General features: G+C 44.7%; 119 protein-coding genes and 1 tRNA gene (2 of these 120 only partly in view). 34 read left to right on the top strand and 86 right to left on the bottom strand.

From position 1 onward, the window contains the following. The 4 genes from OH463_RS01850 to OH463_RS01835 form a co-directional block, all read right to left on the bottom strand. A protein-coding gene (locus OH463_RS01850; RefSeq protein WP_269990370.1) for an ABC transporter substrate-binding protein crosses the window boundary here: on the bottom strand, positions 1-623 show its beginning. Its footprint begins 892 nt before the window's first position; the window shows 623 of its 1,515 coding nt (coding positions 1-623); its start codon is at positions 621-623; the stop codon falls past the left edge of the window. Further along, positions 613-1,461 (bottom strand): ABC transporter ATP-binding protein, encoded by an 849-nt coding sequence (locus OH463_RS01845; RefSeq protein WP_009698234.1) that lies wholly within the window; start codon positions 1,459-1,461, stop codon positions 613-615. Before OH463_RS01845 ends, OH463_RS01850 begins: the two co-directional genes overlap by 11 nt. A 20-nt stretch (positions 1,462-1,481) precedes the next feature. Further along, entirely contained in the window at positions 1,482-2,243 is a 762-nt protein-coding gene (locus OH463_RS01840; RefSeq protein ID WP_079401269.1) for an ATP-binding cassette domain-containing protein, read from the bottom strand. Positions 2,244-2,415: 172 nt separating this feature from the next. Continuing rightward, complete coding sequence (locus tag OH463_RS01835) at positions 2,416-3,720, bottom strand: MATE family efflux transporter (protein ID WP_269990367.1); 1,305 nt, start codon at positions 3,718-3,720, stop codon at positions 2,416-2,418. A gap of 408 nt (positions 3,721-4,128) precedes the next feature. Between OH463_RS01835 and OH463_RS01830 the strand changes: the two genes are divergently transcribed. Then, positions 4,129-4,692: a DUF1007 family protein gene (locus OH463_RS01830; protein WP_422455927.1), complete on the top strand. Its 564-nt coding sequence runs from the start codon at positions 4,129-4,131 to the stop codon at positions 4,690-4,692. Beyond that, entirely contained in the window at positions 4,692-5,561 is an 870-nt protein-coding gene (locus tag OH463_RS01825) for a nickel/cobalt transporter (protein WP_269990365.1), read from the top strand. The genes OH463_RS01830 and OH463_RS01825 overlap by 1 nt, the downstream gene beginning before the upstream one ends. An 80-nt stretch (positions 5,562-5,641) precedes the next feature. On the opposite strand, the gene OH463_RS01820 is transcribed toward OH463_RS01825, so the two are convergent. Next, positions 5,642-5,965 (bottom strand): cupin domain-containing protein, encoded by a 324-nt coding sequence (locus OH463_RS01820; RefSeq protein ID WP_009698239.1) that lies wholly within the window; start codon positions 5,963-5,965, stop codon positions 5,642-5,644. A 3-nt stretch (positions 5,966-5,968) separates the two neighbouring features. Continuing rightward, a complete protein-coding gene (locus OH463_RS01815) occupies positions 5,969-6,775 on the bottom strand; it encodes a class I SAM-dependent methyltransferase (protein ID WP_269990363.1) in 807 nt (268 codons plus the stop codon). Positions 6,776-6,987: 212 nt separating this feature from the next. Here OH463_RS01815 and OH463_RS01810 point away from each other — a divergent pair, with 212 nt between their 5' ends. From OH463_RS01810 to OH463_RS01800, 3 genes are all read left to right on the top strand, one after another. Further along, positions 6,988-7,668, top strand: a complete 681-nt coding sequence (locus tag OH463_RS01810; protein ID WP_009698241.1) for a Crp/Fnr family transcriptional regulator — start codon at positions 6,988-6,990, stop codon at positions 7,666-7,668. Positions 7,669-7,869: 201 nt separating this feature from the next. Then, positions 7,870-10,125 (top strand): TonB-dependent hemoglobin/transferrin/lactoferrin family receptor, encoded by a 2,256-nt coding sequence (locus OH463_RS01805; RefSeq protein ID WP_269990362.1) that lies wholly within the window; start codon positions 7,870-7,872, stop codon positions 10,123-10,125. A gap of 93 nt (positions 10,126-10,218) precedes the next feature. Further along, positions 10,219-11,055, top strand: coding sequence for a heme/hemin ABC transporter substrate-binding protein (locus OH463_RS01800; RefSeq protein WP_049535749.1), 837 nt, complete (start codon positions 10,219-10,221; stop codon positions 11,053-11,055). Between the two features lie 81 nt (positions 11,056-11,136). Here OH463_RS01800 and OH463_RS01795 read toward each other — a convergent pair whose 3' ends face one another. The 4 genes from OH463_RS01795 to OH463_RS01780 form a co-directional block, all read right to left on the bottom strand. Beyond that, on the bottom strand, positions 11,137-11,472 hold the full coding sequence (locus OH463_RS01795) for a zinc ribbon domain-containing protein YjdM (RefSeq protein WP_005450215.1): 336 nt from the start codon (positions 11,470-11,472) through the stop codon (positions 11,137-11,139). A gap of 153 nt (positions 11,473-11,625) precedes the next feature. Next, on the bottom strand, positions 11,626-13,080 hold the full coding sequence (locus tag OH463_RS01790) for a sucrose-6-phosphate hydrolase (protein WP_005450216.1): 1,455 nt from the start codon (positions 13,078-13,080) through the stop codon (positions 11,626-11,628). 31 nt (positions 13,081-13,111) lie between these two features. Continuing rightward, on the bottom strand, positions 13,112-14,035 hold the full coding sequence (locus OH463_RS01785; RefSeq protein ID WP_005450217.1) for an aminoimidazole riboside kinase: 924 nt from the start codon (positions 14,033-14,035) through the stop codon (positions 13,112-13,114). A gap of 165 nt (positions 14,036-14,200) precedes the next feature. After that, positions 14,201-15,640 (bottom strand): sucrose-specific PTS transporter subunit IIBC, encoded by a 1,440-nt coding sequence (locus OH463_RS01780; RefSeq protein ID WP_269990361.1) that lies wholly within the window; start codon positions 15,638-15,640, stop codon positions 14,201-14,203. Between the two features lie 235 nt (positions 15,641-15,875). Here OH463_RS01780 and OH463_RS01775 point away from each other — a divergent pair, with 235 nt between their 5' ends. Beyond that, positions 15,876-16,862, top strand: coding sequence for a LacI family DNA-binding transcriptional regulator (locus OH463_RS01775; RefSeq protein WP_050936305.1), 987 nt, complete (start codon positions 15,876-15,878; stop codon positions 16,860-16,862). A gap of 63 nt (positions 16,863-16,925) precedes the next feature. Here OH463_RS01775 and OH463_RS01770 read toward each other — a convergent pair whose 3' ends face one another. The 3 genes from OH463_RS01770 to OH463_RS01760 all read right to left on the bottom strand — a co-directional run bounded on the left by OH463_RS01770 (position 16,926) and on the right by OH463_RS01760 (position 19,558). After that, positions 16,926-18,299, bottom strand: coding sequence for a carbohydrate porin (locus tag OH463_RS01770; protein WP_047513472.1), 1,374 nt, complete (start codon positions 18,297-18,299; stop codon positions 16,926-16,928). Positions 18,300-18,759: 460 nt separating this feature from the next. Then, complete coding sequence (locus OH463_RS01765; protein ID WP_050923965.1) at positions 18,760-19,143, bottom strand: carboxymuconolactone decarboxylase family protein; 384 nt, start codon at positions 19,141-19,143, stop codon at positions 18,760-18,762. 58 nt (positions 19,144-19,201) lie between these two features. Beyond that, positions 19,202-19,558 (bottom strand): MerR family transcriptional regulator, encoded by a 357-nt coding sequence (locus OH463_RS01760; RefSeq protein ID WP_045488077.1) that lies wholly within the window; start codon positions 19,556-19,558, stop codon positions 19,202-19,204. Positions 19,559-19,870: 312 nt separating this feature from the next. Between OH463_RS01760 and OH463_RS01755 the strand changes: the two genes are divergently transcribed. Continuing rightward, positions 19,871-20,047 (top strand): hypothetical protein, encoded by a 177-nt coding sequence (locus OH463_RS01755; protein WP_172458612.1) that lies wholly within the window; start codon positions 19,871-19,873, stop codon positions 20,045-20,047. An 85-nt stretch (positions 20,048-20,132) separates the two neighbouring features. On the opposite strand, the gene vopD is transcribed toward OH463_RS01755, so the two are convergent. From vopD to sctW, 12 genes are read right to left on the bottom strand one after another with little or no spacing between them, the layout of a single operon-like run. Continuing rightward, a complete protein-coding gene (vopD, locus tag OH463_RS01750) occupies positions 20,133-21,146 on the bottom strand; it encodes a type III secretion system translocon subunit VopD (protein ID WP_005450225.1) in 1,014 nt (337 codons plus the stop codon). Between the two features lie 9 nt (positions 21,147-21,155). After that, positions 21,156-22,355 (bottom strand): type III secretion system translocon subunit VopB, encoded by a 1,200-nt coding sequence (gene vopB, locus OH463_RS01745; RefSeq protein ID WP_009698249.1) that lies wholly within the window; start codon positions 22,353-22,355, stop codon positions 21,156-21,158. Positions 22,356-22,358: 3 nt separating this feature from the next. After that, the gene (gene vcrH, locus OH463_RS01740; protein WP_005450229.1) at positions 22,359-22,850 is read right to left on the bottom strand and encodes a SycD/LcrH family type III secretion system chaperone VcrH; all 492 of its coding nucleotides are present in this window, start codon (positions 22,848-22,850) and stop codon (positions 22,359-22,361) included. Between the two features lie 12 nt (positions 22,851-22,862). Continuing rightward, entirely contained in the window at positions 22,863-24,953 is a 2,091-nt protein-coding gene (locus tag OH463_RS01735; protein WP_269990360.1) for a virulence-associated V antigen, read from the bottom strand. A gap of 10 nt (positions 24,954-24,963) precedes the next feature. Next, positions 24,964-25,254, bottom strand: coding sequence for an LcrG family type III secretion system chaperone (locus OH463_RS01730; RefSeq protein WP_005441819.1), 291 nt, complete (start codon positions 25,252-25,254; stop codon positions 24,964-24,966). Between the two features lie 60 nt (positions 25,255-25,314). After that, positions 25,315-25,728 (bottom strand): LcrR family type III secretion system chaperone, encoded by a 414-nt coding sequence (locus tag OH463_RS01725; protein WP_005450234.1) that lies wholly within the window; start codon positions 25,726-25,728, stop codon positions 25,315-25,317. After that, on the bottom strand, positions 25,728-27,854 hold the full coding sequence (vcrD, locus tag OH463_RS01720) for a SctV family type III secretion system export apparatus subunit VcrD (RefSeq protein ID WP_101959964.1): 2,127 nt from the start codon (positions 27,852-27,854) through the stop codon (positions 25,728-25,730). The genes OH463_RS01725 and vcrD overlap by 1 nt, the downstream gene beginning before the upstream one ends. Beyond that, positions 27,838-28,176 (bottom strand): type III secretion system chaperone VscY, encoded by a 339-nt coding sequence (gene vscY / locus OH463_RS01715; protein ID WP_005441813.1) that lies wholly within the window; start codon positions 28,174-28,176, stop codon positions 27,838-27,840. The genes vcrD and vscY overlap by 17 nt, the downstream gene beginning before the upstream one ends. A gap of 5 nt (positions 28,177-28,181) precedes the next feature. Then, positions 28,182-28,559 carry a type III secretion system protein VscX gene (gene vscX, locus OH463_RS01710; RefSeq protein WP_005441811.1) on the bottom strand — a complete coding sequence of 126 codons (378 nt, stop codon included), beginning with the start codon at positions 28,557-28,559 and terminating at the stop codon, positions 28,182-28,184. Next, positions 28,556-28,930, bottom strand: coding sequence for a type III secretion chaperone SycN (sycN, locus tag OH463_RS01705; protein ID WP_005441809.1), 375 nt, complete (start codon positions 28,928-28,930; stop codon positions 28,556-28,558). Before sycN ends, vscX begins: the two co-directional genes overlap by 4 nt. Next, positions 28,917-29,201: a TyeA family type III secretion system gatekeeper subunit gene (locus tag OH463_RS01700; RefSeq protein WP_005441806.1), complete on the bottom strand. Its 285-nt coding sequence runs from the start codon at positions 29,199-29,201 to the stop codon at positions 28,917-28,919. The genes sycN and OH463_RS01700 overlap by 14 nt, the downstream gene beginning before the upstream one ends. After that, positions 29,182-30,075 (bottom strand): type III secretion system gatekeeper subunit SctW, encoded by an 894-nt coding sequence (gene sctW, locus OH463_RS01695; RefSeq protein WP_005441804.1) that lies wholly within the window; start codon positions 30,073-30,075, stop codon positions 29,182-29,184. Before sctW ends, OH463_RS01700 begins: the two co-directional genes overlap by 20 nt. Before the next feature lie 187 nt (positions 30,076-30,262). On the opposite strand from sctW, the gene vscN reads away from it, so the two are divergent. From vscN to sctU, 8 genes are all read left to right on the top strand, one after another. Beyond that, complete coding sequence (gene vscN / locus OH463_RS01690; RefSeq protein WP_269990357.1) at positions 30,263-31,585, top strand: SctN family type III secretion system ATPase VscN; 1,323 nt, start codon at positions 30,263-30,265, stop codon at positions 31,583-31,585. Next, positions 31,582-32,043, top strand: coding sequence for a type III secretion protein (locus tag OH463_RS01685; protein ID WP_005441793.1), 462 nt, complete (start codon positions 31,582-31,584; stop codon positions 32,041-32,043). The genes vscN and OH463_RS01685 overlap by 4 nt, the downstream gene beginning before the upstream one ends. A 9-nt stretch (positions 32,044-32,052) precedes the next feature. Then, entirely contained in the window at positions 32,053-33,537 is a 1,485-nt protein-coding gene (locus OH463_RS01680; RefSeq protein ID WP_017188263.1) for a type III secretion system needle length determinant, read from the top strand. Beyond that, on the top strand, positions 33,534-34,499 hold the full coding sequence (gene sctQ / locus OH463_RS01675) for a type III secretion system cytoplasmic ring protein SctQ (protein ID WP_017188264.1): 966 nt from the start codon (positions 33,534-33,536) through the stop codon (positions 34,497-34,499). Before OH463_RS01680 ends, sctQ begins: the two co-directional genes overlap by 4 nt. Next, positions 34,496-35,146, top strand: a complete 651-nt coding sequence (vscR, locus tag OH463_RS01670; RefSeq protein ID WP_005426130.1) for a SctR family type III secretion system export apparatus subunit VscR — start codon at positions 34,496-34,498, stop codon at positions 35,144-35,146. The genes sctQ and vscR overlap by 4 nt, the downstream gene beginning before the upstream one ends. 13 nt (positions 35,147-35,159) lie before the next feature. Then, a complete protein-coding gene (vscS, locus tag OH463_RS01665) occupies positions 35,160-35,426 on the top strand; it encodes a SctS family type III secretion system export apparatus subunit VscS (RefSeq protein ID WP_005441784.1) in 267 nt (88 codons plus the stop codon). Next, positions 35,423-36,205 carry a type III secretion system export apparatus subunit SctT gene (gene sctT / locus OH463_RS01660; RefSeq protein ID WP_005441782.1) on the top strand — a complete coding sequence of 261 codons (783 nt, stop codon included), beginning with the start codon at positions 35,423-35,425 and terminating at the stop codon, positions 36,203-36,205. Before vscS ends, sctT begins: the two co-directional genes overlap by 4 nt. Positions 36,206-36,327: 122 nt before the next feature. Then, complete coding sequence (gene sctU / locus OH463_RS01655) at positions 36,328-37,380, top strand: type III secretion system export apparatus subunit SctU (protein WP_005450246.1); 1,053 nt, start codon at positions 36,328-36,330, stop codon at positions 37,378-37,380. Between the two features lie 165 nt (positions 37,381-37,545). On the opposite strand, the gene OH463_RS01650 is transcribed toward sctU, so the two are convergent. The 20 genes from OH463_RS01650 to OH463_RS01555 all read right to left on the bottom strand — a co-directional run bounded on the left by OH463_RS01650 (position 37,546) and on the right by OH463_RS01555 (position 55,557). Then, a complete protein-coding gene (locus OH463_RS01650) occupies positions 37,546-39,024 on the bottom strand; it encodes a cation transporter (RefSeq protein ID WP_045488059.1) in 1,479 nt (492 codons plus the stop codon). A gap of 11 nt (positions 39,025-39,035) precedes the next feature. Further along, positions 39,036-39,494 (bottom strand): CesT family type III secretion system chaperone, encoded by a 459-nt coding sequence (locus OH463_RS01645; protein WP_269990355.1) that lies wholly within the window; start codon positions 39,492-39,494, stop codon positions 39,036-39,038. A 220-nt stretch (positions 39,495-39,714) separates the two neighbouring features. After that, a complete protein-coding gene (locus tag OH463_RS01640; RefSeq protein WP_269990353.1) occupies positions 39,715-40,692 on the bottom strand; it encodes a hypothetical protein in 978 nt (325 codons plus the stop codon). 12 nt (positions 40,693-40,704) lie between these two features. Next, the gene (locus OH463_RS01635) at positions 40,705-41,145 is read right to left on the bottom strand and encodes a type III secretion system chaperone (RefSeq protein WP_269990351.1); all 441 of its coding nucleotides are present in this window, start codon (positions 41,143-41,145) and stop codon (positions 40,705-40,707) included. A 482-nt stretch (positions 41,146-41,627) separates the two neighbouring features. After that, positions 41,628-44,519, bottom strand: a complete 2,892-nt coding sequence (locus OH463_RS01630) for an ADP-ribosyltransferase (RefSeq protein ID WP_269990350.1) — start codon at positions 44,517-44,519, stop codon at positions 41,628-41,630. 3 nt (positions 44,520-44,522) lie between these two features. Then, positions 44,523-44,918, bottom strand: coding sequence for a hypothetical protein (locus OH463_RS01625; protein ID WP_269990348.1), 396 nt, complete (start codon positions 44,916-44,918; stop codon positions 44,523-44,525). 224 nt (positions 44,919-45,142) lie between these two features. Continuing rightward, positions 45,143-45,778 carry an HrpE/YscL family type III secretion apparatus protein gene (locus OH463_RS01620; RefSeq protein WP_017819085.1) on the bottom strand — a complete coding sequence of 212 codons (636 nt, stop codon included), beginning with the start codon at positions 45,776-45,778 and terminating at the stop codon, positions 45,143-45,145. After that, on the bottom strand, positions 45,757-46,422 hold the full coding sequence (gene vscK / locus OH463_RS01615; protein WP_026000120.1) for a SctK family type III secretion system sorting platform protein VscK: 666 nt from the start codon (positions 46,420-46,422) through the stop codon (positions 45,757-45,759). Before vscK ends, OH463_RS01620 begins: the two co-directional genes overlap by 22 nt. Beyond that, positions 46,415-47,158, bottom strand: a complete 744-nt coding sequence (sctJ, locus tag OH463_RS01610; protein WP_005441767.1) for a type III secretion system inner membrane ring lipoprotein SctJ — start codon at positions 47,156-47,158, stop codon at positions 46,415-46,417. Before sctJ ends, vscK begins: the two co-directional genes overlap by 8 nt. A 2-nt stretch (positions 47,159-47,160) precedes the next feature. Further along, on the bottom strand, positions 47,161-47,505 hold the full coding sequence (sctI, locus tag OH463_RS01605; protein ID WP_005450269.1) for a type III secretion system inner rod subunit SctI: 345 nt from the start codon (positions 47,503-47,505) through the stop codon (positions 47,161-47,163). Between the two features lie 8 nt (positions 47,506-47,513). Further along, positions 47,514-48,146 (bottom strand): YopR family T3SS polymerization control protein, encoded by a 633-nt coding sequence (locus OH463_RS01600; RefSeq protein ID WP_269990345.1) that lies wholly within the window; start codon positions 48,144-48,146, stop codon positions 47,514-47,516. Further along, positions 48,146-48,502, bottom strand: coding sequence for a YscG family type III secretion system chaperone (locus OH463_RS01595; protein WP_005441753.1), 357 nt, complete (start codon positions 48,500-48,502; stop codon positions 48,146-48,148). The genes OH463_RS01600 and OH463_RS01595 overlap by 1 nt, the downstream gene beginning before the upstream one ends. A 3-nt stretch (positions 48,503-48,505) precedes the next feature. Next, positions 48,506-48,754 (bottom strand): type III secretion system needle filament subunit SctF, encoded by a 249-nt coding sequence (sctF, locus tag OH463_RS01590; RefSeq protein ID WP_009698265.1) that lies wholly within the window; start codon positions 48,752-48,754, stop codon positions 48,506-48,508. 15 nt (positions 48,755-48,769) lie between these two features. Continuing rightward, positions 48,770-48,976 carry an EscE/YscE/SsaE family type III secretion system needle protein co-chaperone gene (locus OH463_RS01585; protein WP_005450274.1) on the bottom strand — a complete coding sequence of 69 codons (207 nt, stop codon included), beginning with the start codon at positions 48,974-48,976 and terminating at the stop codon, positions 48,770-48,772. Next, on the bottom strand, positions 48,963-50,264 hold the full coding sequence (sctD, locus tag OH463_RS01580; RefSeq protein WP_005450275.1) for a type III secretion system inner membrane ring subunit SctD: 1,302 nt from the start codon (positions 50,262-50,264) through the stop codon (positions 48,963-48,965). The genes OH463_RS01585 and sctD overlap by 14 nt, the downstream gene beginning before the upstream one ends. 5 nt (positions 50,265-50,269) lie before the next feature. Further along, the gene (sctC, locus tag OH463_RS01575) at positions 50,270-52,075 is read right to left on the bottom strand and encodes a type III secretion system outer membrane ring subunit SctC (RefSeq protein WP_223295722.1); all 1,806 of its coding nucleotides are present in this window, start codon (positions 52,073-52,075) and stop codon (positions 50,270-50,272) included. 65 nt (positions 52,076-52,140) lie between these two features. Next, complete coding sequence (locus OH463_RS01570) at positions 52,141-52,569, bottom strand: YscB family type III secretion system chaperone (protein ID WP_269990344.1); 429 nt, start codon at positions 52,567-52,569, stop codon at positions 52,141-52,143. A 12-nt stretch (positions 52,570-52,581) separates the two neighbouring features. Continuing rightward, positions 52,582-53,562: a T3SS regulon anti-activator ExsD domain-containing protein gene (locus tag OH463_RS01565; protein ID WP_005450278.1), complete on the bottom strand. Its 981-nt coding sequence runs from the start codon at positions 53,560-53,562 to the stop codon at positions 52,582-52,584. Positions 53,563-53,705: 143 nt separating this feature from the next. After that, positions 53,706-54,566, bottom strand: a complete 861-nt coding sequence (locus OH463_RS01560; RefSeq protein ID WP_005450279.1) for a helix-turn-helix transcriptional regulator — start codon at positions 54,564-54,566, stop codon at positions 53,706-53,708. A 583-nt stretch (positions 54,567-55,149) separates the two neighbouring features. Beyond that, a complete protein-coding gene (locus OH463_RS01555) occupies positions 55,150-55,557 on the bottom strand; it encodes a YscW family type III secretion system pilotin (RefSeq protein ID WP_005450280.1) in 408 nt (135 codons plus the stop codon). Between the two features lie 373 nt (positions 55,558-55,930). Between OH463_RS01555 and OH463_RS01550 the strand changes: the two genes are divergently transcribed. From OH463_RS01550 to OH463_RS01540, 3 genes are all read left to right on the top strand, one after another. Then, positions 55,931-56,377, top strand: a complete 447-nt coding sequence (locus tag OH463_RS01550; protein WP_005450282.1) for a type III secretion system chaperone — start codon at positions 55,931-55,933, stop codon at positions 56,375-56,377. A 7-nt stretch (positions 56,378-56,384) separates the two neighbouring features. Further along, positions 56,385-56,675 carry a T3SS regulon translocated regulator ExsE2 gene (exsE2, locus tag OH463_RS01545; protein WP_005450284.1) on the top strand — a complete coding sequence of 97 codons (291 nt, stop codon included), beginning with the start codon at positions 56,385-56,387 and terminating at the stop codon, positions 56,673-56,675. 505 nt (positions 56,676-57,180) lie between these two features. Then, entirely contained in the window at positions 57,181-58,698 is a 1,518-nt protein-coding gene (locus OH463_RS01540; RefSeq protein ID WP_269990342.1) for an HD domain-containing protein, read from the top strand. Positions 58,699-58,858: 160 nt separating this feature from the next. On the opposite strand, the gene OH463_RS01535 is transcribed toward OH463_RS01540, so the two are convergent. The 3 genes from OH463_RS01535 to OH463_RS01525 all read right to left on the bottom strand — a co-directional run bounded on the left by OH463_RS01535 (position 58,859) and on the right by OH463_RS01525 (position 61,287). Beyond that, the gene (locus OH463_RS01535; RefSeq protein WP_269990340.1) at positions 58,859-60,355 is read right to left on the bottom strand and encodes a hypothetical protein; all 1,497 of its coding nucleotides are present in this window, start codon (positions 60,353-60,355) and stop codon (positions 58,859-58,861) included. 249 nt (positions 60,356-60,604) lie between these two features. Beyond that, on the bottom strand, positions 60,605-60,748 hold the full coding sequence (locus tag OH463_RS01530) for a hypothetical protein (RefSeq protein WP_269990338.1): 144 nt from the start codon (positions 60,746-60,748) through the stop codon (positions 60,605-60,607). Between the two features lie 272 nt (positions 60,749-61,020). Further along, positions 61,021-61,287 carry a hypothetical protein gene (locus tag OH463_RS01525; RefSeq protein WP_269990337.1) on the bottom strand — a complete coding sequence of 89 codons (267 nt, stop codon included), beginning with the start codon at positions 61,285-61,287 and terminating at the stop codon, positions 61,021-61,023. A 140-nt stretch (positions 61,288-61,427) separates the two neighbouring features. On the opposite strand from OH463_RS01525, the gene OH463_RS01520 reads away from it, so the two are divergent. Beyond that, complete coding sequence (locus tag OH463_RS01520; protein ID WP_269990336.1) at positions 61,428-62,447, top strand: integrase domain-containing protein; 1,020 nt, start codon at positions 61,428-61,430, stop codon at positions 62,445-62,447. Positions 62,448-62,770: 323 nt separating this feature from the next. Here OH463_RS01520 and OH463_RS01515 read toward each other — a convergent pair whose 3' ends face one another. Beyond that, on the bottom strand, positions 62,771-63,190 hold the full coding sequence (locus OH463_RS01515) for a DUF6088 family protein (protein ID WP_053052852.1): 420 nt from the start codon (positions 63,188-63,190) through the stop codon (positions 62,771-62,773). 234 nt (positions 63,191-63,424) lie between these two features. Here OH463_RS01515 and OH463_RS01510 point away from each other — a divergent pair, with 234 nt between their 5' ends. Both OH463_RS01510 and OH463_RS01505 read left to right on the top strand, forming a co-directional pair. Beyond that, positions 63,425-64,147, top strand: coding sequence for a hypothetical protein (locus OH463_RS01510; RefSeq protein ID WP_269990334.1), 723 nt, complete (start codon positions 63,425-63,427; stop codon positions 64,145-64,147). Next, complete coding sequence (locus OH463_RS01505) at positions 64,140-65,189, top strand: ATP-binding protein (RefSeq protein ID WP_269990332.1); 1,050 nt, start codon at positions 64,140-64,142, stop codon at positions 65,187-65,189. Before OH463_RS01510 ends, OH463_RS01505 begins: the two co-directional genes overlap by 8 nt. Before the next feature lie 210 nt (positions 65,190-65,399). Here the strand turns inward: OH463_RS01505 and OH463_RS01500 are convergent, their stop codons facing one another. The 5 genes from OH463_RS01500 to OH463_RS01480 all read right to left on the bottom strand — a co-directional run bounded on the left by OH463_RS01500 (position 65,400) and on the right by OH463_RS01480 (position 70,964). After that, entirely contained in the window at positions 65,400-65,591 is a 192-nt protein-coding gene (locus OH463_RS01500; RefSeq protein WP_053052850.1) for a helix-turn-helix transcriptional regulator, read from the bottom strand. Between the two features lie 93 nt (positions 65,592-65,684). Then, entirely contained in the window at positions 65,685-66,950 is a 1,266-nt protein-coding gene (locus tag OH463_RS01495; RefSeq protein ID WP_422455914.1) for a tyrosine-type recombinase/integrase, read from the bottom strand. A 339-nt stretch (positions 66,951-67,289) separates the two neighbouring features. Next, positions 67,290-67,377: transfer RNA gene (locus OH463_RS01490), tRNA-Ser, on the bottom strand. 144 nt (positions 67,378-67,521) lie between these two features. Then, the gene (locus OH463_RS01485) at positions 67,522-67,971 is read right to left on the bottom strand and encodes an L-alanine exporter AlaE (protein ID WP_005441741.1); all 450 of its coding nucleotides are present in this window, start codon (positions 67,969-67,971) and stop codon (positions 67,522-67,524) included. A 572-nt stretch (positions 67,972-68,543) separates the two neighbouring features. Further along, positions 68,544-70,964 (bottom strand): hybrid sensor histidine kinase/response regulator, encoded by a 2,421-nt coding sequence (locus OH463_RS01480; RefSeq protein ID WP_017188306.1) that lies wholly within the window; start codon positions 70,962-70,964, stop codon positions 68,544-68,546. Between the two features lie 94 nt (positions 70,965-71,058). Here OH463_RS01480 and OH463_RS01475 point away from each other — a divergent pair, with 94 nt between their 5' ends. Next, positions 71,059-71,628: a YecA/YgfB family protein gene (locus OH463_RS01475; protein WP_009698271.1), complete on the top strand. Its 570-nt coding sequence runs from the start codon at positions 71,059-71,061 to the stop codon at positions 71,626-71,628. 66 nt (positions 71,629-71,694) lie between these two features. Here OH463_RS01475 and OH463_RS01470 read toward each other — a convergent pair whose 3' ends face one another. The 8 genes from OH463_RS01470 to OH463_RS01435 form a co-directional block, all read right to left on the bottom strand. Further along, positions 71,695-72,861, bottom strand: coding sequence for a glutathionylspermidine synthase family protein (locus OH463_RS01470; RefSeq protein WP_029789032.1), 1,167 nt, complete (start codon positions 72,859-72,861; stop codon positions 71,695-71,697). A 5-nt stretch (positions 72,862-72,866) separates the two neighbouring features. Continuing rightward, entirely contained in the window at positions 72,867-73,436 is a 570-nt protein-coding gene (locus OH463_RS01465; RefSeq protein WP_049535761.1) for a DUF1190 domain-containing protein, read from the bottom strand. Positions 73,437-73,444: 8 nt separating this feature from the next. Continuing rightward, entirely contained in the window at positions 73,445-73,861 is a 417-nt protein-coding gene (locus tag OH463_RS01460; protein ID WP_005450290.1) for a DUF350 domain-containing protein, read from the bottom strand. Continuing rightward, entirely contained in the window at positions 73,861-74,904 is a 1,044-nt protein-coding gene (locus tag OH463_RS01455; RefSeq protein WP_005450291.1) for a potassium channel protein, read from the bottom strand. The genes OH463_RS01460 and OH463_RS01455 overlap by 1 nt, the downstream gene beginning before the upstream one ends. Positions 74,905-75,036: 132 nt before the next feature. Next, the gene (gene nadA / locus OH463_RS01450; RefSeq protein WP_005450292.1) at positions 75,037-76,098 is read right to left on the bottom strand and encodes a quinolinate synthase NadA; all 1,062 of its coding nucleotides are present in this window, start codon (positions 76,096-76,098) and stop codon (positions 75,037-75,039) included. Positions 76,099-76,344: 246 nt separating this feature from the next. Further along, complete coding sequence (manA, locus tag OH463_RS01445) at positions 76,345-77,532, bottom strand: mannose-6-phosphate isomerase, class I (protein ID WP_269990330.1); 1,188 nt, start codon at positions 77,530-77,532, stop codon at positions 76,345-76,347. A 39-nt stretch (positions 77,533-77,571) separates the two neighbouring features. After that, positions 77,572-78,246: an HAD-IA family hydrolase gene (locus tag OH463_RS01440; RefSeq protein WP_269990329.1), complete on the bottom strand. Its 675-nt coding sequence runs from the start codon at positions 78,244-78,246 to the stop codon at positions 77,572-77,574. Between the two features lie 73 nt (positions 78,247-78,319). Beyond that, positions 78,320-79,408, bottom strand: a complete 1,089-nt coding sequence (locus OH463_RS01435) for a glycerol dehydrogenase (RefSeq protein WP_017819054.1) — start codon at positions 79,406-79,408, stop codon at positions 78,320-78,322. A 329-nt stretch (positions 79,409-79,737) separates the two neighbouring features. Between OH463_RS01435 and OH463_RS01430 the strand changes: the two genes are divergently transcribed. After that, the gene (locus OH463_RS01430) at positions 79,738-80,607 is read left to right on the top strand and encodes an AraC family transcriptional regulator (protein ID WP_017819053.1); all 870 of its coding nucleotides are present in this window, start codon (positions 79,738-79,740) and stop codon (positions 80,605-80,607) included. A gap of 3 nt (positions 80,608-80,610) precedes the next feature. On the opposite strand, the gene OH463_RS01425 is transcribed toward OH463_RS01430, so the two are convergent. The 7 genes from OH463_RS01425 to OH463_RS01395 all read right to left on the bottom strand — a co-directional run bounded on the left by OH463_RS01425 (position 80,611) and on the right by OH463_RS01395 (position 87,496). Further along, complete coding sequence (locus OH463_RS01425) at positions 80,611-80,946, bottom strand: PTS fructose transporter subunit IIB (protein ID WP_026138354.1); 336 nt, start codon at positions 80,944-80,946, stop codon at positions 80,611-80,613. Between the two features lie 128 nt (positions 80,947-81,074). Further along, positions 81,075-81,752: a fructose-6-phosphate aldolase gene (locus OH463_RS01420; protein ID WP_017819051.1), complete on the bottom strand. Its 678-nt coding sequence runs from the start codon at positions 81,750-81,752 to the stop codon at positions 81,075-81,077. Between the two features lie 103 nt (positions 81,753-81,855). Continuing rightward, positions 81,856-82,719 carry an SDR family oxidoreductase gene (locus OH463_RS01415; protein WP_017819050.1) on the bottom strand — a complete coding sequence of 288 codons (864 nt, stop codon included), beginning with the start codon at positions 82,717-82,719 and terminating at the stop codon, positions 81,856-81,858. 1 nt (position 82,720) lies between these two features. Continuing rightward, positions 82,721-83,596 carry a [formate-C-acetyltransferase]-activating enzyme gene (locus tag OH463_RS01410; RefSeq protein WP_026138353.1) on the bottom strand — a complete coding sequence of 292 codons (876 nt, stop codon included), beginning with the start codon at positions 83,594-83,596 and terminating at the stop codon, positions 82,721-82,723. Next, positions 83,562-85,862 carry a formate C-acetyltransferase gene (locus OH463_RS01405; RefSeq protein WP_017819048.1) on the bottom strand — a complete coding sequence of 767 codons (2,301 nt, stop codon included), beginning with the start codon at positions 85,860-85,862 and terminating at the stop codon, positions 83,562-83,564. The genes OH463_RS01410 and OH463_RS01405 overlap by 35 nt, the downstream gene beginning before the upstream one ends. Positions 85,863-85,995: 133 nt before the next feature. Next, positions 85,996-86,319, bottom strand: coding sequence for a PTS fructose-like transporter subunit IIB (locus tag OH463_RS01400; RefSeq protein WP_026138352.1), 324 nt, complete (start codon positions 86,317-86,319; stop codon positions 85,996-85,998). A 103-nt stretch (positions 86,320-86,422) separates the two neighbouring features. Continuing rightward, positions 86,423-87,496 (bottom strand): PTS fructose transporter subunit EIIC, encoded by a 1,074-nt coding sequence (locus tag OH463_RS01395; protein WP_269990326.1) that lies wholly within the window; start codon positions 87,494-87,496, stop codon positions 86,423-86,425. 431 nt (positions 87,497-87,927) lie between these two features. On the opposite strand from OH463_RS01395, the gene ptsP reads away from it, so the two are divergent. The 4 genes from ptsP (at position 87,928) to OH463_RS01375 (ending at position 93,067) form a co-directional block, all read left to right on the top strand. Further along, complete coding sequence (gene ptsP / locus OH463_RS01390) at positions 87,928-90,435, top strand: phosphoenolpyruvate--protein phosphotransferase (RefSeq protein ID WP_017819047.1); 2,508 nt, start codon at positions 87,928-87,930, stop codon at positions 90,433-90,435. Between the two features lie 68 nt (positions 90,436-90,503). Then, positions 90,504-91,544 (top strand): oxidoreductase, encoded by a 1,041-nt coding sequence (locus tag OH463_RS01385; protein WP_050908528.1) that lies wholly within the window; start codon positions 90,504-90,506, stop codon positions 91,542-91,544. Position 91,545: 1 nt separating this feature from the next. Continuing rightward, a complete protein-coding gene (locus tag OH463_RS01380) occupies positions 91,546-92,004 on the top strand; it encodes a heme-degrading domain-containing protein (RefSeq protein ID WP_017819045.1) in 459 nt (152 codons plus the stop codon). An 85-nt stretch (positions 92,005-92,089) separates the two neighbouring features. Next, positions 92,090-93,067 carry a KpsF/GutQ family sugar-phosphate isomerase gene (locus tag OH463_RS01375; protein WP_017819044.1) on the top strand — a complete coding sequence of 326 codons (978 nt, stop codon included), beginning with the start codon at positions 92,090-92,092 and terminating at the stop codon, positions 93,065-93,067. 72 nt (positions 93,068-93,139) lie between these two features. Here OH463_RS01375 and ybgF read toward each other — a convergent pair whose 3' ends face one another. The 16 genes from ybgF to aspS all read right to left on the bottom strand — a co-directional run bounded on the left by ybgF (position 93,140) and on the right by aspS (position 107,948). Next, positions 93,140-93,895: a tol-pal system protein YbgF gene (gene ybgF, locus OH463_RS01370; RefSeq protein WP_005450293.1), complete on the bottom strand. Its 756-nt coding sequence runs from the start codon at positions 93,893-93,895 to the stop codon at positions 93,140-93,142. 15 nt (positions 93,896-93,910) lie between these two features. Further along, on the bottom strand, positions 93,911-94,432 hold the full coding sequence (pal, locus tag OH463_RS01365) for a peptidoglycan-associated lipoprotein Pal (protein ID WP_005450296.1): 522 nt from the start codon (positions 94,430-94,432) through the stop codon (positions 93,911-93,913). A gap of 32 nt (positions 94,433-94,464) precedes the next feature. Then, positions 94,465-95,817 carry a Tol-Pal system beta propeller repeat protein TolB gene (gene tolB, locus OH463_RS01360; RefSeq protein WP_009698274.1) on the bottom strand — a complete coding sequence of 451 codons (1,353 nt, stop codon included), beginning with the start codon at positions 95,815-95,817 and terminating at the stop codon, positions 94,465-94,467. 10 nt (positions 95,818-95,827) lie between these two features. Then, on the bottom strand, positions 95,828-96,898 hold the full coding sequence (tolA, locus tag OH463_RS01355; protein ID WP_005450300.1) for a cell envelope integrity protein TolA: 1,071 nt from the start codon (positions 96,896-96,898) through the stop codon (positions 95,828-95,830). Between the two features lie 13 nt (positions 96,899-96,911). Continuing rightward, positions 96,912-97,355 (bottom strand): ExbD/TolR family protein, encoded by a 444-nt coding sequence (locus OH463_RS01350; RefSeq protein WP_005450302.1) that lies wholly within the window; start codon positions 97,353-97,355, stop codon positions 96,912-96,914. A 3-nt stretch (positions 97,356-97,358) separates the two neighbouring features. After that, on the bottom strand, positions 97,359-98,057 hold the full coding sequence (gene tolQ, locus OH463_RS01345) for a protein TolQ (protein WP_005450306.1): 699 nt from the start codon (positions 98,055-98,057) through the stop codon (positions 97,359-97,361). After that, positions 98,047-98,466 carry a tol-pal system-associated acyl-CoA thioesterase gene (gene ybgC, locus OH463_RS01340; protein WP_005450307.1) on the bottom strand — a complete coding sequence of 140 codons (420 nt, stop codon included), beginning with the start codon at positions 98,464-98,466 and terminating at the stop codon, positions 98,047-98,049. The genes tolQ and ybgC overlap by 11 nt, the downstream gene beginning before the upstream one ends. 171 nt (positions 98,467-98,637) lie before the next feature. Then, a complete protein-coding gene (gene ybgE, locus OH463_RS01335) occupies positions 98,638-98,940 on the bottom strand; it encodes a cyd operon protein YbgE (RefSeq protein ID WP_017188312.1) in 303 nt (100 codons plus the stop codon). Beyond that, complete coding sequence (gene cydX, locus OH463_RS01330) at positions 98,933-99,040, bottom strand: cytochrome bd-I oxidase subunit CydX (RefSeq protein ID WP_000270284.1); 108 nt, start codon at positions 99,038-99,040, stop codon at positions 98,933-98,935. The genes ybgE and cydX overlap by 8 nt, the downstream gene beginning before the upstream one ends. A 12-nt stretch (positions 99,041-99,052) precedes the next feature. Next, a complete protein-coding gene (cydB, locus tag OH463_RS01325) occupies positions 99,053-100,189 on the bottom strand; it encodes a cytochrome d ubiquinol oxidase subunit II (protein WP_005450311.1) in 1,137 nt (378 codons plus the stop codon). A 17-nt stretch (positions 100,190-100,206) separates the two neighbouring features. Next, entirely contained in the window at positions 100,207-101,793 is a 1,587-nt protein-coding gene (gene cydA / locus OH463_RS01320; RefSeq protein ID WP_005450312.1) for a cytochrome ubiquinol oxidase subunit I, read from the bottom strand. Between the two features lie 461 nt (positions 101,794-102,254). Beyond that, positions 102,255-103,259, bottom strand: a complete 1,005-nt coding sequence (gene ruvB / locus OH463_RS01315; protein ID WP_009698277.1) for a Holliday junction branch migration DNA helicase RuvB — start codon at positions 103,257-103,259, stop codon at positions 102,255-102,257. 21 nt (positions 103,260-103,280) lie between these two features. Beyond that, positions 103,281-103,895: a Holliday junction branch migration protein RuvA gene (ruvA, locus tag OH463_RS01310; RefSeq protein WP_009698278.1), complete on the bottom strand. Its 615-nt coding sequence runs from the start codon at positions 103,893-103,895 to the stop codon at positions 103,281-103,283. Between the two features lie 78 nt (positions 103,896-103,973). Beyond that, a complete protein-coding gene (locus OH463_RS01305; RefSeq protein ID WP_269990324.1) occupies positions 103,974-105,425 on the bottom strand; it encodes a methyl-accepting chemotaxis protein in 1,452 nt (483 codons plus the stop codon). 122 nt (positions 105,426-105,547) lie between these two features. After that, entirely contained in the window at positions 105,548-106,069 is a 522-nt protein-coding gene (gene ruvC / locus OH463_RS01300) for a crossover junction endodeoxyribonuclease RuvC (RefSeq protein ID WP_005426231.1), read from the bottom strand. Positions 106,070-106,169: 100 nt separating this feature from the next. Then, on the bottom strand, positions 106,170-107,948 hold the full coding sequence (gene aspS, locus OH463_RS01295) for an aspartate--tRNA ligase (protein WP_005450337.1): 1,779 nt from the start codon (positions 107,946-107,948) through the stop codon (positions 106,170-106,172). A 272-nt stretch (positions 107,949-108,220) separates the two neighbouring features. Between aspS and OH463_RS01290 the strand changes: the two genes are divergently transcribed. The 7 genes from OH463_RS01290 (at position 108,221) to OH463_RS01260 (ending at position 114,822) form a co-directional block, all read left to right on the top strand. Continuing rightward, on the top strand, positions 108,221-109,087 hold the full coding sequence (locus tag OH463_RS01290) for a DUF72 domain-containing protein (protein ID WP_047513219.1): 867 nt from the start codon (positions 108,221-108,223) through the stop codon (positions 109,085-109,087). Between the two features lie 104 nt (positions 109,088-109,191). After that, a complete protein-coding gene (cmoA, locus tag OH463_RS01285) occupies positions 109,192-109,929 on the top strand; it encodes a carboxy-S-adenosyl-L-methionine synthase CmoA (protein ID WP_005426299.1) in 738 nt (245 codons plus the stop codon). 112 nt (positions 109,930-110,041) lie between these two features. Further along, positions 110,042-111,013: a tRNA 5-methoxyuridine(34)/uridine 5-oxyacetic acid(34) synthase CmoB gene (gene cmoB / locus OH463_RS01280; protein ID WP_005450339.1), complete on the top strand. Its 972-nt coding sequence runs from the start codon at positions 110,042-110,044 to the stop codon at positions 111,011-111,013. 221 nt (positions 111,014-111,234) lie between these two features. Further along, positions 111,235-111,981, top strand: a complete 747-nt coding sequence (locus OH463_RS01275; RefSeq protein ID WP_005450340.1) for an ATP-dependent zinc protease family protein — start codon at positions 111,235-111,237, stop codon at positions 111,979-111,981. 11 nt (positions 111,982-111,992) lie between these two features. Beyond that, positions 111,993-113,498, top strand: a complete 1,506-nt coding sequence (locus OH463_RS01270) for an inactive transglutaminase family protein (protein ID WP_005450341.1) — start codon at positions 111,993-111,995, stop codon at positions 113,496-113,498. Between the two features lie 3 nt (positions 113,499-113,501). Then, positions 113,502-114,470, top strand: a complete 969-nt coding sequence (locus OH463_RS01265) for an alpha-L-glutamate ligase-like protein (RefSeq protein WP_005450342.1) — start codon at positions 113,502-113,504, stop codon at positions 114,468-114,470. Between the two features lie 199 nt (positions 114,471-114,669). Beyond that, positions 114,670-114,822, top strand: coding sequence for a hypothetical protein (locus OH463_RS01260; RefSeq protein WP_005450343.1), 153 nt, complete (start codon positions 114,670-114,672; stop codon positions 114,820-114,822). Positions 114,823-114,949: 127 nt separating this feature from the next. Here the strand turns inward: OH463_RS01260 and mukB are convergent, their stop codons facing one another. Next, a protein-coding gene (gene mukB / locus OH463_RS01255; protein ID WP_269990540.1) for a chromosome partition protein MukB crosses the window boundary here: on the bottom strand, positions 114,950-115,343 show its 3' end. The gene runs 4,070 nt beyond the window's last position; the window shows 394 of its 4,464 coding nt (coding positions 4,071-4,464); its start codon lies beyond the right edge, outside the window — the gene reads right to left on this strand; it ends in the stop codon at positions 114,950-114,952.

Below are 115,343 nucleotides of genomic sequence, written 5' to 3'. Positions count from 1 at the left end.
AGTTTCGCGCTGGTTGTGCCGTTGATTTCTGTCAGAACGAATGGACCCGTACCCGCATTGATTGGCACAACACGACCGTTTTCTTGGTATGCAGCACCAGAAAGGATCGCTAACTGTGGGCTAGATAGACGGCTTGGCAACAATGGATCGTTAAAGGTCGTTTTGATTTCAACAATGAAGTCGTCCAATGCGCGAACTTGCCATTCGATACCATCCAAAATGCGTGGCTTTGGTGCAGCATCTAATGCTTTTTGTAGAGAGTTCACAACCGCGTTGGCATCAAGGTCAGAACCATCGTGGAATTTCACGCCCTTACGTACCGTAAATTGCCACGTCATCGGGTCAACTTGTTCCCACTCTGTTGCCAGCATAGGCTCTGCTACCGACTGATCGTTTAGGTTCACCAGCGTTTCTGCCGTGCTCCAACGTGACAGTTTGAACGCGTCATCTGAAAGTGGTGACAAACCTGTGCGTGGTGGTTGCATCATGGCAACGCGAATTTCCGTTGCTTGCGGTGCAGCTGCTTTTTCCGCTTCTGGCTTGCTTTCGCCAGAGTCAAAACAACCCGTCAGCAGTGCGCTTAAAGCCAGCGACAAAGCTAACTTGGGAGTACTAAGGTGCATAAGAAACCTCTCCAATGGTTTTTGTGAATTCATTACTTTTGTGTTGAGCGCTCATCAAGGCTCTCGTGATCAAGTGCGATGGGTTATTTGTCACGTTCTGTGCTGTGCCGTGCTCGACAACGCGTCCTTTGTCTAACACTAGGATTTCATCGCATAGGGTTTGTGCCGCATCGAGGTCATGTGTCACCAAAATCAGGCGCATCTGACGACTCTTTTGAATGCCTGCCAACAAGTCGAGAATCTGTTTACGACTGACGGGGTCTAAGCTACTGGTTGGCTCATCGGCAACCAACACGCAAGGCTCAACAATCAAAGCTCTGGCGATAGCCACACGTTGCGCTTGCCCAACTGATAATTGCTGCGGGTTGCGATCCAGCAATGTGAGATCCAAACCGACATCCGCCAAAACCTTTTCCACCTTCTCGTTGAGCTCTTGCGTCAAACCAATGTTGCTTAGCGGCTCCAGTAAGATCTGGCGAACGGTGTAGTACGGATTCAAGCTAGACTGCGGCTCTTGCGGAATCAGTTGAATGTGCTGACACAACTCTTGTCGCTGCTTAGCCGAGCTACGCGATAGCGGATAGCCACACACATACACTTCACCAGATGTGGGTTTACGAAGACCAAACAGAAGTTCAATCAAGGTCGATTTACCCGCACCAGAAGGACCAACAATCGCAATATTCTTTGTGTCGATGGCAAGATCCAATTGTTCGAGCGCTTTAAACGGTTTGCCTCCTAACCAACTTGGTTTGGAGTAATAGTGAACACTGGCTTGCTCAAAGCGAACTTCCGCCGATTTAGGCTGCGTGTGCCCGCTCAAGTTGTGCTTAGTCAAAATAGGCTCCAGAGATGAGGTTAAGGCAGCAGTTGCGCAAGTTGTTGGCAGAAAGGATGCGAACTTTGCTGAATGGCTTGCCATGGTGCGCCATAAGCCACCATGGTGTTATCCGCAATCACCAAGACTTTGTCACACGCCAAAGCCGCAGACAGATCGTGCGTGATCAACAAACCACTGATGTTGCGTTGCTGAACACTACTGCGAAACAACTCAAGGATCTCCGCTTCGGTGATTGGATCGAGCGCACTGGTGGGCTCATCAGCGATGATCAAGTTAGCACTACCAAGCAACGCAATCGCAATACAAATACGCTGACGTTGACCACCAGATAGCTGGCTTGGATGCTGCGCTAATGCTGCTTTTGGATCCGCAAATCCGAGTTGAGACAACAAGGTCGTCACCGTTTCTCGGTTTGCTGAAGACAAGCGCGTTTTGTTGCCCGTCAATGCCAAACACAGTTGTTGTTCGACAGACGCCAATGGATTCAGTGCTTTAAGTGCATCTTGGAAAATGACCGCAGGACGCTGAGATTGACTACGTTGCAACATGGCAGTTTGTGCGACTTCACTGCTGTTAAGCTGGATACTTCCGTCTACCCAAATATCTGACGGCAAAAAACCTGCGACGGCTTTCGACAACATGGATTTACCAATGCCGGAAGGTCCCATAATGGCAAGAACTTCACCTTGAAACAGCTCAAAAGAAATGTCTTTGAAAAGTGTGCGTTCTGAGTCTGTAAGGCTGAGATTATTAACGGAGAGTATTGGTTGAGAAATCACGACATCAAACTAAATGTAACAATATAACATAACGATAGTATCACGCAGGTCTGAGCAAGAAAACAACTCAGAGGGGTTATTTCATCACCTTTTTCACGCTTTTATCAGCAAGGGCAGATGGCTCCGCCCTTGTGGTAGCGCATCTAAATAACCGAGTTTGTAAAACCGTGAATTACTGACACTTTTGTTTTACTTGATCGAGGTATGGAAACAAGAAGACAAAGCGTCCAACGTAGAACAAAGTGAATGCCAGCCACAAACCGTGATTGCCCCAATATTGCACCGCAATAAATTGAGTCACTAAGAACAACACCATGGTTAGGAAGGTAGAGTTACGAACTGGTCGCGTCGTCCCTGTGCCAGTAAAGATGCCGTAAAACGTAAGACCAAAACCAGCAACCAACGGGAATGCCAATAACCAAAGGCTCATGTCTAGGTACAGCGCAACAAGGTTTGGCAAAGTGGTAAATAACGTCACCACTTGGTGTTTGAACAGCACCAACAACAAGGTCAATACAACAACAAACGCCGCGGTCCATTGCGTGTTTAGCTTAATCACGTTATCAAGCAATGTCGGATTCTTCTGCCCTACGGCTTTACCTGCAAAGACGCTCGACGCATTCGCCACACCATCGAACATATAGCTGACGATGAAGGTCACTTGCATCAAGATTGCGTTCGCCGCAAGCACATCAGAACCAAGCTGAGAGCCTACACGCGCCATCATGTTGAAGAACACCAATAGACACACAGTACGAAGCAGCAGATCCATATTGGAAGACGCGATAACTTTAAGATCTTTACGCGTCATTTTTGCGGTTTGAATGTAATCAAACAGCGGGAAACGACAGGTTTTCAACACCAGCACCGCACCAATAACAAACGTCGAGATTTGCGCGATAAGTGTCGCCACCGCAACACCAGCAATGCCCATATCGAAGTACAACACAAATACGATATCCAGCACGATGTTCAGCACGTTACCAAACACTTGCGTGAACAAGGTTTCTTTGGCTTTCGCCTGCCCCATCAACCAACCAATCACGGTGTAGTTCAGCAGTACAAATGGCGCACCAAAGATCATGATGTCGAAGTAAATCTTCGCGTTTTCTGCCACGACGGCATCAGGGGAGATAATCAGTTCTGCTCCCATCCAAATCACGGACTGCAACGCAATGAAAATCAAGCCAAGGCAGAGCGAAAGCACGAAAGGACGGAATAAGCTGCTCGCTTGATCTTCTGGGCTATTTTTACCTAATGCGATTGCACTTTGCCCGGTAGTACTGACGCGGAAAAAGCCAAACAGCCAATACAAGGTATTCATGATGACGGTGCCGATCGCAACACCACCAATCATCTCAGCCACACCGAGTTTACCTATCACCGCGGTGTCTACCGCCCCCAATAATGGTTGGGTAACCGTAGAAACAATGAAAGGAAATGCGATTTTAAAATAGTCTTTATGAGTCAGATTCATGATTTGAAAAAGTTGGTTAGAAAAGTGCAGAACGCGTGAAGAGTCGGTTTAAGTCATCTTGCCACCGAACTGCATTCTATTTGTTTAATGGGCTCAAGTTAACCACAAAATGGGAAAAAGAATGAGAACGAAAATCAATAAAATAGTTAACCCATCAGCTTTATTGCCACCCTATGCATCTCAACAGGTAAACGGATAAATCGTCGATAAATAACCACACTAACAGTAATGAACAATGTTCAAATGCTACTAATGTTATGTTATAACAATCGGAAATTTCGCATCATTTTAATCATAGGTAATCGGATGTCCATTTTTGGATCGTTTTCTCTTTCTAGATTACGCCTAACTCTTACTGCTTTCTCACTGCTGTTTTCTTGTTTTGTCCACGCCCACCCTCATTCTTGGGTGACGATGGAAACCCAAATCAATATCAAAGAAGATAAGATTCAATCGCTCTCAATGAACTGGGAGTTTGACGCCATGACCACGGCTTACATGCTCGCGGGAGAGAAACTCACCGACGAAAATCGAGATGAGGTACTTTCGACCCTCTCTAGTCAGGTGATTTACAACCTGTTATCAAGCCATTACTTCACCTACTTTTATGCCGACGATGAACCGATTCGCTACAAGATGGTGGAAGAAGGGTCTATCGAGATGAATGGTGCAAAAGCAACATTGAAGTTCAATCTTGAACTCGCTAAGCCCACCAGTATCTACACGCCTGATCTACGTCTGCTTATCTTTGATCCAAGCTACTTCGTAGATATGAGTTGGGAACATAAGCATGCCATCACCATCAATAAGCCTTACGCTGATCGCTGTCATATCGACGTGGTTGAACCAAACCCAACACCTGAGCAAGTGACTTACGCGATGTCACTCTCTGTTGATGCAGACCCAGATAACGAACTCGGTCAGCTATTTACCCAAAAAGCCCTCTTCACCTGTGATCCGGAGGAGAAGTAATGGGCAACTCGTTAGTCTTCAAACGCGGTCTGTTCGCAGTGTTCGGCTTAGTGCTATTGACCATAACTCTGCATATTTGGAATCACTTCCCTGCTTATTGGATGCAGTTGATTCGGCTTCAACGTGACACGGTAAACTCGCTCAGTGAATATCTGATGCTCATCAGTCAAGGGCAACTGTTGTACGGTTGGTACTTGTTGGGTTTTAGCTTTCTGTATGGTTTGCTGCATTCGGTTGCCCCTGGACACGGTAAAACGGCAGTGACGTCAATGAGCCTTATTCATGGCTATCGTCGTCGACAAGCACTTGTTTTGGTCGCGATTATTGCCGCCTTACAAGCAGCGAGCGCGTGCATTCTTTTCGTGATTACCGCCAAGATTGCAGAGCAGTTTGCTTTCAGCCTTTCCGATAATGTTCGTCTGCTGACGCAAGGTTGTGCCGTGTTTATTATTCTGCTTGCAGTCAAAGAGTTTGCGTCAGTGGTTAAACGCCGCATCAAGCAGCCCCCCTCTCAAGAAGATGATGATTCCGCAGACTCTAACGGCAATATTTCATGGAAAGCACTACTGCTTATCGGCTTCCGCCCTTGTACTGGCGCGGTGCTGGTTCTGTTTCTCTCTAACATGCTAGGCAGCTTAATGTGGGGCATGGTCGCGACATTCGTGATGGCTGTAGGAACGGCAATGACCAACTCGATATTGGTGTTCAACGCTTTAACGATTCAACGCCAAATGAAAAACCACAGCGTCAAACCTAATGCCAACTTGAGCGATACGCTGAACCTTGTTTTGGCAGTTACTATGGTGGCATCGGGCTTTGTTCTCTATAACTTTGCCAGCGTGGCAGGATTACAGAACTTCGTCAGATAAGTACCGACAGCAAAAAACGCAAAAGCCCCAACACTTGGTTGGGGCTAAATTTACATTGGTTTGTATTTCAATACTGCGTGTTACTTAGGCTCGCGCAACAGGTACAGCATCAGCTTCAATGGCGTTTTCGCGATAATGCTGTGAGGCAAATGCGCGTCCATTAGCAACCAAGCGCCAGCTTTTAGTTCCTTCGCCTCTTCTTCTAACGTGAACGTACATTCTCCTTCGAGTATTTGTGCAATCGCTGGTACTGCTGCAGTATGTTCACTCATTTCTTCACCTTCGGCGAACCCGAAGATAACACCTCGCAAACGCTCACTTTTGTACACAGGGCAACTCGTGATACCTGCTTTGGGGATATCCACTTCGCTGGCGAGATCTTCATATAAAGTGTATTCAAACATGATTTAGCTTTCCTTCTTTCTTGCGACAAGCGTTATCGCAGATAGGTTCTTTTCGCGTTTGCGGAAAATCTTACGCATGCCTAACACACGCTTTCTCGCTTGCGGTTTAGTCAGTACGTTTTTCACGATTTTTAAGAACCCACTCAAGCCTTCATCGGCGATAACACGTTTTGGTTCGAGTAAATGCATTGGAGCAACGGCTTCAAATTCAACGACAAAACCATTCTCTTCCATCAGAGATTTCCACTCTGCGGGTGTGATCGGTTTGGCGGGGTGTTGAATGGTCTCGGAAACTTCTCTTTGAATTGCGCGCTTTTTGCCTTCATCGATAGTATCTGGCGTAATGCACAGCTCGTGGATACCGTAACGACCATGAGTTGCGAGGATTCGAGCAGCCTCAGCAATAATTTCGTTTTTACGCGCATCGGATTGCATCGTCAGCATGGCTTCGCCATAAACCACAGAAGCGCATTCTGGCTCTAACCCTGTCTCTTGTGCATTCCCAACATGACAACGTTGGTTTGAACTCTGTAAGTAAGAGCGAACAATCTCGGCTGCCTGCTCATTTTGTTCTATAGCGGTGTAGCTTGCAGGGGATTTTTCCAAGCACAAGCGTGCCGTGTAACCCATACCAGGCGCGAATTCTACAACACGGTCATCACGGGTAATTGCCAACCCTTGCAGCATTTTTTGTGTTAGCTCTTTGCCACCAGGACGCAGCACTTTCTTACCCAGTTGAGCGAGTACCCAGTGTCCCGGTGTTTTTGTCACTTCTCGCCCTTCATTGGGCATCGCTAATCGTTTAGACATAATGACTCCTAAGCAAAGATGGCGACGGGAACAAAAAGAACAACCAGACCGCACAAGGCAACCCATCGAAATACGTGGCTAATACCGTCCATAACTGTTCTCCTTTCTCAGGTTGGATAAGTTGGCACATTAATCAATAATGATTATTATTTGTATCTTATCCCCCAAGTCCGAATTTGCTGCTTGATAATTATCAAGCTAAGGAAAACAGCGTGCCCGGCTCTATTGTTTCGCTCCTGAACGAAGAAGAAAAAACGCAACTCTTCTCAAAACGCTCGCCTTTGCATTGCGATGCAGGGCATCAACTGTTTGAACGTGGGGAGCCTGCGGAAAATATGTATTTGGTAGAGAAAGGAAAAGTCTCGCTGTTTCGTTTGATGCCAAACGGCGACGAAAAGCTGTTTAGAGTGTTCATGGCGGGAGAAATGATTGCGGAAATGGCGATGTTTATGTCTCCAAGAACCTATCCGATGAGTGCCCGTGTCGATCAGGACACGGAGTTATCAGTGTTCTACTACCAAGATGTGTTAACGGTGTTTACTCAGTCTCCGCAGACTTCATTAAAAGTCATGAACTACATGACCAATCGCATCCACCAGCTGATGGATACCGTGAACATTTTGACGCAAGTAAACGCGAACCAAAGACTGGTGATGAAATTGGCTGACTTCTATCGTGCTCAATCGAGAAGCGAAGGGAAAATCACATTACCCGTGACAAAAAAGCTGCTCGCAACGCAGCTAGGAATGACCCCAGAGACGCTTTCTAGGACGTTCAAAAAACTGAAAAACGATGGGTTTATTACTGAGTGCGAAAGTCATATCACGCTGCTAGACATTCCCGCCATGTGCGAAGCGGTGGAGTTAGCACCAGAAATATTCCAGCGAGATTGAGAGGCAGCCATCAGCGGTGTTTGCCGACTTGAACATTCCACCACCACCCAAAAGATGCAAATGAGATGCATTATTAATTGATAAAGATCAAATCTGGGTGAGCAAATCTTGTTCATCATACTGCGATAATAATGATAACCATTCCCACTTGAAGCGCTAAGAGCTTTTATTTTTAGTGCGATTTTTCTAAGGAAATGCAGTATGTCTCTTTTAAAGCCAAGGGTGGCACCTTTTACATTATTGCTGCCAACGCTTATTGCCCCTCTCACTTATGCATCTAGTGATGCCGAACAACAAAAGCCCACCGCAAACACACAAAAAATGGAAACCGTTGTCGTCGTTGCGTCTCGTATGGAACAGTCTATTTCTGACGTCGCAGGTAGTGTGGCGGTTGTCAGCTCAGAAGATATTGAAAAGCAGATGGCAAACAATATCGAAGAAAGCCTGCGTTACATACCGGGCGTCAGCATGAATGGCAACTCACGTTTTGGGGCGTCAGATTTCAATGTCCGAGGAATGGACGGAAGCCGGGTTAAAGTTCTAGTCGATGGCGTAGAACAACCCGTCGCTTACGGTTCAGGAGTCAGCGGAACTGTGATGAATGTTCTTGGCAAAGGTCAAGGGCAAGTCGAAGTTGATACGCTCACCGCCATTGAAGTTAACAAAGGTTCGTCTTCAAGTTTGTACGGCAGTGGTGCACTCGGCGGCAGCGTTTTGATGAGAACAAAATCCGCGGATGATCTCCTCCAAGGCGAAGAAGGTCATGCGAGTGTCGACGCAGGGTATCAATCTCGCGACGGCAGTTACAAAGCAACCGTAAACGCGGCTCGCCAGTTTAATGAAGACCTTAAAGGGATGATTATCTTTACTCACCGCGATGGTGACGAACTGGAAACGCATGGCGATGGGGCTGATATCACTGGCGAAGGTCGCGGTAAAGCCGATCCGATGAACTACACATCAAACAACATTTTGTCTAAGTTAGAACTTCAAGCCAGTGAAAAGCATCATTTCGTGTTTACTGGGCAGTACTTCGAACAAGACTCGGATGGGAAAAGTCGTTCTCTAGAAGGCAGCTCTAGTGGCTTCAATAAATATTCTAACTATCATTTCGAGGACACTCAGCGCAGAGGCCGCGTTGGCATTGAGCACACTTGGAATGCTCAATACTCCGCTTTTGATCGCCTAACTTGGCAAGCAAACTGGCAGATTTCGGAAGCGAAAAACACCACAAAAGACACACTGACAAGCGCTTTCCCACCTTTTACCAGCACCGATCGAACCAGACAACGTAACGCGAAGGATACATCGCTCCAGCTGGATGTACAGCTCGATAAATCGTTCGTGCTAGGAAACACAAATCACGACTTTATTTACGGAGCAACCTTAATCGACAGCGAGTTCAAGCTCGAAACTCGTGACACGGATAATAAAGGGAAAGACACCAGTGGCGTTGTTGAAATGCCACCAAAAACTGACGTACGCAAAGCTGGGCTTTTCGCGCAAGATCAGATGTATCTTATGAATGACCGCTTGATTGTAACCACTGGTCTTCGCTACGACATGTTCCAATACCGACCAACCAAAGATCATCGCAATATCAACGGCAACCTAGGTGAATACAAAGATCTCGATACAGATGCAATCACAGGACAATTAGGGGGCGTGTTCCACTTTACCGATACCACCAGCGCCTTCGCTAAATACGCGCGTGGTTTTAAAGCACCAACACCAGAAGAGCTTTACTACAGCTTTGAGCGTAATCCCGTCCCTGGAATGCATGTTGTAGTGCTTGCAAACCCTGATTTGAAGCCCGAATCCAGTGATTCTATTGAACTGGGTGTTCGCCAGAACTATCAAGCGTTGAACTGGGAATTAGCAGCGTACTACAACGATTACAGTGGCTTCATTAACTCAACATCTTGGACTGAAGTGCACCAAGGTACTCGATACATGTACAGCAAAAACGAGAACATCGACAACGCGAAAATCTACGGTGTGGAATTCTCAAGTGCCCTGCAGCTCGGAGCATTAATACCTGTACCAAATGGCACTTACTTACGTGTCAGTGGTGCATGGTCTGAAGGTGAGGATAAAGACTCAGGAAAAGCCATAGACAGTGTCGCACCACTGAGCGGGGTATTGGGTCTTGGCTTCGACCAAGCCAATGCACTGTACGGCTGGGAAACCACCTTAACGGTCGTTGCTAGCAAAGATGGCAGCGATTGGAGCAATAAAGATAACTTGTCAGCACCAGGCTACGGCATCGTTGATGTTACCGCCTATGCGCAACCAATCAAGAACCTAACCATTCGAGGTGGTGTATTTAACGTATTTGATAAGAAATACTGGAGCTACAGCCGTGTGAAAGGGTTAACACCAACGTCCGTTGCAAATTCAGACTCGTTAACTTCGCCAGGTATCAACTTCGGCGTGAACGCGAAATACGTTTTCTAAAGCACATTTATATTATTTAGCCCCTTCTTCTACGGAGGGGCTTTGATTTATCAAACATACCCGTATTTGTTCATGGTATGTAAGGTGAAATACATGAAAAAACTCTTATGTTTGGCACTCGCTTCTTTGGTCACGATGCCCTTGCATGCTGAAGATCGCATGATCAGCGCAGGCTTTGGGGTAACAGAAATCATTTATGCATTAGGCGCGCAAGACAAGCTAGTCGGTGCAGATTTTACCAGTAGACATTTGATTGAAGGCAATGAAGACATCGCACAGTTAGGCTTACATGTTCGTCTCTCTGCTGAAGGAGTAATGGCACTGCGCCCTACCCACTTGATCGGCACTGATGAAATGGGACCACAAACTGCCATCAAACAAATTGCGAAAAGTGGTGTCGAAGTGGTAACAATCCCTTCAGGGCAACATGTCCCTCAGCTGTTGTCTAGAATAGACACTCTGGCAGCAGTCATGGGGCATCCTACTGAAGCCAAGCAGCTAAAACAAAGCGTGACATCAGAAATTGAGAAACTAGAACACAAACAATGCCAAACCAAGCCAAAAGCTATTTTCTTTATGCTTGACCGCTCTGGAGCAACACGCGTCGGTGGCGCTGATACGGCAATCGACACCATCATTACTCTCGCAGGGGCGATTAATCCTGCACAAGCACACTTTAAAGGCTATCGCTCAACCAGTATGGAAGCGATGTTAGAGATGCAACCCGACTACATTTTAGTGAGTCAAAGAGCGTGGGATATGTATCAGAGTGCGGATAAGATTCTGGACAAGTTGCCGGTTCTAAAATTAACGCCAGCCGGCATCAACAAAAATATCCTTGTCGTACCGAGTGGCGCCTTATTGGGTGGATTTGGGCTAGCAAGTATCGAGGTAGCAAAAGAGCTCAATCAAACGTTTTGCCCTCAATAATCAAGCGTTGCTTAAAAACAAAAAAACAGCTCCTAATGAGCTGTTTTTATTGCTTCTGAAGGCGATATCTAAGTGCAGGTATTACGCCTTCTTCACAAACTGCGCCGTCACCATCATCTCGCCAGCACCATCGACTTTACAATCTAGTTGATGATCTTTGCCGTCTTTAATACGACGAATCACAGCTTTGGTGCCGATCTTCAGCACCAATGAGCTGCCTTTTACTTTTAGATCTTTGGCTAACGTGACCTTATCACCTTCCTGCAGCAAAGTGCCGTTGGCATCTTTCACGTTTACGGCGTCTTCTTCTGCTGCCTGAGTCGGGTTCCACTCGTGTGCGCATTCAGGGCAAACTAAGTGGTCTTGATCTGGATAAACGTATTCCGAGTTACAATTTGGGCAAGGAGGTAAAGACATAAATAATCACGAGCTAATGAATTTGCCAATATGGTAATGGTAATTGCTCACCTTATCGAGCCTATTTGCAAACTATCGTATATATCGAAAAACAAAGCTGATTGAAAACAGCGTCATCTCTTACCCTAGGACAACGCCGTTTGATGCGCCGAACTACATAGACGATTCAAACAAGCCTGTAATACCTTTCAAAGGGAAAAGCCTTGCTTGATCCAACCCTCTCAACGTTACCGTATTGAGGTCGTCAATAAAGAAACGACTGGTCATCGTGTGTTTGCCACCATTAATGAAAATCTCGATGACAGAATGGTCGATATACATCTCAATCGTCTGCTTAGCGTCCAATCTTGGTGCTTTTCGAATGCCACCAAATTCTTCTGCGTACAAGTGTGACATGTGATGACGGTCCAGCACAAACTCGTGCTCTGTCGCACTAAAGACGATGTTGTCACCTTTGAGGTTGCTCAGCTCAAGTTCAAAGCCATCGCCCACAAGGTCTAATTGGATCAAACAACTGGTACTTTCCAGTGTATGGGATTGTGCAAAGACCACCTCTTCTTTTCTTAAACTTTTCAGCTCAGGGAGCGGAGTTTGAACAAGAAAACCATCTTTCAACGTTAGTTCTCTAGGAAGAGACAGCATTCCTGCCCACTGGTGTGTGACCGATGGCGTGTCGATTTCTGGCAACCCTATCCATGCAATAAGAATGCGACGCCCATTCTCATCTAAATAGGTTTGTGGGGCGTAGAAATCAAACCCATAATCTGGCTGCAAAATATCTTGGTGGTTTTCTAAAGTCATCGACTCTAGGTTCAACTGATCACCCACGATATACGCGACAGAATAGATGTTTTTAAAATCATAAGGATTACTACTGCTCACGCCCTGTGGAGAAAACAGCATCACCGATTGACCATTAATCTCAAAGAAATCAGGACACTCCCACATGTACCCAAGGTCAGAAAACTTGGTCTTGATAGAACCTTTATGCTGCCACGTTTTCAAATCTTTGCTTTGATAGAGCGCCATTGAACCATGTTCAGTTTTGGTTTGAGCACCCACCACCATCAAATAGTCGTCGCCTTTCTTCCAAACTTTTGGATCACGAAAGTGCTCCGTGTAATGTTCGTTCTCAATGACCACACCGTGCTTTTCAATGTTGCCGTCTGAATCCATGGTGGCAAAACACTGTGTTGGGATTCGATTCCAGTTTTGGTCACGCTTGTTGCCAGTAAAAAACAGCAAAGCCTTGTTGTTTTCCACCAAAGCGCCGCCCGAATAGACACCATGTGAATCGTAGTCTTGGTCAGGATGAAGACCCACGCCATGATCAGTAAAATGGATGAAGTCTTTAGTAGAAAGGTGATACCAATACTTCATTCCATGAACTGGTCCCACAGGCGTCCACTGGTAAAAGATGTGGTGCTCACCATTGAAATAGCACAACCCATTTGGGTCATTTAACAGCCCAAATCTAGGGGCGATATGAAAACTAGGAAAGCCTTTATCTTGCTGACGTAAAAGTGTCATTTCTTCGATATCACACTGAGGGATTTGTTCAAGTCGGCGATATCTTTGCTCTACAGTCCAACGGTTGTCTAAGCTCATAATTTTTCTCAACTGAAATTGGATCTGAAGATCATTGCCCAATAAATTGCAGCAATTCTGTCTGGGTTGGAAGCGCGGTCATTGCGCCTTTTTGCGTCGTCGCTAATGCACCACAGCCATTTGCCCATTGAGTCGCAGAGCTAACAACAGGATGATTTTTCCAATCGTCATGTTGAGACAGACATGCCAGTAGCCCTCCGACAAAAGCATCACCCGCACCTGTGGTATCAATCGGACTAACGACTTGACCTGTGATCAGCTCACTCTGACTTTCAAAGACGCGCCAAACGCCTTTCGCACCTTGTGTCACCAAGACCAAAGCAATATTCAAAGCGGCTATTTGTTGTAAACCTTGTGCCATCGATGTTGAGTCAGTTAAGAACAAGAGCTCCTCTTCAGAGAACTTGACCACATCAGCCATCGCTACAGCCTTCATCACGACAGCTTGGATTTCTGATTGATCTTGCCACACTTCATCACGCAAGTTAGGGTCAAAGCTAATGAAACCACCAGCGGCTTTTGCTCTTTTAATCGCCTCAAATGTGCTGCTTCGACTTGGCTCATTTGCCAGTGAAATCGAGCAAACATGTAACCAGTCACCTTGCTTAAAGTTTGGGATGTCTTCAACAGACATAAACTGATCAGCGCTCGGTTTTACCATAAACGTAAAGCTGCGCTCACCTTGATCGTCTAAATCCACCACCACTGTTGATGTTCTTTGCTCAGGATCTTTAACGAGAAACTCCGTGCACACGCCCTCGTGATCCAGAGTTGATTTCATAAAGCGACCAAATGGGTCATCACCCACACGTCCAAAAAACGCACTCTTACCAGATAGACGAGCAATTGCTACGGCGACATTCGCTGGTGCACCACCGGGACATTTGAGTAAAGAAGTCTCAGATTCCGGTATTAGATCGACAACAGCATCACCAGTTACCCACACTTGATTCATCTTGCTTACCTTAAAATTAAAACCCTGATAGTCCAACGTGTTGAACACCTTCACTACCAAGTAAAAATTGAAAAAGGCTAGCCAAGCCATTAGTGCTTGGCTAGCACCCCAAACATTTAGGAAAAGAAGTGGATTTTGGGGGACTCCACCCTTAAGGAGTTCAGATTAAGCCGCTGCTTTTTTACCGACTTTAGCGCGGTCACGCATACCAAGAACAATGGTGAGAACAAATGCGGTCAAGAACGCGATCACCATACCCGCGATGTAGTAACCAATCTTATCCGGCGTGATGGAAATGATGCCTGGAAGACCAGCTGCCCCTAATGCCTGAGCTTTCACATTAAACATTGTGATGAACGCACTTGATAACGCCGCAGCGCAAACTGCCGCAATAAATGGGTAACGTAGTTTTAAGTTAACACCAAACATGGCTGGTTCTGTAATACCCAGCAAACCCGTGACACCCGATGGAATCGCAATACCTTTCATCTTCTTATCTTTACTCATTACGCCCACCGCCAACGCTGCAGCACCTTGAGAAACGTTAGACATTGCCGCAATAGGAAAGATAAAGGTGCCGCCCGTCGTCGCAATATCCGCAAGAAGTTGCGTTTCAATCGCAATGAAGCTGTGATGCATACCGGTAATAACAAACGGAGCATAGATAAGACCAAATACCGCACCACCAACAAAGCCAGCTGTGTTGTATAGCCAGTTCAGACCATCACCCAATAGGAAACCGATATCACGCGTGAATGGACCAACGACAGTAAACGTCAATAAACCCGTGATGAAAATCGCAAGTAGCGGCGTTAAAAGGTTATCTAAAACAGAAGGAATAACCTTGCGCAGACCCAACTCAACCTTCGCAAGAATGAATGCCGATACCAAAACCGGTAACACCGAACCTTGGTAGCCCACTTTTTGAATTTCAAAGCCAAGAATATTCCAAACCGGAATGTTGCCAGATACCGCAGCCCCCCCGAAGCCCCACCCGTTAAGTAATTCTGGGTGGACCATCAACATACCTAACGCCGCCCCTAAATAAGGGTTACCGCCAAACTTCTTACTGGCTGAAAATGCCAGCAGAATAGGCAGGTAAACAAACGGAGCGTTCGCAAACGTGTTGATCATGTTCGCCAAGTCTGTCAGTCCTGGGTTGGCATCAATCAAAGATTTGCCATCAATAAACAAGCCTTGAGCAGTCAAAAGGTTATAGATACCCATCAACAAACCGCCAGCGACGATTGCGGGAATGATTGGGACGAAAATATCAGACAGCCCTTTCACCGCACGCTGAACGATGTTTTGTTTATCTGCGCCAGCAGACGCAACGTCGTTGGTGGACATTTCACTCATCCCCGTCAACTTCGCCATTTCTGCATAAACTTGGTTTACGATGCCTGATCCAAAAATGATTTGGTACTGACCCGCAACTTTGAACTGCCCTTTTACCCCTTCAAGGCTATCAATCGCTTGTTCATCTATTTTTTGCTCATCTGCAACGGCAAGGCGTAAGCGTGTCGCACAATGCGCAAGTGCGGTGATGTTGCTTTTACCACCTAATAGAGTTAACAACTCTTTTGCTACTGCCGGATAATTCATTTCATACCCCATTGGATTATTATCTGAGCTTGCGAAATTTTCGGGAACGTTTGCAAAACAGATTTTTGCTCAATAAAACCAAATGATCAAAGATAAAGCAGAGAGAATGTGAGAATGATCGTCAAATTCTCTCCCTAAGAGCAGTATAGGAGGTTAGAATCGCTACTTATCAAAGAGATTTTCATCTTCTCTTTGCAAACAATCCCAAAAACGAAAAACAGAATGGATAGGAACAATGGCGAGTCTGCATGATGTCGCCCGTCTGGCTGGCGTATCAAAATCAACAGTGTCACGGGTTATAAACGATGAGTATGGCGTAAAAGAAGCGACAAAACAGAAGGTCCGCCAAGCAGTAGCGGAGTGTGGCTATGTGCCAAACCAAGTCGCTAAAGATCTAAAATCTCAAAAGACCAATCTGGTTGGTGTCATTGTTCCTCGGGTTTCCTCTCATGCCACATCCCAAGGTGTCGATGGATTAACCGATGTCCTTGAAAAAGCTGGGAAACATGTCTTACTTGCTAGCACTCACCAAGCCCACGAAAAAGAACTGGAATACATTCAGATCTTTAACCAAAAACGGGTTGAAGGGATCATTCTTTATGCCACCCACCTCGATTCCAAGCTGGTAAAAGCAATTCAAAACTCAGCCGTCCCAGTTGTGCTCGTCGGTCAAGATGGTTCCATGTTTAATATTCCAAGCATCATTCATGATGACGCACGAGTAGGGTTTGAAGCGGGAAATAGACTGGTTGCAAAAGGTTGCCAAACCATGGGTTTTATTGGTGTGCAAGGTGACGATATCGCGGTAGATAAGCAACGCTCTGAAGGATTTGTTCAAGCGCTACAACACCGTGGTTTTGAGCTCGCCTTCCATGCTCGTGGTGACTTTACAATCGATTCTGGCTATTCATTGGCAAAACAACACTTAACAAAGAACCCTAAGCTAGATGGCTTGTTCTGTGCAACAGACCGTATTGCTATCGGTGCGATGAGAGCGATTCAAGAGCTCGGGTTAACACCGGGTAAAGACGTTTTAGTGCTAGGAGTTGGTGATGATGAGCTCGCATCAGTGTGCACCCCAACCTTATCAACATTTAACTATGCATTTGATAAAGCAGGGGAAAATGGTGCGAAACTATTACTAGATAGAATTGCCAACAGAAGTTTTGAAATGAGTAAGATGGTACTAACCTTCAAAACAATTGAGCGTCAGTCCTGTTAATGAAAAAGCGCCAACTGAAATCAGTTGGTGCTTTTCTTATTACTCTTTGTCGGTTAGATCCCTTTAGAACCAAGTTTCCATTTGCAGTGCAAACAGAACTTCACCGCCATCACCCATCGTTGCAGCACCCGCATCCTGGCTAATCGAGTAGCCATTCAAGTCTTCGCTCCAATCAACGTAGCTAACAGCAAAACGTAGCTCCGGACGGTCAAAGAAACCTGCTGCGGTAGACATCTTAAGCGTTGGTGCAATTGTCGCTTTGTAAAAACTGCCACTTGCTTTATCAATCGCATTGTCTAGGTCCATGTATTGGTATGAGCCTTCATAAACCATCTCAAAGTTTTGTGTAAACTCTTGCGCTAAGCGGATGTTGAACGATGCCCAAGTAAATTCATCATTTTTAGCAAAGCGATCTTGGCTGTGTTCTGCTAGTAACGCAGGTGCTACACGCCAGTTGTCGCCGATGCGTGTTACACCATAACTGAACAAGCGTACGGCTTTTGCGTCTTCTAGCAAATCACCGTTTGAACCAATGCCTTTAAGTTCTGCACCCAGTCCATCACCCACCAAAATACCAGTTTTAGAGAAGCCTTCACTCATGCCAAAGAAGTTATCGCCATGGTAAGCAAACATCGCATGTAAACCTTTGTCCGCAGCTCCTTCTACGCGATCATTGTTATCAGCTGACGTCATGCCGCTCAGCATCAATTGCCAATTACCAAAGCGGTTGTTCATTGTCGCGATATAGTTTTCAACATCAGTTGACGAGCTATCAATCTCACCAAAATCACGACCATAGATCGAGAAGTTTGCTTTCCACGAATCGCTCATTTGGACGTCATACACGCCAGCACCAGTACCAGATAGGAAAACGATATCCGAGTCAAAGAAGTGAATGTCAAAGTTATCACGGTCAAATCGTTTACCTGCCCAAAACGTTGCGTCAGCAAACGCACTTGATTCAGAGAACATGCTCAACTTGTTTAGCTCAGCATATACCTGACGAACGTTTAATTGACTCTCACTCGCTGTCCATTCGTTATTGGTTTCCGTACTATCTGCCAACATAATTCGGAACAATGCGCTGGAACCATCATCTGCAAAGCGTTTGTGAATAAGGTTTGCTTCCACATAATGATCATCCTCAACCCCTAATCGTCCAATTGGCGCGCCAATAGCACCAGCTGCCGTCATGTAAGGACCAGTACCCACTGCACCATTCAGATCATCATTAATGAGCAGCCCGGAACGAGCGTAGCCATGAAACTCAAAGCTTGAGGCTTTCTCATTTGCTTCTGTGGATACTTTTTCTGTCTGTTCAAGTCTCTGTTCTAATTCATTAATTCGCTTTTCAAGAGCGTCAACATCTGTTGTTGCGAATGCAGGTGCTGTAACCAGCCCAAGCGCTACTGCCATCGTCAAAGTGTGTAGTTTCATTTCCATAGTCTCACGTAAATTTATACTTAGGTTATTTGCAAACGTTCCCAAGTAAAATTGCAAACTTATGGTGACTTTAAATACCCATCTAAAGTCTGAATTTCAGAGCGCTCAGACTCAGAGCGTCTCTACCACTTGTATCAATGGGGCGATAATATACAAACTTTTCGGGAACGTTACCGAACAAAAATGATTTTGTTAGCTGTATCACGTCCAGGGGCATTATTTACATAAAAATCATTAACCAGCGCACATTCCATTGATTGAAGCTATATAAACGAGGAATTGGTATAGCGGTGACCAAGCAGAGATAAGAAGATCATCCCATGCTGTCCTCGCCTTCTTAGTAGATTAGAGATGAGATGAGTTAAGAAAAAGCCAGATTCGACGCTCTGGCTTTGTTGTATTACCTTTTCAAGACCTTGAGTGCGGTTTGATGCTACGACCTGCGTGCTCCCTATTAATTCAGATCACTCCGTTCAGCGAGGACCTCCTTGAACACAAACATTCCGTTTAATGCCGCAGGAAACCCAGCATAAACCGACATTTGCAGTAAGACTTCTTTTATCTCTTCTGCTGTACACCCAACATTCAATGCTGCATTTAAGTGTACTTTTAACTGCGGCTGACAGTGCCCCAATGCTGTTAATGCCGCAACCGTCGCGATTTCACGCGATTTGATATCCAGTGCAGGTCGCGAGTAAATATCTCCGAACGGGTATTCAATGGTGAACTTGGCTAAGTCCGGACAGATATCTTGCAGACTATCAATAACGTTATGCCCTGCCTCACCATCGATGTCTGAAAGCAGTTTTAATCCTTGATCAAAGCGTGACGATGACATGTTGATGCTCCTTTTGTATGAATCTAGGAACACTCTACAAGTTAGAGTTAACTCTAAGTCAACGAACTTTTCCTTGCTTATACAAATCTATTTTTGCTTCTAGCGCTGCAAGGTGTTGCTTCTGTAACTCTATGTATTCAGTCAGTTTTTCTTGATGTTTCTCTAGCAATACCTGACGCTCTTCAATCGTGCTCTCGCCTACTTCACGTAAATCTGCGTACTTAAGGATCTCTTCAAGCGGCATCGCGGTGTCTTTCAAACGTTTGACGAACTCGATCCAAGACAAGTCTTTGGCGGTATACATCCTATGTCCACTGGGGGATCTTTGAATATTCTTCAATAAACCAATTTTTTCATAATATCTGAGTGTATGAGGCGACAGTTCAACACGCTTCGAAAACTCACTCATGTTCATGCTCATTTCCCTACTTAAATTGCTTTATACCCAAGTAATCTCAAGGTGCTAGGTTCAGCAAGAATGACTTGGTTTGAAGGCGAGGCAACAATTTGAAGATCTAGTGGTTCTAAATCAAAAATCGTTAACGAAACATACGAACCAAGGCAGCTCGCCCTTCAAAGCACCTGTGCTATAAAGGCACTCAAATTTTCAATAGCTTTAATCATATAGAAAGAAGCGATGATCCAACAAATTAGGTAGCCTAAACTCAACCTTCTTGATGAGAACGCCAAGTAACAAGACATTGAAAACCATACCGTAGGACTCGACATGGAACGTCAAAAGCATCGGATATCAATTTGTTTGACCGCTAGCGTTACCGCACTGGTCTGTATTCTACTTCTACCGCTATCGGACAACATGAAGCTGTTTTCAATCTTAGCCGTAGAGAGCATCATTGCGTTCAGCTACTACCGGAAGCAAAGCGTTTCAAAACCAAAAGAATAATCTGGCTTATACCATTGCGATCCATACAAAAAAGGCGCTGTATATACAGCGCCTTAACTCTTTATGCGATCTTATCCGTTATGGTTTAAACCGTTGGGATAGATGCACGCCATGCTTGGTTTTGGCTATCAGCAATTGAGCGGAACAGTTCACGCAACTCTTTTAGCAACCCTTCTTGGAAGCCGACGTTTTCGTCTGCTTTCTGTTTAGATGCTTGTGCGCGTGTCGCTAGAACTTCGTCTTCTTTACTACGAGCCTGAGCTTTGGTTTGCTCTACGTTTGACGCAGAGTTTGCCATTTGAGTCAGAGCTTGAATGACTGAGTTCGTCGCTTGATTGTTGCCCATTTGCTTATCAAACTTACGTCCGTAAGCCGTGGTATCCGCTTTGATATGATCCATATCGGTACGAATCATATTTGCTTCGCGGTGCATTTCCCCACGTTTTGCTTTCGCGCCTTCAAAACCTTTGGTGTTTTTGATCTCAGCCATTTTGGCATCTAAGTTCGCTTGTTGTCCCTTAAATGCTTTGTTACCAGCGGCTTCTTGTTTGATCTTCTTACCTGCTTTCATTGAGCCAACTGCGCCCATGATTGCGGTAACACCCGCCATAACACCAGAGATAACCGCCATTGCGATCATCGCTTTGGCTGAGTTGTTAAGCTCTTGTGCTTGGCTCTTAAGGCTTGCTACGTTTGCTTCAACAGCAATTTCACGTTGCAGTACTTGCTGCTCACGGCTTAGCTTAGACACTTGATAAAGCAGCGTAAGCAGAGACAGTGATTGTGAAATTGCGTCCGATGGAGATTTAATGACCTGCTCACCGTTTAGGGCTTTTTCTGTTGTCTGCATTAGCAGATTCACAGTTGGCGCCAATGCGCTCATCAGCTTTTCAACTACTCGAGCTTGATCGCCGATTGCAGGTGCTTTTGGACCATCCAATTGGTAATGTTTAGGACCTGATACTGCTGCCTCGCTGTTACCACGGATTGCCGCAGCTTCCGTTTTTGTCTCAGGCGCTTTTTCAGCCTTAGTGGTTTTACCTAGCTCGCCCAAACCGTAAAGATCTGCACGTCCAGTATTGCCAATTTTATCTAACATAAACGCTCCTTAAACCGTCGCTGGACGGCTCATCACCGCTTGCATCGTTTCGCCTTTCGCCTGAATCATCTGCATGATGACACTCATCAGCTCTTGGAAGTCTTCCATCAGCTTAGCGATCTCTTCTTTAAGCTTGTCGATAACCGCTTGGCTAAGGGTCATCTTCGCTCGCAAGTCAGTGATATCCGATTGGATATTAGTAACTTTCGCGTTATTAGAAGCATGAACCGCATCAGTGGTCCCCTTACCAACATTGACAGCAAGGTCGACGGTTTCTGCACCAAAACGGATTGCTTTCGCAGTCGTAGTCGCAGCTTTAGAGCCCATATCTGCGATCTTCGCCATGTTCGCTGCTGCTTTGGTCGCAATATCAGTGACTTTCTGTGCAATCTTACCTGCACTCTTCGCCGCCAATTTCGCGATACCACCTGCAGCGGCGCCGCCAAAGGTGACGATTGCCCCGATAACTGCTACGGCAATCTCTAGAGCCATCACGACCTTGTTGAGAGCATCGACATTAATGCCAGCCTCTTTCATCGCGTCTTGTACAGCTGGCTCTTGTAGAACCATGCTAACCGCGCCCATCACGCCGCCGGCAATCATTAATGCGCCTGCTGCCGCACCAACACCAGTAGCCACCATGATGGCACCAACGACAATAGAGACAACAGCACTGATCCAACCGAAGATCTTAGAGGCTAAGCCTGACTTCTGAGCTTCTTTTGCCGCAGCTTCAGACTCTTTGATCTTCTCTTGGTTTTCTGCCATTTCTTGCTCGTGCTTCGCTTTCGCTACTTTCACTTCCTGAATTTTAAGCTCGTTTTGAGCGCTCTTCAGTTTGTCTGTGATTGCAGCCAGCTCTACTTCAAAATCATCCGCAGAACCTGCGATGATTCTCACTGCTAGCGAGCCCGTATTGTCGGCAACCGCATGCAAAACCTTGGCAATCGAGTCTACGATTTTTTGTAGCTGAGCCATGGCTTTCAGCGTAAGTTCATTAACCTTATCGCTTACTGCGGCATTAGGTGCATCAAGCTGAACTTTAACTTTACCAGTGTTCAATGCTTCAGCATCTTTACCTTTTACGTTTTCAACGGTTACAGAAGGTGACGCATGAGATGCGGTCTTCGTTACCTTGTCTAACGTAGTTTGGCCAGAATCAGGTGTGTATACCTGACTCTGAGTGCGGTCAAGTGCAATAGAATTCATATTCTAGTTACTCCTTTTGTTTCTCACCGCTTCTAACATGATGTCTGCTCGTTGATGCAAGTCTGCATACTCTGATTTCCCGGCAGACATCTCCTTCGCGCTGTAAAACCCACTCTCTGCTTCTGTCAATTGCTCAAGCTTAAGGTGACATTCTGCAGAGTGGAAAGGTGGGCGTGGATCATTAATATCCACAAGCGCAGCGTAGCTGTAGGCATCAATCGCCTGCAGGTACTCACCCAGTTCCTGACGAGCGGCTCCCAAACCAATGAAAAAGCGCGCTTGGTAATGATCAAGCATGCTAAGTAGTTGGAAAACCTTAGCGGCTTGCTCTACCTTGCCTGATTGGAAAAAGTTGTATCCAACCGCATAAATGTGCTCGATAGTATCTGCCGATACGTCGTGCAGCATTTTTAACGTACCCCCATCCTCTAGAAACGAAAGTAGTTCCTCTGCTTGCATTTGAGATGGGTCAGTTGCCGCGTTTTGTGTAGTCATGGTTGTTTATCCTTAAATCGCTCGTAGGATTTCTTGTAAAATACTGTGGTACTTCTGAACAAACTTGTTCATAGCTTCAACGGTAGAGTTGTATTGAGAACTGGTGTCGTTCAGCTCAGTGGTTTTGATTTGCACTTCATCGTTAAGCAACTTGGATTTATCACTGACAGAACTAGAGAAATCAGACAATTTTTTGGATTTCTCGCCATTTTGATAATTCTCATTTTTTGCATCAATACCTTCATATCTCAAAAACATACGGTGTGTGACCTTTAGTACGTCTTCGGGTGAAGGCTGAATTCCACCAGATGGATGTCGAAATTCTGGCTTGATGTATTTCTCGACATTCTCTTTAGTAAAAATGAATCGAACATCTGTTCCATTTCGACTCTCGATGACACTAGACAAGTTAACCTTGTCTCTGTTTATCGCGTCAAAATCGATATAATCTTGATATATATTCGCTCTCTTACCTGGTCCAGGTTGCCCCCAGCCTTTGTCACTTCGAAAAACTTCACTTAGATGTTTAAACTCAGGTGACTTATGAAATTCTTCTGGAGTACTGTAGTTAAAACTGGTGTGGTTAAATTTATAACTTTCAGGGTTGTAACCTTCACCATAAGTACCGCTTCCACTTTGCTTGATATGTATCTGAGACTGTACTTCACCAAAGATTTTTAGCCTTGCTGTATAAGACTGAAGTTCCTCTTTTTGCTGATCTCGTTTTTCAAGTCGGTTAACGCGACGTTCGTTTAAAGCAAACAGCACACGCTCATCAAAGCGATCACCAATGCTGGATTCAATCACAGACAGTAAATCGCGAGCAGTCAGAGAGTGTTCCGCTTTAACATCAGCGTGCTCTTTCCCGTCAGCTCCTGTGGTTATCTTCTTTTCTTCTTCTGAGATTTTGCTCAAGCGCGTATTTAACTTGCTAAGGTTCTCCATCATTTTTTGATGACGCGTAATGAAATCAGTACCAATGTCTTTTCTGGCAACAATCTTCTCAAATAGCAGGTTTATGTCTCGTGCAGTATTTTGTTTGATTAGATCAACCTGATCTTGCGTCGCTTGGTATTTCTGTACCTTATGGAGGTTACCGTAAAACGTATCGACTTGCGTGTTCACAAGGCTTACCGCAATGCTAGAAAACAAACTCGAAAGTGTTATCGCATTTGGGGAGTTCTTGAGGTTTGCTACCACGGCATTAAGCACGTTTTGCAGTTGACCAACCTGTCCTGCCCCGTATTCGTTTTCGTACTGACCTTTCACTTGTTTTGCTAGGCCATTTAATGCACCGGTAAGCTCTTGCTTGGACATACCTGGAATCCAAGCAATCTTATCTGCCAAAGCCTTAGCATCACTGTTACTTAACGTGATGCCTACGCTGTCCAAAGAAGTAACCAGTTGAGCTGTAACCGCTGCACTGAAGCTTTCTTGCGTTAGCAAGTAGTCCGAGTTCTTGATCCCGTTGATGTCTACCGAGCCTAGATTACGAAAGGCATTGCGCAGAAATGAAATCGCACTATCACGGACTTCGCTAGAGCTCATTTGCTGCGCAAGAGCGTCTACAAATTTACTGATCTCTGCTGTCGCGGCTGTAAGCGCGCTCGCATCTAGGGCTGCAATTTGCTGCGCTTGGGTGCTTTGGCTGCCTAAACGAAACTCATTGATAAAATCTGTTGGAAGCGAGCTGTCGACCGTATCTTTTAATTGCTTATCGAACCAAGACTGGAATTGATGCGCGAGCGTGTTGTTTACGCCAGTCACTACGTCTTGAGGCGCAATCTGACCATTCACCGCTTGGTGTTGCAATGACTGCATCCAATGCGCAGCAGTCTCAGCGGCAGCAGTCCCCGTAAAGGCGGCTTGCTTTTCTAGCAGCGTGCGTAATGAATCTGCATATAGGTCCAAACTTTCTTGTTCGGTGCGCCCAACTACCATTGGTAATTGGCGAATCAAAGACTCTAATTGAGCTGCATCGGAATCGCCTAGAATTGGAGAAAGGGTCTCTACCAAACGCTGCTGGAAAGAGGCTTGAGAGTCACGATTCGTTGCTGTATTTAGAACTCCAGATACAGAGTTCATGGTTGTCATATCCGTCATTTAGAAACCTCTAGATCACCATGCCACGCATCATTGTTGGTCGCTTGCGCCTAGAGCCTTTGGTACTCGTGGCTTGCACTTGATGCTGTTGTTGTCTGCGGCGTTGTACTTCTTCAAGCAGTTCATGCTCTGCTTGTTTCATCAATTGGGGCGAAGCATTTAACCCATCGAGCAGAATATTGCCTGCTACTGGACCAACGCCTAATCCTTCAAGTAATTCATTGAAGACATCAGTTCTATCTTCCGCATTACGGATAGCAAGTTCTGATTTTTCAATGGTTTCGGTAAAGGGTTGCTTCATCTTGATACCTATCTTAAAGCGAAGCATCTCTTGGATGCTGTCAGTAACAGTCGAGAGTTTTTACTTTTTTCTCTTTTTAAGTGGGCGGTAATCACTGAGGCGCAAAAAGTACCAATCTTCTTGTTCATCGTGGCTCGCCCCACAGGCTCTTAAATAGAACTGCGCTAATCTTTGGCTACTCATATTGCTGCCTCGCAATACGTCAACGTTGCCGCGAATGCTCCAATCGAGTGGGTACAATCGGATCGCGTGTTCTGCGAGCAAAAACAGGGCAGAGAAAGGATTGCTCAAACCTTGATTAGGGCTGACTCTTCGCAGCAGTACGATGATGATTTCACCTTCTTCTACTCGGAATACCAGTTCCATACCGTCGCACTCGTATCGTTGCCCGAGCAAGATGGTGCTTTTCTGCCAAAAGTAAGGCGTCACTTCGATTCCTGACGCCATTAAAGACTGAGCGAGTTCACACGCCATTACATTCCTACCCTTCCCAGCGGTTGAATATTGATTTGCTGCGTCAGTTCTTGGAACGACAACACTGGCAGTTCGTAGTATTCAGATTCAATCAATTTACGTACGTAACGACGCACATCCATCGACACCACCAGCACAGGTTTATTTGGCATGCGGCTCAAATCACCGATGGTTTGCTTAACGTCGCTGACAAACTGTTGAGTCACAGAAGGGTCAAGCGCTAAGTAGCTGCCCGCTGAAGTCTGGCGAATACCGTTACGGATCGTATCTTCCAAGCTCTGATCCAACAGATACGCAGGCAGCATGTTTTGACCGCTGGCATACTTGTAACAGATGTAGCGTTTCAAGCTGGAACGGATGTATTCCGTCAGTTGAACCACGTCTTTCTCTTTTTGTCCCCACTCAACCATTGCTTCTAAGATCACACGTAAGTTACGAATAGAAATATCTTCAGAAACGAGGCGTTGCAGGATTTCCGTCATCTTTTGTAGAGGCACAATACGTTGCGCTTCTTTCACTAATTCGGAGTAGCTGCCTTCCATTTGTTCAAGCAAGTAACGGGTCTCTTGAATACCGATAAAGTCTTGCGCGTACTCTTTCAGTACGTGAGACAGGTGGTAAGTCAGAATGCGGTCGGGAGTCAAAAAGCCCACATGGCTGTTTTGCAATTTTTCTCGGTGACTGTGGTCAACCCAAATACTCGCAATGCCCGGCAGAAAGTCGTCATCGTTTTCGTAAGGCACACCCAGTAAATCGATCTGCTCATTGCCCTCTGTCACCAGCAATTTTTCGCTTTCAATTCGACCGCGAGCAACTGGTACTTCTTGCAATTGAATCAGGTATTCACCGTTGCTCATCCCTTCATTAAATCGCAAGTGGATGCCCGGGAATGGCACACCTAGATCGAGGTACAGCGCGCGTCTGACTCGTGCGAGTTCATCATTTAATGCCACAGCTTCTAGGCTCTCTTGTAAGCGAGAATCCAAGTCGATGAGTAGCGGTACTGTCATCGCAAACTCTTCTTGCTCGCCCAATTTGCCTTTGCTGTTGCGAGAAGGGGTTGGTTTATTCGGTTTGGCGGCTGGCGAGCCCGCCCCTTGGGCGACAAAACTAGGTAGGTCAGAACTGTCAGATTCGCTTTGCTTTCTCTGTTGATAGAACAAGAAGAAACCACCACCGCCTACAACAACGGCAAGCACAAGGAAAGTGATTTTCGGGAAGCCTGGAATGAGTGCAAACAGCACCAATAGGACACCACCAATTAATAAAGCTCTTGGTTGCGCGGTAACCTGACCACCGATATCTGAACCTAGGTCAGAGGAATCTTCATTTGAAACACGTGTAACGATAATACCGGCCGTAATAGCGATAAACAGCGCCGGAATCTGCGATACCAGGCCATCACCGACGGTCAAAATAGCAAACAGTTCAAGCGCTTCAGACGCTGACATGCCCTTTTGAGTCACACCAATGGTCACACCACCCAGAATGTTCACCACGATGATCACCAGACCGGCAATGGAGTCCCCTTTTACGAACTTCATTGCACCGTCCATCGAACCGTACATTTGGCTTTCTTTTTCAATCAATGAACGACGATGACGTGCCTCATGAACGTCGATCACTCCAGCACGCATATCGCCGTCGATACTCATCTGCTTACCCGGCATCGCATCAAGGGAGAATCGAGCACTGACTTCCGCAACCCTTTCAGAACCTTTGGTGATCACCATAAACTGAACGATGGTGATGATCAGGAACACCACGATACCCACGACCAAGTTACCGCCAACTACGAAGTTACCGAAGGTATAAACGATCTGACCGGCGTCGCCTTGCAGAAGGATAAGTCGCGTTGTCGTAATAGAAAGTGACAAGCGAAACAGCGTTGTGATCAAAAGAACCGCCGGGAATGCAGAGAATTCCAGCGGTGAGGTAATGTAGATAGCAAGCATCAAAAGGACGACCGCTATACTCATGTTGGTACCGATTAGTACATCCACCAATGCCGTCGGTAAAGGCAAAATCATCATAAAGACGATCGCCAATAGCATCACGGCGAGCATGATGTCTTTGCGTTGTCCAACTTTGTTTAGAATATCGATCAACTTATTCATTTGATTCACTATTTAGAGATTTCAGATAACGTCGATGAGCACGGCGTGCGCCCTCAACATCATTTTGTTTCCAGCGCGCTTGGCTGAGACAAAACCATAAGCCCGCTTTATTTGAGTTGTTTGCTTCCAATAAGCTTTCGCACAGCTCGATTGAACGGGTGTAACGACCAGAATTCAGGCATGCCACCGCCAATGTTTGGCGAGCTTCTTGATGCTCTGGTTCGATTTCCAACAACGCGTCCAGCAACGTGATCGCCTGTTCGGGCTTTTGATATTGAACTTGGAGTGCAGCGTGGATAAGCAATAGCTCCACATCTTTTGTTTGCAACATGGGGCTTAAACCTGAATCAGTAGATTCAACGCCATGGTGAGATAACGTTGGTCTAATTGCGTGTTTTGCAGCGTTTCCACCGCTTGGGAAAGCGCATGGGAACCGTTTTGCTGTGCCAATTCCTGAAGTCGCTGCTGAGTCGTATCAAACTGCTGACGATACTTGTCTGGGCGAAGTAGCTCTGAATGGGTAAGCTTTGGCTTGGCGAGCGACATCAAGTACTGCTCAGATGGGCGAAGCTCATACAGTTTCTCTAAGTGTGTCGCGATGGCTTGACCATCAGGCAACAGTTGAAAACGCTGTGGGAAATCGTTTTCAACTTGCTCAAGAGAGACATGAGTAAAGCCTTCAATACCAACGTTTAACGTACTAATTCTACTCATGAATTCGCCACATCATTGTGTAAGCGAACCAAGAGCGCGAATGCTTGTTCGATGGTTGGCAATGTCACTTCATCACCTTCAATTTGCGCAGAGAAAACCAGCGTCTGTTCATCGAGCAAGCCAGTTTTAATGGTAAATGGCCAACCTTGCCCTGCATGGCAAAAGCTCAGTGCCTTCTTGATCGGCTCATTAGATTGATGCCACGGCAGCGCTTTCGCCAACATCAGAAACAAACAGTCCTGATGCTTCTCAAGGTGCAAAGTACCGCTCTGTTCAAAGCTCAACTGAACACGTCCTGCTGACGAGAAATCCACAGCGTCAAGCCCCATTCCTCGGCAAAAATCATCCACTGACGCATCAATCCAATTCATCGTCCCACATTTCCTCTTCTTCTAAATCAATCGCTTCATCAAGCGCTTTTTGCACGGCTTGTATTAGGTTTTGTCGCTGTTCTTCATCGTTAAACACATCAATTGGGATATGCCGAACCAGTTTATGCAGCTCTCTGAAAAAGCTAATTTTTCGCTCGGTGGATTCCAATTCCATGGCATTCGCTAAGTTCCAGATCTCTTCACTGCCCACCCAGCGCTGCTCAACCAAAGCAATGACATCTGACATCAAATCAGTAACTTGATAAGCCATGGCTTGCCTGCTGAGGTTTAAACATCTGATAGAGATTGCCAACTTGGTCTTGAAGGGTGTTCAGCGTTTTAAGCTTTTGCATATCTGACATCAAAAGCTGCAACTTAACTGAGTCGATATTGCTACCTTGAACGCTTAAGTCAGCACTCATGCCTTGCAACATAAAGTCGACCGCCGTAGACACCTCTTTTTCACCAAAGCGCTCAACCACATCCTTGTATGCTGAGCCTAAACCTTGGTAGCTATGTACGGTGTCGCGATAGAAACCACGCAGTTGGTGCAAACTGCTGAAGCCTTGTTCTTGGCTGTATTCGTCTGCAAAACTGGATACGCGAATTTCAGTATCAATTTGAGACCATGAATCTGGGTTTTGCTCAAAGTTCAGAAGGGCTTGGTCGATCAGCGCCAGTAGGTTCTTACTTTCTGGGTTAGCGCCAAGAAACTTTTTGACCGCTTTTAATGCAAGGTACTGGTGGCTTTTCTCTTCAGAAAAACCATTAAGGTACGCTTGTAACTGGGCAATTGTTGATAAGTTGCCACTTGCCATTTTGGCAGCAAGGTCTTTGATCTTTTGGTTCTTCTCAAGATCAGGCACTTTTCTTAGGTAATCAGAAACCAACTCGTGGGCTTCATTAACGCGAATACCGCCATCTTTCACTTTGCGTTTGGTCAGATCTTTTTCCGCTTTTTCTGAGCCTAATGACGTCAGCTCTTCCATCGCGTCAAACAGTGATTGAGTAGCATTGTGTACACGGACAGTTTCGCCTCGATAGTTGCCACCAATTGACTCCCCAGAACGTGAAGACTCAAGACCGCTTCGAATTGGCGTGTCAAACTTGTTACCCGTTGTAATTTGATTATTGATAATACTCATTCACTTGCACTCCTTTCGTACAATATGAGCGAATTATAAGAATTGCATTTGCAACGGGCTGTCAAAATCAGACGTGTTTTTTTAGGGCGTTTTAAGTTTTCTAAAAACTCCCGACCAATAGTCACTATAAATACTGCACCATCCTTTTTATTCTCTCAGCATCAGTTATTGCGCATGTTTTCCTAAATTGAACGACTTCTCATACATCACCGAAACCCAACAATCTGCAATCAAACAGACACGTTTGATCCAAATCCGCGGTCGAGTTACTCAAGTTACCGGCACCATCATCAAAGCCGTGGTGCCAGGTGTACGTGTCGGTGAACTTTGTGAGTTGCGTAACCCGGATCAAACCTTGTCGCTGCTAGCGGAAGTGGTTGGCTTTCAACAACATCACGCGTTACTCACCCCACTTGGCAACATGTTTGGTATTTCCTCCAATACCGAAGTAAGCCCGCTTGGGAAGATGCACGAAGTGGGTGTTGGTGATCACCTGTTAGGGAAGATTCTGGATGGTCTGGGTCGACCGTTTGATGGTGCCCAAAGCAAAGAGCCGAGTGCTTGGTATCCGGTTTACAGAGACGCGCCGCCGCCGATGCAGAGAAAACTGATCGAGAAACCCATTTCCATGGGGGTTCGTTCGATAGACGGATTGCTCACCTGTGGCGAAGGACAAAGGATGGGTATTTTTGCGGCAGCGGGCGGTGGTAAAAGTACCCTACTCGCGAAACTTATTCGCTCTGCCGATGTTGATGTAACGGTCCTCGCCCTTATCGGTGAGAGGGGGCGTGAGGTAAGAGAATTTATCGAGCACGACCTTGGTGAAGAAGGCATGGCAAGGTCAGTATTGGTTGTTGCGACCTCCGACAGACCAGCAATGGAACGTGCCAAAGCAGCGTTTGTCGCGACCTCTATCGCGGAGTACTTCCGAGACCAAGGTAAACGTGTCTTGCTGCTTATGGATTCAGTGACGCGCTTTGCCCGAGCTCAGCGTGAGATTGGCTTGGCTGCTGGTGAACCACCAACACGACGAGGCTATCCGCCCTCTGTTTTTGCTGCACTACCAAAACTGATGGAACGTGCGGGTCAATCAGACAAAGGTTCCATCACCGCGCTGTATACCGTGCTTGTAGAAGGTGACGATATGACAGAGCCAGTTGCCGATGAGACCCGTTCGATACTGGATGGTCACATCATTCTTTCTCGCAAACTGGCAGCGATGAACCACTACCCAGCTATTGATGTACTTCGCTCCGCGAGCCGTGTGATGAACCAAATCGTGGACAAAACTCATCAAGCGTCGGCAGCTCATATGCGTGAAATGTTGGCGAAATATGAAGAAGTGGAACTGCTGATCAAAATTGGTGAATACCAACATGGCGCTGACAGCCGCGCGGATATGGCAATTGCACAAGGTGATGATATCCGAGCATTTTTGCGCCAAGGCACACACGAACCAAGTGAACTCGACGAAACCGTGACTCAGTTACGAGGACTGGCGGGCTTATGATCGAGCAGTTACTAGAGATAAAAAAGATTCGAGCGGATCGAGCAGACAGTGCCGTTCAGCAGCAAGAGTATCGAGTCAATAGTGCGCTTTCTTTATTGCGAAAAGCCGAGCAGTCCGTGGTCGATTATCACCAATGGCGAAAAGAGGAAGAAGAGCGACGGTTTGCCAAAGCGAAGCAGAAAACGGTGGTACTAAAAGAGCTTGAAATATTACGCCAAGAAATCGCGCTATTAAGGGAGAGAGAAGCAGATTTAAAACAACGTGCCGCAGAGGCAAAAAAAGCATTAGAACAAGAAAACCAACGGCTTAAAGAAAGAAAACAAGAAGCCCTTGCCGCTCATAAAACAAAAGAAAAATTCATTCAGCTAAACGAACAAGAAATTGCTGAACAAATGCGTCAAGTGCAGTACCAGGAAGAGCTCGAACAGGAAGAGTTTCGTAGCGTCGTTGTTTCATAGAAGGTAAAGATGCGAGTCAAACACGATCACCCAAGCACAACAGAATTCTCACAACAAGGTCAACAGAGTCCAACAAGCAACATCTCTGAAGAACTTGAGTCTCGCTTTAACAACGCTCTTAAGCCAATGCCGTCAGAAGCGGAGCATGGTCAAGAGACGACTCGTTTGTACAAAGCGGCATTGAGTTTAGATAAGTTCGAGCCCCTGAAGCCTAAAGCTCAGCCTAACAATCTTCAGCAAGAAAGAGCCAAAGACCAAGCTTCTTCTGAAAAAACGGACAAAGCTGGCAGTACAAACGGTGCTGACAGTTCAGACAGTGCGAAACATGCTGCTAAAGCCAATCTTTCTCCGTTAGAAAAAGACTCTACGCTAGGCACAAATCATCAAGCTTCAAAAGACGCTTCGAACAGTGATGTTGTAGAACAGCCAAAGACCGCGACAGAAGCGGAATCAGATATCACAAAACCCGTTAAGCCTAACTCGTTAGTCGAGCAAGCGATTGGCGATAAAGAACGCATAAAGCATGAGAACAGCTTGCACAATACAGGGATAACAGAGCGCCCAAGCAAGGACAAATCTCCTGCCGAAAACAACGATAAAGACGCTGCTCAATCTCTATCTGAAAAAGCGCCTCTGAGTAATATGGCAGGTAAACATGCACAGCAGCAAGAGGAAATCATTGTGAAAAACCAATCCGTCGGTTCCTCAGCAACAAAAGAAAAAACGACTCGTGATAACCAAGCTGATTCAGCAGGTTCAACCGCATCTCTTGATGGTCTGTATCACGATCCTAAAGCCATTATTGGCGGTTTCCAAAAAGACTTGAATAGTCAACCAACGCCAATCCAGCTTGATGGCAAAGCTGCTACCGCCGTGCAAAACGTATTAAATGGTCAGCGACAAAAGCCAGATACGACAACAAAAGAAGCAGGCACTTTAAGTAACGCGCAAACTAATGCAGAAGCGAAAGCTGCGTTGTCAGCGTTTGAAGAGAAGCTAAAACACTCGAAGCACATTGATTTACATCATTCGACGCCTGAAGCCGACACCAAACTGTTCTCGGCGTCGAATATAAGCCAGCCGACCACCCAAGGTGATGTGATCCTCAAGAGTATGGAGGCACAAGCACCACAAAGTTCGGCAAGAGATGTGAACGAGCTGATCAGCAAGTTGGTTGACAAGATCTATGTGTCTTTGCCAAGTGCGAACGAGAAGGAAGTCCGACTGCTTCTCAATGAAGGTCAGTTAAAAGGTGGCGAGATCTCGATTAAACATGACAGTTCTGGTTACAGCGTCCTGATCAAGCAAGAGCATGCCCTGTCACTGATCAATCAAAACGCTAAACAAGAATTGGTTGAGCGCTTGCAACGCTTGGGTATCGACCAACCAATTCGAATCTCGGTCAGCGAACAAATGAACCAACAACAAGATCAACAACGCTCGCGACAACAACGCAGTATTTATGATGAATGGAAACCTGAGGACGAACGATGATACTTGATTTTCCCAAGGTCGACGCATCGAGCATCGCACTAAGCAACCAACTGTGTGCGAAGCAATGTCACTTTCAAGATAGCCAGAGCAACAGCCTGTCGGTCACGCTTGGACAAAAGCCTGAATTTTCGGGCTACCGTTTAACGCTACTCATTGGCGGACAAACGATTCAAATCGATTTTTGTGGTGCACAGCTACAACAGTGGCTACATGGCATGCTTGACTCAACGGCATTTGAATCGCTGCCAAACTCATTGCAAATGGCGCTACTCAGCAGTCAGATTGAGCCCTACACCGATGTCATTAAGCGTCTGTTTGGGCAACTGCCAGTGTTGAGTAAGTTGCAACCTCATGAACAGCAAGCTCAGCAAGAGAATGTGTTGATGCTTACCATCAACCGTGATGACGCCTCTCTTAGCCTATGGGTAAATGAAGGTCGAGATGTGCTGATTGACGCCTTGCCACAAGCACCGTCTTACCTAAGCCAAAACATTGCGCTGCCGTTCTGGCTGAGCTTTGGCAAAACACGTTTAGCACTCGGTCAATTTGAACAATTGGAACTGGGCGATGTGGTGTTCTTCGATGATTGCTACATCGCACAACATCAAGTGCTCTTTCAGGTATCCAATCAAAACCTTTGGCGATGCCAACTCGACGAAACCACACTCCATATCCTAGAAAAAGAAACCAATATGAACGATATCAATAGCTCTGAAGCACTTACCGACCACCAGCAACTACCAATTGAACTCACGTTTGATGTTGGTCAGCAGACCATTACTTTAGAGCAACTTAACGCTCTGCAACCTGGTTTTACCTTTGAACTTAACCAACCAATTTCTAACCCAGTGACAATGCGAGCAAATGGCAAAATCATTGGTGAGTGCGAATTGGTGAACATTAATGAACGCCTAGGTGTGCGTGTACTCGAACTGTTTGGTGGTAGTCAGGAGCCAGCATGATCCAGTTACCTGATGAACTGAACCTCATCGTTACACTCGCCCTACTTGCTTTGATTCCTTTCATTGCAATGATGGCGACTTCTTTCGTTAAGCTGGCGGTGGTGTTTTCCCTATTGCGAAACGCACTGGGTGTACAACAAATACCACCTAACATGGCGCTCTATGGATTGGCGATCATTCTGTCGATCTTCATCATGGCACCAGTGGGTTTTGAAACCTATGACTACGTGACGCAGCATGAAATATCCCTAGAAGATTCCGAGAGTATCGAAGGACTGATTGAGAGCGGATTGCAACCGTATCGTGAGTTTTTGAAGAAGCACATTCGTGAAACCGAATCGGTGTTTTTTACCGATGCGGCAAGAACATTGTGGCCACAAAAGTACGTCGATCGTTTGGAATCAGATAGCTTATTGTTGTTGCTCCCCGCCTTTACGGTAAGCGAGTTGACTAGGGCGTTTGAGATTGGTTTCTTGTTGTACCTACCTTTCATCGCAATCGACCTAATCGTGTCCAACATCCTATTGGCAATGGGCATGATGATGGTATCGCCAATGACGATCTCGCTACCGTTCAAACTGCTGCTGTTTGTATTGCTAGACGGTTGGACCAAGCTGACTCATGGCTTAGTGCTCAGTTACGGATAGTAAGGAGAGAAGCATGAATCCGGCTGAAATAATCCACTTTACCACTCAAGCTTTGACGCTTGTTCTGTTCTTGTCTTTACCACCGATTGTCGTTGCAGCGCTGGTTGGTACTTTGGTCTCGCTCATTCAGGCGTTAACTCAAGTGCAGGAACAGACGTTGGGTTTTGTCGTTAAACTGATCGCCGTCATCATTACCTTGTTCGTCACCACACAGTGGCTAGGCGCAGAACTGCATGCCTTTGCAACATTAGCTTTGGATAAAATCCCGCAAATACGATGAGTTACGATGATTTGCACCAAGCGTTGTTCCTATACAGCTTAACGCTTCCTAGGTTAATGGCTTGCTTTATATTTCTGCCCATCTTAAACAAGCAAACTCTGGGCGGCACCATGGTGAGAAATGGTGTCTTGTGCTCCCTTGCGTTGTTTATTTTTCCGATGATTAACCAGCAGGATTTGCCCGCAGAAACGGATGGGATCTGGTTGATGATCATCTTGGGCAAAGAGGTACTGTTAGGTCTGCTGATTGGCTTTGTTGCGGCGATCCCTTTTTGGGCAATCGAGGCGGCAGGCTTTCTCGTGGATAACCAACGAGGCGCAGCAATGGCGAGTATGTTCAACCCTACCCTCGGCTCACAATCGACGCCAACCGCAGTACTGTTGACTCAAACTCTCATCACCTTGTTCTTCTCGGGCGGTGGCTTTGTCGCTTTTATTTACGCGCTATTTAACAGTTATGCTTCTTGGCCCGTCATCAGCTTTTTCCCGTCCGTAACGGAAGAGTGGGTACACTTTTTCTATGCCCAGTTCGAACAATTAATGTGGCTTGGGGTATTGATGTCTGCGCCTTTAGTATTGGCGATGTTCCTTGCCGAATTTGGTCTGGCATTGATCAGCCGTTTTGCACCGCAGCTGAACGTTTTCTTCTTGGCAATGCCAATCAAAAGTGCCATCGCCAGTGTGTTGTTGATTGTGTACCTGGCGTTGATGATGAATCACTTTCAAGCACTTTTCTCTGAAATTGTACTGTTCAGAGAGCAGCTCAATACCATTTGGTGATCGCATAAGAACACGGTGGAGAGAGGCGAATAGGTGACTGTTCACTAGCTTCCGCCTCTCCGATGATTAAAACGCTTTTAGATTGAACTAAATTTAACTACGAAAGATAAACAGGCCCAGTAATGAGCGGAGAAAAAACAGAACTCCCCACCCCGAAAAAACTCCGGGATGCCCGTCAAAAAGGGCAAGTTGCAAAAAGTCAGGAAATCGTTTCATCGGCGTTGATTCTGGCTTTGATCACCGTGCTATTTGCGTTTGCCGATTACTATATGTCGCATATCTCCGCCCTGCTTTTATTGCCAAGTGAGCTGGCGTATCAGGGCTTTCAAGATGCTCTTCTTGATGTAGCAATCGCCATTGCCAAAGAAATGGTTTATCTGCTCGCGCCGATCATCTTAGTCGCCGCTCTCATTGCCATCATGGCGAACATGGGTCAGTTCGGCTTTCTGTTTAGTGGCGAATCTGTCAAACCAGATATCAAGAAGATCAACCCTGTTGAAGGGGCCAAGCGAATTTTCTCGTTAAAGAGCATTATTGAGTTTATTAAGTCGATCCTTAAAGTTTCGCTGCTTTCATGCATTATTTGGGTAACGTTAAAAGGTAACTTAAACACTTTACTGCAAATTCCTACCTGTGGATTAGAGTGTGTACCGACCATCACTGGCGTGCTAATCAAACAATTAATGATCATTTCGGCAGTTGGTTTTATTGTGATTGCTGCTGCCGACTTTGCTTACCAAAAGTTTGACCACACCAAACAATTGAAGATGACCAAGGATGAAGTGAAGCGCGAATACAAAGAGATGGAAGGCAGTCCAGAAATCAAAAGTAAGCGCCGTCAGTTGCACCAAGAGCTGCAAGCCTCCAACCAAAGAGATAACGTTAAACGCTCAAATGTTTTGGTAACAAACCCAACGCACATTGCCATTGGTTTGTACTACAAGAAAGGCGAAACACCTCTACCTGTAATTACCCTGAAAGAGACCGATGCGATGGCGAAACGCATGATTGCAATAGCCAAAGAAGAAGGGATTCCTGTCATGCAGAAAGTGCCACTCGCACGTGCGTTATATTCGGATGGCCAGCTAAACCAATACATACCTGGCGATCTTATTGAAGCCACCGCAGAGATCTTACGTTGGGTTGCGTCTTTGGAGCAATCTGAAGAGCAATAAGCAGAAGCAAGTTTTGTCTTTACAACAGCAAGCCTTGGTCGCGGTTGTTTTGACTTTTTTTCATTAGACGGTTTTTCATCAAAAACAAAAGGGAGCATCTGCTCCCTTTTGTGTTTTCTTGTTCGCTAGGGTTTCACTGCGGACTTTGGTTTAAAGCCAAATCAGTTAAATCCAACCTTCTGCTAAGTACATCAAACGTAGTTGGCTTGGTGAACCTAGCTTTTCCAGCGCCGAAAGTTGCCCATCATCAAGGTTCGGGCTTTTATCCAAGTACACGCGTCCGTTCGCTGCATCAAGAGGCAGTTTGTAGGTCAAAGTCTTATTGATATCTTGTGCCTTACCTTGATCAATGGCTCGGACGGCTGGCATCAACCAGTCCCAATCTTCATTGAGCAGTTTTTTAAACGCACCATTCGCCACCGATTCAGTTTGACTTGGAGCATCTTCCACACTCAGTTTAAGTATAGGGTCGACATCTGGTACTAAATGCTCACTAGCATCTGAGCCCAACATCTTCTTGAGCGTCAAACGCGCAGCTTCCATTTCTTGCGCTTCTTTTGGTGCTTGAGGCGATGTCATAGACTTGTCTTCCTTTGGACCTAAGTACGCCATTAAAGCGCGCACTGATGCTGCATCTTGCATGCTGAAAGTAAAGTCACCCTTGCTGTTAGACACTTCAATACGTGGTAACACGCCAGACATCGGCTCTTGACGAAGTTGATCTTGAACTTCGTTGTTCAAGCCGTAAGAGCCAGCTTGACCAGCAACAAAACCAGAGCCACTGATTAAGCCCGATGCTGCCACACTGCCTAGAGCTTCTTTTGCTACAGGAAGTACACCTGCGGTACCTACGGAGGTAACACCAAATGCTCCAAGGCTACCTGTTGCCATACCCAACGTGGCACCAATCGCGCCTTCTGCCGACAGAGTTGCGTGCCCATGTGCAAGCGCTTGCTGCATTGGCAGTGCCAACCTTTGGTCACGACCGGGTAACTGGGCAATTTGATCCAATTGGTGGTGGTATGCCTCTGCATCACCATTGACGGCGGCTTTATGCAATTCACGCCCAGTGGCAACCAACAAGCCAACACCCGGTAGCGCCAAGTTAATCGCTGCGTTGACACCAGTCCCTTTAATCTTCTCTTTCGCCATCTCAAGTAACTCAGCGCCAAAGCCATCCATCTTTCCTGGGTATTGGTTTTCGATACTGACTTGTAAACGTGGGTCTTTGCTGATCGAATCGAACGTGCCTTTTAGATTTTCATAAGCGCTTCCGTCAACCTTTACTTCTTCCAATAGGCTGACGACTTCAAGGATCTTACGCTCAGTCAAAGGCTCGCCGCGATAACCTGATGGGCTAACAAGAGAGAACGCCAATAATGCCGTTTCTGGTTTTTCTTCTTTTAACAGCGCCTGTTTTAAATCTAAGTGAGTCTTAATGTTTTCTTGGAAGTACTTTTGATATTTCGAGCGCAGCACGTTTTCACTCACCGCTGCGAATTTTTGCCCTTTATGGAAGGTCGATGGCTCTTTGACTTCACCGCGCTTACTGATCACACGATCATCTTTTTGTGCCGCGACAGAACGGAATTGATCCAAGCTCGGAACGGGGCTTTGACTGATTTTGCTGGTTGGACTTACCATGGGAGAACTCCTTAAACTCGAAGCGTCTGAACGTGAGATTGTTCTTGATTGATAAATTGGGTTGGGTCTTGGTCTAGCATCGCAAATCGAACCTGCCAGAGTTGCGTTTGCTCATTGAGGGCATGGAACCAAGTTGATAGGCTCGCTGCGTTTAAATGCTCAATTGGCTTTCGCCCCGCAAGAACCAACTGTCGACCATTGGGTGCAAGTGAAAGCGTTAAGCTCCCATCCGCAATACCGAAATAATTAGCATGGGCGAGAAGTTCGAGACCTTTCAGTCTCAGTTCACCGCTTTTTTCGAGCCCACCAAAAGCCACCGATAAAATAAGATCGTTTTGTTCTGTCGCACTAAAGTAAATAACGTAACGATCATCAACCAATAACTGGCAACGATTTTCTTCAGAAAAAGAAAGTGGTGGTAGCTCGTTTATTTCGCAAAACTCTTTCAATAGAACTTGTAATGTATTCATCGTTTATTCCTTCTGTTTCACTATCGCTAGTAAACAACGAATGGCATAATTACGATGTCGAAAATGGCTTTTATTTTGTTAGTTTCACGATACTGTCGTGATTTGCGCCACAAAAAATGAGAAATAAACAATGAGTAATTTTGAGTTTAATAAATGAAAAAAGAGCAGCGAAATGCTGCTCTTTTAAGAGATTAAATATTAACAACCGATTATGAAATCTTTAATTTAGCTTATGGCTATCAAAAATAACTTCAGACGGTGGGAACATATTAGAAACAGGTGGATGAGCAATATCACCAAACATTCTTGCACCAAAAGCTGATGCTGCCCAAGGGTCTACAATCTTCACATCTTTATTCCATGTACTTGGGTCTTTGATATCACTACCATCTTGTCGACCAACCAGAACATACAAGTGCGTTCCTGAGTGTCCTTTCTTGAATGCCACTACTTCAACCTTGGTGTTTTGATCCATTTCACCTTGCATTCCTTGAATCATTTCAGAGGCGGCGGCAAAGGCAAACGTCGTACAGCAACCGGCTTTAGCATCTTGAACAGATTTCGCGATGTTTTGCAGTGTGCCCATTTGAGGGCTATTGCCTCTTTGCGCTGCGACTTGAACCATGTTTGCCGACATGGTTGCTTTTTTATCTTGTTGAACTCTCGCTGGGTTGGCGTAGAACCCCTCTAATCTTGGTTTCGCTTTCGATTTATAGAACTCAGATCGCTTGTCACCGAACGTATTAAGGTCAGTACAGGCAAAATCACCCAGCTTTTGCAGTGCGCCTTGGTGCTTTCTGATCAGGGCATCTGCAGGGTCTGTTTTACCCGTACTGGATGGCTTTGAAGTGCTTGAAACACTCGGCCAGTTCTCTCGTGGTCCTGTCGATAGTCGCTCTAAATCTTTAAGGTTTCCAAGAGTCAGCTTATTCTCACCATTAAGTACGTTTTGCATCATGGCTTTTGCGACGTCTTTCGGAAGACCTTGCTTAACCAATAAACCCACTACAATCGCTTTCGCTTTGTTTTGGTGATTGATACGAGCGCTTACACTTGTGTTTTTCGGTGCACCTTCTTTAACGAAGATATCCTTGCCACCATGAGCTCGGACTTCTTTGTCATCTGATTGATTTTGCGTAGATAGGTGTGCAGTCAGCTCGCTGAGCGAGTGCATATGTGATGTATTGATATTTACCATGACCATAACCTTTTAAACAGAGATGAAAGAATGCAGCTTTTCGTGTTGTTCAGCCGACTGATGCTGAGTCGTTAGATATTGATTCCACAACTGGCAAAGCTCCATAAGCTGAGTAATCATGGTCGAAACTCGACTCACTTCTGACGTCATTGGCATGCTTACTTGCATGTGTACTTCTTGGTTTTCTGGGTTTATGCAGAACTGCACGCCACCTGATTCGCGGTATAAGAAGTTATATTCTAAAAGTGTCTGCAGTTTTTTAAGCTCAAATGCTTCTTCACCTTGGCAAACCTTGATTGAAAATAACAGTTCTTCTCTCTCATCCAAGCTTTGAACTTCAACTTCTTTGCCTGCAGACATATATGCAGCCCACATTTGATTATCATATGCCGTCACTCGATCAATATCGAGCGTGTTACCAAGTTCAATTAGTAAGGTATTCACCTTATCCATACTCACCTACTATCCTGATATTTAATATTGATGTATTAATTTAACAACCAGATATAAAATCTCGAATTTAAAATACATCTATCACATCATTTTTGTTTTATTTTTTATTACTATGGTTAATTTTATTAAACTAACCATTACTGCAAAAACCAAATTAAGTATTCTTGAGCAAACGTTCCGCTCTTATGAGGCAATAGTAAAGCCTTTAAAGATGAACAGATTGTCAGTTGATGGGAGTATTGTGCTCAATAACAGCGACAAAATATGCCAGATATGGTCGGCTTTTTTTCGTTTTAAGCCGTTTATAGAAAGGTATACCCAAGAAACCTCAAGGCGCTAGGTTCAGCGAGAATGACTTGGGTATATGGTGAGAATCAAAGAATCTCACCATATACCCAGCTTTACTCTTTCAATCTCAAGCAAGTTACAGCTGCTGAGATACTTCAAGTTGAATGGATTTCGTTAATTAGATGAGGACTTAGCTAAACAAAGCCACCAGAATACATCGGTTTAAAGGCTTCTGTTGCCGCTTTATCCGCATTCGCCACACTGACGTTTGGTGCACTGGATTCTCTGCTCAAAACCACAACTTTGGTTTGCTCTTCCATGTTCGAGCTATTTTTCTTGATATGATCAATCAAGTCAGCAAGCTCCGCCTCTCCTTTTGGATCGCTTTTACCACTCAAACCCGCTTTTTCCATCTCTGGCGTCGTCACACGTATGGTCACATGAGGTTGGCGGCGACCCATCGCAACTTCTGCATCGTGGATTCGCTTTTTCATCATAGTATTGGCTGAAGACGGGTAACCTTTCTCGAGATGTAAGGTGTAGCTTTGCTCAACAGTAAAAGACGTCCCCGCAGGAACCAAGATTTCTCTCTCACCTTCAGCTTTGCTGATAGGTTCAATATTCATCCCGATGTCTGGCGTAGGGTTGATGACTAAAAGTGCACCTTTCGCCATGTAACTTTGTGCCACGTCTGGAGCACGCGTTGTACTCATAAATCCAGGAAACTGAAAACCGGTTCCTTTCTCTAACGCCGCATCGGCGACACTAGTGTGACAGCCATGCCAGACTTTACCGGAGTATCGCTCAAACATTGGAGAGTCTAGCGCAGCCTGCAACATATCCACGGTCTGACGATACTCTTTCTTCGCCTGCGCTCGCTCAGCAGAACTGGTGTATTGGTTACGTTTTAGGAACGATTGAAGACGAATCTCCATTTCACTCTCGTTCTTTGGCGGAGCAAAGTCGCCGTAGCCTGGGTTGATAATATTCGCGCCATTCCCTGTGTAGAATCGAGTCGTCGCCAGCAGCATCACGTTAATCAACGTCGCTTGGTTATTCGCATCATCACCAATGGCTTCTAATACCGCTTGTTGGCGTTCAGCTGGCGTAGCTTTGCTACTCACGACATCTTGCAAAAAGGCCAACGCATCTTGGTGATCAGGTTTGTTTTTTAGCACCAACTGAGCATCAAGCATGTTTGACTTATCTACCGTACGAAAAGTATCCCACACATCATTACGGTCGCCGTAACGAAAAACATTACTCAGCGATCCTTCCTGTGAAGATTCCGCCAACAAAGACGCAGCATTGCTGAGAAGCTGTTGGTATTGCTCAGGAGACTGACGCTCTAACCAATTGCCTAACGCTTCCGCTTTAACACCGTCAATGAATGGCTGTCCTGACGGTGTTCGCTCAGGCAATTCCGGCATGGTTCTCTGCTCGGTATTGTATAACTTCAAGTCGTTCATATTTTGCGCAGCGTAGAGAATTTTCTCAGAAGCCAGACCAAAGGTATCGTCCGCCTCTTGATGACTCTGAGCAGCCTGCGCCAGTGCGTCAAGATATTCACTCCCGGCATATTGTGATGGGTAGCCTTTCCCTTGAGTCACAGAATGGTCGAACTCCTCAACACTCATTTTCACCGGTTCAATCGCAGGTAAATGAATTTCTTGCCCATTTAGCGTGATTGTCTTGGCTTCCATTCCGGGTAAATCGATGTCTTGGCTCACTAGCCCCTCGTAAGCACCAAGCCAATTGCCCGTCTCGCGCGCTTGCCACGCCATCATGCCATCACTGTCTACCGTCGCAGCGCCGTGGTCGTTGTGCTCCATCGCATAAGCATCCAGTGCTCCCATGATCTCTGTAAAACTGTGATCACGTGGCTGAATCATCCACCCCAATAGCAAGGCTCGAAATGCTTGCGCTTCAGAAGCGGGCATTTTGAGAAGGCGTGCCACTTCGTACATAAAAGAGGTGGTACTAGATGGTCCAGCAAACATAGGTAATTTCTTATCCATGTTCTGTTGGCGCCAGTTGACTGAAGTTGGCTCATCCTGACCAATCGTGGTTAAGGTTTTATCATTGATAACGAAACCACCATAGCCGGACTCATGCTCTGAACGCTCTTTTAAAGCAACGGCGTCGTTGTGATAAGCCGCAGGCTTCATGGCCTCCTGCATTCCTTGAAACTTGAATCCGGTCCCTTTATGAGGGTCGCCGTTTTGACGACTGCCGATAAAGTCATTGCCGGTTTTGTTGCCAAGCGCTTCACTTGTATTCCAATCGGCATACTTAAGCCATGCCCAACCGTGGGGCTGGGTTGTGGTCGGAGTCGAGATCTCGGGCTTTGCCCCTGCACCGTGTGAGTGAAAAATGTTCAGCCTTTGATTCGCTTCCTTGGCATTCAGCAATGGCTGATTCACGGCATCGCCCATCATCTTAAGTCGCGAAGGATCACGAAATACCCTCAAATGACTATAAGCTAATGTAGTCAGTACCCGAGCATTGGCTTTAGGGTCATTGAGTACGCTGTTGAGCTGCTCTGCCCACTTAGCGTCGTCGTCACTCCAGCCGTCCAGAAAACCGATACCTGCGTCTTCATTTGTCTTTGCTACTGGCACTGAAGGATCTTTCGCTTGAGCGATCGCTACGTTTTCTAAGATTCGACGCAAAAACGATTGAGACATGTACTCAACTGCAGGGTTCTGCAGCAGGTCATTGCCCAAATGGTTAAACTCAAATGCTTGGTTGGCTTCTGCAATCTTCTCCACCGACTGAGCAACTATCTGGTTTTTCACCGCGTCAGAGGTTGTTGGAAACTGCGCATTCACCTTATCTCGGACCAAATTTTCAATGCTGCCTTCATACTGTGCAGCACGCATGATGGCATGGTTAAACTCCTCCACAGCCTGACGCAATGGCGGCATTGAGACAGGTTGCGTGTTCAGCGGCGGCTGATTACCAACTAGGGAAACGGAGACCGATGGGGTCTGACTTAAAGAGGTATTAACCGCTCTTGGTGTCTGTTGCGAGGACAGTAAAACCGCGGTACTTGTCGCCCCGTCTGTGCGAATCGTCGTTTGCATCGATCACCCCGCAGTGGATTCAGTGATCGCATCAAACAAGGCACTGCGTAAACTGAGCGCATTTTGCCAAAAGACATTGAGGTCACTATTCACCACGGAGTTATCCGGCAGTGAAAAATTGAGTACAACAGTAGCGTTGTCTGCCGCTAACGAGAACGACGCAATTCCGACGACATCAGGGTGAGAATTAAGCGCCAACAGTTTGGAAGGCGATATGCCCCCTTCTGGCTGTTTGGCTGGTGACAAAGGGAACATGACCACCATGCGATTTTCATAATTGAAAATCGTGGCGTAATGCATACCATCTTCGCCAACCAAGTTACATTGACCATTCAAAAGCTGCCATTGCCCGCCAGATACGTCGGATAGCCAGTTGTTTATGATTTCTTCTTTGTTCATTGCGAGGACCCCTTTTCGTATTGAATAATCAAAACGATAAGCGCAAGGGCATTCGCCATATATCACTTTTGGTCAGAAGTTTTTAGGGCGGCTTTTATCAGTTAGCGCTCGCCGCTTTCATTTACATGCTAGTGAGAGAAAGTTGATGCTGAATCTAGAAATAGCCAGCCACTGAAAACAAAAAAACCCAGCATCGCTGAGCTTTCAAGTTTCAAAGATAGGCGTTATGAGAGTACCTGTTGGCGCTCGCTGAACTGCTTGGTAATCGCTTGTTTGAGCGCTTGCAACTGTCCGTCGATACTGGCATCAATGATGCCGACTTCCGTTTCCAAGATACATCCGCCATTTTTGAGTCGCGCATCGGCGATCACTTCAACATAACCAACTTCAGGGAAGTCACTGAGTATTGAAGAAACCTTTTCTCGAACCTCAGTCACTTGCTCTGGATGCACATGCAAGATCACTTGTTTTTGGTTGCTAACCAGTTGAAGCGCTTCTCTTACGACACTTGCAGTTGTATCCACATCATCAAAGCTGCTGATGATCTTTCTGACTGCATCCAGTACTACACCTGTCATTTTCTGTTCAACCTGCAAGTAGTATTCATTACATCTTGCTAGCGTCGCCATCATGGTTTCCGCGTTCTCGATCTTCGCTTGATCGATACCATCTTGATAACCACGTTGTCTTTCTAACTCATAGGCTTCGTCGGCTTTAGCAACAATGCTCTCGGCTTTGGAATGTGCTGCTTCAACCAAATGTTGCGAATCTAAGTAACTCACATAATCTTTTGCTTTGAGAATTTTTAGACCCGGAGCCAACTGTAAGTTGTCGGTTTTTATTTCAACAAATGAAACCATTGAGGAATTACCTGTTTTGCGATTTTCTTTATAAGTCGATAAGCAAGATCTCGATGCGTTTCATCCAACCAATCTGCAGTGAGTGTGGTTTGAGTAAGTGAACGTTCGAGTTTGAACTGCCATCTTTGCACGAGCTCAGAGGGCGATTTTGCCAATAGGAATCTTATCCATAGATAGCCGAGCTCACGGGCAGTCTTTTCAAAGCTGGCTTCATCTAAAGTCGGCGGCAACGATTTTTGCCAACCGCTTGGCCAGTTTGAAATCATCATTGGTCCTTGCTGAATAAGAAAGCGGGTTTCATCGACACCAAAAACATGATTGAGACACTGTTTAGGCTGTTTCAATACGACTTGGCGCATCGATTCGCAATACATTGCTCCGCCAATCATCAACAACAATCTGTTGGTCGCTTCGGCTGGCAACAGTGCCAAACTGTTAAATGGATGGTTAAAGACATGGTCAGTAATCGACGATAGCTGCCACTCTTCAATGCACCACTGATTGATTGTCGCTTGCTCCCTCCAGCCTTGGAGTCGTAACAACCAAGGCTGTTTTTCGCTTACCCAGCTCTCATCAATATAGCTGCAAGGACAATAGTTAAACTGATGCTGAATCTGAGAAACCGGCGTATCAGAATTAACCACGTTTTGCATTCCTGCGGCACCATGCAAACGTCGCCGCGTTAGAACCAATGACGAGTAGCACTAAGAATACGAGGATTGCAATCAAATGGCTTGCCGTGTCTTTGGTTACTTGAATCGACAAAATACTTTCAAATTGGTTGCCCTGAGCCGTCACTCGAACTTCTGAAGATGGCACCATAACCACGCTAATACGATCGTAATTCAGCCCTTCGATACTGTTGTTCACCAACAGCTTGATTTGAGGGACGTAAGAATCCAGAGCGACATCCGCTGCGTGTTTGATAAACACAGATGCCGATGCTGGCGTCGGACGCTCACCTGGACGAAGGTTTTGATCTTCAAGTACAACGTGAACGCGAGCCACTAGAACACCATCAATTTGTGACAAGGTTGAAGACAGCTCTTGCGATTTCGCGTAGATAAGTCTCGCTCTTTCAGCAAGCGGAGACGAGATCAGGTCGTCTTTCGGGAACACTTCTTTCAGTGTTGAAAATTGCTCTCTCGGATAACCTTTACGTTTCAGTGCATCAACCGCAAACGCAATCTGGGCGTTATCGACCATCAATTTAACGGTGTTGTCTTTATCCGGCTCTTTCGTTGCCACTACGCCCTCAGAAAGCAGAATAGACAGCATTTCATTGCCTTCTTTCTGGCTTACTCCAGTGTATAGCTCCGTCTGACAACCGACTAAAAATAAAACGAGTAACATGCACGCGGCACGCATTGTCTTCATCATGACTATTGGGCCTTCAACAGTGTTTCTACGTTCTGTGTCGTTTTACCTACCGTCTTAGCAATCAGCTCTTCTTGAAAGGTAATTCGAGTCAACGCCCACTGCATCTGCAAAAGTTGAGCGGGGTCGTCACCGACCATTTTCATGCTGTCGGTTAAGCTGGTTTTTGCATTGTCGATGGTATTTTTCAGTTCGCTGATGTTTTCTAACAAGCCACCTTCTAAACCGTGGTTTCCCTCCGGCGCTAGCATCGCTTGCTCGAAACGCTCACTAAGCCCCTCTTCAGCTTGTGCGTCTTGCACTTGCTCGAGGTTGGTTTGCATTACTTCTGTGTACTGCGTATTGATCATATCCGTTCCTATGAGAGGTCTAGTTTGTGGCTGTAAGTCAACATGTTCTTGACCATGGCATTCTTTTGTATAACAAAGCTCAGCTCTTTTCGGACCATGTCCAACACTGGGGCTTGATCGGGGATGTCTTTCAACTCTGCCCAACTGTGCCAAAGCGCTTGTTCTTTTTGCGCGCCAAGCGGGAAATGCTCAGAAAGCAACGCTTTCAACTCTTTGCGGTCTTTAGGGGGCTCCGCTAATAAGCGCCCCGAAAAACTGCCCAACAACTCTTGCTCTAATGATGCCAACAATTCTGGTGACGCTTTATCGGTGCCCTTTGCACTTCTCTCCTGACTAAAGGCGTACCATAACGCTTCTTTCTTCTCGCTAGGCGAGGAAAACGCACCTTCAAGCGTACTGTTGAGCGTAGTAGCACTGAAATTTCCAGTACGTTTTAGCGTCTCGTACCATTCCTTTATCGCCGTTGTTTTGGCTTCGGCTTGTGTGACGCTGTCCGCGCTCTTTTGCGTCGACGATGTGCTCTTATCTGATGAGCTATCACTCATTAAACGGCTCATCTTGTTCGCATCATGTGCATCAACTCTAGAAGGTTGCTGCACATGACCGAGCGTGTAGTTGAATGCGTTGTTTTCAACCTTCATTAAAGGTTCCTGATGTCCTTAGAGAAACTCATGGCAAAGGCTTGGTTTTCTTCACTGCCTTTTGATGCCATATCTAGCCAAGACTCCGCTTTGCTTGATAGCCCAGCTTTTCCTGCTGCTAACGCTGCCAGACTGATTAAGTCTGGGTACGTCATACAAAGCGGTTCAAGTAGACGATGAGCGTCTTCGTACAAGCCACGATTCATCAAACTCATTGAACGAATCATAGCGACGACTTCTTCTGCACCACCTTGTGACTCAAGGCATTCCGCGATGGTATTTGCCTCTTCATGACGATGCAGACCGGTTGCCATCAACGCTGTTTCAGCCAGCAGCAAACGCATGTCTTTATCCATAACTTACACCTTCTGCAGAATCGACTGCATCACGTCTTTGATTGCACGAGTTGTGGTCGCGTTGATGTTGTAAACCACAGACCATTTGTTGATTGTGTGCTGCAGCTCTGCAAGCTTCGACGGATCGTCTGCGTTCGTTTCTAGGTTTTTGATTGCCGTGTTTACGTCTTCGTTCGCTTTTTGAGCTTGTGCTTCTAGTTTCGCCTTAACGTCGTCGAGATAAACACTTTTACTCGAATCATAAAATGACATAGGTATCGCCTCTTTTTATTTATTGTCTTTGAAAGTTTCAATTACAGTTAAGGCTGCTTGATACGCCTCATGCTGTTTGAGTAGCAATTGATATTCTTGTGGTGAACAACCAAGATCGAGCTGACGCTTTACTGCTGACTGCGCTTGCTTGAACTTGAGGATGATCGCCTCTTTTTCTTGCTGTCCTGAATCGCCTTGTAATAACTGCTCAAGATTTGTCATTGGTATTTTCACCTTCGTACCCTAGATCAATAGTGATCACTCGCCCGCCTTTTACGAGTTCAATCCCTGCAGGAGTAACGCTAGAAATGCGATATCCTTGAGGAGTGCGGGCACCTACCATGTAACGAACATTATCTGTGAGGATGACGTAAGGGACTCGACCAAAGTTCACGCTACGAAACGGAAAATCGATGTTGGTTCCTTTGCTTACCTTAGGAATGGACTTCAAAACCAAATAAGGTTTCTCGCCATACTGCTCACGGAAATCTCTCGTTACGCCATAAAATCGAGTGGTCTCAATGTCATCAAGCTCACCACGAACTTCGATGCGGTCACCGCTAGTCACAAGCTGAACTTTTTTCAAGAGCTCCGCTTTTTCTAACAGTTCTTTAAGCGTATCCATGTACGCACCCGCTCTTTGTAGCTCGACCTTCCAAGCAACAAGTCCAGGGACATCGCGTTCTAATATCTGCTCAACTTGGCTCCAACGACTTGCGTCATCGATATAGCCCGTTAGCAGCAGCGTGCCTGTCTCATCACCATTTTCGACTTTGACTTGGTGATAACCGAGGTTGCGCAAGATAAAGCGCACACCACGGCGTATCTCTTCCATCGTTCTCAGGTCACTTTTGTAGTTGATACCTAAGGCATCAATCCGACCCAGTAGTTGGAGTTTCTGTGTTCTGTCTTCGACGTAACCTTCAAGTACCGCCTGTCGAGCACTGGCGTTCCATTCAACACGAACATCGTCAAGCTTGAGCTCGCTAAGAATGTTGCGCACCAAGACAATCGGTTCTGCTGCGGTGATGGCGTCTTTGTCACTGGCATGAATTTGACTGTACCAAACGCCTGCAAATATCACGCTTGGAATCAAGCTACACATCAATCCAATGAGCAGTGTTCTCTTCCAACCTGACGATGGCTTATGGCTGACGGGGGCAGCTTGCTTGTCTGATGCATCGCTTGCCACATCGATAACCAAATCGTCTTCTAGATAACCGACTGCAAAGGTTAAACGACCCACAGAGACCAGCGCGTTTCGCGCCAGCTCAATGCCACCAGCATCCACGGTGACACTCTCATTGTTGATGGAGACCTCTTCACAATCGCGCAATAAAACTGTTTCGCCATCGCAAACCAAAACAAGGTGACTTGCTTTGATGCCAGAGTCGGTTAACACCAAATCTGCAGTAAAATCATCACTACCTAATACCAATGAATCATTGGGTAAGGTGACTTCCACTCCGGAATGGACACCGGAGAGGATACGAATTTTCCATTGCTGCATTGAGGCTACTGCTCCTCTAATGGTCGAACGCAATGATTCTCTGAGCCATTACACTCTTTAATTTGTACTCGCCATCCTTTTTGTCCCGTAGGAAGCTCGCATTCTGCTAGCAACGATGACTTTCCTTGTGACAACAAATCTTGCTGGTAACGCTCGGCTTGCACTTGAGTCGTACAGCTGTACAAGGCAAGCGCTGATTTAAGGTCTGCACTGTTGTTTGAAATGTTGTTTAACGTGCCAATCTTTGGTCTTAAATCATATTCATTGCCGATGAGAACGTTGTCGCCAATACCATCCACAACGATTCTTGGCTCGATAATGAACATACGTACCGTTCTTCTTGTGGTGTTTTCCGTACTTCTAAACAAAGCACCAAGGTATGGAATGTCTCCTAGCAAAGGGACTTTTCGCAGCTTGTTGCTGATTTCGTCACGGTATACACCACCGATGAGCAGGCTTTGTCCCTGTTTCACTGTCGCCAGTGTGCTGATTTCTGTCTTGCGAATTGAAGGCACACCGTCGATGTCACCATCAGAGATTTGCGCACCATCTTCTAAGTGCAGACTCAGGTTGATTTCTGGTCTTTCCACAAATCGATCGCCGACGATACGAGGCACGATTTTCAATAACGTACCGTACGTCACTTGCTCTAATGCTGCCGTCTCTTTACCGATCAACTTGACGTAAAAGGTGCTGCTGTTATTGAGTACGGCTTCCACGTTTTCTTGTGTTAGCAAGGTTGGTCTTGAAACTACCTGCGCGCTGCCTCTAGATTCAAGCAAACGGATTTGAGCCAATAGGTAATTCAAGTTCGTTGCGTCAAGCAAAGACTTAAAGGTTTGTCCGCTGCCAAGCTCGACATCGCCATCACCGACGTCACCCGTTGTTTTGAGATCCAGAATGCTGTTGTTACCAACCGCAACACCAGCTCGCCAGTCAACACCAAGCTGACTCAAATCGTTCGCGCTGATATCAACAATTGAAAGCGCCACTTCGATTCTTGACTGCGGCTGATCCAACTGAGCAATCAACTTGCGATACAGCGGCAATCGAGCTTGCGTATCGCGCACAATGATCGCATTTAACCCTGGTTCAGCTTCTACCGATGCGCCGCTATGGACAGAAGCTTTTTTAGTCACTGTTGCAGACTTACTCGCTCCTGCTTCATCGCTCTCATTCGCCACCTTAACTTGAGTTTGAACACCGGATAGAACTCGGCTCAATACCGAAGCAATACCTGGCACCGTCACCCCTTGGTCACGATAAGTGATCTCTCTATCCGTCGCAGAGGCGTACTTCAACGGAATAATGTCAACAAACAATTCATCCGTAGAGTTGGATTTTTGTACCAGTCGGCTTTCCAGCGCTTCTGCCGTTTGCACAACCAGATCGACGTACCTCGGAGGACCAGCCAAGTAAACCAGACCTTTATTTTCTGCTGCGCGCCAACCGTAACGAGAATCCCAGATCCCTGTTGAAATCAGCGTGCTACGCAGTTCACGAGCCGTTAGCAGTTCTAGCTGTAGCAATCGCGAACGAGTTTCCGTCGCTTTGTATACATGAAGTACCGCGCCATCGAAGTACCACATCAAGTTGTAAACTTGCGCCAGATAGTCGAGAAACTCGGCTGGGTCTTCTGGTGTAAATCGACCACTGACACGGTCATTTACTTTGTCGCTCACCGATACAGAAACGCGGTAGTTTGCGCCAAAGTTGTTCAGTAATTCTTTTAGCGAATCATTGTCCGCGTAGTAACGAAACGGTTGATCAGACCAATTAAGCTCAGAAGCATGAGAAGGAAGTGCCATCATCAAGCTTGAAGCACACACCGCTGATAACACGAGTCTGCGCATTTGTGTCTTTAAAACTGCAAGCATTATGGAATCCAAACACTGTGGCTAACGGTATGATTTACACGCTGGTGCTCGAGCAAATCGCTGAACTGCTCCACCAAATTCACGTGTTGAGAAAGTTGCGTACAAAGCGCTTCTGTCGTTGCGCTTTCCATATTCATTTTGCCTTGCACAATCAACTGCGCTTTGTCGTTCACCGTTAACGTGCTACGCGTATCTCGCAACGTTTTCAAAGAGAGCTGCATACAGTGCTTTAGCGCCTGTTCTTTCTGATAATCAAAGTGCTGTTCAAACTGAAATGGGAGAACGGTTTCCCACAAGACCCATGATGATTGCTGCCGAATGTTAAGCAGCATCTGGTCGACTTCGATGTCATAGGAACCATTATTTGAGGCAATAAAATCCCCAACCCCTAGCGTTGCCGCTAGAGATTTCATCATTTGATCTAACATATTTAGCCCTATTTAAATCTGGCTGAGATGGTTACAAGCTTGACCGCACTGGTTGCTCTGAATGTCAAAGTAGTAATGATCTACGCTGCCAACGGTTTGCATGTCTTGAAACCATTGCCAAATTTTCGCGACGGCATTTAGGTCGCTGTATACAAGATCACACGCATCCCAAACATCGTTTAGCTCAGGCGCTTGTACTCGCGCTTCGCTACACCATATTTTCCATTCAGAGATAAACTTATCCGACGTTCTGCTGTACTCAGATAAGCCCTTGAGTTTTTCTAGAGTTGGTTTCCACTCTTCAACCAATGCTCGATGAGATTCAACCACTTGGTTTTGCTGCTCATTGAGAACACTTAGCTGCTCATGCAATTCACTCTGCTGGCTCTTAATCAGTTCCAGTTGTTGCTCTGCAAAAATCGCACTGCTCTCTTCTCCAGACAATCTCAACCAATACTCTTTCTGAATACTCAGTTGATTGATTAACTGTTCAAGCTTGATGGAATCATGCAACACCGTCTGATCCGTCTGCTGATTAACCCACTCATTTAGAGTCAAGTACATCGAAAGGATCAGCGTTTTAGGTGACGCTAGATTGAAGCGGTAACCTAATCGGTGATTAATGTAATCCAGTCTTTGTTCAAAAGTGCTCAACGCACGATTGTCACTGAGTTGCCCACCCACCTCTAAAAAGAGGCGCATAGCAAATCGATCTAGAGACGTACCAAGCTTTTGATATGTCTTAATCAGCTGACTAGCACATAAACAATCGACGACATTGCGATCAAGCAAGCGCTGGAGTAAAGACAATTGGTCGTAACTCAGAACGCCTTCACTGAGTAGCTGTCGGTGATTGACATTAACAACATTGGGCTCTTGCGATGATTGGGATAAACCTTCGTATCGTGCGCCTCGCTGTAATACAGTGACCTTCCTTTGCGTCACAATGTTGTTAGGAAAAAGCGAACGGCGTCGCCAATGCTGCTTTTTCATTTGTGTTCTTCTCCGCATCTACTTCGAACAATCCAGAAGGAAGTAGAGGTAATAGTTTTGTTCGTTGTTACGCTGAGCATAATAGAGTTTACGTCAGTTAATGCCTTTCAAAATTAGTCAGAAAATTTTAGTCGTCAGACATTTCACTTAGCAATTGCTACTTGTTCATCTCCAGAACGAACCTTACTTGGTGTCGTTCCGAAGCGGCGGCGATAACTTTGTGTAAAGTAAGATTGGCTTGAGAACCCCGCTTCCATCGCAACGTCGACGATGCTCATTTTGCTTGTGAGCAATAGCTTGTGAGCATGCAATAAACGACGTTCACTGATCCACGCTCTAGGAGAAATACCATAATATTCATTAAAGAGCTCTTTAAACGTAGTCAAACTCGCACCAAATTCTTGGGCGTAGTCGGTAAGTTTCCACTCTTTAAGGTAATGAAGCTCCATAAAGCGACGTAGTCGATCTGAGGTTCGGTTTGTCAGTTGTGATAACAACGCGTAGAGGTGTTCACCTTGGTCCCCATGCAACAATAAGATGAGCATTTCCTCATACTTTAAGCGCATAATAGCATCAGGAAAAGACTGCTCTTCTAGCGTCTTCATCCCTGATAGTGTCTGTTCTATCAATAAGTTGAGAGTAAAAGGGAATAATCCAGACTGAACATTCTCAACCTTTGGCAACGACATCAAAAGATCACTATGCTTTTGCAATAGTTGACTCACCAGTTCGTTGTCAAACTCGATAACAGAAGCCGTATATTGACCATCTATCGGTGTGTATTCTAGTAAGTAATCCCCTTGAGAGAGATAAATTCCACAACCAGCAACAACGTCTAGCGTGCAATCCCCTGTTTGGACTCTCAGTTGACCATTGTGAACGACAACAATGTGAGATTGACTAGAATGAAATACTTCATCGTGTTTTTCATAGCAGCAAGCACTATGGATTTTTCGCAAGCGCGAGTCGACCCTTTCTGTGTTTAGTTGGCCTAACACATCCATTTTCTACCCTTCATAATTTTAATTTCTCTAATCCCCATCAGAGAAACTGTCAAAGTCCCGCAGTGCGAAGACAAACGCAGGACAATTTCAATTAAAGAAGCAAAGAAAAGAGCATAGAAGCGCATAACACTCCCATACCCCCCGAATAATAACGAATAGCTCAAGCGCTACCTTTGGTAGCAAAATAATCTTGGCAAAGAAACCTTCCCGATATTGTTATGTATTGTTTTCGGGAATTAATAAGCTTTTGCTAAAGTTCAACTTATAACTAGTGATACTAAAACAGCAAAAACTCTTTTTATATTAGAATAAATGAAAGTACTAATGTTAAAGTCCACTTCATTTATATTGATATTTCTAACAACTTTGAGCTGTTTATTTTTAAACCATTCTACCTAGCCAACGTATCCAAGGCGGTGGATATAACCATAAAAATTATGATGGGCGCAACCGATATTCATATAAAGACAAACTGACCCGATGACCTAAGTTGATTGATTAATAGAGACCTAGGTCTGGAGATATTACTTTCAATTGTCTTAATTTTTTTAAATAATAAAGACAAATGAAAACGATTACTTTTTTAGTAATTCTTATAAGCTTCTAGCTTTAAGTCCTTATGTACACTGCCTTGCGTAAAAATATACTGCTCTTCTTTTTTTGCGATAATTTCACCTTGAGAACGCAATATAGCGCGCACTTTCATTTCGCCATTTCCAGCTTGTATTGGAGCAATAACAACCGAGTACTGAACAGGTAACTGAACCCCTTGATAGTCTTGCTGTACAACTGTAAAGCATTGATTATCTGAAACCTGACATACTTCGACGTTTACAGAAGTACTCACTGGAGCGACGTAATCATCAAACGTTATCCAACCAAATAGCGTTCCTTGAATATGATTAGAAAACCCATCTGATACCGTATTTGTGGTAGCACAAGCGCTGAGAAGCAATGCACTTAGTATCGGAATATACGTATTACATTTCATTATGGATTCTATTTGACTGAATATGTTTTAAATAAAAATGAGCAGGCGCAATTTTGGTACACAAATATATAAAAGATCAACTATTATTTTATACACCATTCGGACAATATAGATTCTCAAAAGTAAGACTCATTATTATTTGATAAGGAATTTTTATTGCCTTTATTTTATAGTTGATACTGCTTCCAAATAAATGCTCAAACTTTCTGCAAAGGTAAGTGGTACAACACTTGAGACATAAGCAACATAGTTGATAAGTTTTTATTATCCGCATAGAAAAAACGCTTATATAAAAAATTCCAACCAATATTGATAAACATCAGTTTTAACTTTCCATAATTTCGATGATAAAATTCTAAAAAGGACTGCTTCTATGTCAGCGCGCCAAATCGTAGATGAGGTTTTGCTTAAGTTTGCTCATCAAATAGGTTTGCCTGAATTACATTTGACTGAAGACGAACTGGGTTTAGCTTTTGACGATAACTTAAGAGTGCATTTCATTTTCCACCCAGATACAGAAACGCTTCAACTAGAAGCAGAGATTGTCGACCTACAAATTGTTAATTCTGATCTTTATCGTTCTTTTTTGGCATTCAACTATCATTGGTCTGAGCATCAGCTGTTTTTTAGCCTAGATAACCACAGGCACAAGCTTTGTTTAAACAGGTTGCTTCAGACCGAGCAGCTCGACTATGAGTTGTTTGAGAGTGCACTTGCTGAACTGCTCACACAGAGCGAATCTTGGGAGTCATTGTTGTCTGCCCATATCGCAATGGAAGTTTCACCATCTATGCTTCAGAGCTCGGACTTAAGAGTTTAGGTACCCTATGTCCAATGACATCCAACCAACACCAAAGAACTTGTCTATCGACCGGTTAGAACATACCGAGCAAACAGCCTCTGTAAAGCAAGGCTCGTTTCTAGGTCGAACCGTTGTGCAGATAAGCCCTAAAGAGCGAGAGGTGAACCGAGCTAACTCCAAGCTAGAGTTAAGTGAGTCTCTGTCGATGCTTGCAAACGTCGATATTTGCAACTCAATCTTAAGCTTCGAGAAAGATTCCAATGCGGTACAAGCTTTGTTAAATAGAAAGGTTCAAGTGCTCAGTCAACCTCAATAAGACCGACCTTAAACAAGCACTCGCTTCGCCAAAAACGAAAAGCCCCGAACTCTCGGGGCTTTTGTTGTTTCTAAACTGCAGATACAAAAAAAGACGTCCTAGGACGTCTTTTTTCAAGAATGTGGCGGGAGTGAGACCTAACACCTAGAAATATAACTCTTTGAATTTATAACCAACTTACGAGTTGGGTAGAAAAAAGCATTTCATTACGCATACACGCCTAGATATCATAGCTCCACACAATATCTCCTGTTGCCTAATTATAGTAGATCAAACTACAATTCCAACGAAGTCTACCCATTAAACCTATACTCTATCGATAGATATATCGCTTACGATTTGCACATCCATTCGAGCTCTGCCATTAGAGCAACTCAAATCGGAGTCAACAAGAAGTCATACTTTCAGCCTCAAGACTCAATAATTTTTCGAACCTATTCTATTGTTTTTCATGATATGCACCCCAACTATATACCATGTGTTTTATATAAAATTTAGGTGTGATATGCAGTTCAATGAAAACCTTACGGGAAAAATCCTCGACCCAATCCATGGCATAATTCGACTAACAGAATTAGAGCTAGATTTTATAGATCATCCATTGTTTCAGCGTCTTAGAAACATTAAGCAAAATACTTTCCTTTACAAAGTATTCCCATCCGCGATGCACAGTCGTTTTGAACACTCTTTAGGAGTAATGCATCTATCTTATGAAATTTTAGAAAACATGAGTGTCAATGCTCATCGTTACAAGAAAAAGTATGATGATAACCTAATATTTACAAAGCTTTCGAGCCTGCCTGCTTCCAACATACAAGAACTTAGATTGGCCGCTTTAATGCATGATATTGGACACGGCCCTATGTCTCATCAATTTGACTCCTTTATGTGTGATAAAGATGAGTTCCAAAGTTACTTTGGCAAAGATTACCCCCAAATCGTAGACCTAATTGAAGACAATGCTCAAGTGGAACACGAGCATATATCTCTACTGTTCGCAAAAATCATCTACGATAGCTTGCCGGAAAAGAAACGTAGTCAAATCAACATTAATAACGTTCTATCGATTATAGAAAAAGACTATCAGAGAGAAATCGAAATAGAGTTAGCAGGTCGAAAATTCGACATACTCCCACTGTTCACCTCAATAATTTCTTCATGTCCAATAGATGCAGACCGTATGGATTACCTTCTTAGGGATAGTTATTTCTCTGGTGTAAAATGTGGTATTTATGACCACAATAGGCTCTTTATGTCTATGGTTCCTGTTGTTGCTAACGATACAATTTATTTAGCTTATAAAGAAAGTGGATTAGATTCGATTATTGAGTTCATCAATGCTAGAGCCAACTTGTTTGGCCAAGTTTACTATCACAAAACAAATCGCGCCTTTTCATCCATGTTGAGCAAAGTTTGTAAGCTAGCAAAAGAGCATGACTCGCAGGCAAACCTTTTTGAGTTCACACTACCTACAGATGCAGAACAGGCATCGTATGTAGAACAAATCCAAAAGTTCTACTTAGATAACTCTGATGATTATTTTCTGAACGAGCAACTAGAACAACTGATTGGTGATATCCAGCCAGCAGTAAGTATCACAAATGACATAATCACAAGAAAACCTTGGAGTAAGGTTTACGAGTCAAAAATCTACCCTTCCGGTTTGCATATAACGGCTACGATCGACAAATCAAAAACCGATCTTTTAGAATCAAAAATCAACGAGTTAATTGTTGGAAAAGATATCGATCCTTCTATGTTTACCATTGATGTTATGACTGACAATGCGTTTAAAGACATAGCTAAGACTGAGATTAAACTTCTTGAGAAGAAACTTGACGGGCATTACTCAGTGAAGAAGTTCAAAGACTCAAATCATAAACTATCTAGATATCAATCAATTAAGTGCTTTGTTAGGATTTTTGCACACGAATCGATCATGGAACGGTTTGACTTAAGCTTGATTAAGGCGATTGATGAAACAAAAGATAATCTATTGAAAGAACACAGCCTAGTGAAGTAATAGTTCCACACTAAGACGATGAAACTCTACCACTCAAAAAATCAGAAACTTAAATAAAACAGTTTTAATACAAGAAGCTCATGGGTATCCATCACACTTGAAAGCCTATCTATGAGCTCTTCTTAAGAATAACTTTAAGGAATTGGGTTAAACACTATATTCACAACAACGGTTCGTATTCTATTGAGTTTTGCATCTCTAAGACCATTCGATGAGTTTTTATTTTCTTTTGAATACGTTCAGGCAAAAGAGAGGCATACTCCGCAGTATCTAGTTGTTTAAAATCTAAGGCAATATCATTAATGATCTTGACAAATTTATCACCAACTTCTTTAAGCTCATTCAAACGGTTTGTCTCCTTGCCAATCGCACTTAGCAAGTGTTGTTGCTTACTCCAAAGTTCATCTAAATTTACATCACTCTCTAGCTCAGCTTTCTTTTCCTCTAGACTCTCCGTTTCTTGCCTTAACCATTTGACACGGTTTTCTAACTCGGTCAACGCTTCACTTGATACACCTTTTCTATCTAGTGCAGCCTCAAGCTCACTCGTGACTTTGTAATGCGCTCCATCCAATATTTGTTGCGCTGTTCTTTGAGCGCTTTCAACCACTGATAGCTCTTGCTTTAGAGCATTCTCGGCAATCACTTGAGCATTCTTTCTAGCATCTTCTATTTCCGACGCTAACTCAGCTAGAACATCATCTCTAACTTCTACTCTAACCTTTTCACGTTGTTGTTCTGCTTCAACTCTCGCATTGTTAATGATTCTTCCCGCTTCTAACTTGTTAAGATAAATGGTTTGCTTGAGTTGTTCTAATTCTTGATTTAAAGATGACTTCTCTTCTTCAAGCCGCAATACCGCTACTTGAAGGTCATTCGCGAGGGACTTTATCTGCGTATAGAGCTCTTTTTGCTCCCGCTCTTTTTCTTGCCACTTTTCAACTCTTTGTTTGATTCGGGCTACCCTTTCCTCAGCCTGTTCCTCACGCTCAGAAATGTTATCAGTGATTCTTTGAACTTGTTTGCGATGCCTTGCTATCTTTCTCAACAACATACTTCTTTCTTTGCTGATACTCATCGCGGCTTGCTGCTCAATAAAATCCCAGAATGGATTTAGCGGATTTAATGCTGTTATCTGAACTTTTACATTTTCATAGCTGTTCAGCAGCGAATCTGAGTCCAATCCAACAAGAAATAACTCAAGGGCACTCCTACCCTGCTTTCGAAAGTCCACTATTTTATCTGGTGGGGTTTCATGAGTATTAGTAACTTCCACATAATACTCTTCCCTACCAATCTGGCAGACGATATCTGGAATCCTACCGTCTCGATAGACCTCTAAACGGACATTTTTCACTCCTACCATTTCACAATCACGAGAATCAAAAATGCCACTAGAATATGGATGAGGAATGAGCTTCTCCCGTTCAATGAACTCCTTTGCACTCAAATGCAACTGGGTTTCATACGAATAGCGACATTCTGCGTTACTTTGATGGCGTAAGTAGCTAGCTATGCCTTTATTACTATGTGCGGCAACCATGAAGTCTCCGCAGCAAGGGCAAACAACGTCATCCTGAGTGCCACTTTCAAGCTCAACAACAGAAACAACTCTACTCTCGCTTAGCTTCCACCCAAAAATAGAACGATTTCTCATGCACACCTCAACATTGGAAAAATAGTGATGATTAAAAACACAAAATATGGAATCAATCTCATATTAATTACCATACTAAAATCAAGTCAAAGACAATGTGCTTACTTAGTGTGATCATCCGTCGCATATAAGATCGAAAGATGAACTTATAACCGCTCTATAACCTTTCGAGTCTGCCTCATTTTGAATTTATTCGTTTAAACACCCCAAAACTGCCTGACTAATTCTAAATGCAGCGGTTTAGCTAAGTTAAGCTAAGAGAGAACCTATGATATGTTCTTTCCAAATGATATGGATAGACGTATCGACACTGCCGTTGTCCAGATCTGACAACCAGCTAAATGCTGCGCGAGCCTGACCTCTCATATCTAGGTCAATAAATACTTTCGACATAGTTCGAAGCATTATTCAGAAATGAGTAATTAACCTCTGCAACCGTCGCTGACATTTTCGAGTTGCACAAACGTAAGCCAAAGGTGCCTACGTCTTGAACTCAAGTAGTGCTTAAATTCACTACAACCCTCCCGCTTATCATCAATGATAAGAACCAATGACAACGCCAAGCGTTGCAATACTGAAACGTCGTTTAAACATCGCTACTTTCTGTGTGAAATGCGCTGTGCATTGACTGACTCTTAGATACAGCATTTCACGATAGTCACTAGCTATGGTCCGTCTATGTCTACATAGACGGACACTACGATCACCTCTAAGCCATTGATTAAATGGACTTCCCATGCCTTTTCGAAAAACGAAAATGCACGAAATATGAGCATAGACTCATCTTTGGCTGCGTTTGCGAAGCAAACGCCCAACAACATACGGGCAAACAATAGGGTTGGAGCTTTGAAAGCATGCGATGTGGCTGCCAGACAAATTGATTGCAAACCACCGTAAAGCAATACCAATGAATAACGCAGAGGATCGGACATCCTCACACAAAAGAGCAATACACGCGCAAGTATGAAATGCGCAATAACACTTAACATCCAAGGCTTGATGCTTCATCAAAGTATGAATACTCAGCCTAAGCCACCGCTCTTAACAATCTTGTTTTAATTAGGAAAGCAGCATGTTCACCAGAGGCAATACCGGAGCTAGAAACCACGGATTGCGCAGCCGTGATATGGCTCGTGCAGGAAGAAATGCAATGACTGAAGCTTGTGAATCAAAGACAACGTCTTATTCCACGGCACAACAAAATGCAGATCGGTTCGAGAAGTTTGCAAGATACTGCGTCGATAACTTTTCAATCAATGATTCTCGGAAAATTGAAAACTCCCACATTCTCCAATATGCCGAAGAGTTAGCAGAGCGAGTTGAAGATGGTTCTCTCAGCGTATCATCTGCCCACGACTACTTAAGTTCAGTCAACGCAGTGATTGCTCAAATGAGGCAAGATAATCTCGTCAGAGTGCCTGCTGCACAAACAAATATCCCCAACCGGAGTCACATAGCAGAGCAATCAAAAGCCTGTAGCAAGGATTTACATCAACATGCAAAGTCTCTCTTAGATGAACGTCTCTCTATTCTCTCTGAAATACAACGACAGCTCGGTTTGCGGTTTGAAGAGTCGGTAAAATGCAACCCAGCGGACCTACTTACCCAAGTGGATCGAAACTTCAATCCTGTGACGCGTACTTCTCATGTCAATATCATCGATGGAACAAAAGGAGGCAGGTCAAGGATCGTAGATATAACATTAAAAGCTCAGATTGAAGCACTCAAAAAAGCGGCACAGATTCAGGGAAGCCATCGTTCAATGATCCCAAAGAACCTGTCCTATAAAGAATTCCGAAGTCATTGCTATTCAGCATACTCAAAAATCAAAGGTTATAGCCCACACAAGGAGAGGCATCACTACGCACAGCATAAATACACGCAAGTAATGAGAGCGTTATCTGGTCAAAACAATATCTTGGCTCCAGTGCTGTGCAAGCATTCACGAGGTCGAGAGCATATCAAACACATTGCTTCAGCAATCGGCTCAACCTACCAACGAGCAAAAGAGCTCGATTATCGAGCACGCTATGCCGTTGCAACGTCACTAGGGCACGCGAGAGTAGACATCACTAACGCTTACTTAGGTTGATTGGAGGAACTGCTTATGTACAACATTCTGAAAGATCTACATAAACTATTAGGGGACTTAAAAAGAAAAGGAGGAAAGAAATCAAGAAAGCAGCAAGCGAAAAGGATTGAGTTGTTAGTCTTAAACATTGCCGAGCACGAGCATGCAGTGAAAAGAATCAATCAAATTGGTCGCAACCACGTTACTGGATTTATCAAACGAAACAGTAATTATGCTCTCAGCACAAAGCGAGATTATAACTATGCGATAAGGTACTTCTGGAATACTGTCTTAAATCGGAACAGTACTCCTCCAGTGTTTGACTTACATTGATTATCTTTGGATCAATCATCGGAGCGCTTTCGAGTACTACATAGAACTCGGTTACCTACCTTGACCTCACGACTAAATGCTTTGTGATCCCAAGAATACTGAACCGAAGCGGGGATCTGATTGGAGTGACCATTGATACTTTTCAATGACATTTGGTCTACCTCAAAAGGTACACCAAGTTTCTTCAAGATTTCTAGCATCACACCATCCGTGCCACCAGGGTGAGTCGGCATTGGCTGGTTCGTTAAGCTGTTTATTGTGGCTTTGGTGTATAAGCCATACCCTAGTCTCATCAATACCCCTTTTTCAATCAGCTGTTTAAGGCTACGACTAATTTGAGAATAGCTGGCAAAGTGAGCAAAGTCTTTCCGCTCGAAGACATAGCGACGAGAGGCTTTAATGTGCATCTCAATACGATTAAGCGTTGTCACAATGATCTCCTAGAAACTTTGTTCTAAACACTCTAATCTGTATTTCACTTCGACTCTAGTTTTCTTTAAAGAGAGAATGTACTTCAAAGACTGCTAGTTTGTATGTTGCATAAGTAAGTACCTAGCAACTCTTATCTCAGCAAGAGAATAACTCTTCTCAAACCCAGTTACGACTATTTGCGCAATTAGTTTCTTACTGTATTATATAGACCTCAAAAAAAGTGATGGATTATTATGGATTTAGGTATCGTACTTGGTGTTGCTGGGTTATTTTTAGCAGTAGTGTTTTGGCTAGTGCCAAAAGAATCCGTGACTAGGATTTTCAAAACGTATAGTGTCGTTCATTACGTCAACAAGAAGAATCTTCGTTCGGAGTTTAGAATAGCAATTGTTGATGATGAGTTGGATAGTTACCCAGTTCAGTACATCAAAGACCTTGGATTTACGACCAAAGAATATGAATCAGTGTCATTTGCTGATTCAGATGCGCTAGTTAAGAACGATCTGGTGTTACTTGATGTCAAGGGAGTTGTCCGTGAGGACCTAGATGAAGGTGGAGCCAAACTAATTAAAATTATAAAGGAATCACGACCTTTACTTCCTGTGGTCGCTGTATCATCCGGTTATTTCCATACTGAATTAAATGATTACTTTCGCAGTTCTGACGCAACATTAAATAAACCCATAGATGAATTTAAAATTCGAGAATTACTTAATGATTTGAAGAAAGAGTTCTTTGACGAGTCTCATATTGCAGCTAATATTGAAAATTGCATTAAAAAATTAGATCTTGGTTCTTCAAAGAAAAACAAGTTGAATAAAGTAGTCGTGGATTATTTGTCAAACAAGATAAATCTGGTGGATTTTACAAATATCGTTCACCAAAATGCCAGAGGCTCTGCTCAAGAAATAATTGATAACAGTAAAATTCTTTTGGATCGTATAACTAATGCTTAATTCAATCATAGAGAATAAAATAGTTGATATACCATGGCCTGTATATATTGATGGTGACTTGTATCAAGGAGAGAAACTTCAGTCATTTGAAAAATGTCATGATCAGTGCCTCCTAGGCGACGGTTCTAGTGATACACATGTCTGTGAACATGGCTTGAGTTATGTCTCTCGAAAAATATCAGGACGCCTCGTTACAATTGCTGGCGTTTACATCCCTTCTAGCCAGAATAGTAAGCGTAATCGGAAAAACGTCTTGTTGATGCAGAGAAAAGTATCAATAGAATCTGTACGTCTTTGGTTTTCGAGTCTTGATGAAAAAGCTAATGCAATTGACAATTTAGTCTCTAAAACAGCCAAGGCTAACTTTGACCAGTTTCATGAGTTCGTTAAATGGGCTAGGGAGATTGGCTTCTATAGTGAAAGACTACTGGCAAAAAATGCAACATCGGGTAGCTGTGCTTTCGACAATGCGTCCGATGATCTTAAGAGTTTGTACAAAATTAGTGTAATGTTATTAGACTCATTAGATACTGCGGCTCTATATTTTAATCCAGAAAGTGCTAAGTTTGGTAGAAAGAAATATACTGATATTTATAGTATGGTTCACAAGATTAAACTAGTACTCTCTCATGCGTCTAAGTCTAAAAATAAGGCGGATGTAGTGCTAAGAGGTAGGGTTAAAAACAATTATAACATTTACGAGTCATTCAAAATTGTTCCTTTGTCTTTAATACAAAACGCAATCAAATATAGAAGAACGGGTGATATCGAAGTTGTTTTCGATGAAACTGATAATGGTTTATGTATGACGGTAAATTCAATCGGATTTGAAATTCCAGAGTCTGAAATCATACACTTGTTTGAACGTGGATTTAGAGCTACTAAAGCTCGTGAAATGTCAGTAGAAGGTAGTGGCCTCGGGCTTTATGTTCTAAAAATTGTAACTGATGCGCATAATTTTGACGTGCGAGTTAGTAGTACACCAACTTTACCAGCCAACAAAAAGCTAGCACGTAATTCATTTTCAGTGTTTATTCGGTAAACACTCAAACAGTTTGGTCGTAGGTTCAAGCCATGACCTTTTGGATTTTATGATAATTCCTCTAAATTTCAATGACATATCGTGAGACTGCTAAACATACATTAAGAAATCAGTATTTTCTCAATTACTGTTGTGCATATCAGCTAACCTATCAATGCGTGGTGACTCTTAACCTAGCACACCACACATTGTATAGGCTAAAAAAACACCTCACTCAACCCTGCGCTCATCAATACGCCCTTGCATCCATTGGTTAATCTCTTCCTCAATCCATCCAACGCTCCGTGCGCCTAATTGAACGGATTGAGGAAATGCTTTTCCGTCTGCATAACGATAAATCGAACTTTTTGATAAGCCTGTCAAGGCAATAACCTCTTTGAGGCGAATGATGCGTAGAGACATAGCGACACTCCCGTATTTAATTACATATCACTATGAATATGGTTAAGAAAACGAAAGCACTCGAAATTAGTGACGCATTTTTCTTACGTTAAATTATATTTTTCTTACTTTCTCCCCAAACTCTAAATGCGGCACCACGTTTAAAGTGCGATAGCCTGTTACAGAGACACTGCCGTAACTAGCTTCTTCAATTCTTTGACTCCACCATTCCATTAAGGGGCGACGACGTTCTAGATACGTCGTCCGATTGTACGCCTTCCGAATCGCATTTTTATCTGAGTGAGACAGAGCAGCCTCAATAACATCACTATCAAACCCTTGCTCATTAAGCGTTGTTGATGCCAATGAGCGTAATCCGTGAGCTGTCGTTCTACCTTGGAATCCAATACGTCCTAACGCCTTATTGATAGATTCAGAATCCGTGTGCTTTTTAGGGTCTCGAATCGAGGGAAAAATAAATTCTCTGTGTCCACTCACTGGTCGGATCGTTTCCAATATAGCCATACATTGCGCTGTTAATGGGATTATATGTTCGCGCCTTGCTTTCATTCTTTCGGCAGGAAGAATCCATAACCGTTGTTCAAAATCGATTTCACACCAACGTGCCGCCGCCGCTTCGATTGGGCGTGTCATCGTATGCAGTTGCCACTCAATAAGACATTTTGTTGTAATTGCCATGTTACCTCTGGCTATTGCTCGCACTAACTCGGGCAACTCATCTGGGCTTAAGGCTTTCATATGAGTGACTTTCGCTTTTCTAAAAACTTCTCTAATACCACTGAGTGGGTTTGAATGTATAAGTCCAGCATTGACAGCGTACGTCATCACTTCGTTGATCAACTGCGCGGTGCGCTTTACGGTCTCTAAATAACCAGCCTCCTCGACAGGTTTAAGCGCCGCTATTGCCATTGGGGCTGATAACTTAGTAATAGGGAGCGAGCCAAGCATCGGGAAAGCGTAGAGTTCCAACTTTCGCCAGTTACCCTCGATGGTTTTAGGCAAGATACGGTTTTGTTTCGTGTCCATCCACAAGTAGGCAACTGCTTTGAAGGTATTAGACTGTTCAGTGGCTAACCTCGCCTTTTGCTCAATTTTGAGTAGTTGCGGATCAACACCCTCGGCAATGTATTTTCTGAACTCTGTGGCTTTTGATCTAGCTTCAGCTAATGAAACATCTGGAAAAGAGCCAATGCCTGCAAATGTTGGTTTGCCTGTTGAGGGTTTGGTGTATCTAAACTCCCAAGATTTCGCTCCACTTTTTCTTATATGAAGATATAGGTTTCCGCCATCTCCCAGTCGATAGGTCTTATCGCGAGGTTTTGCATTCGATACTTCTTTTGCCGTTAGTTTTGCCATCATCCCCTCCTTAGAATTGAAATTTAGCCAAACTGTATGCAGTTTTTCGACCTATCCTGCTCCCTAAAATTTTCGGTATGCAAAATAGGTGAATGATGATTTTTCAATGAGATAAAAGGTGGGATAAGAAACTTGGCAATCCTGCTCCCCACAAACCTGTATGCTGAATTTTCGACGCAAATGTATGCCGATTTTTCTCACAGCTTAGAAGCATACACTTTGGCATACAATAAAGTTTGGGATAGTAAAAGACGGGTGATACGTAGTGAAACTGTTGATTCGTTCAAAAACAGAGAGTTATAAAACGAGAAAAGCCCCTAGAAACTTCTAGGGGCTCGAATGTGGCGGTGAGTGAGAGATTCGAACTCTCGATACGTTGCCGTATACACACTTTCCAGGCGTGCTCCTTCAGCCACTCGGACAACTCACCGAATCAAATTGTGGTTAGCATCATTGGCTAACGAGGCGCTAATTTAATGATTATGTTCCTGATGGTCAAGGCTAAACACGAAAAAAAGCGCCCTTTTGCGTTTGTTTGCTCACTATCTAGCTAAATTGCGCAAAACTGGGGCAATTAGGCTTCTTGATAGTAACCTGGCACTCGGAACCAACGGCGACACTGATCTAAGAAGTAACCGTAAAGGACACCCATGCCACATGACACAACTGCATTACTTGCTACTGCCGTGATGATTTGGTCAGTTGACGCGCCTACTGCCAGCAAAATGCCCGCATAGACTGGAGATTGGAACAATACGTACGCCACCAAGTCAGACACGTTCTTCATAAACGAAGAGGGTGATAGTTTGTTACCTTGGCGTAATACCCAATCACGGAACATACCGTAAGGCCATGCAATCGCGATGTTTACTGGGATAGATAATGTGCGTGATGCTAAAGACTGCTCAAACGTCATACCCGAAATCAAGATCTCGATAATCATCCCTGTAATAAAACAAAAAACCACCATAGCAAAAGTATCCGCTGCGGCATTGCGAATACAAAATGGTCCACGAGACTTCATTTACAACCTCTAAAATCAAATACCAATAAAAACGACATCTATAAAATCATTTACTGCATTTAAAACCACATAGCAGTTAATGGTGCTATTAAATCACATTATTTTTAGTTTATGATTCCGTTTTAAAATATGAGTTGTAAATTAATAACTAACTTTCAAAGAAAAAGTAGCAGCTTTCACCAAAATCAGTAAAAAGCCCCATAAAACACTTCAAAATGGAGTTTTAAAACGTAATTTATTTACTTTTAAGCCAGTTAGCTCACGAAAAAACACAGAAAACTAGAGAAATATCTGGCAAATGAATTTCAAAAAGATCGTCTTATGCTATTGGATCAAGCAAATTCAGAGTAAACACGAAGTTTATAGAATGGGAAGTGAAGATGGAGGTTATACCCAAGTAACATCGAGATGCTAGGTTCAGCAAGGATGACTTGGTTTGTAGGCGCAGCGGCGATTTAAAGATCTAGTTACTCTAAATCGAGAAATGACAACGCTCTGAGTCCTGCATCTTGAAATCACTTGGGTATAAGTAATGTAGGAAGTACCCTACACTACTTAGTGAATGCACGGAGTTAGTGTTCTGCTAACAGTACCGTCAGTTGGTCGATGTCCTCTTGCTCAGGGGTAAGCGCTTTACTCAAATAGTCTTCGATGCGTTGGATAACTTTATTCAGTTCATCAGAGACATTTGGTTTGGCACTTTCGAAAATGTGAGAAAGTGTCGTCATTGCTTGTTCCAAGTTGCCATCATCTAATGCCATATAGAAGTTCAGCAACAATGCCTCGGCGTTTTGAGGTTTAGGTTGTTCTCCGCTTTGCTTGTCTTGGTATTGATAAAGTATCGACGCATGACGATACAAAGCATCATCGAGTTCTGATTCAACAATCGGTTTGGCGATGATATGGTTTGCTCCGACATCTAACATACGCTCCTGCGTTTCTTTGAAGACGTCTGCAGTACAGCCGAAGATCAAAACCGAGCGAGCTGGTGCATCCATAGAGCGAATAACAGCAATCGCTCCTACGCCATCAAGTACTGGCATGTGGTTATCCATCAACACCAAATCAAATTCATGCTTCGACACCTGCTCTACTGCTTGCTGCCCATTCTCGACACAAACGCATACAAACCCTTTAGAGCGCAAGAAGGTCTCCATAATGATGGTGTTCGTACGGTTGTCTTCCACGATAAGCGCACGTAAGCCTTGGCAATCAAGTTTATGTGTATTAGATGCTTCTAACACCCCAGCCTCACAAGGGTTGAGCTCAAGTTCGACAATAAACTTGGTGCCAATACACTCTTGGCTTTGAACAGTAATACTCCCACCCATATGCTCTGAAATCTGCTTCACTATCGCCAACCCAAGACCCGTGCCGCCATATCGACGTGTTGTCGACGATTCTGCTTGTTCGAATGGTCGGAAAATGCGTTTCTGCGCATCAGGGCTGATACCAATCCCTGTGTCTTTCACACTAATGGTTAGTTTGGTTATGCCATCTTTCACATGCTCAGTCAGTTCGACTTCAACAAAACCACGATCCGTGAACTTCACTGCGTTATTGAGGAGGTTAAATAACACCTGGCGCAGACGTGCTTTGTCATTGTTGTACCAACGTCCAAACGGAACATTAGAAATAACTCTAAATTGCAGCCCCTTTTCGGCACATAAAGTGTGATACACACTGTTGATACTACCGAGAATCGATTCGATTGGGAAAGGCGTGTTGTCGAGCTCAATGTGTCCTTGCTCAATTTTCGAGTAATCGAGAATTTCATTCAGTAGCGTCATCATGTGATCGCCAGAATCATACAAGGTATTTAAGTGCTTTCTTTGTTCGTCAGTTAGATGAGTTTTCAGCAGTATTTGTGCGGTTCCCAACACCCCATTCATCGGCGTTCGGATTTCATGAGACAAGGTTGCTAAGAAGGCTGTTTTTGCGTTTGTAGATGCCTGCGCCTTAACACGTTCACGCTCAAGGTAAACCGTCTTTTCATTGAACTTGGTGATTAAGTGCCCGATTTCATCTTCACTCTCATAGGCGATATCAATAATGCCACCCGTTTTGGAGTCATCCACTTTCTTAGCAATTCGAACAATCGGTTCTACAATGTATCGGTTTAATAGGTAGTAACCCACCAACACGCAGAGCAGTAGAAATGGGATAACACCAGTCTCAACGCTCATTACTTGATTAAAGACTTGATCCGATACTTTGACCTTGGCATTCACCACATCCATGCGCCAATTAAAGCCACCAAACCCGAGCTGGCTGATGTATATGTTCTTAGTAAGCTGAAAGTTGTGCTCAATCACAACTTGGTCATCGGCATCGCGAATCACAACACCTAATGAGTATTGATTTGTATGTTCACGAATGAACTGGAATAACGCTTCCAAAGACAAGTCTACAGTTGCCACTCCGGCAAAAACACCCTCTTTGTAGTAAGGCGCTGAAGCCGTGATCATCTGAACTTGCGTGAAGGTATCGATATACACGCCAGACCAACTCACTGCCCCTGCAGGTTTGTTTGCAACAGACTGGTACCAAGGTTCGTTGTCGTAACCACCAGACTCTGGATTATTGTAGGAATGGATTTGATCCAAGCTGCCGTTGTCATTCTTATTGAAGAATAAGCTTGTATATTGCCAACGTTCATCTTCCAATGTTGGTTTTGGCCATAATCCGCCACTGACGATGATGTCGTCGCTCACCGCGAGTAACTGGGGAATCGTATCTTGAAGTGAAATACTTGGTGTTGGCGTCTGCCCTAAGCCTACAAGGCTATTGAGCAAACCAACGGAACTGGTTAGCGGTCCTTCAATCTGTGAGGCGAGCAATTGAGTTCGCAAATCCAAATTACGCTCAAGCTTTTCACGCACTGGTGGCTCAACAACAAGGTAAACAACAGAACCAATGGTCGCGATGAAGAAACACAAATAAAGTGTCAGGGCGAGAATGCTTTTGTTTCTGAGTGACGAACGAATTTCCATAGATGTAGACGAATCATTCCCTAATATCGATTTATCACTGATTGATTGGTAAGATTAGCCAACCAACCAGCCCATTAACAAATGGTATTCTATTTTGAAACTACAAGACATCCTTTCTCTTCCAGAACTTGATGGAAAACTACTAAACCTAGCGAAAACTCAAGGCTTTGTTACGTCTATGGCATGTGCGCCAAACGTGTTGAATCCTCAAGAGTGGCTACCATTCCTATGGGGCGGTGAAGAAACAGCACCTTTCTCTGATGGTGAGCAACTAGAACAGTACATCGATGAGATCATTCAAATGTGGAACCAAACACGCCCAGCACTACTGGAAGGTGCATGGCTGTGGCCTGAAGGATGCGAGTTGGATGATCAAGATATCGTATCTGCAAACACGCGTGATTTCTGTGAAGGTGTGCTTCAAGGCTGGCAATTGTCTCGTGACGATTGGGAAACGTTGATGCCTGATGACAGCGAAGACAGTGCATTGCTTGGTGGCGTACTGCTTTCTCTAACTATGCTTTACGATCCAGAAACGACAATCGCGACACTTGCAGAGCAAGGTATGGAAGGTCTAGAGCAGTTTGAAGAGATCTTCAACGCAATGCCGATGATGCTTTGCGGACTGACTCAACGTGGCGTAATGCTGGCTGAGCAAGAATAAACTCACCACCCTGTGAGAGACATAAGACAGAATGAAAAAGCTCTCCAATCCGGAGAGCTTTTTTGATCAATCTAGAATGACATGGGGGATATATCGCGCCATATCTTGGGTAACTAAACTGCTGTCTTCTCGAATGGAGATCCCGGCTGCTTTATCATTCACTAACCAACTGCCAATCAACGTATGGCTTGAGCCAAACTTAGGTAGCGGATGATATTGTTGAATGATGTTTTGACTCGATTCATACGGACCCGGTGTTTTCACCAATCGCTGACCATTTTTGACAATCTCAATATTGGCACCTTCGCGAGAAAACAGAGGTTTAATGACATAGTCTTTTAAGCTAGCCGCTTTTGGATCATTGGCAAAATACGCGGGCAAAAGATTCGGATGATTTGGAAACCTCTCCCAAAGCAAGGGTAACAACGCTTTATTAGACAGAATCGATTTCCACATCGGCTCTAACCAATTCACACTCGCAGTTGCCAAGTACTGACTGTATTCCTCTTCGAACATGAACTCCCAAGGGTAGAGTTTGAACATCCAGCGAATCGCTCTGCCATCGACATCCACAAATTGCCCATCTTGCGTCACGCCAATATCTTCGACAAAAACAAAGGCGGTTGCTAACCCAGCTTCTCGCGCACAGTCTTCGAGGTATTGCACCGTGCCTTTATCTTCTTCGGTGTATTTGCAACAACTAAAATGCAGCGTTTGACCCGGCTGCAATTTGGCAATATCGGCAAAGCGTTGAATCAGAAAGTCTTGCAGAATATTAAACTGATCCGCACTTTGGTGAATGCGACCTTTATTGACAACATCCTCTAACCACACCCACTGCCAAAAGCCAGTCTCAAACAATGACGTTGGTGTGTCTGCGTTGTTTTCTAATAACTTTGCAGGAGAGGAGCCGTTGTAAGCAAAGTCCATCCTCGAATAAAGAGAAGGCTCTCTTCGTTGCCAAGAGGAAGCGACTTGTGACCACATAGCTTCGGGAATCGCACACTGTGTCAGTAACTGCTCACTTCGTACAACCTGATCGACGATTTCAAGACACATTTGATGAAGCTCTTCCGTTGGGTCTTCAATGTCTTTCTCTATCTGCTCAAGGGTAAATTGATAGTAAGCACTCTCATCCCAATACGGTTGGTCGTACATAGAATGGAAGCCAAAACCAAACTGGCGTGCCAATTCACGCCAGTTTTCTCTTTCTTGTATTTCTCGTCGAAACATTTCAGTTAACCGCCGCGGCTGACTGACACAGCTTTACCAAAGCCACCGCGAGACATCGCACGACCAATCGTACCGCCGCCGCGCTTATTTAGGCTACTGGTAGCAACCTTAGTGGATTGATTGCGATAAGAGCCGTAAAACTGCCCTGCACCGTTGTAATACTTCGATTTATAACGATACATCGGCTCTGAGTAATAACTTTTGTTGTAACCCTTAAGCCCACTCACCGCGCGACTGAAGAAGTAACCACCAACAAATGGGACATATGAGTGATGACGAGAACTGTAGTAACAATCATCCTCGTAAAAGTCATTTTCGCACTCATATTTGTTGTTGTAGCGCGGCGCATTTTCTTCTGCACGCGCCATTGCTTCTTGGTAGGCGATGTCACACTGCTCACTGAATTCAGGCGCGGCAGATTTACACTCGTCAGCATCGACGTAAATATAGCCTTCCGTTTCTGATTCTTGAGTTGCGAGGAAAAAAATCCCACCAAAAGCAACGAATGGAATGATTCGTCCGACTTTAAAACTCTTGTCCATTGAGGAGCGTTTTACATTGGAACTGCGTTTCATCGTTCCTCCTAGTAGGTCATGCAAGCTGCGTTAAGCACACCGACAGACACAGAGACGGCAGCTAAAACAATGCCTGCTGGTACTTCATCATTCTCAATACGCTCCGATACTTTCGGCAGCAGAATAAAACGCACAATACCAAACGCAATGATCTGTGCCAGCATCGCTACAACGCCCCATACCATGAAATCCACAATATTGACTGAGTTAGTCGCAGCGCCGGCAATAGCCAGACAGTAACCAAGAAAAGCACCACTTAACGCAACTGCCGCAGCGGTATTTTTCTCTTCCTTGATCAGATGCCATTCGTCATAAGGTGTCAATCTGACGTAGACGAACTTAAACGCCAGCACGAAAACGATCGAAACAGAAAAGTAGAGAAGAAAATTGGGAAAACCTGCCAACAGGTCGGCAATCATATGCATTATTTGTCCTTGTTCATGTCTGTCCAAGCGAAGTCATCAATTCGCTCGTCGGCAATGTAAAACAGCTTAGTGCTTGGTGGCACTTGAGCATTTAAATCTGGGTTGAGTTCAATCCCGTCACCAAGATCGAACGCGATCAACGTAGCTTGGTGATGCTTCTTGATAAATCCGAAGATCTTTTCCACGCTGGTTGTCGGTTGATCTTGTGGGTAAATCACCGAGTACTGTGTCATACCCCGAGTTGAAGCAAGTAGCTCCTGATGAAGTGCGCTCGAACCCGGATCTACTGCCGCTTTCGCAAGCATCTCCGCGCCAACGGCTGGAATGCATTCCGCTTTTGGACAGTGCTCACTCAACAGTCGACCTAGCGCTTCATCTTTAAAATAAGCCAGCAAGTGTGCATCAGGATTCACTGAGGCACAATACAATGCGGCAGAGAGAGTAATATCATCGCTAAGATTATCGACAATAATACAGTTAGCATCGGTGATGTTGGCGTTTTTCATCTCTTGCGCGTCGGTGTAACTGTTCACCTTGATAAAACCAATTTCACCTGGTAATGGGTTTTCAATGTCTGAACGACTGCATAACACAATTGGGCGTTTGCCCTCTTCTTCATGCTGCAACATGCGGATAAGGTGCATGGTTCGTGCGCCATTCCAACCCAATAATACGATATGGTTATCCACTCTTACTCTCCGTTTACCCAGTATGCCTGCTCGCCAATAGTCAATTGCGCCACCAGCCACTCGCCCCAAAATGGCAGCAAATAAACTCAAACCACCAGGGATAATAAACAGAACCACAACCCACTTACCCATATCACTTGAGGGTGATAAGTCACCATAGCCAACCGTTGAAGCAGTCACCATGAGGTAGTAAATAAAGTTAGAGAAGTTTTCGGTCAGTGCATGCTCTCCTGCAAGAGCCAACAATAACCACGAGATGGCAATATATGCGCCACTAATGACGAGAAGGTTTCGGTTGCTTAATTTGAAAAGATGGGTGCTTAGCCACTTTTTCAGTACTAGCCATACAGCCATAAGTTTCCGATTCCTTTCTGATTGCTATAACTAAATACTAACCTATTGATTGTAAGAAATAAAAAAACCAGCCACATTCGGCTGGTTTTTGAGATTTATCTTAACAAACTACAGTCTAAGTAGACGGAATGACTATGCGTTGCCTTTGACTTGCATGTTTAACTGCTCGGCAAAATCTAGCATGCGGTTGAGCGGAATCAGTGACTTCACACGTAGTGCTTCATCAACAAAGATTTCGTGCTCTTCACCACCTTCACGCAGCGCTTGCTCAATTGCTTTAAGACCGTTCATCGCCATCCAAGGGCAGTGTGCACAGCTACGACATGTCGCGCCAGCCCCTGCTGTCGGTGCTTCAATCAGTTCTTTTTCAGGCACTAACTGTTGCATCTTAAAGAAGATACCTTTGTCTGTTGCGACGATCATTTGCTTTTGAGGCAGCTCTTTCGCTGCTTTGATTAGCTGACTTGTCGAGCCTACTGCATCGGCTAGCTCTACAACACTTGCAGGTGATTCTGGGTGCACTAGGATTGCCGCATCCGAGTATACGTTCTTCATCTTGCGTAGCGCATCTGCAGAAAACTCGTCGTGAACTACGCACTCACCTTGCCATAGCAACATGTCTGCACCAGTTTTGTTTGCAATGTAAGAACCTAAGTGGCGATCCGGTCCCCAGATGATTGGCTTATCTTCTGCGTCTAGATGCTCGACGATTTCAAGCGCGATACTAGAAGTCACAACCCAATCAGCACGTGCTTTTACTGCCGCAGATGTGTTTGCGTATACCACCACCGTGTGGTCAGGATGAGCGTCACAGAACTCGCTAAACTTGTCCGCCGGGCAACCAAGATCCAGTGAACATTCTGCTTCTAGCGTTGGCATTAGAATGCGTTTTTCTGGTGTCAGGATCTTTGCAGATTCACCCATAAAGCGAACCCCACCAATGATCAGTGTACTTGCTGGATGGCGGTTACCAAATTTTGCCATTTCTAGCGAATCACCAACAAAACCGCCGGTCTCTTCAGCCAGAGCTTGGATTTCAGGATCAGTGTAATAGTGGGCGATAAGTACCGCGTCTTTTTCTTTAAGCAGCTTTTTGATTCGCTCGATGTAATCGGCTTTTTCTTGTTGGCTTAATGGGATTGGTTTTGGTGGGAATGGGTAAACTGTGTCGATTTTATCTAATATGTGGCTCATTGCTCTTGCTCTACGCAACTTCCTTTAATCCGAGTATTGTAACCTTGTTGATTTTCAAAAACCAACCCGTAACCGGAATTTATAGCAGTCTAGCCGTATATCTTTGTTGTGAGTGACAATTCTGATTGTTGCAGCGAAGCATTCATTACATCAATGATCGGCAAGCAAGCCGATCATGATTTTCTGCCGTGTTTATAGTGAGGATTTAGGCTAAATCATTTGTAACAAAATCTTGGAGCCTTTTGATTAATTATATGCGCGAGCCAATTTCCCCTTTCCTTTATATTGATAACTCTTGGTATCATGACTAATGAACATCGATTCACCAACTCGGAGCTGGATACTTTCTTTATCCGACCAAATAGTTATCTCACCCTCTATGCAAAAGAGGATTTCTGCACTTCTTAAATATTGGGGAGAGGCTTCTATATCGACTGATATAATGTCAAAGCTGAAATCATCAACTGGCACGGGATAAGTTATTCGATTCTCTTTGTACAGTGGTGTTATAAGTAAATTTTCCGAAGAAGTCGGAACAAAGTTTGTGTTATCAATCAGCTCTGGAATATCGACGTGTTTCGACGTTAAACCAGCTCTTAGTACATTGTCCGAATTTGCCATGATCTCCAACGCCGTCCCTCGGATATAGGCGTGTGGTACCTCAGCATGAAGAAACATCGCATCACCAGGTGCAAGCTCAATAAGATTAAGCATTAATGGCGCAAACAACCCAACATCATCGGGATAGTATTGTTTAAATGACCGACTGTAATGTATTGCTTGTCGACTAAGAGCCGTTATCTGAGTTGCTTCATGTGCGACATACAATTCATGCAGAGCTTGCTGCTTCTTATCTCCACTTAACGACAAAATAGCACTAAAGAATGCCTTAAGTCCTTCTGCGTTTTGGCAGCGTTCCAAATGTTTCAACTCTTTATCAAGCGCTGAAAGCTGTGCAGCCCTAAATAATGCGATGATCTGCTCAATGGGCCTGAAACCGTTCATCGCTTCATAAAAAGTGAGTGCGTATACCAACTCAGGTTTATGATTTGGGTCTTTGTAATTTCGAGTATCAGCAGCAATCGGAATGCCTAGCTCGTTCTCTCTTCTATAACCAGCTTGGGCCTTTGCATTGTTAGGGTGAACTTGAATAGAAAGCGGTGTCTCTGCGGCAAGAACTTTAAGTAAAAAAGGAAGTTCTCCAAACCGAGCACTGGTGTAATCACCTAGTATTGCGGTCCTATTTTCGCCGATAACGTGAGAGAGCAACTCTCCTGTATCTTTTATCTTAGAGCAACCACTCGGGTGTGCGCCCATCCACATTTCTGCTTGAGGCTCTACGTTGGGATTTGCGATTCCGAACATACGGTTAATAGAAGATAAACTCCCCCACTGATAGTTTTGAATAACAGTATCGAGCTTTGAAATCGACATAAACGACCTCACTTCATAAACACTTGGATTGTTTTGGCGTCATAACATCCGACTTAAGATCATCTGAAACTCGCCAAGTTCATTTTTAATAACGCTTACATCACGCCAATTGTCGACGATGTAATCCGCTTCAATGAGTGCATCCTTTTCACCATGACTAAACATACCGACAACCTTTGCTTTTGCTGTTTTTCCAGAATGAATACCCGCACTGGCATCTTCAAAACAAATACAGTTTTCAATGTTTAAGTCGAGCTCCTCGGCTCCTTTTAAATAAGGCTCTGGATCTGGCTTGCCTTTGCTAATACGCTCCGGCGTTATGAGTACGTTGGGCATCGGCAGCTTTCCGGCTTTGATGCGAGCACTGGCAACAGGAATGGTTCCTGATGTCACAATAGCCCAAGGCACCTCAAATTCGTTAAGTTGATGAAGCAACTCTTGAGCGCCAGTAATCACTTCAATGCCCGTAGTATCTCTAACTTCCAACTCTTCTAACCAAATCACTTCATTTTGAATTTCTTGTCTAGATGCATTCGGCAAAAGTTCAGAGATAGAATCGATAGCAGGACGTCCATGAATACGAGACAGAACGTAATCAGGCTCCAAGCCTTTTTTGATCGCCCAAGTCGTCCAAGATTGGGTTACTGAGGGAATAGAATTCACTAGCGTACCATCTAGATCAAACAATAAACCCGCAAAAGGAATCGTGATCATTTATGTTCTCCAATAGTAATCAGCCCCACTGATTTGCAGGAAAAAGCGGGGCTGAATGTAATGATAAGCAGTGCTAGATCTTGCGACGTAACCCTTCTGCATTTGCCGCTTTCATCGCTGCAAACACCATATCTGGAGTGACAGCTCGAGGTTCGTTGTGAATAGTCTCCCCTTCTGCACATGCGGCTTCAGCTACTGCCAATAAATCTTCATCGGATACATTTTCTAAACCGATTTGAGACAGAGTCGTTGGCAAGCCAACTTTTTCGCAGAAGTCATAAACAGTTGCGATGGTCTGAGCCGATTTGTCAGTAAGGAATAGAGAAGAGAGCACACCAAATGCGACTTTTTCACCATGCAAGAACGCATGTGTTGGCTCTAATACTGTTAAGCCATTATGAATCGCATGAGAGGCAGCAAGACCACCACTTTCAAAACCTAATCCACTAAGTAACGTATTTGCTTCAACAACGCGTTCGAGTGCAGGAGTGACCACACCTTGTTCGTTCGATGTTTTAGCCATTTCGCCGTATTCAAGCAAAGTGTCGTAGCATAAACGCGCTAACGCGTATGCAGATAAAGAACCGACGTGACCTGTCATATTCGAGGCAAAACTTTGCTGGCATGATTCTGCTTCAAACCATGTTGCTAGCGCATCACCGATCCCAGCGATGAGTAGTCGAACAGGTGCCTTGGCAATGATTTGTGTGTCGACCAAGACAAGATTCGGGTTTTGAGGAAGGATAAGGTAACGCTTAAACTCTCCTTCTTGAGTGTAAATAACGGATAGCGCACTGCATGGCGCATCGCTCGCCGCCAATGTCGGTACAATAGCCACAGGAACTCTCGCTTCATAGGATGTTGCTTTCGCGGTATCAATGGTTTTACCGCCACCTAAGCCAACCACAAACTCACCCTCAAAGCTTTTCAACATGGTTGTCAGACGTGTTATTTCTTCGTCACAGCATTCACCAGCAAACCGGACCACCTCAACTTCAACGGTCTCGAGATAAGGTTCAAACTCAGAAAGTAATGTGTCATAAACAAATGGGTCACAGATCATCAGACCTTTTTTGCCAAAGCGATTGAGTTCTGCTCCGAGTTGTTTTCGAGCATCTTTACCTTGAACATAACGACCTGGAAATATAGTTGTTGTTAGCATGGTAACTCCTAGATAACTGATTTAATTTTTGCTGTATTCGAGAGCACATCTCGACTTGGAATTACCTCAAAATAGCAAGCAAAACCTCTTCATCACATAGCATATTTGTTCGTCTAACTGGAGATTTGTCTTTAGAAAGTCAAATTGTGATGGCGATACAAATAACCACCTAAGTTATTAAAAATTAATGAGGTTATATAAAGCCACTTATTATTACCTCTTGTTATTTCAAAGCAGTATCGCTTCACAAATAGAGAAAATTGTATCTAGCAGCGACACACTTGAATGACATACACTGATGTTGTTATTTGCTCACTCGGTTACTCTTGATGCTCGACAAAAACTACCTGCTTGAATCTCTTCATCATTACAAAGACCTCAGTGGGGAAATCAGTAATGTGGTTTGCGCAGGCAACTTGCCTAAGCCACCTCAACTCGCCTTTCAAGTCCATTTTCCTCGTATTGAAATGGTGTTATTCGGTGAGCTAGAGATGGAGCTAGGGAGCCAAACCGGCGTAGAACAAAAAAGAGTATTCAAGCAAGGTGACGTGATTTACTTACCAGCAGAAAGTTGGAACCAACCAAGCTGGGGAAGCAAACCCGTTGTCACTATGACTGTGATGGCTGGTAAGCAAAGTTTTGGCTTAAGTTTGTTAAGTTGGGATGGTGAGAAGTTCGACTCCGCGATCAAAGAAACGGTTTTACGTCGGGGACCTCGTGTCGGCACGTTTATTCTTAATGCCCTAGAAGAATTGACTCGACAGATAGAGTCACAAGCAACAATGAAACTATTGGTTAGTTCGCTGTTTAGCCACATCGTGGATCTTATCGAACAACCACTTGAAACGCCTTCAAAAAGTCATGCGCTATTTGAATCGGTGAGAGATTACCTAGAACAACATTATCAAGAGCCTTTGACTCGTGAATCGGTTGCCGAGCACTTCTATGTGTCACCGAACTACCTTTCACAACTGTTCCAAAAGGAAGGACAGATTAAGTTCAATGAATATTTGAATCACATTCGCTTAGAGCGCGCTAAGTTTTTGTTGGTCGAATACGATATGAAGGTAAAAGAAGTCGCGCACCGTTGTGGCTTTAAAGACAGTAACTATTTTTGTCGTGTGTTTCGAGCGCAAACCGAGCGCTCGCCATCAGAGTATCGAGCGCAATACCTCAGCGCTCATGTTGAAGAAGATTAATGTTCAAAAACTAATTTCAGCACCTCGGGGCGCTTGACGAACTTTATCGATAGCGCTCATCACCTCTTCCGTACTACGTAGAAAATGAGCAATAGAACAACGCACAACTCGACTGTTTTCAAATCGTTCCGCGCCCTCAATGTTAATATCAGAAACGATCACTGCGACATCTGCACCATCAATCAGATCTTGCGTTAACTGATTTTCGCTACCCAAAGCGCCTTGGGTTTCTACTGTCACCTTGTGACCGAGCTTACGCCCTAATTTTTCGAGCGCTTCAGCTGCCATATAAGTATGCGCTACACCGCTAATACATGCGGTTACACCAACTATTTCCATAATATAAAAACAAAAATGACCAAGCTTATAAGTGAGTTTAATCTCATTAAGCATGGTCATTATTAATCTTGGTCAGCTTTTACGTTACAACCAAGTCTACAAACTATTAGAGCGTGTACTGGATCACATTAAAGAACATCAAGAACGTTAGTGCCCTCGCCGTAAACCGTTTCCCAATCTGAAACAAACCCCGATACCCCCGAGTCAGTTAATGGATGCACAAGCAGGTGGTCAAAAACATCCGGGGCAATGGTCACAGAGTGAATGCCAGCCAGCGCCAATTGATGGACTTGTTGAACATTTTTAAATGAAGCACCAAGCACTTTCGCATCAAGGTGGTAGTTATCGATGATTTGTGCCATTTCCGCCGCAACAGCGACACCATCACCACAAATGTTATCTAAACGATTCACATAAGGAGCAAGGAATTCCGCTCCTGCTTTCGCTGCCATAAGCGCTTGTTGCGGAGTCAGGATCGCAGTGGCTGTTATGCGGTAGCCTTCTTCATGAATCAACTTCATTGCTTTAATACCTTGCGGCGTTACCGGCACTTTGATGATGATCTCTGGATCAATTGAACGCAGTGCTCTGGCTTCTTTCAGCATAGTTTCCGCATCTTTACCCATAACTTGCGCGTGTAACATACGCTCATCACCAATTATCTCACGGATATCTAATAAGATTTCTTTCAGTGGGCGTTTTTCTTTCGCAATAATTGACGGATTGGTCGTTACACCTTCGATCGGATAAAGGTCTACTGCTTTTTTGATCGCAGCAATGTTTGCCGTATCTAGCATGAATATCATGGTACTACTCCTAATTTAACAGCGACCACTCAATTGTTTGGAGTACTCGCCTGAATCTTTTTCTTGAAGAATAATGTCTATAAATCGTTTACATTCCCGCCCATTAGGCAGAAATGTAATGAAATTCTTGTAAGCATTTAGTGATTGCGGCTTTGCTCTCTGTAAACACGACTCCTTGCCCAGCCAACTTATTGGTGTTGAGTCTGACATCTCGAGTTTTGCGCGCGTCATTCACTTGAAGTAGATGATCGAGGCGACTTTGTTGCCCCAACTCGGTCAAAATATGCTCAGCAATCTCATAACGACTTGCCGGGTTATTTGCCCCCGTATGGTAAGTGCCGTATGGAATGGTGAAGATTTTTGGAAACTGCTCTATAAGTTCATGAACATAAGTTAATCCACGGAACTCATTTCTGCGCTCTTGCATCACTTCACCGTTTGTTAAAGCTTGCATCGCATTCCAAACCACATTTGGATTAATGGTGGTATTTCGCTCAGGTAACCCAAATAGCCAGGTAAAACGCAAAATCCACATGTCTTCCAAAATAGAACGCAACTCACCTTCTGCTTCTAGCTTATTTTGACCATATACAGTGTCTGGTACTGGCGTATCTTGCTCACTATATGGTCCTGCTTCGATATTCCCATTGAAGACTTGTTCAGTAGAGATGAACACGAGTTTTGAACCATTTGCTTTACATGCGTTCGCTACATTAATTGCCCCTTGAACATTCACCTTGTGCGCAATGTCTGGGTGTTGGTTACAAAAATCCGTGACTGCAATTGCCGCAGCGTGAATCACGAAATCAGGTTTAAATTCAGCGAATGTTGTATCGATCGCACTCTTATTGGTGATATCAAGTTGCTCAACGTCTAACCCCAAAATATCGAACTCATTGCGATAACGGTTGATAAAACGCGTCCCAAAGAAGCCTCTCGCACCAGTGATCAGTATTTTCTTTTTCATATTAGCCTCCAATGACTACTTGGTATCCACTAGCCTGTATATGGCTGCGGATGGCTTCCACTTCAGATTGAGTAGGAACGGGAATGTCTTTCATTAGATACTCCATCCCTAAAGTCTCATATTTGTTTGCGCCGTATTGATGGAACGGCAACAGATGAATTTCTCTGATATTGAAAGGTTTTAAAAAGCGCAAAACACTTTCAATATTGATTAAGTCCAAGGTATAACCGGGGATAAGTGGTAAACGTGGAATTACGTTACATTCCTGCTCAACCAACATCTTGAAGTTTCCAAGTACTTTCTCCACGTTGAGCCCAATCACGCTTTTAGCTTTTTGTGCATCCATGATTTTAAAATCGAACAACACTTCATCACACAACTCTCCAATACGACTCAATTGCGTGCTATTACCATGACCAGAAGTTTCAACAGCGGTGCGATAACCAAGTTGCTTTAGTTTGGTCAGAAGCTCGATGGCAAAATGCGCTTGGGTAAGGATTTCTCCACCAGAAAGCGTGATACCGCCATTTGAGGTATTAAAAAACACATCATCTTTTGCAACTTGTGCTATCACTTCATCCAAAGTCATGTCCGTGCCCACTTGCTCGTACGCTCCACTTGGGCACTCTTCAACATCCATTTCACATTCATCACACTCAAGGCATAGTGCTTTACGACGCATATAAGTGATTTTGTGTGAACGTGACTCTGGGTTGGCACACCACGGACAACTCAAAGGACAACCTTTGAAGAACACCACAGTCCTAATCCCTGTCCCGTCATGGAGTGAGTAGCGCTGAATATTGAATATCCGCGCGCTACTTTTGCTTCCATTAGCTTGATCACAGCTCATGGGCAGTTCTTCGAATGATGTCATCTTGAATTTCTTTCGATAACTCGACAAAGAAAGCACTGTAGCCAGCTACTCGAACGACCAACCCTGAGTAGTCCTCTGGCTTTTCTTGCGCTTTTTTCAGTGTCTCAGCGTTCAACACATTAAATTGAATATGTTGTAACTTGAGCTTCATAAATGCGCGGATGAAATCGGACAGTTTGCTTAAACCTTGATCCCCCTCTAACGTTGCAGGTGTGAATTTCACATTGAGAAGACTGCCATTGGACAGCAAGTAGTTATCTAATTTACTCACTGATTTTAGAACGGCTGTCGGACCTAATTGATCTTTTCCTAACATTGGTGACAAACCACCATCAGCAAGCTGTTCTCCTGACAAACGTCCATCAGCAGTAGCGCCCACAACAGCACCGAGCGGCACGTGAGCAGATACGGTGTAGGAGCCCGGGGTGAACTTTCCGCCTCTAGGGTTATCGTATTTCTCTACCTCTTTACAGAATAAACGCAATAACTCAGAGCCCAGAGCGTCCACCTCATCAATGTCGTTGCCGTACTTTTCGTACTTATTCATCAAACGAGCGCGGACTTTTTCACCGTTTGGCACCTCAAAGTTGCTATCTAATGTGGCGATAAATTCTTTGAACGTGCAGCGTTTTTCTTCGAATACATAACGCTTAAGTGCATGGAGAGAATCAGACAGATTAGCGATACCAATTCCTTGAACACCAGAAAAGTTGTAACGCCCTCCGCCGTATGTGATGTCTTTACCATTCTCGATACAATCGCTGATAAATGATGAAAGAAGCGGCACTGGAGCCCAATCACGGTGACCAACATCGCAGATGTTAGAGCCTTCAATCATCAACTTAACGTAGTGCTTAATGTCTTGATGAATATCACTCATCAAGCTGTCAAAGGTAATATCTGGGTTGTTTGCATGACGTTGCATCGCGAGTTCCATGACCTTCAGGAGGTTAAACATAGCGATGTCGTGCAAGCCATAAGTCTTGCCTGGGATCGACAGCTCCACACAACCAACCACCGAATAATCACGTGCATCCTCTAGCGACACACCACGATTTAGGAAGGCAGGCACGACCACTTCGTCATTAAAGATTTGAGGAATCCCCGTCCCCAAACGAATCGTTTCTGCGGTTTTCATTAAGAAGCCACGATCCATGAACTCGTTTACGCGCACACCCAAGTTAGGTTGAGGCAGCTGCACACTTTGGTAGGCATCCAAACATAATGTGGATAGTGCATTAACAGCGCTGCGCCCTACTTCGCTCAAACCACCTAATAGAATCGTGTAACCCGTAGGGAAACCCGCAAAAAACTTGGCGCTACCTGAAGAACGTAACAGAACAATATCATTGGTCTTGATCCACAAACTTTCCAACAACTCACGAAGATAATCAGGAGACTCACCTCGTGCTAACGATTGCTCGTAAAATGGCAACATATATTGATCAAAGCGACCCAGCGATAAAGAACTCGCATTCGATTCGTATTGCAGAATAATGTTCATGTACCAGAACAATTGGCATGCTTCATAAAAACCATCTGGAGCTTCTGTTGCAATTTTGCGAGAAATAGCCGCAATCTGAATCAGCTCTTGCTTACGCTGTTCGTTATCAGTGGCTTGCGACATGTTCTCGGCTAATTCGGCATAACGATGAATATGACGAATCGACGCTTCCAACAAGATCACAACTGACTTGAAGAATTCGTTCTCTGGCTGGCTAAAACTCAAGCTTTGCAGCTCATCGAGAAGCGAACCTAAACCGTTATCTAGCAGACGATCAAAGTCGATAATAATGTGACCTTGACCTTTGTCTGTTTGGTTAACACTAAAGATCTTTTGACCAACAGCAGATTTTACCTCTAGCGGAATTTGAGCATTGATGAAGTCTTTCATCGACCGTTCAGCCCAGTAAGGTAGTAATTGCTCACGGTAGGTTGTTTTGTCTTGCTCAGAAACAAAGAATTTATCTTGAGGGCGAGATTCGAAAATATCTAACTCTTTCTCAATCCAATAAGGGTCCATTTCAGGAGAAGCAATACCCGCTCTTGGTTGTACCGTTCGATTACCAGCAATTAGCTCATCTTCACGAATAGAGATTTCAACATTGTCCATCACATAGGCAGTTGCTTTTGCACGACGAATTAATGTCGGTTCTCCTTCTGTTTGCTTATGACTTTCTGTGTACAACAGTGCACGTTCCAATGAGATTTCGCGTTTTGCGGCAAACAGTGCGGACTTAAGACGTTCTATGCGTGGGGTACTCATATATAGACTCCTGAGAATACCTAGTTGTTGAGCGATTTAATGGTTTTGTATAGCTAAGAAACCCTAACGAGAGTCACTGAGCTATACAGAGCAGAGAGACCAAAATTTCTCTGCTCTGTAATTTAGTGGGAGGCTAAGCTGCTACTGATTCAAGATGCTTTTCAATCTTATCCATCACGGCAGATGCACGTTTTACAGCATCACTGACACCGATACGTACAATGGTTTTGCCTGTAAAGCGCTCAACATTTTTGATATCGATATCTTTGGTAAGAATGACGACATCAGCGGTTTTGATCGTGCTTTCATCTAACTCGTTTTCGATACCAATTGAACCTTGTGTTTCCACTTGGCAAGACCAACCTTTGGCTTTTGCTGCTGCTTCGATGGCCTCAGCAGCCATGTATGTATGTGCAACACCTGAAGGGCATGCTGTTACTGCTACGATAGAAGTCATAATTTTGTTTCCTATATTGTTTTGGAGAACTCTTAATTTTTCGTTGTTTTGTATTTACCTTGGCGGCTATTCAGCTCACCAAGCTATAAGTCTGTTCTGCGGATTAACCAATCTCGATATCAAGGTCTAAATCATCGGACTCTTCTTCTTTTTCTTGCGTGACAGGGCGACGTGCTTTCAAGAAGTTGACTAACAAAGCAGTAGCCAATGAGCCAACAGCAAGTGCGATAATGAAACTAAAGCGACCTTCAACCACAGGAAGTACAATCAAGCCGCCCCAAGCTGCATAACTTTTCACACCAAGCACTGCTGCTGTTGCAGAACCAATTGCTGTGCCAATCATGATGGACGGTAGCACACGCAATGGATCAGCAGCTGCGAAAGGAATAGCCCCCTCCGTAATACCCATCGTGCCCATTAGAATCGAAGCTCGTCCTGCTTCTTGTTCGCTGTAGTCGTAAAGCTTTTTATTGAGGAATGTTGCTAGACCCATACCGATAGAAGGCACTGCCACAGCAACGGAGGAGATACCAGCTACGTTATAGATACCTTCACCAACACACATAATGACGAACGCATACGCAACTTTGTTGACAGGACCACCCATATCAAAGGCGATCATAAGACCCATGATGACAGCGAGAAGAACGATGCTCTCGTTTTGCATACCTTTAAGAAAATCCGTCAGAGCTGCAGTCGCTGCACCGATTGGCTCACCAATCCCCCATACAATGGCACCAGCGGTGATGAAAGTACCAATGATTGGAATCACGAAGATCGGCATTACAGAGCGAGCGTAAGATGGAACTTTGATCTTCTTCAGGTAGAACACCACGATACCACCTAACAGACCGGCAAAAATTGCCCCAAAAAAGCCCGTGTTATACATATTTGCGCCGATGAACGCCGCTATCGCAGAGGGTGCTAAGGCAGAGCGATCAGCGATTGAGTAACCAATGTAAGCGGCTAGAATCGGCACCATCAATTGGAAACCAGCAACACCAATGAAGAACAGATCGTGTAACCACGTGCCCTCTTCTGGAACGGTACCTTCTCCGTAAAGCATGACCGACATTGCGAGCAAAATACCTCCGGCAACCACAAACGGGATCATGTGAGAGACACCAGTCATCAAGTGTTGGCGAGTGTCCTTAAGTATTGAGATTAAGTCTTTCATAGACTTCTCCTTGGATAAGTTTTTTAAACTGTTTCACGTAAAGGGTTAAAACTTCAGCCGGCCGTGCTTTGGTATCTAATATAGTGAGCAATAGTACTATTCGGTTAGAGGACAAAAGTTCTATTTACTGGATATTTGTTCGATTACAAAGAAAAGTTGATCCGTCTCTCGAAAAATACCCAGAATAAACAAAGAAAAATTAAAACCCTTAAATACAAACACTTAAGGCAAATCAAAAGTAAAAGTTAAACCTAAGCTATGTTTAAAGTCACATTTTTGACTGCCAATTTGAGATATATCACAGTTAACTTTCAACCTAACAAAAATCCAGTTTTTCGTAGTTTTGTCCCATAGTTTGTACTGTCTACTTTGATATTGTGAATGCATAACGAAAGGCAGTGACCATTGCCAAAGTAAAAGGACAATATGAAATGAAATCTTTCTCTTTCTCTTGCGAACTTCCAAATGGAGTTCACGCTCGCCCAGCGAGTCATGTTGAAGCGGTTTGTAATGGCTTTGATTCTTCTATTACATGGCAAAACCAACGTACGGGGATGAGTGGAAATGCGAAAAGCGTACTCTCTCTAATTAGTACCGATACGCTGTTAGGTGATGAGTGCTTAATTACTATCGAAGGTCAAGATGAAGACAGCGCGTTGACGCAACTAAAACAGTTTATTACTAACGAGTTTCCTCATTGCGACGCCCCACTTGCCACAACGACTCAAGAAGATGAAAACCTTGCTCCTCTCCCAAGGAACTTTTCGAATTTAAATGTGGCTCATATTCGAGGTCGCAGTGTCAGCGAAGGTTTTGGTCAAGGCGTATTAACGGCAATGGGAGCGATTAACTTTGATGCATTCACTGACTTACCACCAGCAAAATCTCTTAATGAAGAGCGTTCACAACTCAATTCGGGCTTGGAGGCTGTCGTGAAATCTCTGACGATTCAGTTGAACTCTTCTGAACACACTGAAGGCGAAGTGCTCAAAGCACACCTATCAATCGCTAAAGATGAAGAGTTTAGACAAACCATCGCGAGTAACCTGGTTGAAGGACGAAGCAGTGCAGACGCGATTATTGCCACTGCTAAACACTTTGGTGAAGTTATGAAGAACTCATCGAGTGCTTATATGCGTGAACGTGAATTAGACATTCGTGATGTGTGCTACCAGCTACTGCAAAGCATTTATGGTGATGAACGTTTTGGCAGTCAAAACAAGCTCACACAGCCTACTGTTTGCTTAGCTGACGATCTTACCCCTAGTCAGTTTCTTGAGTTAGATAAGTCTCTCTTGAAAGGTTTAATCCTCTCTCATGGAGGAAATACTTCACACACCGTAATTTTAGCGCGCTCTTTCGCAATTCCGACGATTGTGGGGGTTGAAGGTTCTCGCCTAACTGATCTTCTAGACGAGGAAGTGGTTGTTGATGGGACTCTCGGAATTGTGGTGACAGAGATAGCTGAATCTGTGGAACGTTACTATGTTCAAGAAAGTAAAGTGAAAGAAATTGTCTCTAGCCGACAAGCACAATTTCGTGATGTAGCAGCACAAACATTCGACGGAAAAGTTCTTGAAGTTGCGGCCAATATTGCTCACTCAGTAGAAGCGAAAGCCGCCTTCGCAAACGGCGCAGAAGCCGTCGGTTTGTTCCGCACAGAAATGCTTTATATGGATCGAACCTGCGCGCCAGATGAAGATGAGTTGTACAACATTTTCTGTCAAGCGTGTGACGCTGCAAATGGAAAATCCATCATCGTTCGAACTATTGATATCGGTGGTGATAAGCCTGTTGATTACTTGAATATTCCAGCAGAAAACAATCCATTCCTAGGCTACCGTGCGGTACGGATCTACCCCGAGTTTATTGAGATGTTCAAAACTCAATTGCGCGCCATCTTACGAGCTTCTGCTCATGGAAACCTCAAAATTATGATCCCTATGATTTCCTCTTTAGAAGAAATATTGTGGGTAAAAGATATTCTCGCTGAAGTGCGCCAAGAGCTACGTAAAGAAGCCCTTCCTTTTGCTGAAAAAGTTCCGTTAGGCATCATGTTAGAAGTTCCATCTGTCGCTTTCATCATTGATCAATGCTGCGAGGAAATAGACTTTTTCTCCATTGGATCCAACGACTTAACTCAATACCTAATGGCAGTGGATCGCGATAACGCTAAAGTGGCGGCTAGTTACAACAGCCTCAACCCTGCTTTTTTGCGCACTCTGGATCATGTGGTTCGCGAAGTTCATCGACACGGCAAATGGATTGGGCTATGTGGCGAACTTGGTGCCAAAGGCTCGGTACTCCCTCTACTTGTTGGTCTAGGTCTCGACGAAATAAGCATGAGCTCACCAAGTATTCCCGCTACCAAAGAGCGCATTGCGAAACTTGATAGCCGCGAATGTCGTCAACTGCTCAACAAAGCGATGCAATGTCGAACGATCCAAGAGGTGGAGCATGTGCTTGCTCAGTTCCGTATGACTCAGTCTGAAGCGCCAATGGTTTCTGCCGATTGTATTAGCCTGGATAGAGATCTACGAAACAAAGAGGAAGTGATCAAAACACTGTCAGACAATTTGTTCTTAACCGGTCGCTGCCGATACCCAAATAAACTGGCGGATGACTTATGGGCTCGAGAAGATGTCTTTTCTACTGGACTTGGCTTTGGCTTTGCGATTCCGCACACTAAGAGTGAACATATCGAGCAATCTGCGATCAGCGTATGCCGACTTGCAAAATCGATTGAATGGGGGGATGAAGAAGCACAATTTGTCATTATGCTCACTCTCAACAAACATGCTGCAGGCGATCAGCATATGAAGATTTTTTCCAAACTCGCGAGAAAGATAATGCACGCTGATTTCCGAGATCAGCTCATGACAGCAGAAACCTCATATCAGATTGAGGCTTTGCTAAAACAAGAACTTGAACTGAACTAAGCCTTCCCCCATTTTGCATTTTGGCAGTATCAACTTCTCCGGTGGTGCTGCCTTTTTTAGGATTGCCCATGACTCCAATTAAAACCGCCATTGTTGGTTTTGGCATTTCAGGTCAATGTTTCCAAGCTCCTATCATCAATTTCTGTAAAGAGTTAGATCTTGTTGCCGTTGTCTCAAGTAATGCACAAAAAGTTCATACTCAACTAACAGATGTAAAAGTTTATTCTGAGATTAACGAAATGCTTGCTGATGAAAGTATCGAGTTAGTCATTATCTCAACACCCAATAACCTTCATGTCCCTCAAGCCAAGCTTGCATTATCGGCGGGAAAACATGTAGTTATCGAGAAGCCTTTCTGCGTTTCAGTCCAAGAAGGCAAAGAACTAATCGCACTTGCTAAACAATCAGATCAACGAGTATCAGTCTACCAAAGCCGACGTTACGATGGGGATTTCAAGACTATTCAAGCACTCATTGAGCAAGGAAAACTTCCAGGCATTCATACCTTTTACTCAAGCTACAATCGCTTTCGTCCTGAAGTCAAAGACCGTTGGCGCGAACAAGCTTTACCTGGCTCCGGCATTCTCTACGACCTAGGAGCTCACCTCATTGATCAAGCATTGTGCCTATTTGGCAAACCGGAAAGCGTCACTGCAGTATTGAGAAATCAACGGTCAGGTTCCCAAGCTGTTGACCATTTCCATTTGATTCTCAATTACCCCACGCACGAGGTCATTTTGCATGGAAACTGTTTAAGTACAACCGAAGGACCAAGGTTCCAAATCTTTGCTAAAGATACGAGCCTGATTAAATATGGGATGGACACCCAAGAAGACTTTTTGCGGAATAAACAAGGTCCAGAAACATATGGTTGGGGTAAAGATCGACCAGAGTACTTCGCCACTATCACCAGTCATCAAGGGCAGGTTTCCACAATAGAGACTCAGATAGGTGGCTATGAAGCTTTCTATCAACAACTTGCGAAGTCGATTCGAAAAGGTGACGATTTACCTGTATCACTAGAGCAAGCACTAGACGTAATTCGTATCATAGAAGCAGCTTACTCAAGTTCACAACAGCAACGGACAATCAAACTTACTGAGGTGTAGCATGATCACAGACTTAGACTTACTACTCGCACAAGAAGACAGGCTTCAGTTCACCGAGTTCAACCCAAATATCGCATGGCAGCTAGGCAATCTAATTAAACAAAATGCAGAAAATAAAGGGGCAAGCGTTGCGATTGATATCACCTTGAACGGACATTGCCTATTTTCATATGCGATGCCTGGTACCTCTATCGACAACCAAGAATGGATAGCTCGAAAGCGTAATGTTGTGGTCAGATACCAACACAGCTCTTGGTATATGGGTCAGTACTTTAAAACTAAGGGGAAAAGCATAGAAGAAGCTTCTCTTGTGGATCCAAAACAATTTGCGCCGTTCGGAGGAAGCTTTCCTCTCTCTATAAGAAACGTCGGTGTTGTTGGTAGTATTTCCGTATCCGGGTTACCGCAGTACGAAGACCATTTGTTGGTGATAGAAACTCTTGAATCCTTCTTAGGCTAAATGACTTTCTTAACAGAAAACCATCAAGAGTTTTATTATTCTTCTCCTTCTCAGCATGAAATGTTTAATACGTTAGGAAATCAATATGCATAAGCAGCACTCCACGGAAGATATTTGCCAATTAGGACGCGGCGTTATTGAACAAGAGCTAGACCAAGCTCGGTTGCTACTCGACTCTCTGACCACTTCATTCGCAGAGGCTTGCAAAGCTATTCTCAATTGCGAAGGTAAGGTCATCATTACGGGCATCGGTAAGTCTGGTCATATCGGCAAAAAAATCGCAGCGACCTTTGCTTCAACGGGCTCACCGGCTTTCTTTGTTCACCCAGCAGAAGCACTACACGGTGACCTAGGGATGGCTCGCCAAGGCGACGTAGTTATTCTGATTTCTAACTCCGGTGAAGCCAATGAATTTAAAATGATGGTACCGCTTCTAAAGCGCCAAAAAATTACCACTATTGGCGTCACCGCAAATCTCAATAGTTTTTTAGCGAAAGAATGCGATATCACCTTAGACATCGCCGCTAAGAAGGAAGCATGCCCTCTTGGTCTAGCACCTACCGCAAGCGCCACCAACACCTTGTTATTGGGCGACGCTATCGGCATTACAGTGATGACGATGCGAGAATTTGATCAGAATGACTTTGCACTATCTCACCCTGCGGGATCACTTGGTAGCAGGCTATTAACCAATGTAGGACAACTGTTAGACGACCAACACAAAAGCGCACATTGCTCACCCAATGCGACATTACAAGACGCAGTAAGTGTAATGTGCCAAACAGGTTATGGGTTAATTGCAATAGCTGAACAAGGGAATTTAAGAGGAGTCTTCACGGATGGTGATTTGCGACGAGCGTTCGCAAAAGGTGTAACACCAAGTACTGCTATTAAGAGTTTGGTGAAACCGGGAGCAATCACGGTCCAGCATTCCAGCCTTTGCGTTGACGCCTTGGCGTTGATGAGTGAAAACGCCATTACTGCTCTCCCCGTATTAACCGAAGACGGAGTATTTGTAGGAGTAATTAACCAGCATACGATCCAAAAGGCAGGGATCTATTAGTAAATCCAAGCTTTGACGGGGTTTTATTAGTACCAGAAATAGAAAAGGGAGCCTGAGCTCCCTTTTGTTGTTTTACTTCAGCTTAGAGCTAGCGACTTTCGCCGATGCACTGCCTGGGTACTCATCCACCACTTGCTGATAGTATTTCTTCGCTTGCGCTGCATTGTTGTTACGCTCAGCAATATCGCCTAGCTTGACTAATGCATCTGCACGCTTGTTGGAATCTTTGTAAGAAACCACGGCTGCAAAGCTCTTCACAGCTTCTTTATCCTGTTTCTTCGCGAAGTACAACTGACCTAGCCAGTAATGTGAGTTCGCAGAATATGTTGAATCAGGATAGTCCTTTTGGAACTGTTGGAATGCAGCGATAGCACCGGTGTAGTCGCGTTTTTTAAGGATCAAATCCACCGCGTCTTGGTAAGCCGTTTGTTCATCGGCATTCGATGTGTACTTACCACCCGTCTCTGCTGGTTTCGTTTCTTTAACAGGTGCGGCTTTCATTTCGCCACGCACTCGATCAAGCTCAACAAACAGCTCACGCTGACGTTTCAGCATTTGCTGCATCTCGTAGCTATTACGCTCTAACTGACCACGTAGATCACTGATCTCTTGTGACATTTGGTCAATTTGCTCTTGCATTTGAAGCTGAACGCGGTTGCGATTTTGCAGCAAGCGCTCTAAACGCTCGATGTCGGTTTCTGAAGAAGATCGAGTAGATACTGATGACGTGCTGTTGAGATCTGATACTGGAGCTGGTGCAGCGAACGCGAAGTTCGCTGCACTTGCCAGTAACGTAAGCGTAACAGCGCGCTTAGTGTTACTGAACATGAGGTTTACCTCGAATTAGTATACTAGAACCGCACGACGGTTCTTAGCGTAAACTTCTTCAGATTGACCTAGAAGAAGTGGCTTCTCTTCACCGTAGCTAACGATAGAGATTTGGTCAGCTTGTACACCTAGTGCTTGTAGGTAGTTTGATACTGCTTCTGCACGACGCTCGCCTAGTGCGATGTTGTACTCAGGAGTACCACGCTCATCAGCGTGACCTTCGATAGTTACTTTTAGAGCAGGGTTCTTGCTTAGGTAAGAAGCGTGAGCTGCTAGCATTTCTTCGTAATCACCTGCAATTGTTGAGTTGTCAAATGCGAAGTAGATAGTTTGAGTTTCACGTAGCGCTTGCTCTTTTAGCTCTTGCTCCGTTAGCTGACCGTTTTGATCGATCGGAGTAACGACTGTTGTTTCTGCAGCACCAGTGTTTGTTTCTGCACCAGTGTTAGAAGCAGCGTCATCGCTTGAACTACATGCTGTCATAGCCATCACAGGAATCGCGATTAGTAGCCCTTTTAGAACCTTGTTCAGTTGCATCTTATTTTCCTTTATTAATCAATTTTTTCTTACTACAAAAACGGTGACCATGCGGGAGCTCTTACACGCCCATTTGTTGCCGGTAATCTAGCTTTAAATCGACCATCAATTGACACCATCGATAGTACGTTTTTCTTGTTGTAAATCGAGCTATAGATAACCATGCCACCATTTGGGGCAATGCTCGGAGACTCATCAAGCAACGTTTTTGTTAGCACCTGAAGAGCACCTGTTTCCAAATCTTGTTTAGCCAAGTTGAAGCCCGAATCACTGCGATTCACCATGACAAGGAATCGACCGTCAGGAGTGATTTGTCCACCCAAGTTCTGACTGCCTTGCCAAGTCAAGCGGTTAGTTGAACCGCTGCCCAAATTTACTTGATAAATCTGAGGTTTACCACCCCTGTCTGATGTGAAAATCAGTGATTTGCCATCGGGGTGCCAGAACGGTTCTGTATTATTTGATCTGCCACGCGTAATTTGTGTCAGCTTACGTGTTTTTAGATCCAAGGTGTAAACCTGAAGTGAACCTGTCTTAGACAGTACCAAAGCAAGTTTACTGCCATCCGGCGAGAATCTTGGCGCACCATTATGACGAGGGTATGACGTTACCTTCTCACGCTCACCGGTATAGATGTTCATGATGAAGATTTCAGCCTGACCATTTTGGAAGCTCACGTATGCTAGCTTCTGGCCATCTGGTGACCATGCAGGAGACATAAGCGGTTGCTTAGAACGAAGTACCAAACGTTCGTTGTAACCATCGTAATCCGCAACGCGAAGTTGGTATGGGAAGCGATCTTTGTCATTTACAACAACGTAAGCAATACGCGTCATAAATGCACCGCGTTCGCCAGTAAGTTGCTCGTAAACAAGGTCAGAAATGCGGTGCGCGTATTCACGCATGCGTGGAGCTTCAACCGTTGCTACTTTATTGAAAAGAACATGATCTTTAGAAAGTACCAGCTCACCATCACCACCAAGAGCTTTACTCTGACCGCCCGTTAGTTGACCACGAACAACGTCCACTAATTGGTAGTTAACCACATAGTTGCCTTGCTCGTTTTGCTTAATTGAACCAGTTAGCAGAGCATCAACGCCAAGGCCAGTCCACGCATCAAAGTTCACCTCTGATTCATTGAATGGAGTTTGTGGCATTTTGCTCGTTGGTACAGGGCTGAATTTACCACTGCGTTGCAAATCAGAAGCAATCACAGCTGAAATATCAGTTGGAAGAGGTTTACTGCCTTCCCATTTGAATGGAACAACAGCAATTGGTCGTGCTGAATCAATACCATCAGTAATCACCAGCTCTAGTGCAGCATGAGCCACACTCGTTAGACTGCCAAGCAGTACAAACATTCCTAGTAAAAGGCGTTTAATCACGGCTTATCCCTTATTGTTGTAGTGCGACCGTAAGGTTAATGTCCTTCAGCCTTTGGTTAACTGTTGAATCAGTAGATATTGGAAAACTCGGCACTTGTGCGATTGCGCTCTTTGCAGCCGCGCATACTCTAGAGTCACCAGAAAGCACATTGACTGACGAAACGATCATGTCAGCACCCGTAGGAATCAGCTTAATGTTAACTCTACACTCCTTTCCCAATAGGTAATCGTCCTTTAGCAGTTTGCTTTGAATAAGCTGAGTATAGATAGAGCTATAACGAGAGACTTCATCAGCAACAAATTGCCCTTGAGCCTGTTGGTTTGCGCTTGTTTCACTTTCCAATCCAGCAAAGATGTCATCCAACGCTGCTTCTTGCTCTTTACGCTCACGCTCTAATCGCTCAAGACGCTCTTTTTCTTTGCGCGCTTTTTCAGCTGCCTCTTTCGCGGCTTTTTCTTTCGCAATACGTTCTTGCTCTGCTTTTGCTGCGGCCTCACGTTCACGACGCGCTTTCTCTTCTGCTTCTTTCGCAGCTTTCTCGCGCGCTACACGCTCTTGTTCCGCTTTTGCTGCGGCAGCTTCTTTAGCAATGCGTTGCTGCTCAGCTTTACGTACAGCCTCTTCTTTGGCTTTACGTTCTTTTTCTGCTTTTGCTGCACGTTCTTTTTCTTTACGAGTGCGTTCTTCCTCTGCCTTACGCTCTTGCTCTTTCTTCTTACGAGCAGCTTCGGCTTCGCGAGCGGCTTTGGCATCTTTCGCCTGTTGCTCTTTCAGTTTACGAATCTGTTCTTCTTCTGCTTTGCGATTTTTCTCAAGCTGCTCAGCTTCACGTCTCAACTTATCAAGACGGTCTTGCTCTTTCTTGGCCGCTTTTTCGCGTTGCTGACGAATCTCTTTCGCTTGCTGTTGAACAAGTTTAGGGTCAATGACCACTGCCTGCACCATTTGCCCCGTAGGTTCCGGCTTAGACATTGTGAAATCTGTACCCCAAAGCAGAGCAACGACTAACAGCGCATGCAAACCAACCGATATCGCTATCGGCTTGGTGTATTCTTTGCGTTTCTTCTTGTTGTCTTTCATAGATGTACGATGTCTATTCCTTGATATCGGTCATCAGACCCACTTTTGGGATGCCTGCACGACTTAACTCGTCAAGCAAAAGTACAACGTCAGCATATGGCGTCGCCGCATCGCCGCCCACCGCAACAGGTGAATCTGGCTTGATAGAGCGTTCTGCTTTCACTCGTACAATCACGTCTTGTAGTGATAGACCGCGCTGAACCTCTTCGTCATTCACGCTCAGACCTAAATTCCCGTCGCGATCAATTTCAATGATGATAAAGCTGCTGTCTGTATCACCCGCTATATCTTGCATCGATTCAGCTGTCGATGTTTGTGGAAGATCTACATCAACACCTTGGGTGACAAATGGAGCGGTTGCCATAAAAATGATCAGCAATACGAGCATGACGTCGATATATGGCACGACGTTGATCTCTGCTGTCATTTTACGCTTTTTAGGTTGGTAACCCGCCATGCCTTATTCCTTACTTGCGCTGTCTCTACCCGCCATCGCTTGACGGTGCAGGATGCTGTGGAATTCTTCAGAGAAAGTCGCGTAAGTGTGCTCTAACTTACTTACTTTGTTGCTTAGACGGTTGTAAGCCATTACTGCTGGAATAGCGGCAAATAGACCCATAGCAGTTGCAATCAGTGCTTCTGCGATACCAGGAGCCACCATAGAAAGTGTCGCCTGCTTCACTTCACCTAGTGCAATAAAGGCGTGCATGATGCCCCAAACAGTACCAAATAGACCAATGTACGGGCTAATTGAACCAACTGTGGCAAGAAATGGTAGGCTCGTTTCCAGTTCATCGACTTCACGAGCAACGGAGACACGCATCGCACGACCCGTACCTTCCATGATGTAAGCTGGAGAATTCGCATTGCTTTTGCGTAGACGTGCAAACTCTGTAAAACCTGCGTAGAAGATTTCTTCTGTGCCAGTAATGTCATCTTTACGGGCTTTTACCTTTTGGTAAAGCTGAGAAAGATCAGTACCTGACCAGAATTTGTCTTCAAATGACTCGGCATCTTTCGATGCTTGAGACAACACTTTGCTGCGCTTGATGATCATTGCCCAAGATGCGACAGACATACCGAGTAGTGTCAACATCACAAGCTTTACCAACAGACTGGCCTGAAGAAAGAGATCTAAAATGGAAATATCAGCAGTCACTATTTGTTAGCTCCGAATTGATAAAAGATGGGATAGCTATTGGTTTCATTTTCTTATTATCGATACATGCTACCTTAACAATTGTCTTGCACAATGTTTTGCCTTCATCATTGACTAACTCTTGACAGAATTGCAGAGACGCACGTTTTATTTCTGACACTCGGGTAAGAACGGTCAAATGCTCGTCCAATCTAGCCCCTTGGTTGAAATCGATATCCATGTGTCGGACAACGAAACCTATATTTTGTTCCAACAACAGATTTTGAGAAATGCCTTTTGCACGCAATAACTCAGTACGCGCACGTTCAAAGAATTTTAAATAATTTGAGTGATAGACGACGCCGCCCGCATCAGTGTCTTCGTAATACACCGTGATTGGCCAGCGGAAGGAATTTGATGTGCCTTGCAAGGGAGTACCAATATATTCAATTCTTTAAAGCAATTACTATAACTGAAGCGACAGCAATTGGTACTGAGCTAAGGGAATATTTTTGAAATTTGTAGAAAAAATAAAAGCCAGACTATGAGTCTGGCTTTTATTCGATGATTTAGTAACCGACTTTATTTCAGTTTGTAACGCTTACATGAAATACAGTGCAGTTAGATAAATTAAGATAGCGAGCGAGAAATAAGGACTGAACAGCACCTGCCAGTACCAATTTCTTGGCTTGAAGCCCACACCATATACCATGCTTGAGCACACTGCCCAAATCAGCGCTGGTGCGATAAACGCATTAAAGCCACCAATTTCTCGATGGTATGCGTTCGGATCCCACATCACCAACCCTACATGCATAAAGCCAAGGATTAAGGCCAAGACTCTTAGCAGAGTCTTGTCCATTGGTGCGTGAAGTTTCGCTACCTTGTCAGCGAGATTACTCACTGTCTTTATCCATCATTTCTGAGTGCTCTAACCAAAGAGCGTTGATGATACCGAATGCACAAGCAAGTAGTACACCTAGAATCCATGCGAAATACCACATAGTAATAGCTCCTTAGTATAGTGAGTTTTTGTTTTCTTCGATGAACTGGTCATCCAAGCGGCCAAACATCTTGTAGTAAGTCCAAGACGTGTAAGCAAGGATGATAGGAACCATAACAAACGCTACGCCTGTCATTAGGTTCAGAGTCAGTTCAGATGAAGTTGCATCCCACATTGTTAGACTTTGGCTTGGCATCAGGTCTGAAGGCATTACGAATGGGAACATTGCAATACCAGCAGTAAAGATAACACCAGCGTTACCAAGACTTGAAGTTAGGAACGCGATACCACACTTCTCTAGGCGAGATGCCAATACTGCTAGAAGCGGCATAGCAACACCCAGTACAGGTGCAGCCCATAGTAGTGGGTAAGCTTCAAAGTTGTTCATCCACGCACCAGCTTCACGGATAACCTCTTTGTTTAGAGGGTTAGAAGCTGCTGCTGTGTCGATACCACCTACGATAACGTAGCCTTCGATGCTTTGGATCCAGAAACCTGCAACCACAAATGCAATAACAGTTAGTAGACCTGTTAGCTGAGCCACATTACGAGCACGAGTATGTACTTCGCCAGTTGTCTTCATTTGAAGCCAAGTTGCACCTTGCATCAGGATCATGAACAAACTTACTAGACCACATAACAGAGCAAATGGGTTTAGTAGACCAAAGAATGAACCGTGGTACGTTGGCATTAGGAATTCATTCAACTGGAATGGAACACCTTGTAGAAGGTTACCAAACGCTACACCAAAGATGATTGGTGGAACGAAGCCACTGATTGAAATACAGATATCCCAAGTGTTACGCCATTTTGGATCTTCGATTTTTGAGCGGTAATCAAGACCAATCGGACGTAGCCAAAGTGCCGCTAGAGTTAGGATCATCGCTAGGTAGAAACCAGAAAACGATGTCGCGTAAACCAAAGGCCATGCTGCGAACAATGCACCACCAGCAGTGATAAGCCAAACTTGGTTACCATCCCAGTGCGGAGCGATTGAGTTAATCATGACACGACGTTGTGTGTCGTTTTTACCGATAACAGGTACAAGCGCGCCTACACCCATATCGAAACCGTCAGTAATAGCGAAACCAACTAGTAGAACACCGATCAGTACCCACCAGATGAATCGCAAGATTTCGTAATCAAACATCTTGTTGTCTCCTTACCTTACGCTTCTACTTGGCGGCTAACTTTGTCTTCAACAGAGTCAGCGTTTTGCTCGAAGTGGTAGCGACCAGTTTTCAGGCTGCTTGGACCTTTACGAGCGAATTTCACCATTAGGTATACTTCTGCAATTAGGAATGCAGTGTACAGCGCTAGGATTGCAAATAGTGAAGTCCAGATTTCACCTGCTGTTAGTGCTGAAGCCGCAACGTGTACCGGTAGGATTTCACCTACTGCCCACGGTTGACGACCGTACTCAGCAACAAACCAACCTGCTTCGATCGCAATCCATGGAAGTGGAATGCTGAACAATGCAGCTTTAAGAATCCATGGTTTCTGTTCGATCTTCTGACGACATGTTTGGATAAATGATGCACCAAATACGAATAGCATGATGAAGCCACACGCAACCATGATACGGAATGACCAGAATAGCGGCCATACTGTTGGGATTGAATCATCTGCAGCAGCTTGGATTTGGTCTTCTGTCGCGTCAACAACGTTTTCTGTGTAACGTTTTAGAAGTAGACCATAACCTAGGTCACCCTTCACTTCGTCAAACGCAGTCATGTTTGCTTCAGACTTGTCGCCTGCACGCAGTTTTTCAAGCAATTCATATGCGTACATACCAGTACGGATACGGTCAACATGCTCTTCACGTAAGTCGTGTAGACCTGTTACTTGCTCATCAAATGAACGTGTCGCGATGATACCCATTACGTAAGGGATCTTAATTGCGTAATCGGTGTTCATTGTTTCTTGGTTTGGTAAACCGAACAGTGTGAACGCCGCTGGTGCTGGTTCTGTGTGCCACTCAGCTTCGACTGCTGCAAGCTTCACTTTTTGAACTTCACCAAGCTCGTAACCAGATTCATCACCTAGCACGATAGTAGACAGGATTGCTGCCATACCGAAAGAAGCTGCGATAGCAAACGAACGACGAGCGAACGCCACATCACGACCTTTCAATAAGTAGTAAGAACTGATGCCTAGAACAAACATTGCACCACATGTGTAACCAGACGCTACTGTGTGTACAAATTTAACTTGCGCTACAGGGTTTAGAACAACGTCTGCGAAGCTCACCATTTCCATACGCATGGTTTCAAAGTTGAACTCAGCGCCAACTGGGTTTTGCATCCAGCCGTTCGCAATAAGAATCCAAAGTGCAGAGAAGTTAGAACCCAGAGCAACCAACCAGGTTACCGCTAAGTGTTGACGTTTAGATAGACGATCCCACCCGAAGAAGAATAGACCAACAAAAGTTGACTCCAGGAAGAAAGCAACCAGTGCTTCGATCGCCAGTGGTGCACCGAAGATGTCACCTACATAGTGGGAGTAGTAAGACCAGTTCGTACCAAACTGGAACTCCATGGTAAGGCCGGTAGCCACACCAAGTGCAAAGTTAATACCGAACAGCTTACCCCAGAACTTGGTCATGTCCTTGTAGATTTGCTTGTTCGTCATTACGTACATCGATTCCATAATGGCCAAAAGGAAGGCCATACCAAGAGTCAATGGTACGAATAGGAAGTGATACATCGCTGTCAGTGCAAACTGCAACCGCGACAGATCAACTACGTCAATCATGGTAACTCCTATGTGTCGGCTGAATGACACTCTCTACATATTGCAATCCATACACAAGTGTTATTCACACTTGAAAAATGTTGAATTATCACAACGCTTTGTTGCAAAAATGTGCTTCATTGGTTAGTTAATTGTTAAGCATCAGCTAATATAGCTGGGTCTAATATTACTTGTAAAAACAGTTTGTTTCAAAAGGTTTATGGCGAGAAACCGCTTTGATATACATCAATCTTTATGCGCTGATTTTGCACAAAAATCCATCACATTGATCCAGATCAATCGATATTCGATGAGTATGTTAATAGAGAGTAATCAGGAGAGAAAATAATCAGTTAGGCAAGAACATAGAGTTAACAATCTATAAGTTTCTATTACCTATTTAGTATTAGAAGAGATTTAATAAATGAGAGGTTGGTCAACATTAGTGAAACGCTGAGCGCTAAGCGCCCAGCGATGGAATCTTACTTTTCAATTCCGAAATGCAGATAAGCGCGATCTGTAGCAATTCTACCACGGGGAGTGCGTTGCAAGTAGCCTTGTTGGATTAGATATGGCTCAAGAACGTCTTCAATGGTGTCTTTCTCTTCGCCAATCGCGGCTGCCATGTTGTCTAAACCGACAGGTCCACCACCAAATTTCTCCATGATCGCAAGCAACAGCTTACGGTCCATGTAATCAAAGCCTTCTGCATCCACATCAAGCATGTTCAGCGCTTTGTCTGCTGTATCAGCACATATATGACCATTACCTTTCACTTCGGCATAGTCACGAACACGGCGCAATAGTCGGTTAGCAATACGTGGTGTACCACGAGCACGGCGAGCGACTTCCAATGCACCTTCTGATTCCATCGACAAGCCCAAGCAATCGGCACTGCGCTGAACGATATCTTGCAGGTCTTTTACTTTATAGTACTCAAGGCGCTGCGTAATACCGAAACGGTCACGAAGTGGCGAAGTCAGAGAACCTGCACGCGTCGTTGCACCGATCAAAGTGAAAGGTGGCAAATCAATTTTGATAGAGCGTGCTGCAGGACCTTCACCAATCATGATGTCCAACTGGTAATCCTCCATTGCAGGATACAACACCTCTTCAACCATCGGGCTTAAGCGGTGAATCTCATCAATGAACAGCACATCGTTTTCTTCTAAATTAGTCAGCAGCGCCGCCAAGTCTCCTGCTTTCTCAAGCACTGGGCCAGAAGTGGTTCGAATGTTCACTTCCATCTCATTGGCGACGATATTCGCAAGCGTGGTTTTACCCAAGCCCGGAGGACCAAAAATCAAAAGGTGGTCAAGCGCTTCATTTCGCAATTGAGCAGCTTTGATGAAAATCTCCATCTGATCACGAACGTGATCCTGACCTTGGTAATCTGCCAGTTTTTTAGGACGAATCGCACGGTCGATGACATCTTCATCACGAAACGAAGGATTTTCTGGAGCGATTAAACGATCGGCTTCAATCATATTGTTCCCTTGGGCTTTCCGTTACACCATTGATTTTAGTGCTTCACGGATCAGTTGCTCACTGGTCATATCCGGTTTAGCGATCTGAGAAACCACTTTCGACGCTTGAGTTGGCTTGTAGCCCAGAGCAAGAAGCGCACTGATTGCCTCTTCTTCTGCGTTGTTAGAACCCGCAGAGCCAGAGTCCGCAGGTGCTGCATCCGTAAATGGCGTAAACAGATCGCCAGCGCCCCACCCTTTCAGACGGTCTTTCATTTCTACGACAAGGCGTTCAGCGGTCTTCTTACCAACACCCGGTAGCTTCACAAGCGTTGAAATGTCTTCACGCTCAACGCAAGAAACGAATTGGCTCGCAGTCATGCCAGAAAGAATACCTAAACCTAGCTTAGGACCAACACCGTTCGCTTTGATCACTTCACGGAAAAGTGCACGCTCTTTTACTGTGTTGAAACCGTAAAGCAATTGCGCATCTTCACGCACAACAAAGTGAGTATAAATAATGGCTTCTTCGCCGACATTTGGCAGCTCGTAGAAACAACTCATGGGCATCTGAACTTCATAACCAATGCCATTAACTTCAATTAAAACTTCAGGTGGTTGCTTTTCAAGCAGAGTGCCGCGAAGACGTCCAATCACTATAAATACTCTTTGGAAATGAATTTGCGACAGGATAATAAAGAACTGGATAGACATCCAGTCCTTTATTCGGTGGGGTTAAATTTTTGAGACAACTTGATCAAGCTGTTGAGTCAGATTGCGCACCGCGACCACTTGCCCGTTCAGCTCGTTGCCGTATTGCGCGACAGTTTCGGCAATGGTTTTGGTGTTCACTACGCCGTTAGCAACTTCACTGCTGGCTTCATCTAACTCTTTTAAAGCCGTCATTTGCGTCGCCATGATGCCAGACAGACTCTGCACATCGTGAGAGATGGTGGTAACTTGCTGAATAATGGTGTTCATTCGCTCTGTACTCGACGTCACAACGCTTTGACCATGCTTCACTTCTTGCTCACTGCGATCAAGCAAGTTACGAATTTCCACTGCCGACTGACTACTCTTAGCCGAAAGCTCTCGAACTTGGTCCGCAACGACCGCAAAACCTCTGCCCTGCTCACCCGCTCTCGCCGCTTCAATAGCAGCATTCAGTGCTAACAAGTTGGTTTGCTCTGCAACCGACGTAATTAAGTCCGCCACTTTCATGATGTCTTCATGGCTGGTAATGATCTGGCTGATCGCTTGGGTAGAGTCCTCCAATAATTCCGAGCTTTTCTCAGCTTGTTGATGAACGCCCTCACTCTTCTCGCGCAGCTCTTGGACAAACTTGCTGGACTCTTCAATCCCAGTCGCCATGTGATGCACTTGCTGACTCATTTGCTCGGCTGCACTGGCTTGGGATTCACTGTTTACATTAAGGGCGTTCACTTGAGCATCCAATTGCGATGATTGTTCATCCAACACTTGGGAGACTTGTTTCAACTCACTTGAGTTTTGATTCGCCTGTTCTAGCACCTCTGCTAAACGTAGCTCCCCTTCTGTCGCCTTTTGTGCCACCAACTCACTTTCTGCTTTAGCTTTCTCTGCACTTTCAATCGCGATGTCTCGCTGCTTGGCGGTAAAGGCTTGCGCAATACAAATCACCACCAGCGGTAACACGGTACCTGACCATATCTCCACACGCTGCGCCGATTCAGACAACACGAGTTGGGGAAAACCAAAACCAGACACATGCTGATACGTCATTACCGCAGAAAGCACTATCACTAACGCGCTCCAAGAGATCGCCATGATACGAGTGCCAGATAAAAAGAAAGCGACGACTAACAAAGGCACCCAGTAAGTTTGGGTAGAATCGACCACGCCACCACTTTGATAGATGATGTTGAGTGCATGCACTGACATGCCAACAAAACCAAGATTGAGCGACAATGCCGGTTGTTTGAACCATCTCAGGCTGAAGGCGGATATTAGTTCGAGTGCGATTAAGAGTGCTGAGGTGAAAATTAGGCTTTCATGTCCATGTTTGGACCATTTGATCAGGCTGTAGATACCGACGAGGAAAGCGATGAAGGTAAATAGAGAGAGGATGTCTGCTTGACGTTGTTGTGTTCTTGTCCATTGAGTTTGGCGCGGCATAAATGCACTGCGCCACAGCGTGGCTGGATTCATGTTCAATCTTCCTTGATTGATTCCTTGTTAGACCTCTGACCACTATAGTTTTGTAACATTTTCTCAACAAATCCAATCCATAAATCTGTCTGAGATGTCTCATTTTTAATACGAGAATACGCCTAACGGTAACGACCTTTTCTTGCACTGGTTGCTTTGCCTGCGAGCGCCACTAGTGTCTTATTGGTGTTAGCGTGACAAATGGCAACACCCAACGCATCGGCGGCATCGGCTTGAGGCTTGGCTGGCAATTTAAGCATGTGTTGAACCATATGTTGAACCTGAACTTTGTCTGCGCCACCAGTGCCTGTTACCGCTTGTTTAATGAGACGAGCCGCGTACTCATGCACCGGAAGATCCGCATTCACAGCCGCCACAATTGCACTACCACGCGCCTGTCCTAGCTTTAATGCAGAATCAGCGTTCTTCGCCATAAACACTTGTTCGATAGCAAATACATCTGGTTGAAACTGGGTGATGATTTCCGTCACGCCTGCGTAGATTTGCTTGAGACGACCTGGCAACTCTTTTTCAGAAGTGCGAATACAGCCGCTGCCTAGATATTGCAGATGACGACCTTGCTGGCGAATCACGCCGTAACCGGTAATACGAGAGCCTGGGTCAATACCCAAAATAATTGACATGAAGAGTCCTAATCAATAACTCACTAAATTTATTAGAATATATGCCATTAAAACAAAAACTCCCGCAGGTGCGGGAGTTTTTTCTTTAATTGTTGTGCGCTTATTCTGCGTCTTTTTCTTTCGCAACTGTTACTGCAATCGCTAGCTCTTCTAGAGCCGCTGGGTTTGCAAGGCTTGGTGCGTCTGTTAGTAGACACGCCGCAGCAGTTGTTTTAGGGAACGCGATAACATCACGGATGTTCTCTGTACCACATAGCAGCATCACTAGACGGTCTAGACCGAATGCAAGACCTGCGTGTGGAGGCGTACCGAATTTTAGCGCGTCCAGTAGGAAGCCGAATTTCAGTTGTTGCTCTTCTGCATCGATACCTAGGATATCGAATACCGCTGCTTGCATTTCTGCGTTGTGGATACGTACAGAACCACCGCCTACTTCGTAGCCGTTTAGAACCATGTCGTATGCGTTTGAGTTCGCTACTGCTGGGTTCGCTTTTAGCTCTTCCGCAGTCACACCTAGAGGTGATGTGAATGGGTGGTGCATCGCGTGTAGGTTACCTTCGTCGTCTTCTTCGAACATTGGGAAGTCAACAACCCATAGCGGAGCCCAAGTGCCTTCTTTAGTTAGACCTAGGTCTTTACCAAGCTTAAGACGAAGTGCACCTAGTGCTTCAGCAACGATGCTAGCTTTGTCTGCGCCAAATAGGATGATGTCGCCAGATTCCGCTTGAGTGCGATCTAGGATACCGTTGATCACGTCTTCGTTTAGGAATTTAGCTACAGGAGATTGGATACCTTCCATGCCTGCTGCACGGTCGTTAACCTTCATCCATGCTAGACCTTTCGCACCGTAGATACCTACGAATTCTGCGTAGCCGTCGATTTGCTTACGAGTAAGCTCAGCACCACCTGGAACACGGATAACTGCAACGCGACCTTTCTCGTCGTTTGCTGGACCAGAGAATACTTTGAACTCAACGTCTTTTACTAGGTCAGCAACATCTACTAGCTCTAGTGGGTTACGTAGGTCTGGCTTGTCAGAACCGAAACGACGAATCGCTTCGCTGAACGGCATTACTGGGAATTCACCTAGATCAACGTTCAGTAGCTCTTGCCACATTTCACGAACCATTTTCTCAGTCGTTGCACGAACTTGATCAGCCGTCATGAATGACGTTTCGATATCGATCTGAGTGAATTCTGGTTGACGGTCAGCACGCAAGTCTTCATCACGGAAACACTTAACGATTTGGTAGTAACGGTCAAAACCAGACATCATTAGAAGCTGTTTGAATAGCTGTGGAGACTGAGGAAGCGCGTAGAAGCTGCCTTTGTGAACACGGCTAGGTACTAGGTAGTCACGAGCGCCTTCTGGTGTCGCTTTTGTTAGTACTGGTGTTTCGATGTCTAGGAAGCCGTTGTCATCTAGGAAACGACGAACAAAGCTAGACGCTTTAGCACGTAGCTTGATGCGGTCGCTCATTTCTGGACGACGTAGATCTAGGTAACGGTACTTCAGACGTTGCTCTTCAGAGTTCTTTTGGTTGAAGTCTAGAGGCAGAACGTCGCTGCGGTTGATGATTTCAAGACCTGTTGCAAGGATCTCAACTTCACCTGTTGCCATGTCTTTGTTTACTTGGCTTTCTGGACGAACGCGAACTTCACCAGTTAGCTTGATACAGAATTCATTACGAAGTGTGTTAGCCACTTCATACGCATCTGCCATATCTGGATCAACAACTACCTGAACGATACCTTCGCGATCTCGCATATCGATAAAAATAAGACCGCCTAAATCACGACGACGGTTAACCCAGCCGCAAAGTTCTACAGTTTGTCCTGCAAGGGACTTGTTCAGGTGACCACAGTAATGGGTACGCATAATGAAATTCCCAATCTCTCAAATATTGTTAACTACGCTCTGTCAGCCTCATTGCCGAGCAGAGTAAAGATCCATTTATACGCTGAAAGCCTATGAAAATCGACTACTCAACATACAATTAAGTGTGTTTTATCATTCATTGGTGGTTTTTAGTACAACAAATGTTCAAAAGCGCACCAAAGCGAAAAAATTGGTGGGGATTATAGCGTGAAATTACCCATTTCAGCAAAACTCTCGTAAAGTGGACTCAGGAAAAAACGTAAAGCAGAGATATGGATAATTTACCCCTTCGACTTGGATTGACCATGTGGTCGCACAACCAGTGGCAGCAAAGCTTTTATGGCAGTGGCACCAAACCCGCAGAGCGACTTGAAAAGTACGCGCAGGTGTTCCACACCGTAGAAGGCAACACCACCTTTTACGCCACACCGACGCTCAACACGGTGCAAAACTGGAAAGCCGCGACTCACGACGATTTCAAATTCACCTTTAAGTTGCCAAAAGCCATTACTCACGAACAGATGCTCAGAGGTTGCGACGAGCAGTTACGTGACTTTATGAAGGTAATGGAACCGCTTCATGAGCGTGTTGGGCAATGGACGATTCAGCTCCCTGCTGCATTTGGTCCAGAACACCTCGATAGATTAAAGAAGTTCTGTGCCAGCTTTCCGCCGAATTTCCCACTTGGAGTGGAAGTTCGTCATATGGCGTTTTTCTCCAAAGGTGAAGAAGAACGTGCGTTGAATCAGTGGCTGTTAGAGAGCGGCATTGACCGCATTATTATGGACAGCCGCCCTGTATTCGCCGCGCAGCCGACGACTGAAGCGGTAATCGATGCCCACCAGAAAAAGCCTCGCGTTCCGGTTCATGCAATCGCAACCGCCAAACACCCGATGATTCGTTTTATCGGTCATCCAGACATGGACGACAACCTGCGCTTTTTCGAACCTTGGTTAAAGAAGCTGCCGATGTGGATTGAACAAGGCATTCAACCGTACTTGATGATTCACACACCAGATAACGTCTTAGCACCAGAACTGGCTGAAAAGCTATATAAGCAGCTACAACTTAAGCTCTCACTGCCAAATTTGTCTGTATTTCCTGCCAACGATGGCAACTCGCAAATACAAATGTTTTAGGCAAGCTTATAATTAAGCAAATGACAGAGGCGCGAATTTCCCATAAAATACGCGCCTTTTTTGATGCCTGACATTTCAGGCGGCTTGTATGCAGAGATTTGGTTATGAACCCTAAGAGCAATCCAGATACTATTTTTTCGGCTCCAATCGATAAAATTGGGGATTTCACGTTCGATGAACGCGTGGCGGAAGTTTTCCCTGACATGATTCAGCGATCGGTGCCGGGTTACAGCAACATCATTTCTGCAATTGGTATGTTGGCAGAGCGTTTTGTTAAGCCTCACTCAAACATCTACGACCTAGGTTGTTCTTTGGGTGCTGCTACGCTGTCTATGCGTCGTCATATCAAACAAGAAGGTTGCCAAATCATTGCAGTGGACAACTCTCCTGCGATGGTTGAACGCTGTAAGCTTCACGTCAACGCGTACCGCAGTGATACGCCAGTTGATGTAGTCGAAGCGGACATTCGTAATATCGAAATCGAAAACGCGTCTGTGGTGGTATTGAACTTCACGCTGCAATTCCTTTCTCCAGAAGACCGCTATGCTCTACTAGAGAAAATCTACGCGGGTCTGCGCCCAGGCGGCATTTTGATTCTGTCTGAAAAGTTCGTGTTTGAAGATGAAGTATCTAACGAGTTGTTGATTGACCTTCACCACGACTTTAAACGTGCAAATGGCTACAGCGAACTTGAGATCAGCCAAAAGCGTAGCGCAATTGAAAACGTGATGCGCCCTGATTCAAAGAAAGATCATAAAGAGCGTTTCGCAGAAATTGGTTTCTCAAGCTACGACGTTTGGTTCCAGTGCTTTAACTTCGGTTCGATGTTCGCGATTAAATAGCGAGAAGCGAGAAGCGAGAAGCGAGAAGCGAGAAGCGAGAAGCGAGAAGCGAGAAAGTCTTAACGTTTCGCATTTAGTGTCAATTTTTTAATTTATTACTCAGTGAAAAACTATGTTTAATTTTGCTAATTTTTATCAGTTAATCGCTCAAGACACTCGTCTTCAGCCGTGGCTAAACGTATTACCTCAACAGTTAACAGATTGGCAAAACGCTGAGCACGGTGACTTTGGTCGCTGGCTAAAAGCGCTGAACAAGATTCCACAAGGTGCACCAAACCAAGTGGACATCAAAAACTCAGTAACCATCAGCAACGATACGCCTTTCCATGAAGGTGAGCTGAAAAAGCTAGAAAGCCTACTGCGTACATTCCACCCATGGCGTAAAGGTCCATACACAGTGCACGGTATTCATATCGATACTGAATGGCGCAGTGACTGGAAATGGGATCGCGTTCTTCCGCACATCTCACCACTAAAAAACCGCAGCGTGCTCGATGTAGGTTGTGGTAACGGCTACCACATGTGGCGCATGCTGGGTGAAGGAGCACGCCTAACGGTTGGTATCGACCCATCTCATCTGTTCCTAATTCAGTTCGAAGCGATTCGTAAGTTAATGGGCGATGACCAACGCGCTCACCTTCTTCCATTAGGTATTGAACAACTACCAAAGTTAGAAGCGTTCGACACTGTATTTAGTATGGGCGTCCTTTACCACCGTCGCTCTCCACTGGATCACTTGGTGCAGCTAAAAGACCAGTTAGTATCAGGTGGCGAGCTTGTTCTAGAGACACTCGTTATCGAAGGCGATGAGAACGCGGTATTGGTTCCGACGTCTCGCTACGCGCAAATGCGTAACGTGTACTTCTTCCCGTCAGCGAAAGCACTGAAAGTATGGCTAGAACTGGTTGGCTTTAAAGATGTGCGTATTGTAGATGAGAACGTAACGTCTGTAGATGAGCAGCGTACGACCGACTGGATGACGCACAATTCACTGCCGGATTACCTAGATCCAAACGACCCAAGCAAAACGGTAGAAGGCTACCCTGCACCTCGCCGTGCGGTGCTTGTCGCAACCAAGCCATAATTAACTGAGATTTCTGACATTGTCTTAACTCACTCCCTCCATTAAGACATTAACCTCTCTTCAAATCTAATTAAGGATGCGTCTTGCGTCCTTAATTTTTTGGCTTTTCGTCACTATTCCTCATTCTGTAAGAGTCTGAAGCAGATTCTTGCTTGTGAGCCTTTGGCGATAACGCTAAACTCTTAAAAAACAAACAACTTACTCCAATCCCAAGGTTTTCAATGTTTATACGATTGACTCCGGTTGTTGCCATCGCCTTACTATCTGGATGTACTTTGACCAAAGGCGAACAGTACCACCAAGAAACGTTAGCTGCTATTCAGGCTTCAGAAACGAATTTCAATACTCGCGTTACCAACTTAGAGCTTCAACTTAGTAACCAGTCGGATTACATCGAAAGTTTGGAAGACCAAGTGGATAAGTTAAATGGCGAACTCAATACCTTCCGTAAAGAAGCAATGGACGAAGTGAGAAAGCCTAAAGAACCTATCATTGTTCAAGCTCCTGCTCCCGTTCAAGCAACTCCTACCCATGACATTGTCCTTGGCTCAATTGAGCGAGTGACGATCGATTCAATCAAACAAACGTTCGACGCTCGCGTAGATACCGGCGCGGCAACATCTTCACTGAACGCTGTTGATATCGAAGAATTCGAAAGAAATGGCAAAAACTGGGTGCGTTTCCACCTAGCTGATAATACCAAGTCAGATGAAGAGAAAGATATTTGGATTGAAGCACCAATTATTCGCTACGTGAAAATCCGTCAAGCAACCAATGAAGAACTAGAGCGTCGTGCTGTAGTTGAACTTTGGGTGCGCGTTGGAAAAATTCATGAAAAAGCGCAATTTACGTTGGCAGATCGCTCTCAAATGAACCATCCTGTGTTACTAGGAAGAGAATTTATGCGCGACATCGCACTCGTCGATGTGAGTCGTAAATATATTCAAACGGAAGAAGATAAAAAATAATAAGGTAGATTATGACGTCAAGAATACCGTTTTACCTGTCAATCATCCTTTTGGTGGTTGCGGGCATCGCTTTGAGTGTTTTCAGACATCAGAATTACGGCGTTCCATGGACTCCAGGTGAAACGCGTCAAGTTTGGGATGTTGAAGCCCGCATTGAGTTCAATGCAAATGGCGGTGAAGTTAAAGCTTCTCTCGCTGCTCCTCATACACAAAAAGGCTACACCTTAATCGGTGAGTCGGCGTCATCTCCTGGTTATGGTGTTTCTTACGTAAACTCTGATTCAGGTCGTCGTGCTGAATGGTCTATCCGCCAAGCAACTGGCGCACAAACCATTTACTACAAAGCCCAATTCTTGGTTGATCCACAAGCAAAAGTGGATGAACAGCCACCAACCGGTGAAATTGCCAAACCAACCCTTTCAGCACCTCAACAAGCGGCAGCAAATGCGTTGATTGAACGTGCAATGAGCCGTTCAGCAGACAATGAGACATTCGCTCGTGAGCTGATCAAAACACTGAACGATCCAGATAGCCAAAACGCAGCACTGATTCTAAATGACTTTGATCGTACCGATGCTCTGCACAAAATTCTGCTTACCGCTGGCGTACAGAGTAAGACCGTTGGCGTTATCGAGCTGGAAGATGGACGTCGCCGTCAAACGATTCAACCTATGGTTCAAGTTTGGTCTGGCGATAAGTGGGTACTCTTCTCACCAAACTCTGAGCAAGCTGCAGCGCAGCCTAACCTGCTTGTTTGGGATGAATCGAATGTTTCGCTACTTGACCTAGTGGGCGGCAAAAACAGCCAAGTTCACTTCTCTATGATCAAGCAGGAGCTTACACCGCAAGAAGCAACCAACAACAAAGTGGAAGCTGACGGTCTATTGAACCTGTCTATCCACAGCCTACCTCTTGAAGAGCAGGCGATGTTTAAGACCATCATGCTGATTCCAATTGGTGCTCTTATTGTTGTATTCCTGCGCGTTATCATCGGTCTTAAGACATCCGGTACCTTCATGCCAGTTCTTATTGCGGTTGCCTTTGTACAAACGCAACTTGTAACAGGTATCGTCGGCTTCCTACTGATTGTCGGTACGGGTCTGATCATCCGAAGTTACTTATCGAGGCTAAACTTACTTCTGGTCGCAAGGATATCCGCGGTTATCATCACAGTAATCATGATCATCTCTGTGTTTACCGTTGTGGCATTCAAGATTGGTCTGACTGAGGGTCTAACCATTACCTTCTTCCCAATGATCATCTTGTCATGGACGATCGAACGTATGTCGATTCTATGGGAAGAAGAAGGCGCGAAAGAAGTTGCCCTTCAAGGTGGTGGCTCACTACTGACAGCGGTACTGGTTTACTTGGCAATGACCAACACCTACATCCAGCACCTAACGTTTAACTTTATCGGCCTACAGCTCATTGTACTGGCAGGTATTCTACTACTAGGTACATACACGGGTTACCGTCTAACTGAGCTACGTCGCTTTAAACCACTAGCGGAGGACTAAACGATGTTTGAACGTTTTACTTCGCCAGCAAAACTCCGCCATAAGGGCATTATGGGGATGAACAAGCGTAACCACAGTTACATTGGTCGTTACAATGATCGTTCTAAATACCCTTTGGTGGATGACAAGCTCAAAACCAAAATTATCGCTGAAGCAGCAGGCGCGACTGTGCCTGCTCTTATTGGCGTGATCGCCAGCCAAGCTGAAGTGAAAAAGATTCACAAGATGGTTGAGAACTGGCCCGGTTTTGTAATCAAGCCAGCTCAAGGCAGTGGTGGTAAAGGTATCTTGGTTATCACTTCGCACAAAGATGGCGTATATACAAAGCCATCTGGTGCTACCTGCAATAAAGAAGAAGTTGAGCGTCACATCAGTAACGCACTCGCGGGTCTTTTCTCCCTTGGTGGTAAGAACGATGTAGCTGTGGTTGAGAACTTAATTAAGTTTGATGACTGCTTCGACGGCTTCAGTTACGAAGGTGTGCCAGACGTACGTATTATCGTATTTAAGGGCTACCCTGTTATGGCGATGATGCGTTGCTCTACAGCAGCATCGGATGGTAAGGCTAACCTTCACCAAGGCGCGGTAGGTGTCGGTATCGACATTGCTACTGGTAAAGCCATTCGCGCGGTGCAATTTGACCAACCAGTGACTCATCACCCAGATACGGGTAAAGACCTGTCGACACTGCAAGTGCCTCATTGGGAGCGCTTGTTAGAGCTTGCGTCCAGTGCTTGGGAAATGACAGGTCTAGGTTACATGGGCACCGACATGGTATTGGACAAAGAAGAAGGTCCAATGGTTCTGGAGCTAAACGCTCGCCCTGGCCTAGCAATCCAAATTGCAAACGGTGCAGGTCTCCTACCTCGCTTGAAACACATTGAGAACCTTGGCACTCCTGCTGAGTATCCAAAACCAAAAGAGCGTGTTGCGTACGCAGCAGAGCAATTTGGCGTAAAATCTCAGTTCTAATCTAATCGCTAGCAGCCATTCTCGTGGTTGCTAGCTTTCTTTTCATATTTGAGCACTATCGCTCTCTTCCTAAGTAATTCATCGTTTTTATCACTGCAATCGATGATCCAGCTAACAAAATACACATCGATCGTTTCTTTTTTCTGCCGATTTTTGATTTTATATTTTCTCCCCCTTACTCAACTCGAGAGGTTGGGCGATGCTAACAAAAGAAACTAATAACAATGATACTCCGCTTGTTGAACAAGAGAACTTTGACCAACACCTACAACGTTTGTCGGAAATCTCTGTCCAAGCACTTGATGAGCTTGCTGAAATGATCGAAAAAGGAAACGACTTTTCAGAAGAATAGGACTTACCTTTTCACATTTAAGCGCCTGCAAAAAAGCCGAGCCTGTTGCCCTACAGACTCGGCTTATTTCGTTTTACAAATACAAAAACGCCCGCGTTTCTTGCGGGCGTTTTATTAGCTTCGGAGTTTAGGACTCAAACTCTTCAATCATCTCTTGTGCTTCAGTCTTAGGTTTATCGTTTTGACCAAAACCGCGCAGACCAACTACGTGTACATGCTCGTGATCTTTAAACACCTTACGCACCAGTTTGTAGGTCGTACCTTTCTCTGGGCTGATATTTTCTGGCGCCGCGATAAGAAGCTGCATATCCAGACGGTCACACAGTTCAAACAACGTTGAGATAGATTTCGCATCCAGACGTGCTGCCTCATCAAGGAACAACAGACGACATGGTACGATATCTTTACTGCGCAAACGGCGTGATTCTTCTTCCCAGCTTTGAACAACCATCAGTAGGATTGACTGACCAGTACCGATCGCCTCACCTGTAGATAGCGCGCCAGATTCAGCTTGTAGCCAG

The sequence above is a fragment of the Vibrio sp. NFR genome, assembly GCF_027587095.1.
In the GTDB taxonomy this organism is placed as follows: Bacteria; Pseudomonadota; Gammaproteobacteria; order Enterobacterales; family Vibrionaceae; genus Vibrio; species Vibrio harveyi.
The sequence above is the reverse complement of the archived record's forward strand: the minus strand, read 5'-3'. Positions and strand labels throughout refer to the sequence as shown.

Coding starts and splice junctions, on each gene's coding strand:
- cydX (WP_000270284.1), bottom strand. CDS start 99,040: ATGTGGTATTTCGCATGGATTCTAGGTGTACTACTTGCTTGTGCATTC.
- OH463_RS01460 (WP_005450290.1), bottom strand. CDS start 73,861: ATGCATATGATTGCCGACCTGTTGGCAGGTTTTCCCAATTTTCTTCTC.
- OH463_RS01540 (WP_269990342.1), top strand. CDS start 57,181: ATGCAGTTCAATGAAAACCTTACGGGAAAAATCCTCGACCCAATCCAT.
- OH463_RS01760 (WP_045488077.1), bottom strand. CDS start 19,558: ATGAACATGAGTGAGTTTTCGAAGCGTGTTGAACTGTCGCCTCATACA.
- tolA (WP_005450300.1), bottom strand. CDS start 96,898: ATGAAAGACAACAAGAAGAAACGCAAAGAATACACCAAGCCGATAGCG.
- sctD (WP_005450275.1), bottom strand. CDS start 50,264: ATGCAGCAATGGAAAATTCGTATCCTCTCCGGTGTCCATTCCGGAGTG.
- OH463_RS01470 (WP_029789032.1), bottom strand. CDS start 72,861: ATGTTTCGACGAGAAATACAAGAAAGAGAAAACTGGCGTGAATTGGCA.
- OH463_RS01800 (WP_049535749.1), top strand. CDS start 10,219: ATGAAAAAACTCTTATGTTTGGCACTCGCTTCTTTGGTCACGATGCCC.
- vscR (WP_005426130.1), top strand. CDS start 34,496: ATGATCCAGTTACCTGATGAACTGAACCTCATCGTTACACTCGCCCTA.
- aspS (WP_005450337.1), bottom strand. CDS start 107,948: ATGCGTACCCATTACTGTGGTCACCTGAACAAGTCCCTTGCAGGACAA.
- vcrH (WP_005450229.1), bottom strand. CDS start 22,850: ATGACTACACAAAACGCGGCAACTGACCCATCTCAAATGCAAGCAGAG.
- OH463_RS01755 (WP_172458612.1), top strand. CDS start 19,871: ATGGAACGTCAAAAGCATCGGATATCAATTTGTTTGACCGCTAGCGTT.
- OH463_RS01425 (WP_026138354.1), bottom strand. CDS start 80,946: ATGGAAATAGTTGGTGTAACCGCATGTATTAGCGGTGTAGCGCATACT.
- OH463_RS01820 (WP_009698239.1), bottom strand. CDS start 5,965: ATGTTTGAATACACTTTATATGAAGATCTCGCCAGCGAAGTGGATATC.
- OH463_RS01620 (WP_017819085.1), bottom strand. CDS start 45,778: ATGGTTTCATTTGTTGAAATAAAAACCGACAACTTACAGTTGGCTCCG.
- OH463_RS01815 (WP_269990363.1), bottom strand. CDS start 6,775: ATGTCTAAACGATTAGCGATGCCCAATGAAGGGCGAGAAGTGACAAAA.
- OH463_RS01410 (WP_026138353.1), bottom strand. CDS start 83,596: ATGACATCATTCGAAGAACTGCCCATGAGCTGTGATCAAGCTAATGGA.
- OH463_RS01465 (WP_049535761.1), bottom strand. CDS start 73,436: ATGAAACGCAGTTCCAATGTAAAACGCTCCTCAATGGACAAGAGTTTT.
- OH463_RS01525 (WP_269990337.1), bottom strand. CDS start 61,287: ATGTCCGATCCTCTGCGTTATTCATTGGTATTGCTTTACGGTGGTTTG.
- OH463_RS01785 (WP_005450217.1), bottom strand. CDS start 14,035: ATGAATCAAGTGTGGGTAACTGGTGATGCTGTTGTCGATCTAATACCG.
- vscY (WP_005441813.1), bottom strand. CDS start 28,176: ATGTTGCAAACAAAAGATGTGGAGCTATTGCTTATCCACGCTGCACTC.
- OH463_RS01510 (WP_269990334.1), top strand. CDS start 63,425: ATGGATTTAGGTATCGTACTTGGTGTTGCTGGGTTATTTTTAGCAGTA.
- OH463_RS01380 (WP_017819045.1), top strand. CDS start 91,546: ATGATCACAGACTTAGACTTACTACTCGCACAAGAAGACAGGCTTCAG.
- OH463_RS01520 (WP_269990336.1), top strand. CDS start 61,428: ATGTTCACCAGAGGCAATACCGGAGCTAGAAACCACGGATTGCGCAGC.
- OH463_RS01725 (WP_005450234.1), bottom strand. CDS start 25,728: ATGGCGTGTGAACTCGCTCAGTCTTTAATGGCGTCAGGAATCGAAGTG.
- sctQ (WP_017188264.1), top strand. CDS start 33,534: ATGATACTTGATTTTCCCAAGGTCGACGCATCGAGCATCGCACTAAGC.
- OH463_RS01290 (WP_047513219.1), top strand. CDS start 108,221: ATGGATAATTTACCCCTTCGACTTGGATTGACCATGTGGTCGCACAAC.
- manA (WP_269990330.1), bottom strand. CDS start 77,532: ATGTCGATTTCAAAGCTCGATACTGTTATTCAAAACTATCAGTGGGGG.
- OH463_RS01385 (WP_050908528.1), top strand. CDS start 90,504: ATGACTCCAATTAAAACCGCCATTGTTGGTTTTGGCATTTCAGGTCAA.
- OH463_RS01275 (WP_005450340.1), top strand. CDS start 111,235: ATGTTTATACGATTGACTCCGGTTGTTGCCATCGCCTTACTATCTGGA.
- sctJ (WP_005441767.1), bottom strand. CDS start 47,158: ATGATGAAGACAATGCGTGCCGCGTGCATGTTACTCGTTTTATTTTTA.
- pal (WP_005450296.1), bottom strand. CDS start 94,432: ATGCAACTGAACAAGGTTCTAAAAGGGCTACTAATCGCGATTCCTGTG.
- ybgF (WP_005450293.1), bottom strand. CDS start 93,895: ATGTTCAGTAACACTAAGCGCGCTGTTACGCTTACGTTACTGGCAAGT.
- cmoB (WP_005450339.1), top strand. CDS start 110,042: ATGTTTAATTTTGCTAATTTTTATCAGTTAATCGCTCAAGACACTCGT.
- OH463_RS01560 (WP_005450279.1), bottom strand. CDS start 54,566: ATGGATGTGTTAGGCCAACTAAACACAGAAAGGGTCGACTCGCGCTTG.
- OH463_RS01535 (WP_269990340.1), bottom strand. CDS start 60,355: ATGAGAAATCGTTCTATTTTTGGGTGGAAGCTAAGCGAGAGTAGAGTT.
- nadA (WP_005450292.1), bottom strand. CDS start 76,098: ATGAGCCACATATTAGATAAAATCGACACAGTTTACCCATTCCCACCA.
- OH463_RS01480 (WP_017188306.1), bottom strand. CDS start 70,964: ATGGAAATTCGTTCGTCACTCAGAAACAAAAGCATTCTCGCCCTGACA.
- sctW (WP_005441804.1), bottom strand. CDS start 30,075: ATGAGTATTATCAATAATCAAATTACAACGGGTAACAAGTTTGACACG.
- OH463_RS01375 (WP_017819044.1), top strand. CDS start 92,090: ATGCATAAGCAGCACTCCACGGAAGATATTTGCCAATTAGGACGCGGC.
- OH463_RS01700 (WP_005441806.1), bottom strand. CDS start 29,201: ATGGCTTATCAAGTTACTGATTTGATGTCAGATGTCATTGCTTTGGTT.
- OH463_RS01405 (WP_017819048.1), bottom strand. CDS start 85,862: ATGAGTACCCCACGCATAGAACGTCTTAAGTCCGCACTGTTTGCCGCA.
- OH463_RS01825 (WP_269990365.1), top strand. CDS start 4,692: ATGGGCAACTCGTTAGTCTTCAAACGCGGTCTGTTCGCAGTGTTCGGC.
- sycN (WP_005441809.1), bottom strand. CDS start 28,930: ATGAATTGGATTGATGCGTCAGTGGATGATTTTTGCCGAGGAATGGGG.
- cydA (WP_005450312.1), bottom strand. CDS start 101,793: ATGATTGACGTAGTTGATCTGTCGCGGTTGCAGTTTGCACTGACAGCG.
- OH463_RS01765 (WP_050923965.1), bottom strand. CDS start 19,143: ATGTCATCGTCACGCTTTGATCAAGGATTAAAACTGCTTTCAGACATC.
- cmoA (WP_005426299.1), top strand. CDS start 109,192: ATGAACCCTAAGAGCAATCCAGATACTATTTTTTCGGCTCCAATCGAT.
- vscS (WP_005441784.1), top strand. CDS start 35,160: ATGAATCCGGCTGAAATAATCCACTTTACCACTCAAGCTTTGACGCTT.
- cydB (WP_005450311.1), bottom strand. CDS start 100,189: ATGTTTGATTACGAAATCTTGCGATTCATCTGGTGGGTACTGATCGGT.
- ruvC (WP_005426231.1), bottom strand. CDS start 106,069: ATGTCAATTATTTTGGGTATTGACCCAGGCTCTCGTATTACCGGTTAC.
- OH463_RS01585 (WP_005450274.1), bottom strand. CDS start 48,976: ATGACAAATCTTGAGCAGTTATTACAAGGCGATTCAGGACAGCAAGAA.
- OH463_RS01770 (WP_047513472.1), bottom strand. CDS start 18,299: ATGAAACTACACACTTTGACGATGGCAGTAGCGCTTGGGCTGGTTACA.
- sctT (WP_005441782.1), top strand. CDS start 35,423: ATGAGTTACGATGATTTGCACCAAGCGTTGTTCCTATACAGCTTAACG.
- OH463_RS01265 (WP_005450342.1), top strand. CDS start 113,502: ATGTTTGAACGTTTTACTTCGCCAGCAAAACTCCGCCATAAGGGCATT.
- OH463_RS01570 (WP_269990344.1), bottom strand. CDS start 52,569: ATGTTAGATCAAATGATGAAATCTCTAGCGGCAACGCTAGGGGTTGGG.
- OH463_RS01630 (WP_269990350.1), bottom strand. CDS start 44,519: ATGCAAACGACGATTCGCACAGACGGGGCGACAAGTACCGCGGTTTTA.
- OH463_RS01680 (WP_017188263.1), top strand. CDS start 32,053: ATGCGAGTCAAACACGATCACCCAAGCACAACAGAATTCTCACAACAA.
- OH463_RS01835 (WP_269990367.1), bottom strand. CDS start 3,720: ATGAATCTGACTCATAAAGACTATTTTAAAATCGCATTTCCTTTCATT.
- OH463_RS01635 (WP_269990351.1), bottom strand. CDS start 41,145: ATGGATAAGGTGAATACCTTACTAATTGAACTTGGTAACACGCTCGAT.
- OH463_RS01780 (WP_269990361.1), bottom strand. CDS start 15,640: ATGAATTATCCGGCAGTAGCAAAAGAGTTGTTAACTCTATTAGGTGGT.
- ptsP (WP_017819047.1), top strand. CDS start 87,928: ATGAAATCTTTCTCTTTCTCTTGCGAACTTCCAAATGGAGTTCACGCT.
- OH463_RS01260 (WP_005450343.1), top strand. CDS start 114,670: ATGCTAACAAAAGAAACTAATAACAATGATACTCCGCTTGTTGAACAA.
- OH463_RS01420 (WP_017819051.1), bottom strand. CDS start 81,752: ATGATATTCATGCTAGATACGGCAAACATTGCTGCGATCAAAAAAGCA.
- OH463_RS01645 (WP_269990355.1), bottom strand. CDS start 39,494: ATGAATACATTACAAGTTCTATTGAAAGAGTTTTGCGAAATAAACGAG.
- OH463_RS01795 (WP_005450215.1), bottom strand. CDS start 11,472: ATGTCTTTACCTCCTTGCCCAAATTGTAACTCGGAATACGTTTATCCA.
- vopB (WP_009698249.1), bottom strand. CDS start 22,355: ATGAATTCTATTGCACTTGACCGCACTCAGAGTCAGGTATACACACCT.
- OH463_RS01595 (WP_005441753.1), bottom strand. CDS start 48,502: ATGGATAAAGACATGCGTTTGCTGCTGGCTGAAACAGCGTTGATGGCA.
- OH463_RS01685 (WP_005441793.1), top strand. CDS start 31,582: ATGATCGAGCAGTTACTAGAGATAAAAAAGATTCGAGCGGATCGAGCA.
- OH463_RS01625 (WP_269990348.1), bottom strand. CDS start 44,918: ATGAACAAAGAAGAAATCATAAACAACTGGCTATCCGACGTATCTGGC.
- OH463_RS01565 (WP_005450278.1), bottom strand. CDS start 53,562: ATGAAAAAGCAGCATTGGCGACGCCGTTCGCTTTTTCCTAACAACATT.
- OH463_RS01270 (WP_005450341.1), top strand. CDS start 111,993: ATGACGTCAAGAATACCGTTTTACCTGTCAATCATCCTTTTGGTGGTT.
- OH463_RS01805 (WP_269990362.1), top strand. CDS start 7,870: ATGTCTCTTTTAAAGCCAAGGGTGGCACCTTTTACATTATTGCTGCCA.
- OH463_RS01400 (WP_026138352.1), bottom strand. CDS start 86,319: ATGACTTCTATCGTAGCAGTAACAGCATGCCCTTCAGGTGTTGCACAT.
- OH463_RS01735 (WP_269990360.1), bottom strand. CDS start 24,953: ATGACGGATATGACAACCATGAACTCTGTATCTGGAGTTCTAAATACA.
- OH463_RS01415 (WP_017819050.1), bottom strand. CDS start 82,719: ATGAAAAAGAAAATACTGATCACTGGTGCGAGAGGCTTCTTTGGGACG.
- vopD (WP_005450225.1), bottom strand. CDS start 21,146: ATGTTAGATAAAATTGGCAATACTGGACGTGCAGATCTTTACGGTTTG.
- ruvB (WP_009698277.1), bottom strand. CDS start 103,259: ATGATTGAAGCCGATCGTTTAATCGCTCCAGAAAATCCTTCGTTTCGT.
- OH463_RS01555 (WP_005450280.1), bottom strand. CDS start 55,557: ATGAAATGTAATACGTATATTCCGATACTAAGTGCATTGCTTCTCAGC.
- sctC (WP_223295722.1), bottom strand. CDS start 52,075: ATGATGGCACTTCCTTCTCATGCTTCTGAGCTTAATTGGTCTGATCAA.
- OH463_RS01650 (WP_045488059.1), bottom strand. CDS start 39,024: ATGGTAAGTCCAACCAGCAAAATCAGTCAAAGCCCCGTTCCGAGCTTG.
- sctU (WP_005450246.1), top strand. CDS start 36,328: ATGAGCGGAGAAAAAACAGAACTCCCCACCCCGAAAAAACTCCGGGAT.
- OH463_RS01395 (WP_269990326.1), bottom strand. CDS start 87,496: ATGAAAGACTTAATCTCAATACTTAAGGACACTCGCCAACACTTGATG.
- OH463_RS01495 (WP_422455914.1), bottom strand. CDS start 66,950: ATGATGGCAAAACTAACGGCAAAAGAAGTATCGAATGCAAAACCTCGC.
- OH463_RS01435 (WP_017819054.1), bottom strand. CDS start 79,408: ATGCTAACAACAACTATATTTCCAGGTCGTTATGTTCAAGGTAAAGAT.
- exsE2 (WP_005450284.1), top strand. CDS start 56,385: ATGTCCAATGACATCCAACCAACACCAAAGAACTTGTCTATCGACCGG.
- vscX (WP_005441811.1), bottom strand. CDS start 28,559: ATGAGTAGAATTAGTACGTTAAACGTTGGTATTGAAGGCTTTACTCAT.
- sctI (WP_005450269.1), bottom strand. CDS start 47,505: ATGATCAATACGCAGTACACAGAAGTAATGCAAACCAACCTCGAGCAA.
- OH463_RS01440 (WP_269990329.1), bottom strand. CDS start 78,246: ATGATCACGATTCCTTTTGCGGGTTTATTGTTTGATCTAGATGGTACG.
- OH463_RS01775 (WP_050936305.1), top strand. CDS start 15,876: ATGGCGAGTCTGCATGATGTCGCCCGTCTGGCTGGCGTATCAAAATCA.
- OH463_RS01790 (WP_005450216.1), bottom strand. CDS start 13,080: ATGAGCTTAGACAACCGTTGGACTGTAGAGCAAAGATATCGCCGACTT.
- sctF (WP_009698265.1), bottom strand. CDS start 48,754: ATGTCATTTTATGATTCGAGTAAAAGTGTTTATCTCGACGACGTTAAG.
- OH463_RS01505 (WP_269990332.1), top strand. CDS start 64,140: ATGCTTAATTCAATCATAGAGAATAAAATAGTTGATATACCATGGCCT.
- OH463_RS01730 (WP_005441819.1), bottom strand. CDS start 25,254: ATGAAGCAACCCTTTACCGAAACCATTGAAAAATCAGAACTTGCTATC.
- OH463_RS01430 (WP_017819053.1), top strand. CDS start 79,738: ATGCTCGACAAAAACTACCTGCTTGAATCTCTTCATCATTACAAAGAC.
- OH463_RS01485 (WP_005441741.1), bottom strand. CDS start 67,971: ATGAAGTCTCGTGGACCATTTTGTATTCGCAATGCCGCAGCGGATACT.
- OH463_RS01350 (WP_005450302.1), bottom strand. CDS start 97,355: ATGGCGGGTTACCAACCTAAAAAGCGTAAAATGACAGCAGAGATCAAC.
- OH463_RS01600 (WP_269990345.1), bottom strand. CDS start 48,146: ATGAAGGTTGAAAACAACGCATTCAACTACACGCTCGGTCATGTGCAG.
- OH463_RS01640 (WP_269990353.1), bottom strand. CDS start 40,692: ATGGTAAATATCAATACATCACATATGCACTCGCTCAGCGAGCTGACT.
- OH463_RS01455 (WP_005450291.1), bottom strand. CDS start 74,904: ATGGCTGTATGGCTAGTACTGAAAAAGTGGCTAAGCACCCATCTTTTC.
- OH463_RS01305 (WP_269990324.1), bottom strand. CDS start 105,425: ATGAATCCAGCCACGCTGTGGCGCAGTGCATTTATGCCGCGCCAAACT.
- OH463_RS01530 (WP_269990338.1), bottom strand. CDS start 60,748: ATGTCGAAAGTATTTATTGACCTAGATATGAGAGGTCAGGCTCGCGCA.
- OH463_RS01500 (WP_053052850.1), bottom strand. CDS start 65,591: ATGTCTCTACGCATCATTCGCCTCAAAGAGGTTATTGCCTTGACAGGC.
- OH463_RS01550 (WP_005450282.1), top strand. CDS start 55,931: ATGTCAGCGCGCCAAATCGTAGATGAGGTTTTGCTTAAGTTTGCTCAT.